Origin of the sequence: Saccharothrix deserti (assembly GCF_009769385.1) — a bacterium.
Taxonomy (GTDB): domain Bacteria; phylum Actinomycetota; class Actinomycetes; order Mycobacteriales; family Pseudonocardiaceae; genus Actinosynnema; species Actinosynnema deserti.
This window is the reverse complement of the sequence record NZ_VKAB01000022.1, coordinates 56205-171547: the sequence shown is the minus strand read 5'-3', so window position 1 is coordinate 171547 and position 115343 is coordinate 56205. Positions and strand designations below refer to the sequence as shown.

At 70.4% G+C, this 115343-nt stretch carries 74 protein-coding genes and 3 pseudogenes (2 of these 77 cut by a window edge); 50 read left to right on the top strand and 27 right to left on the bottom strand.

All coding sequences use genetic code 11. The features are described from left to right. The 11 genes in view from FM051_RS31265 to FM051_RS31215 are tightly spaced (at most 47 nt apart) and all read left to right on the top strand, a layout consistent with a single transcriptional unit that may run on beyond the window. A protein-coding gene (locus FM051_RS31265; RefSeq protein ID WP_158849651.1) for a sugar ABC transporter ATP-binding protein crosses the window boundary here: on the top strand, nucleotides 1-1412 show its 3' portion. The gene continues 196 nt to the left of window position 1, outside the view; only the last 1412 of its 1608 coding nucleotides appear in the window; its start codon lies off the left edge, out of view; it ends in the stop codon at nucleotides 1410-1412. Nucleotides 1413-1417: 5 nt separating this feature from the next. Then, nucleotides 1418-2416: an ABC transporter permease gene (locus FM051_RS31260; protein WP_158849715.1), complete on the top strand. Its 999-nt coding sequence runs from the start codon at nucleotides 1418-1420 to the stop codon at nucleotides 2414-2416. Beyond that, a complete protein-coding gene (locus FM051_RS31255) occupies nucleotides 2413-3402 on the top strand; it encodes an ABC transporter permease (protein ID WP_158849649.1) in 990 nt (329 codons plus the stop codon). Before FM051_RS31260 ends, FM051_RS31255 begins: the two co-directional genes overlap by 4 nt. A gap of 29 nt (nucleotides 3403-3431) precedes the next feature. Beyond that, complete coding sequence (locus FM051_RS31250) at nucleotides 3432-4625, top strand: substrate-binding domain-containing protein (RefSeq protein WP_158849647.1); 1194 nt, start codon at nucleotides 3432-3434, stop codon at nucleotides 4623-4625. A gap of 47 nt (nucleotides 4626-4672) precedes the next feature. After that, nucleotides 4673-5818 carry an inositol-3-phosphate synthase gene (locus FM051_RS31245; protein ID WP_158849645.1) on the top strand — a complete coding sequence of 382 codons (1146 nt, stop codon included), beginning with the start codon at nucleotides 4673-4675 and terminating at the stop codon, nucleotides 5816-5818. After that, nucleotides 5815-6594: an SCO3242 family prenyltransferase gene (locus tag FM051_RS31240; RefSeq protein ID WP_158849644.1), complete on the top strand. Its 780-nt coding sequence runs from the start codon at nucleotides 5815-5817 to the stop codon at nucleotides 6592-6594. Before FM051_RS31245 ends, FM051_RS31240 begins: the two co-directional genes overlap by 4 nt. Then, nucleotides 6591-7919 (top strand): EboA domain-containing protein, encoded by a 1329-nt coding sequence (locus FM051_RS31235; protein WP_158849642.1) that lies wholly within the window; start codon nucleotides 6591-6593, stop codon nucleotides 7917-7919. Before FM051_RS31240 ends, FM051_RS31235 begins: the two co-directional genes overlap by 4 nt. Then, on the top strand, nucleotides 7919-8776 hold the full coding sequence (locus FM051_RS31230) for a TatD family hydrolase (protein WP_158849640.1): 858 nt from the start codon (nucleotides 7919-7921) through the stop codon (nucleotides 8774-8776). The genes FM051_RS31235 and FM051_RS31230 overlap by 1 nt, the downstream gene beginning before the upstream one ends. Further along, the gene (gene eboE / locus FM051_RS31225; protein ID WP_158849638.1) at nucleotides 8773-9852 is read left to right on the top strand and encodes a metabolite traffic protein EboE; all 1080 of its coding nucleotides are present in this window, start codon (nucleotides 8773-8775) and stop codon (nucleotides 9850-9852) included. Before FM051_RS31230 ends, eboE begins: the two co-directional genes overlap by 4 nt. Beyond that, nucleotides 9849-11234, top strand: a complete 1386-nt coding sequence (locus FM051_RS31220) for an alkaline phosphatase family protein (protein WP_158849636.1) — start codon at nucleotides 9849-9851, stop codon at nucleotides 11232-11234. Before eboE ends, FM051_RS31220 begins: the two co-directional genes overlap by 4 nt. Before the next feature lie 12 nt (nucleotides 11235-11246). Then, nucleotides 11247-12098: a sugar phosphate isomerase/epimerase family protein gene (locus tag FM051_RS31215; RefSeq protein ID WP_158849634.1), complete on the top strand. Its 852-nt coding sequence runs from the start codon at nucleotides 11247-11249 to the stop codon at nucleotides 12096-12098. Between the two features lie 36 nt (nucleotides 12099-12134). Here the strand turns inward: FM051_RS31215 and FM051_RS31210 are convergent, their stop codons facing one another. Both FM051_RS31210 and FM051_RS31205 read right to left on the bottom strand, forming a co-directional pair. Beyond that, nucleotides 12135-13190, bottom strand: a complete 1056-nt coding sequence (locus FM051_RS31210; protein WP_158849632.1) for a LacI family DNA-binding transcriptional regulator — start codon at nucleotides 13188-13190, stop codon at nucleotides 12135-12137. Nucleotides 13191-13746: 556 nt separating this feature from the next. After that, on the bottom strand, nucleotides 13747-14520 hold the full coding sequence (locus tag FM051_RS31205) for a FadR/GntR family transcriptional regulator (RefSeq protein WP_158849630.1): 774 nt from the start codon (nucleotides 14518-14520) through the stop codon (nucleotides 13747-13749). A gap of 154 nt (nucleotides 14521-14674) precedes the next feature. Here FM051_RS31205 and FM051_RS31200 point away from each other — a divergent pair, with 154 nt between their 5' ends. From FM051_RS31200 to FM051_RS31165, 7 genes are all read left to right on the top strand, one after another. Further along, complete coding sequence (locus FM051_RS31200) at nucleotides 14675-15943, top strand: ABC transporter substrate-binding protein (protein WP_158849628.1); 1269 nt, start codon at nucleotides 14675-14677, stop codon at nucleotides 15941-15943. A gap of 162 nt (nucleotides 15944-16105) precedes the next feature. Then, the gene (locus FM051_RS31195; protein WP_238412777.1) at nucleotides 16106-16378 is read left to right on the top strand and encodes a hypothetical protein; all 273 of its coding nucleotides are present in this window, start codon (nucleotides 16106-16108) and stop codon (nucleotides 16376-16378) included. A 116-nt stretch (nucleotides 16379-16494) separates the two neighbouring features. Beyond that, a complete protein-coding gene (locus FM051_RS31185; RefSeq protein WP_158849626.1) occupies nucleotides 16495-17682 on the top strand; it encodes a mandelate racemase/muconate lactonizing enzyme family protein in 1188 nt (395 codons plus the stop codon). A gap of 384 nt (nucleotides 17683-18066) precedes the next feature. Next, nucleotides 18067-20238, top strand: coding sequence for an RICIN domain-containing protein (locus FM051_RS52155; RefSeq protein ID WP_238412776.1), 2172 nt, complete (start codon nucleotides 18067-18069; stop codon nucleotides 20236-20238). A 204-nt stretch (nucleotides 20239-20442) separates the two neighbouring features. Beyond that, nucleotides 20443-21960, top strand: coding sequence for an arabinofuranosidase catalytic domain-containing protein (locus FM051_RS31175; protein WP_420803638.1), 1518 nt, complete (start codon nucleotides 20443-20445; stop codon nucleotides 21958-21960). Between the two features lie 76 nt (nucleotides 21961-22036). Further along, nucleotides 22037-23161: a ricin-type beta-trefoil lectin domain protein gene (locus FM051_RS31170; RefSeq protein WP_238412775.1), complete on the top strand. Its 1125-nt coding sequence runs from the start codon at nucleotides 22037-22039 to the stop codon at nucleotides 23159-23161. Nucleotides 23162-23382: 221 nt separating this feature from the next. Next, nucleotides 23383-24138 (top strand): GH12 family glycosyl hydrolase domain-containing protein, encoded by a 756-nt coding sequence (locus FM051_RS31165; protein WP_202919106.1) that lies wholly within the window; start codon nucleotides 23383-23385, stop codon nucleotides 24136-24138. A 61-nt stretch (nucleotides 24139-24199) separates the two neighbouring features. On the opposite strand, the gene FM051_RS31160 is transcribed toward FM051_RS31165, so the two are convergent. From FM051_RS31160 to FM051_RS31145, 4 genes are all read right to left on the bottom strand, one after another. Next, nucleotides 24200-25717, bottom strand: coding sequence for a glycoside hydrolase family 43 protein (locus FM051_RS31160; RefSeq protein ID WP_158849620.1), 1518 nt, complete (start codon nucleotides 25715-25717; stop codon nucleotides 24200-24202). A gap of 205 nt (nucleotides 25718-25922) precedes the next feature. Beyond that, the gene (locus FM051_RS31155; protein ID WP_158849618.1) at nucleotides 25923-28031 is read right to left on the bottom strand and encodes a family 43 glycosylhydrolase; all 2109 of its coding nucleotides are present in this window, start codon (nucleotides 28029-28031) and stop codon (nucleotides 25923-25925) included. A gap of 76 nt (nucleotides 28032-28107) precedes the next feature. Continuing rightward, nucleotides 28108-29640 (bottom strand): non-reducing end alpha-L-arabinofuranosidase family hydrolase, encoded by a 1533-nt coding sequence (locus FM051_RS31150; RefSeq protein ID WP_158849616.1) that lies wholly within the window; start codon nucleotides 29638-29640, stop codon nucleotides 28108-28110. Between the two features lie 80 nt (nucleotides 29641-29720). Beyond that, nucleotides 29721-31220, bottom strand: coding sequence for an endo-1,4-beta-xylanase (locus FM051_RS31145; protein ID WP_158849614.1), 1500 nt, complete (start codon nucleotides 31218-31220; stop codon nucleotides 29721-29723). A gap of 519 nt (nucleotides 31221-31739) precedes the next feature. Between FM051_RS31145 and FM051_RS31140 the strand changes: the two genes are divergently transcribed. From FM051_RS31140 to FM051_RS31095, 10 genes are all read left to right on the top strand, one after another. Further along, on the top strand, nucleotides 31740-33386 hold the full coding sequence (locus tag FM051_RS31140; protein WP_158849612.1) for a glycoside hydrolase family 27 protein: 1647 nt from the start codon (nucleotides 31740-31742) through the stop codon (nucleotides 33384-33386). A gap of 138 nt (nucleotides 33387-33524) precedes the next feature. Beyond that, nucleotides 33525-35009 (top strand): glycoside hydrolase family 43 protein, encoded by a 1485-nt coding sequence (locus tag FM051_RS31135; protein WP_338019508.1) that lies wholly within the window; start codon nucleotides 33525-33527, stop codon nucleotides 35007-35009. 44 nt (nucleotides 35010-35053) lie between these two features. Next, nucleotides 35054-36436 (top strand): glycoside hydrolase family 43 protein, encoded by a 1383-nt coding sequence (locus FM051_RS31130; RefSeq protein WP_158849608.1) that lies wholly within the window; start codon nucleotides 35054-35056, stop codon nucleotides 36434-36436. 176 nt (nucleotides 36437-36612) lie between these two features. Then, the gene (locus FM051_RS31125) at nucleotides 36613-38415 is read left to right on the top strand and encodes a glycoside hydrolase family 6 protein (protein WP_158849606.1); all 1803 of its coding nucleotides are present in this window, start codon (nucleotides 36613-36615) and stop codon (nucleotides 38413-38415) included. Nucleotides 38416-38426: 11 nt separating this feature from the next. Beyond that, on the top strand, nucleotides 38427-39767 hold the full coding sequence (locus FM051_RS31120) for a glycoside hydrolase family 6 protein (RefSeq protein WP_158849604.1): 1341 nt from the start codon (nucleotides 38427-38429) through the stop codon (nucleotides 39765-39767). Nucleotides 39768-40192: 425 nt separating this feature from the next. Continuing rightward, nucleotides 40193-41563, top strand: a complete 1371-nt coding sequence (locus FM051_RS31115; protein ID WP_238412773.1) for an ABC transporter substrate-binding protein — start codon at nucleotides 40193-40195, stop codon at nucleotides 41561-41563. Beyond that, nucleotides 41560-43368, top strand: coding sequence for an ABC transporter permease subunit (locus tag FM051_RS31110; protein ID WP_238412772.1), 1809 nt, complete (start codon nucleotides 41560-41562; stop codon nucleotides 43366-43368). Before FM051_RS31115 ends, FM051_RS31110 begins: the two co-directional genes overlap by 4 nt. Beyond that, nucleotides 43368-44375 carry an ABC transporter ATP-binding protein gene (locus FM051_RS31105; protein WP_158849600.1) on the top strand — a complete coding sequence of 336 codons (1008 nt, stop codon included), beginning with the start codon at nucleotides 43368-43370 and terminating at the stop codon, nucleotides 44373-44375. The genes FM051_RS31110 and FM051_RS31105 overlap by 1 nt, the downstream gene beginning before the upstream one ends. Further along, nucleotides 44372-45211, top strand: coding sequence for an ATP-binding cassette domain-containing protein (locus tag FM051_RS31100; RefSeq protein ID WP_158849598.1), 840 nt, complete (start codon nucleotides 44372-44374; stop codon nucleotides 45209-45211). Before FM051_RS31105 ends, FM051_RS31100 begins: the two co-directional genes overlap by 4 nt. A 71-nt stretch (nucleotides 45212-45282) precedes the next feature. After that, nucleotides 45283-46197, top strand: coding sequence for an expansin EXLX1 family cellulose-binding protein (locus tag FM051_RS31095; protein ID WP_202919105.1), 915 nt, complete (start codon nucleotides 45283-45285; stop codon nucleotides 46195-46197). A 293-nt stretch (nucleotides 46198-46490) separates the two neighbouring features. On the opposite strand, the gene FM051_RS31090 is transcribed toward FM051_RS31095, so the two are convergent. Further along, nucleotides 46491-48824, bottom strand: a complete 2334-nt coding sequence (locus FM051_RS31090; RefSeq protein WP_158849594.1) for an ATP-binding protein — start codon at nucleotides 48822-48824, stop codon at nucleotides 46491-46493. Between the two features lie 558 nt (nucleotides 48825-49382). Here FM051_RS31090 and FM051_RS31085 point away from each other — a divergent pair. Both FM051_RS31085 and FM051_RS31080 read left to right on the top strand, forming a co-directional pair. Beyond that, entirely contained in the window at nucleotides 49383-51737 is a 2355-nt protein-coding gene (locus FM051_RS31085; protein ID WP_158849592.1) for an ATP-binding protein, read from the top strand. Between the two features lie 9 nt (nucleotides 51738-51746). Next, nucleotides 51747-53840, top strand: a complete 2094-nt coding sequence (locus FM051_RS31080; RefSeq protein ID WP_158849590.1) for an ATP-binding protein — start codon at nucleotides 51747-51749, stop codon at nucleotides 53838-53840. On the opposite strand, the gene FM051_RS31075 is transcribed toward FM051_RS31080, so the two are convergent. After that, entirely contained in the window at nucleotides 53818-54189 is a 372-nt protein-coding gene (locus tag FM051_RS31075; protein WP_158849588.1) for a hypothetical protein, read from the bottom strand. The two genes, FM051_RS31080 and FM051_RS31075, sit on opposite strands and share 23 nt — an antisense overlap. Nucleotides 54190-54292: 103 nt before the next feature. Between FM051_RS31075 and FM051_RS54070 the strand changes: the two are divergent. Continuing rightward, nucleotides 54293-54496 (top strand): annotated as a pseudogene (locus FM051_RS54070) (IS701 family transposase); the annotation flags it as partial. 359 nt (nucleotides 54497-54855) lie between these two features. Then, nucleotides 54856-57543, top strand: coding sequence for an nSTAND1 domain-containing NTPase (locus tag FM051_RS31065; RefSeq protein WP_158849586.1), 2688 nt, complete (start codon nucleotides 54856-54858; stop codon nucleotides 57541-57543). Between the two features lie 50 nt (nucleotides 57544-57593). Here the strand turns inward: FM051_RS31065 and FM051_RS31060 are convergent, their stop codons facing one another. Next, the gene (locus tag FM051_RS31060; protein ID WP_158849584.1) at nucleotides 57594-60791 is read right to left on the bottom strand and encodes a S8 family peptidase; all 3198 of its coding nucleotides are present in this window, start codon (nucleotides 60789-60791) and stop codon (nucleotides 57594-57596) included. Between the two features lie 403 nt (nucleotides 60792-61194). Here FM051_RS31060 and FM051_RS52150 point away from each other — a divergent pair. Next, nucleotides 61195-61356 (top strand): annotated as a pseudogene (locus FM051_RS52150) (IS110 family transposase); the annotation flags it as partial. Between the two features lie 157 nt (nucleotides 61357-61513). On the opposite strand, the gene FM051_RS31050 reads toward FM051_RS52150, so the two are convergent. Continuing rightward, on the bottom strand, nucleotides 61514-62122 hold the full coding sequence (locus FM051_RS31050) for a VOC family protein (protein ID WP_158849583.1): 609 nt from the start codon (nucleotides 62120-62122) through the stop codon (nucleotides 61514-61516). Between the two features lie 162 nt (nucleotides 62123-62284). On the opposite strand from FM051_RS31050, the gene FM051_RS31045 reads away from it, so the two are divergent. Further along, entirely contained in the window at nucleotides 62285-64162 is a 1878-nt protein-coding gene (locus FM051_RS31045; RefSeq protein ID WP_158849581.1) for a CBM96 family carbohydrate-binding protein, read from the top strand. Between the two features lie 322 nt (nucleotides 64163-64484). Here the strand turns inward: FM051_RS31045 and FM051_RS50800 are convergent, their stop codons facing one another. From FM051_RS50800 to FM051_RS31025, 4 genes are all read right to left on the bottom strand, one after another. Then, nucleotides 64485-66353, bottom strand: a complete 1869-nt coding sequence (locus FM051_RS50800; RefSeq protein WP_202919104.1) for an Ig-like domain-containing protein — start codon at nucleotides 66351-66353, stop codon at nucleotides 64485-64487. 13 nt (nucleotides 66354-66366) lie between these two features. Continuing rightward, nucleotides 66367-70869: an Ig-like domain-containing protein gene (locus FM051_RS31035; RefSeq protein ID WP_158849579.1), complete on the bottom strand. Its 4503-nt coding sequence runs from the start codon at nucleotides 70867-70869 to the stop codon at nucleotides 66367-66369. Between the two features lie 10 nt (nucleotides 70870-70879). Further along, nucleotides 70880-73825, bottom strand: a complete 2946-nt coding sequence (locus tag FM051_RS31030) for a hypothetical protein (RefSeq protein WP_158849577.1) — start codon at nucleotides 73823-73825, stop codon at nucleotides 70880-70882. Nucleotides 73826-73945: 120 nt separating this feature from the next. Next, complete coding sequence (locus FM051_RS31025) at nucleotides 73946-74935, bottom strand: hypothetical protein (protein WP_158849575.1); 990 nt, start codon at nucleotides 74933-74935, stop codon at nucleotides 73946-73948. A 527-nt stretch (nucleotides 74936-75462) separates the two neighbouring features. Between FM051_RS31025 and FM051_RS31020 the strand changes: the two genes are divergently transcribed. Then, a complete protein-coding gene (locus FM051_RS31020; RefSeq protein ID WP_158849573.1) occupies nucleotides 75463-75717 on the top strand; it encodes a hypothetical protein in 255 nt (84 codons plus the stop codon). 88 nt (nucleotides 75718-75805) lie between these two features. On the opposite strand, the gene FM051_RS31015 is transcribed toward FM051_RS31020, so the two are convergent. Next, nucleotides 75806-76756 (bottom strand): phosphotransferase family protein, encoded by a 951-nt coding sequence (locus FM051_RS31015; RefSeq protein ID WP_158849571.1) that lies wholly within the window; start codon nucleotides 76754-76756, stop codon nucleotides 75806-75808. Between the two features lie 459 nt (nucleotides 76757-77215). Here FM051_RS31015 and FM051_RS31010 point away from each other — a divergent pair, with 459 nt between their 5' ends. Then, on the top strand, nucleotides 77216-77680 hold the full coding sequence (locus FM051_RS31010; protein WP_238412771.1) for a PaaI family thioesterase: 465 nt from the start codon (nucleotides 77216-77218) through the stop codon (nucleotides 77678-77680). 59 nt (nucleotides 77681-77739) lie between these two features. On the opposite strand, the pseudogene FM051_RS54065 reads toward FM051_RS31010, so the two are convergent. After that, a pseudogene (locus tag FM051_RS54065) lies at nucleotides 77740-77886 on the bottom strand (DUF5958 family protein); the annotation flags it as partial. A 211-nt stretch (nucleotides 77887-78097) separates the two neighbouring features. Here FM051_RS54065 and FM051_RS31000 point away from each other — a divergent pair. The 10 genes from FM051_RS31000 (at nucleotide 78098) to FM051_RS30950 (ending at nucleotide 92318) form a co-directional block, all read left to right on the top strand. After that, nucleotides 78098-78520, top strand: coding sequence for a cupin domain-containing protein (locus FM051_RS31000; RefSeq protein WP_158849565.1), 423 nt, complete (start codon nucleotides 78098-78100; stop codon nucleotides 78518-78520). Between the two features lie 561 nt (nucleotides 78521-79081). After that, nucleotides 79082-80848, top strand: coding sequence for a PQQ-dependent sugar dehydrogenase (locus FM051_RS30995; RefSeq protein WP_158849563.1), 1767 nt, complete (start codon nucleotides 79082-79084; stop codon nucleotides 80846-80848). Between the two features lie 60 nt (nucleotides 80849-80908). Next, nucleotides 80909-81931 carry an SMP-30/gluconolactonase/LRE family protein gene (locus tag FM051_RS30990; RefSeq protein ID WP_158849561.1) on the top strand — a complete coding sequence of 341 codons (1023 nt, stop codon included), beginning with the start codon at nucleotides 80909-80911 and terminating at the stop codon, nucleotides 81929-81931. Between the two features lie 294 nt (nucleotides 81932-82225). Then, complete coding sequence (locus tag FM051_RS30985) at nucleotides 82226-82636, top strand: RICIN domain-containing protein (RefSeq protein ID WP_202919103.1); 411 nt, start codon at nucleotides 82226-82228, stop codon at nucleotides 82634-82636. A gap of 132 nt (nucleotides 82637-82768) precedes the next feature. Continuing rightward, entirely contained in the window at nucleotides 82769-84247 is a 1479-nt protein-coding gene (locus tag FM051_RS30980; protein WP_158849559.1) for a cellulose binding domain-containing protein, read from the top strand. A gap of 1974 nt (nucleotides 84248-86221) precedes the next feature. Continuing rightward, entirely contained in the window at nucleotides 86222-86308 is an 87-nt protein-coding gene (locus FM051_RS54480) for a hypothetical protein (RefSeq protein WP_476655322.1), read from the top strand. Nucleotides 86309-86623: 315 nt separating this feature from the next. Next, on the top strand, nucleotides 86624-89314 hold the full coding sequence (locus FM051_RS30965; RefSeq protein WP_158849557.1) for a ricin-type beta-trefoil lectin domain protein: 2691 nt from the start codon (nucleotides 86624-86626) through the stop codon (nucleotides 89312-89314). Between the two features lie 145 nt (nucleotides 89315-89459). Continuing rightward, nucleotides 89460-90473 (top strand): AraC family transcriptional regulator, encoded by a 1014-nt coding sequence (locus FM051_RS30960; RefSeq protein ID WP_274383767.1) that lies wholly within the window; start codon nucleotides 89460-89462, stop codon nucleotides 90471-90473. 266 nt (nucleotides 90474-90739) lie between these two features. Next, a complete protein-coding gene (locus FM051_RS30955) occupies nucleotides 90740-90970 on the top strand; it encodes a proprotein convertase P-domain-containing protein (protein WP_158849553.1) in 231 nt (76 codons plus the stop codon). A 193-nt stretch (nucleotides 90971-91163) separates the two neighbouring features. After that, nucleotides 91164-92318 carry an alkaline phosphatase PhoX gene (locus FM051_RS30950; RefSeq protein WP_158849551.1) on the top strand — a complete coding sequence of 385 codons (1155 nt, stop codon included), beginning with the start codon at nucleotides 91164-91166 and terminating at the stop codon, nucleotides 92316-92318. Between the two features lie 79 nt (nucleotides 92319-92397). Here the strand turns inward: FM051_RS30950 and FM051_RS30945 are convergent, their stop codons facing one another. The 5 genes from FM051_RS30945 to FM051_RS30925 form a co-directional block, all read right to left on the bottom strand. Beyond that, on the bottom strand, nucleotides 92398-94914 hold the full coding sequence (locus FM051_RS30945) for a beta-glucosidase (protein WP_158849549.1): 2517 nt from the start codon (nucleotides 94912-94914) through the stop codon (nucleotides 92398-92400). Nucleotides 94915-95041: 127 nt separating this feature from the next. Next, nucleotides 95042-96472 (bottom strand): ABC transporter substrate-binding protein, encoded by a 1431-nt coding sequence (locus FM051_RS30940; protein WP_158849547.1) that lies wholly within the window; start codon nucleotides 96470-96472, stop codon nucleotides 95042-95044. Between the two features lie 213 nt (nucleotides 96473-96685). After that, on the bottom strand, nucleotides 96686-97711 hold the full coding sequence (locus FM051_RS30935) for an ABC transporter ATP-binding protein (protein ID WP_202919102.1): 1026 nt from the start codon (nucleotides 97709-97711) through the stop codon (nucleotides 96686-96688). Between the two features lie 100 nt (nucleotides 97712-97811). Further along, nucleotides 97812-99734 (bottom strand): dipeptide/oligopeptide/nickel ABC transporter permease/ATP-binding protein, encoded by a 1923-nt coding sequence (locus FM051_RS30930; protein WP_158849542.1) that lies wholly within the window; start codon nucleotides 99732-99734, stop codon nucleotides 97812-97814. Beyond that, nucleotides 99731-100672 carry an ABC transporter permease gene (locus tag FM051_RS30925; protein ID WP_158849540.1) on the bottom strand — a complete coding sequence of 314 codons (942 nt, stop codon included), beginning with the start codon at nucleotides 100670-100672 and terminating at the stop codon, nucleotides 99731-99733. The genes FM051_RS30930 and FM051_RS30925 overlap by 4 nt, the downstream gene beginning before the upstream one ends. Before the next feature lie 161 nt (nucleotides 100673-100833). On the opposite strand from FM051_RS30925, the gene FM051_RS30920 reads away from it, so the two are divergent. The 4 genes from FM051_RS30920 to FM051_RS53320 all read left to right on the top strand — a co-directional run bounded on the left by FM051_RS30920 (nucleotide 100834) and on the right by FM051_RS53320 (nucleotide 110626). Continuing rightward, the gene (locus FM051_RS30920; RefSeq protein WP_158849538.1) at nucleotides 100834-101475 is read left to right on the top strand and encodes a TetR/AcrR family transcriptional regulator; all 642 of its coding nucleotides are present in this window, start codon (nucleotides 100834-100836) and stop codon (nucleotides 101473-101475) included. A gap of 569 nt (nucleotides 101476-102044) precedes the next feature. After that, nucleotides 102045-103208 carry a leucine-rich repeat protein gene (locus FM051_RS30915; RefSeq protein ID WP_158849537.1) on the top strand — a complete coding sequence of 388 codons (1164 nt, stop codon included), beginning with the start codon at nucleotides 102045-102047 and terminating at the stop codon, nucleotides 103206-103208. A gap of 537 nt (nucleotides 103209-103745) precedes the next feature. Beyond that, nucleotides 103746-107219 (top strand): ATP-binding protein, encoded by a 3474-nt coding sequence (locus FM051_RS30910; RefSeq protein WP_158849536.1) that lies wholly within the window; start codon nucleotides 103746-103748, stop codon nucleotides 107217-107219. Then, nucleotides 107216-110626, top strand: a complete 3411-nt coding sequence (locus tag FM051_RS53320) for an ATP-binding protein (protein WP_158849535.1) — start codon at nucleotides 107216-107218, stop codon at nucleotides 110624-110626. The genes FM051_RS30910 and FM051_RS53320 overlap by 4 nt, the downstream gene beginning before the upstream one ends. 175 nt (nucleotides 110627-110801) lie before the next feature. On the opposite strand, the gene FM051_RS30900 is transcribed toward FM051_RS53320, so the two are convergent. From FM051_RS30900 to FM051_RS30875, 6 genes are all read right to left on the bottom strand, one after another. Beyond that, nucleotides 110802-110999 (bottom strand): hypothetical protein, encoded by a 198-nt coding sequence (locus FM051_RS30900; protein ID WP_158849534.1) that lies wholly within the window; start codon nucleotides 110997-110999, stop codon nucleotides 110802-110804. A 1-nt stretch (nucleotide 111000) separates the two neighbouring features. Beyond that, on the bottom strand, nucleotides 111001-111576 hold the full coding sequence (locus tag FM051_RS30895) for a helix-turn-helix transcriptional regulator (protein ID WP_202919101.1): 576 nt from the start codon (nucleotides 111574-111576) through the stop codon (nucleotides 111001-111003). Between the two features lie 218 nt (nucleotides 111577-111794). Further along, entirely contained in the window at nucleotides 111795-112862 is a 1068-nt protein-coding gene (locus tag FM051_RS30890; protein ID WP_158849532.1) for an NAD-dependent epimerase/dehydratase family protein, read from the bottom strand. 34 nt (nucleotides 112863-112896) lie between these two features. After that, nucleotides 112897-113853 (bottom strand): zinc ribbon domain-containing protein, encoded by a 957-nt coding sequence (locus tag FM051_RS30885; protein WP_238412770.1) that lies wholly within the window; start codon nucleotides 113851-113853, stop codon nucleotides 112897-112899. After that, on the bottom strand, nucleotides 113846-114391 hold the full coding sequence (locus FM051_RS30880; protein WP_158849531.1) for a phage tail protein: 546 nt from the start codon (nucleotides 114389-114391) through the stop codon (nucleotides 113846-113848). The genes FM051_RS30885 and FM051_RS30880 overlap by 8 nt, the downstream gene beginning before the upstream one ends. Further along, nucleotides 114388-115343, bottom strand: partial view of a putative baseplate assembly protein gene (locus FM051_RS30875; RefSeq protein WP_158849530.1) — the final stretch only. It continues 976 nt past the right edge of the window; 956 of the gene's 1932 nt are visible here — the last part of the coding sequence; its start codon lies beyond the right edge, outside the window; it ends in the stop codon at nucleotides 114388-114390. Before FM051_RS30875 ends, FM051_RS30880 begins: the two co-directional genes overlap by 4 nt.

Below are 115343 nucleotides of genomic sequence, written 5' to 3'. Positions count from 1 at the left end.
TCGAACTGCGGGCGGGCGAGGTGCACGCACTGGTCGGCGAGAACGGCGCCGGCAAGTCGACCCTGCTGAAGGTGCTGGCCGGCGTGCACAGACCGGACTCCGGCCGGATACTGCTGGACGGGAAGGAAGTCTCGTTCGGCACCCCGCGCGACGCGCACGCGGCAGGCATCTCGATCATCCACCAGGAGTTCAACCTCCTCGAACACCGGTCGGTCGCCGAGAACGTGTTCCTGGGGCGTGAACCCGTGCGACGCGGTCAGGTCGACCGCCGGTCGATGGAGGCCGAGACGCGACGGCTGCTGGACTGGCTGGGTGTCGGGACCATCGACCCGGCGACCGCCGTCGCGCGGCTCTCCGTCGCGCAGCGGCAGGTGGTGGAGATCGTCAAGGCGCTGTCCGCCGACGCCGGGGTGCTCGCCATGGACGAGCCCACCGCCGCGTTGGCCGATCACGAGGTCGAGCTGCTGTACGCGCTGGTGGGTCGGCTGCGGGAGCGGGGGATGGCGATCCTCTACGTCTCCCACCGGATGCGCGAGGTGTTCGACCTGAGCCGGCGGATCACGGTGCTGAAGGACGGCGCGTTCGTGGCGACCTCGGCGACCGGCGACATCACCTCCGACCAGCTCGTGCGGCAGATGGTCGGCCGTCCGCTCGAAGCCCTGTACCCGGAGCGCGGCAACGCCGCGGGTGACGTGCGGCTGGCGTTGAGCGCGGCGGGGAACGGCCGAGTGCGGGACCTGACCTTCGAGGTCCGTGCCGGTGAGATCGTCGGCCTGGCCGGGTTGCAGGGTTCCGGGAGATCCGCGACGGCGCGGGCGATCTGGGGTGTGGAGCCGTTCGCCACGGGCTCCGTGGCGGTGGACGGCGTGCCGGTCCGCGTCGACCGGCCACGGACCGCTGTCCGCGCCGGCATCGGCTACGTCACCGAGGATCGCAAGGACGAAGGTCTGGCGCTCCGGCAGTCGGTGAAGGACAACGTCCTGCTCGTGCGGCGGGCGGCGTTACGGGGAGCGGCGGCACGGCGCGCGGCCGACCTCACCGAGCTGCTGGAGTCGGTCACGGTCACCGCACGCGGGCCGCACCAGGAAGTGCGTTACCTGTCGGGCGGCAACCAGCAGAAGGTCGTGCTCGGCAAGTGGCTCGCGGTCGAGCCGCGGGTGTTGATCGTGGACGAGCCGACGCGCGGCATCGACGTGGGCGCGAAGCAGGCCGTCTACCGGCTGCTGCGCGACCTCGCGGGTGGGGGAGTGGCCATCCTGATGATCTCCTCGGAGCTGCCCGAGTTGATCGGCATGAGCGACCGGATCCTCGTGATGCACGAAGGCGCCGTGGCGGGCGAACTGCCCGCCGGCGCCTCGGAGGAAGCCGTGATAAGGCTGGCCACTGGACACGGGATCGGTGACGCCGCGTGAGCGTCGTGCGGGAACGGACCCTGCGGAACGCGAGCGCGACGCGACCGCGGAAGTTCGCGCTCACCCCCACCGTGACCGTGTACGTCGCGTTGGCCGTGCTGCTCGTGGTCGGCAGCGTCCTGGTGGCGCTCGACGGCGGTGTGCTGCTCGACCAGGGCGGCATCCTCAACATCCTCACCCGCAGCACCGTGCTGGGACTTGTCGCGGTCGGGCAGACCATCGTGATCATCACCGGTTCGCTGGACCTGTCCGTGGCCTACCTGGTCGGGCTGAGCTCGCTCGTGGCGGCCGAGACCATGGCGGGCAGCGGGACGATGATCGTGCCGGGGGTGCTGCTGGCGCTGGCGGTCGCGGCGGTGGTCGGCCTGGTCAACGGACTCGTGATCACGGTGTTGAGGGCCAACGCGTTCATCGCCACGCTCGGGGTCGCGTTGGTCTTGCGCGGGTACCTCGAACACAACTACACCGGGCCGGCGGGCAGCGTGCCCCGTTCGTTCCAGCACCTCGGGTACGACCGGATCGGGCCGATCCCGGTGGCGGCGCTGCTGATGCTGCTCATCGCCGCGGGCGCGTGGTGGTACCTGCGGCGGACCCGCGGCGGTTACCACATGTACGCGGTCGGCGGGGACGTCGACGTCGCCCGGCTGTCCGGTGTGCGGACCGGCCGGACGATCGTCACCGCGCACGTGCTGTGCTCGGTCGCGGCGGGACTGGCCGGTGTGTTCCTGGCGGCAAGGCTCGGGTCGGGCGCGCCGTACGTCGGCACCGACGCGGGGTACGACCTGGAGTCCATCGCGGCCGTGGTGCTCGGCGGCGCGGCACTCGCCGGTGGCCGCGGCGGCGTGGTCGGCACGGTCGGTGGCGTGCTGATCCTGGCCACCCTCGACACCGTCTTCGACGACCTCGCGGTCGACCCGTTCTTCAAGGACGTGGTGCGGGGCATCGTGCTCATCGTCGCGGTGGCGCTGTACGCCCGCCGCCAGTTGTCCCGGAGGTCGACGTGACGTGGCGACCCCGCCTGGCCGACGGGACCGCGCCGGTGCTGGTCGTGCTCGTGGTCCTGCTGGTGGCCCTGGCCTTCGCCGGTCCCGCGTACGCCGAGCCGGCCGGGTACCTGGCGCTGCTCAAGCGCGCCGCGCCGTTGATGATCCTGGCGATCGGCCAGTACTTCGTGGTCGTGTCGGGTGGCTACGACCTGTCGGTGGGGTCGCTGGTGACCGCGGAGGTCGTGATCGCCGCACGACTGGTCGACGGGGACGACGCGAACACGTCCTGGGTGATCGCGCTGCTGCTCGGCTTCGGCGTCCTCGTCGGGCTGGTCAACGGCCTGATCACGACGAAGCTGCTGGTGCCGTCGTTCATCGTGACGCTCGGGGTGCTGCTGGTGCTCGACGGCGCGGTGTTCCTGTGGACCGGTGGCGCGCCGCGCGGCGCCCTGTCACCGTCGTTCCGGACGTTCGGCCGGGGCGGGATCGACGTGCCAGTCCTGGGCCAAGTGCCGTGGTCGGTGCTCATCCTGCTGGTGGTGTTGGTCGCCGCGGCGCTGTTCATGCGCGGCGGCACCGGGCGGACGCTGCTCGCGGTGGGCGACAACGACACGGCCGTCCGGCTGGCCGGCGGCCGCGTCGACCGGCTGCGGCTGATCGCGTTCGTGCTCTCGGGACTGCTCGCCGCGCTCGCCGCCATCCTGCTCGCCGGGTTCGCCGGGGTGTCCGCACAGGTCGGCAACGGCTTGGAGTTCCGGGCCATCACCGCGGTCGTGCTCGGCGGTGTCCTGCTCGGGGGTGGTCGCGGCTCGGTGGTCGCCGCCGCAGCGGGAGCACTGTCGTTGGAGGCCCTGTTCTCGCTGTTGAACCTGCTTGGTGTCTCGGGTGCGCTCGAATCCGCCGTGCAGGGCCTGATCATCATCGCGGCGGTCGCCTACGCCGCGCGCGGCACCGGCTTGCGACGAGTGCTTCAGCCTCGCGAACCCGAACCGGTGACCTCTTGAACGCCGCCGAAGAACCAAGGAGCAACACCATGCGCAGGAAGTGGTTCGCAGTCGTCCTCGCGGGCGCCCTGGCGACAGCCGGTTGTTCGAGCGACCTGCCCGCTGCGGGCCCAGGCGCCACGACTACGTCCGACCAGGCGGCGAAGTCCGAGTTCTTCGACCAAGCCGAGTACGAGCGCCAGTTGGAGTTCCGCACCGCGAAGCCGGTCGGGTTCGAGGACGGGGGCGGGGGCGGGGAGCCCAAGCCGTGGGAGCAGATGCTCGACCCGAAGATGGTCGCCACCACCGAGTACGCCAAGCCCGGCGGCAACCACCACCTGTGCTTCTCCAACGCCTCGGTCGACAACCCGTGGCGGCAGGTCGGGTTCAAGACCATGCAGGAGGAGGTGAAGCTGCACCCGGAGATCACCAAGTTCACCGTGCTCGACGCGGAAGCCAAGGACGACAAGCAGATCAGCGACATCCAGTCCTTCGCCACGCAAGGGTGCAGCGCGCTGATCGTGTCGCCGAACACCACCGCCACGCTGACGCCCGCAGTCGAGGCCGCATGCCAGACCGGTGTGCCGGTGATCGTGTTCGACCGCGGGGTCAACTCCACCTGCCCGGTCACCTTCATTCACCCGATCGGCGGGTTCGCGTTCGGCGCGGACGGCGCGGAGTTCCTGAAGGAGAAGGTGAAGGCGGGCGGCAAGGTGCTGGCGTTGCGCATCCTGCCCGGCGTGGACGTGCTGGAGCAGCGGTGGGCCGCGGCGAACGAGATCTTCGCCGGCAGCGGGCTGGACATCGTCGGTGTCGAGTTCACCGACGGCGACGCGGCCAAGACCAAGACCATCGTCAACGACTACATCCAGCGCGAAGGCCGGATCGACGGCGTGTGGATGGACGCCGGCGCGACCTCCGTCGCCGCGGTCGAGGCGTTCCAGGACGCGGGCGTGCCGATCCCGCCGTTCGTCGGCGAGGACCAGCAGGACTTCCTGAGGACGTGGGTCACGGAGAAGATGACGGCGGTCGCGCCCACCTACCCCACCTTCCAATGGCGGACGCCGGTCATCGCCGCGCTCAGGATCCTGGAAGGCAAGCAGGTGCCCGAGGAATGGGTGCTGCCCCAGCCCAAGGTCACCCAGGACGACGTCCAGGACTTCATCAAGCAGGACATGCCACCGCTGCACTACGCCATGTGCGGCTGCGAGTCGATGCCGGGCTACCCCGGTCCCTGGAAGTAGCCGTGGCCGGGCTGACCGCGCGGCACCCCAGATCGGAGGGAGGACGAATGGCGGATGAGTCCACCGGGCTCTGGCTGATCGGCGCACGTGGCTCCGTCGCGACGACCGCCGTGAGCGGGCTGCTGGCCCTGCGCGCGGGCCTGACACCCGCCACCGGATGTGTGACCGAACGACCCGAACTGGCCGGTGTCACGCTGCCCGGGTGGTCGGACCTCGTCGTCGGCGGGCACGACATCGCGCAGGCACCCCTGGAGAAACGGGCCGAGCTGCTGGCCCAGGGCGGTGTGCTGCCGCATCACCTGCTGGAGTGCATCACGCCCGGTCTGCGCGAGGTGGACGGCGAGATCCGGACGGCGAGCTTCGACGGCGCCCAGGCCGACGTCGCCCGGCGCTTGGTCGCCGACATCACCGCGTTCCGCGAACGGCACCGGCTCGCACGCGTCGTCGTGGTCAACGTGTCGTCCACCGAACCGCCCGTGCCGCCGCTGCCCGAGCACGCCGAGCTGGCCGCGTTGGAGCGCGCGTTGGCCGATCCCGACCGGAACGTGCTGCCACCCAGTTCGCTTGCCGCCTACGCGGCGCTCACGGCAGGCTGCCCGTTCGTCGAGTTCACACCCTCGACCGGGATCGCCCTGCCCGCGTTGGACGAACTCGCCCGACGGGAGGGCCTGCCCTACGCCGGGCGGGACGGCAAGACCGGTGAGACCCTGCTGCGCACGGTGCTCGCGCCGATGTTCACCGCACGGGCACTGAGGGTCCGGTCGTGGGCGGGCACCAACCTGCTCGGCGGCGGGGACGGCGCGACGCTGGAGGACCCGGCGCACGCCGACAGCAAGCTGAGGTCCAAGGCGAACGGGCTCGCGGCCCTGCTCGGCAGTGAGGTGACCGCACCCCTGCACATCGACAACGTGCCGGACCTCGGCGAGACGAAGACCGCCTGGGACCACGTGTCGTTCGAGGGGTTCCTCGGTGCGCGGATGAGCCTGCAGTTCACCTGGACCGGCCTGGACTCGGCACTGGCGGCACCGCTGGTGCTCGACCTCACCCGGCTCGTCGCCGCGGCCCACGCGGCGGGGGAGAAGGGCGCGTTGGGAGCGTTGGCGTTCTTCTTCAAGGACCCGCTGGGCAGCGAAGAACACCGCTTCGCCGATCAGACCCGCGAGCTGTACGAGTGGGCGAGAGGACTGGGATGAAGGCGTACCTGGAACTCGTGCGGGCGCCGGCCGCGTTGACGGCGCTCGGCGACACCCTCGTCGGCGCCGGTGCTCCGTTGCGGGGCAGGCGCCTGCTGCTGCCGCTGGCATCAGTGGCGCTGTACTGGGCGGGCATGGCGCTGAACGACTGGGCGGACCGCGACCTGGACGCCGTGGAACGGCCGGAGCGGCCCATCCCGTCCGGGCGGATCAGCCCGAACGCCGCCCTGGCCACCGCCGTCGGCTTGACGGGCGCCGGCATCGGGCTCGCCGCGGCGGCCGGGCGCAACGCGGTGCCGCTCGCCGTGGCGGTGTGGGGCTACGACACGGTGTTGAAGAACACCCCCGCCGGTCCGTTCGCGATGGCCGCGTGCCGGGGGCTCGACGTGCTGCTGGGAGGCCGCGCCCCGCTACCCGCCGCGCTGATGGCCCTGCACACGCTGGGCGTGACGGCGCTGTCGCGCGGCGAGGTGCACGGCACGTCACCTGCCGTCGCCAAGGCCGTTGTCGGCGGGACGGCGATGACCGCCCTGACCGCCTTGATCGCCGGCGGTCGGCCCACTGCCGTCGCGGCGGCCGTGGCCTACGCCGCCTCGGTCGGACGTGCGCAATGGGCCGTGGTGCAGGACCCGTCCGCCGCACGTGTGCGCGCGGCGACCAAGGCGGGCATCCACGGCATGGTGCTGCTGCAATCCGCGCTCGCCCGACACGGTTCGGCGATCGTGCTGCTCCTGCCGCTGGCCCGAGCGCTGAGCCGGAAGGTGAGCCCGACATGACGTTCCACCTCGGGTACGGCACCAACGGATTCGCCAACCACCGCTTGGACGACGCGCTCGCGGTCATCGCCGACCTCGGCTACACGGCGGTCGCGCTCACGCTCGACCACCACCACCTCGACCCGTTCGCCGACGACATCGGCGCGCGGACCGAACGGCTCGCGGCACGTCTGTCGGCGCTGGGACTGCGCGTCGTCGTGGAGACCGGGGCGCGTTACCTGCTCGACCCGCTGCGCAAGCACCACCCGACGCTGGTGAGCGAAGACCAGGAGGTCCGGGTCGACTTCTTGCTGCGCGCCAAGCGGATAGCGGCCGACCTCGGCGCGGAGTGCGTGTCGTTCTGGTCGGGCGTCGGGCCCTCGGACAGCTGGGAGCACCTGAAGTCCGGTGTCGCCGCGGTGTTGACCGGCGGGCCGGCCGTGCCGCTCGCGCTGGAGCCGGAGCCCGGCATGGTGGTGGAGCGACTGGACCAGGCCCTGCGGCTCCGGGAGGAGCTCGGGAATCCCGAACTGCTCGGGATCACCCTGGACGTGGGGCACTGCGTGGCGGTGGAGTGGCAGGACGCGGCGGCGTGCCTCCGCGAGGCGGGCGGGCTGCTGATGAACGTGCAGCTGGACGACATGGTGCCCGGCGTCCACGAACACCTGGAATTCGGAGAAGGGCAGTTGGACCTTCCCGACACCCTCGCGGCACTGACCGACATCGGCTACACCGGTGTCGCGGCCGTGGAGCTTCCCCGACACAGCCACGCCGCACCCCTGGTGGCGAAGCGGGCGTTCGAAGCGCTGCGCACCGCGAGCTGGCTGGCCATGGCCGAACAGGCGCTGCGAGCCGATCCCGCCTCCATCCACACCGTGTTCCCCGCCGTGGGGCGAGCGGTGCGCTTCGGTGTGCGCGAGGCCCGGACGCGGCTGCTCGTCGCGTACGCCGACACCTCCCAGGACGTGGCCGAAGGGCTCGCCGCGCTCTACCGGCACGGCACGTCGGCCGAACGCCTCGGGGTGCTGCGAGGGCTCGCCGAGATCGGCGGTCGAGTGCCGGAGACCGGGGTCGAACTGGTCAAGGACGCCCTGCGCAGCAACGAGACCGGGCTGGTCGCGGCGGCCATGGGCGCCTTCGCCGCGCATCACCTCGACCAGCACGCGTGGCGGCACGGCGTGCTGAAGTGCCTGTTCATGAGCATCCCGTTGACCGTGGTGAGCGACCTCGACCGGCGCACGGACGACGAGTTGCTGCGCATGGTGTCCGCGTTCGCCGACGAACGCCGCGCAGCCGGCCGACGGGTGCCCGCCGACGCCCTCGAACTGCTCGGAAAGGCATCCTGATGCGCATCTTCGACCCGCACATCCACATGACGTCGCGCACCACCGACGACTACGAGGCCATGCACGCGGCCGGGGTGCGAGCGCTGGTGGAACCGGCGTTCTGGCTGGGGCAACCGCGCACGAACGTGGGGTCGTTCCTCGACTACTTCGACGGTCTGGTCGGGTGGGAGCGGTTCCGCGCGGCGCAGTTCGGCATCGCCCACCACTGCGCGATCGCGCTGAACCCCAAGGAGGCCAACGACCCGCGGTGCACCGGTGTGCTGGAACACCTGTCGCACTACCTGGTCAAGGACGGGGTCGTCGCGGTCGGGGAGGTCGGGTACGACTCGATGACGCCGGAGGAGGACGACGCGTTCGCCCGCCAGCTGGAGCTGGCCGCCCGGCACGACCTCCCGGTCCTCGTGCACACCCCGCACCGGGACAAACAGCAGGGCACGCTGCGGACCCTGGACGTGGTGCGCGAGTCGGGCATCCCGCCGGAACGGGTGCTGGTCGACCACCTCAACGAGACGACCGTGCGCGCGGTCGCGGACTCCGGGTGCTGGATGGGGTTCTCCATCTACCCGGACACCAAGATGGACGAGGCGCGGATGGTGGCGCTGCTCGCCGAGTACGGCACGGGACGGGTGCTGGTGAACTCCGCCGCGGACTGGGGTCGTTCGGACCCGCTGAAGACCCGGTCAACCGGTCTCGCGATGCTCGAAGCCGGGTTCGACGAGTCCGAGGTCGACACCGTGTTGTGGAGCAACCCGGTGGAGTTCTACGGCCAGAGCGGACGGCTCCTGCTCGATCCGGTCACCTCGCTCGCGACCGACACCGTCACCGGGAACTCGGTCCTGAGGGGCGAACGCCGGTGATCGCGTACTGCACGAACGTTCACCCGGCCGACGACCTCCCCGGCATCCTCGACCAACTCGACCGCCACGCGGTCGGCGTGCGGTCGCGACTCGGTGTCGACACCCTCCCGCTCGGGCTGTGGCTGCCCGCGTCGGTCGCGCGCGGACTGGCCGAGGACAGGTCCGCGCGGCGCGGGCTGCGGGCCGAACTCGCCGCCCGGGGGCTGACCGTCAGCACGCTCAACGCCTTCCCGTACGGCGACTTCCACGGCGAGGTGGTCAAGCACGCCGTGTACCGGCCGAGCTGGGCCGACCCGCGGCGCCTGGCCTACACCGCCGACTGCGCCACCGTCCTCGCCGACCTCATGCCCGACTCCGCCTCGTACGGCAGCATCTCGACGTTGCCGCTGGCGTGGCGTGAGCCGTGGGGCGACCGCGACGACGCGGTCGCCGAGGCCGCGCTGACCGAACTGACCCGCAGGTTGCGGGACAGTGGCGACCGGCCGATCAGGCTCGCGGTCGAACCCGAACCCGGCTGCGTGCTGGACACCGTCGCGGACGCGGTGGCGTGGCTGGCCGGTCGCGCCGACCCCGAGTACGTCGGGATCTGCCTGGACACGTGTCACCTCGCGGTGTCGTTCGCCGACCCCGTGGCAACGGTCGCGGCGATCCGCGCGGCCGGGCTGTCGATCGTGAAGGTGCAGGCGTCCGCCGCCCTGGAGGTCGCGGAACCCGGCAGTGAGGAAGGCCGGCGCGCCGTCGCCGCCTATGCCGAACCCCGCTACCTGCACCAGGTCCGGGAGAACACGCCGGACGGCGTGCTGGCCGCGGACGACCTGCCGGACGCGTTCGCGACCCTGCCCGCGCGGCACCCGTGGCGGGTGCACTTCCACATGCCGCTGCACGTCCAGCCCGCACCGCTGCGCTCGACCACGGACGTGCTGGTGGCCGCCATGGCCGCGGTGGAGCCCGACACCCACGTCGAGGTGGAGACCTACACGTGGAGCGTGCTCGCGGACGCGGGTGACCTGACCGACGGGATCGCCGCGGAACTGCGATGGGCCCGGGACCACCTCTGGACGGGGGTATCGGCGTGAAACCGCTGGTGGTCGTGGACGTGGTCGGCATGACACCGGCGCTGCTCAAACACATGCCCAACCTCGCGGGCCTGGGCTGGCAGGCCGAGCTGGGCACGGTGCTGCCCGCCGTCACGTGCAGCGCCCAGGCGACCCTGCTCACCGGGCTCACCCCCGCCCGGCACGGCATCGTGGGCAACGGGTGGTACTTCCGCGACCTCGGCGAGATCCACCTGTGGCGCCAGCACAACCGGCTGGTCGGGGGTGAGAAGCTGTGGGAGACCGCGCGGCGCGTCCACCCCGGCTACACGGCCGCGAACGTCTGCTGGTGGTACGCCATGGGCGCGACCACCGACATCACCATCACCCCGAGACCGATCTACCACGCGGACGGCCGCAAGTCGCCCGACTGCTACGTCCGCCCACCCGACCTGCACGACCGGCTCACCGGGGCCCTGGGCGAGTTCCCGCTGTTCCAGTACTGGGGCCCCACCGCCTCCCTGGCCTCCAGCGAGTGGATCGTCGGCGCGGCCCTGAAGGTCCTGGCCGACCACCGACCCGACCTGGTGCTGGTCTACGTGCCGCACCTGGACTACGACCTGCAGCGGTTCGGGCCCTCGTCACCGCAGGCGATCAAAGCCGCGGCCGACGTGGACAAGGCGCTCAAGCCGCTCCTGGACTCCGACGCGACGATCGTCGCGCTGTCGGAGTACGGCATCACCGAAGCGCGCAGGCCGGTCGACGTCAACCGGGCGTTGCGGGCGGCCGGGCTGCTGGAGGTCTACGCGCAGGCCGGCATGGAGTACCTGGACCCGTGGACGTCCTGCGCGTTCGCCGTGGCCGACCACCAGGTCGCGCACGTCTACGTCGCCGATCCCGCGGACCTGGCCAGGACCCGCGCCGTGCTCGACGAACTGCCCGGGGTGGACGTGGTGCACGACCGGGACGCACAGGCGAAGGTGGGGCTCGACCACGAGCGTTCCGGCGAGCTGATCGCGGTCGCCGAGCCGGACGCCTGGTTCACCTACTACTACTGGACCGACGACAGCCGTGCGCCCGACTTCGCCCGCGGCGTGGACATCCACCGCAAACCCGGCTACGACCCCGCCGAACTGTTCTTCGACCCGGCCGACCCGCTGGCCAAGGTCAAGGCGGGGTTGAACCTGGCACGCAAGAAGCTCGGCCTGCGGTATGCGATGAACGTGGTGCCGCTGGACCCGTCGTGCGTGCGCGGCACGCACGGCAGGCTCCCGGACGTGGCCGCCGACGGCCCCGTGCTGCTGTGCTCCGACCCGGCAGCCGTGCCGCGATCGGTCGAGCGCGACGGGCGACTGGCGGCCACCGACGTTCGCGACTTCCTGCTGGCACTCCAAGGGATCAGCGGTCCGCCCGCGCGACAGTGAGGAATCAGGCACATGTGGGACATCGGCGTCAGCACCTGGGTCTGGGCGTCACCGCTCACCGACGACGTGCTGGCGGGGCTCGCGCCGCGCATCCGCGAGTGGGGTTTCGACGTCATCGAGCTGCCGGTGGAGCACCCGGGCGACTGGGATCCGCACCGGGCGGCCGAACTGCTGGCGGCCCTGGACCTGAAGGCCTCGGTGTGCCTCGCCATGGCGCCCGGCCGGAACCTCGTCGAGGCCGACACCGTCGCCGAGACCCAGGACTACCTGCGGCACGTGGTGGACGTCGCGGCGATCGTCGGCAGCGGCGTGACGGCAGGTCCGGCGTACAGCGCGGTGGGCCGCACGTGGCGGATCGGGAACCGATCGGAGGTCTACGCCCAGCTGCGCGAGAACCTCGCCCCGGTGGTCGAGCACGCGGCGTCGAAGGGCGTCCGCATCGCGGTGGAGCCGTTGAACCGCTATGAGACCAGCCTGCTCAACACGGTCGGGCAGGCCCTGGAGGCGCTGGACGGACTGCCCGAGGAGGGGTGCGGCCTGGCGCTGGACACCTACCACATGAACATCGAGGAATCCTCGCCGGTCGCGGCCATCCGGGCCGCGGGCGCACGGATCGCGCACGTCCAGGTGTGCGCCAACGACCGCGGCACGCCGGGTGCCGACCACCAGGACTGGCCCGCGTTGTTACGGGCGCTGGCCGGTGCCGGCTACCGCGGTTCGCTGTGCATCGAGTCGTTCACGCCGGACAACGCCACCATCGCGACGGCCGCTTCGATCTGGCGGCCGTTGGCGAGTTCGCCCGACGCCCTCGCCACCGGGGGGCTGACGTTCCTGCGCGACGCCGTCGCACCGTTCAACGGGTGATCGCGCCTCACCCGATCCGCGTGGCGGGTGCTCGGCTCATCGAGGCGGCGCCACGGAATCCCGGTGGCGGACGGGCATCGGGACGCGGTGGGTGCTGCCCCGGTGCACGCGGTCCAGGTCGGGGTGATCGGCGTCGGCGAAGAGGAGGTCGACGGCCTTCGCACCGAGGTCGTGGTGCGGGAGGGCGACGGTGGTGAGGCCGGGGCGCAGCCAGGAGGCGATGGGGTGGTCGTCGAAGGAGACCACGGAGACGTCGTCGGGCACGGTGAGGCCGGCGTCCTGCAGCGCCTGGTACGCGCCGAGCGCGAGCCGGTCGTCGAGGCAGATCAACGCGCGGGGACGTGCCTTGCCCAACAGGTCCCGGGTCGCCTCGAAGCCGTACTTCGGCAGCCACCAGCGGCACGGGTGTCCGCTCTCCACCTCGACGCCCACTTCACCCAGCTCCTGGCGGATACCGGAGAGCCGGTCGAACGCCGCGGTCCGGCCCGGGGGGACGTCGTCCCCGGACGGGCCGACGCCGATGAGGTGGATGCCCTCCTCGTGGCCGGCGTCGAGGAGCACGCGTGCGGCGGCGCGGCCGGCTTGGACGTCGTCGGGCAGGACGGAGACGAGCGGTGACGGCTCCCGGGGCAGCACGTTGAGCAGCACCGCGGGGCCGGTGGCGAGTTCGGTCGGGATGCTGATCGTCCTGGTGTGCACCGAGGCGAGGATGATGCCGTCGACGTGGTAGTCGTGCATCGTCTCGATCAACGTGCGCTGAAAGCCGGCATCGCCCTCGGTCTCACCGAACAACAGCGTGACGCCGTGCCTGCGGGCCGCGCCCAGCGCACCTTTGATCATGTGGCCCGCGAGCCGTGAACTGGCGACGGAATCGGACACGAAGGCGATCGTCTGCGTCCTCGCCCCGCGTTGCCCCATCGAGACCCGGTTGCGGCGGTATTCCAACTCCGTCGCCGCTTCGCGGACCCGGCGCTGCATCTCCTCGGAGATCCGCAGGTCGCGGCCGCGCCCCGATAAGACCAGGGACACGGTGGTTTGGGAGACGCCGACCACCTTGGCCACATCGGCCAACGTGACCCGTCGTGCGCCCAACGTGGACCTCCCGTTCTCGGAGTCCGGCCGCCGGTGCACGGCGACCGGTGCATGCACAACAAGGGGCGGGGCTGTTCGGAATCGCGAGCCGGCGGCCGGGAGCGCTCCCAGGGCTGGTGAGGCTTCGCGTGACGGCCGTTCGTCGGCCGCCCGTCAGCCGGGGCCGCCGGTTCGGGGCGCGCAGGGTGCGCGGCCGTTCGGCCGTTGTGGCATGAGCTGCTCCACTACGTTGTGGTGCTCGTGGGCCGGAATCCGACGAGCTGGATCTCCTGTCGATGAGTCTGACTCATCGCGCCGTGGTCCTGGCTAACCATGACAGCCTGTGAGCGGCCGTGTCGTCAAGGGAACGAGCATGCCTATTTTCTGGAGCAGCAGCGCTCGCTCGGCCATCCGGTCCATCTCGTCGGGAAGCTACTCGCCAGTTGATCGAGTAAGTACTACTCATCGTTCCCTGTTGGGCGGCGGATCGGTATGCTGGCCGCAACCGTCGGCCGTGCGCATGGCGACGACTCAGCGGAGTGGCTGTGCGAGGGGGGTGATGTCGCCGAGTGGCCGCCTAGCGCTCCAGGCGGCTCGGGTCTCCGTTGTCGGTACGGCGCACCAACCACGCTTCGGTGATGTGGGTGAACATGGCGTCGGCGGCCCCTGCCGGGTCGTGCGCCGCGATCCGCTCGTAGATCCGGCGGTGTCCCTGGTTGGACGCCACGCACAACGCTCGCTCGCTCCTGCCCGTGTAGCGAGCGGTGTTGCTGACCTGGCTCTCCAGGGAGCGCACGACGCCCCGTGCGATGCGGTTGCCCGATGCCTGCATGATCGTGTCGTGGAAGGCGAGGTCCCGCTCGCGGTAGGCGACGGGGTCGTCGACGAGTTGGTCCATCCGGTCCACGAGGGCACGTAGCCGGTCGATCGTGTCCTGGTCGGCCGTGCGGGCGGCGACCTGGGCCATGTCCGATTCGAGGAGCCGCCGGGTGACCACGAGATCGTCGAGCACGGCCAGCGTTTCGTCTTCGGCGATGGTGGCCGCGAGGACGAGTTCGTCCAGCATGTTCCACATCGCGGGCGGGGTTACCATGGTGCCGGCGCCTTGGCGCACCTGGACCAGGCCCTTCTCCTGGAGGATCTTCACCGCTTCGCGGATGACGGTCCGGCTGACCGAGAAGGCCTCGCCGAGTGCGGGCTCGGGCGGCAAGGACGTCCCGGAGGGGTGGACGCCCCGGACGATGCGCCCCACGAGTTCCGCGGTGACCGCTTTGGCCAGGTTGGTCGGTCGACGCGCCCACTCCGGAGGTGCGGGTGCGTCTTCGGCCGGTCGCCGGCCCGCTGCGGTCATCTTTCCTCCGGTTGCGCCATGCGCCCCGGTGCTTTCAGGGCTGCGGCAAGTATACGTAGCACCGTTGACGTCATACGTAATACGAATTAGTTTGTGATCACAATCGCGCCGAGCGCGTAGATCGCCCGGCCGCCGTCTGGGGAAGTGAGCAGCAATGAAGCAGCGCGCACTGTGGTCGGCTGCCTTGGTCCTGGGTCTGGCCCTGGTGTCCGGCTGCGGAAGCGCCACGGCGCCGGGATCCTCCGGCAGCTCGGGCGACAAGCTGGTGGTCTGGGACTGGAAGTCCGGCGATGCGAATGTGGCCGCGTATCTCGACAAGGCGAAGGCCGATTTCGCGAAGAGCCACCCGGACACCGAGGTCGAATTCGTGGCGCAGCCGTTCGACCAGTACTACACGCTGCTCGGGGCGGCGATCCAGTCCGGCAAGGGGCCTGACGTCATGCTCTTCAACGGGGGCGGTCAGCTCCGTGACCGGGTCGACGCGCTGGTGCCGCTGGACTCCTACGTCGCCCAGGACAAGCAGCGGCTGGCCGGCTGGGAGGCGTTCACCCGGGACGGGAAGACCTATGCCTCGCCGGTGACGCTGCAAGGTCACCCGCTCTACTACAACAAGGCGCTGTACGAACAGGCGGGACTGGACCCCGAGGCGCCAGCCAAGACGTGGGACGACTTCGTCGAGAACTGCGGCGCCATCACCGAGAAGACCGGCGCCAAGTGCTTCGGCGTGGGCAACAAGGAAGGCATCGGCATCCAGTTCTTCCTGTCCAGCGTCGGTTCGGCGGTGCTCACGCCGAAGGAGTACGACGACTGGATCGCCGGAAAGCGGAACTGGGCCTCGCCGGACGTGAAGCGGATCTTCGAACTCTGGAAGCAGGTCAACGACGCCGGCCTGAACAACGACGGGGTCAACTCCACCGCGATGTTCAACGACGCGTTCGCGGTCTTCCAGTCGGGCAAGGCCGCGCACGTCATCGGCCTGATGTCCGACATCGGGCACTGGAAGGACTTCGCCGAGTTCCTCGACCCGGGCGACGTCGGCGTCATGGCGGCGCCGGTGGTCAACCCCGCGGCGACGCCGAGCCTGCCGTACGACGGTGGAATCGGCTACGCGGTCGCGAAGTGGACCAAGGACCCGAAGTTGGCCGCGGACCTGGTGCGGTCGTTGACGTCGTCCGAGGCGCTGAAGGCCTTCTACGCGGACGCGGGCGCGATCGCGTCCGACACCACCATCGACGTCTCCGCCGGCGGCCCGGCCGTCACCACGATCACCGCGGGGATCAAGACCGGCAAGCCCGCCCTGCACGTCGCCTTGTCCAGCAAGACGGTCGACCTGATGGGTCGCCTCTCCCAGCAACTGCTCAGCGGCTCGATCACCGCGGACGAGGCCGTGGCGCAGCTGGCCGACTCCGACAAGGCGAGTTGATCCGTGCCGTCCGGAGGTTCCCCGTCCTCGGTCCGCCCGGAAGTGGCCGGGCGGACCGACGGGGAAGTGGTCGCCGGAGCGGCGGGGCGGCGACCGGGCAGGCCGTTCTCGCGGCGAACCCGTCGCGGGTCAAGGGTCGAGCGCCTGGCGCCGTTCGTCCTGGTGGCGCCGGCCGTCCTGTCCCGCACGATCCAGTTCGTCTTCGTGACCACGATGATCGGCATGTTGACGTCGATGTTCGGTCTGCTGTTCGTGATGACCAGCGGCGGTCCGGAGGCGTCCACCTACCTCCCGGAGTACTACATCTGGGTCCAGCAGGGACAGATGAACCAACCCGCGCTCGCCTCCGCGGCGTCGACCGCGCTGTTCCTGATCATGCTCGTGGTGGGGCTGGCCGAGATCGCCGTCCTGCGCCGTGCGGGCAGGGAGGGCTGATGGCCGGTCGCCGGTTGACGAAGTGGGTCGTCGCGGTACCCGTCCTCGTCGTCTACCTGTTCCTGCAGCGCCAGATCGTCGACGGCGTCACCGCGGGGGTCACGAAGGGCTGACAAATGCGCATCACTGGTTACCGGACCCTCACCACCGTCCAGGACTGGGGTCGGCCGGTCGGCGACGCCAACGGCGTCTTCGCCGACGGCCTCGTCCGGGTTCCGATCGTCGTCGTCGAGACCGACGTGGGCATCACCGGCGTCGGACTCGGACCACACGTGGAGATCGACTTGATCTTCGCCGCCTTGGAGGGCGAGGACCCGCGCGGCGTCACGGCCCTCTACGACCGGATGCTGCGCCAGACGTTCAAAGCAGGCCACGCGGGCGCCGTGTTCGGCACCATCGGCGCCCTGGACACCGCGCTGTGGGACATCAAAGCGCAGGCCGCCGGCGAACCGCTGTGGCGACTGCTCGGCGGACGTGCCCGCCGCGTGCCCGCCTACGCCTCCGGTGTGGACATCGGGCTGGGCGACGACGAACTCGTGGCGCTGTACGAGACCTACGCCGACCGCGGACTGCGGGTGGCGAAGATCAAGGGAGGTCTGGACGTCGATCGGGACCGGGACCGCCTCATCCTGGTGCGCGATGTGCTCACCGACGCCGGTCGCGGCACACGGCCGGGTTTGATGCTCGACGTCAACGAGACCTGGACCCGCAAGCAGGCCGTCCGCCACGTCGGCGAACTCGAGCGGACACTCGACCTGACCTGGATCGAGGAGCCCGTCCGGCGGTGGGACGCCGAAGGCCACGCGACCGTCAGCCGCGGAATCCGCGCCTCGGTCGCCACCGGGGAGAACCTCACCGGGCTCGAACAGTTCCGCCCGCTCATCGCGGCCGGAGCGGTCGACGTCGTCCAGACGGCCGCGGTCTGGGGCATCACCCACTTCCTGCGGGTCGCGGCCCTGGCACACGCCCACGACCTGCCCGTCAGCCCCATCGGCAACACGCCGGTCGGGTTGCTGCACGCCGCGACGTCCGTGCCGAACCACCTGGTCAGCGAGCTGCAGGACTTGCAGCCGCCGTCGGGCATCTCGGTCGACCTCCACGTCGAGAACGGGGCGTTCATCCTGGGCGACAGCCCGGGGCTGGGCGTCCGCGTCGACGAAGAGGCGATTGCCGCGTCCCGTCGCCGACTCACCGTCCCGGTGTCCGAAGGTCCCCACGTCCGGCCGGAACGCGCCGGACAGCGCCTGCTGGCGGTGGTGCGGGACACCGTCACTCCCGATCGCCTGGATCCCTTGCCGTCGTGATCGACACGTCGTGACGACCACGTCAAGGTCGCGTGTCCAGGTGCGCCCCATGCGCCGTGGCAGTGGCCAAGTACCCGGCTGAACCGCCTGCGCCACAACGAAGTGCCCATCCGCCACCTCGACCGGCCGCCGCACAACACATTCCAATGCCAGGAGGTCTCCTTGTTCGCGTCCTCGTCCTCTGCGGTGCGAAGGCCGGTGTCGGCCGGCGTTGCCGCTGTGGTGTTGACCGCCGCCGTCGCGGCGGTGGCCCTCGCTCCTCCCGCATCCGCTGCCACCACGACCCTCTACGCGTCGCCTTCCGGCACCGGCACCAGCTGTTCCTCCGCCCAGCCGTGCTCGTTGCCCGCCGCCCAGGCCGCGGTGCGGTCGCAGAACAGCAGCATGTCCGGTGACATCGTCGTGCAGTTGGCCGACGGGGTGTACCGGCTCTCCGAGCCGCTGCGGCTGACCGCGGCGGACTCCGGCAACAACGGTTACCGCGTGCTGTGGCAGGCGGCCCCGTCCGCGCGTCCCGTGATCAGCGGTGCCCGCGCCGTCACCGGCTGGTCGGTGGTCGACGCCGGCAAGAACATCTGGCGGGCCAACGTCCCCACCGGGATCGACTCGCGCCAGCTGTACGTCAACGGTGCGATCGCGACCCGGGCGCGCACGCAGGTGAACCGGGCCGACTTCACCTTCGCCAGCACGGGCATGAGATTTTCCAACGCCGCGCTCAACTACCTGAACAACCTGGGCAACCAGAACCGGGTCGAGGTGGAGAGCGTCAACTCGTTCACCGACCGGTACTCGCCGGTGCAGAGCATCAGCGGGAACTTCCTCACCATGCAGCAGCCCGCGTGGAACAACAACACCTACGGGTACGACACGCTCAGCCAGCCGCACCGGGCGGGCCCCTTCTACCTGGCCAACGCGTACGAGTTCCTGGACGCGCCGGGGGAGTGGTACCTCAACCCGGGGACGGGCGCGTTGTCCTACATCCCGTTGGCCGGGCAGAACATGAGCACCGTCAGCGTGGAGTTGCCGGTGCTGCAGTCGCTGGTGGACGTCGGTGGCACCTATGACGCGCCGGCGCACCACATCTCGTTCAGCGGGATCACGTTCACCGGCACCAGTTGGCTCGGCCCCAGCAGCAACCAGGGGTACGCCGACCAGCAGACCGGCGCCTACATGGCGGGCAACTGGAACTGGCCGGCCGACCGGCTGACCTCGTGCCAGAACGGCTGCACCCAGTTCGAGGCGGCGCGACCGCACTGGAACCAGATGCCCGCCGCCGTGCAGGTCTCCGCCGCCAACAACATCACCTTCAGCGAGTCCCAGTTCGTCAACCTGGGCCAGACGGCCATCGGCATCGGCAACGACGCGAACGCCCACGCCAGTGGTGTCGGCCTCGGCGCCAGCAACATCACGGTCACGCGGTCCGAGATCGCCCGCAGTTCGGCCGGCGGCATCGTGGTCGGTGGCGTGCGCGCCGACGCGCACCACCCGAGCGACCAGCGGATGGTCAACCGGGACATCACCGTCAGCTACAACCGCATCCACGACCTCGGCATCGAGTACCGGGGCAACGTCTCGGTGCTGAACACCTACGTCAGCACCGCCACCGTGTCCCACAACGAGGTCTACAACATGCCGTACTCCGGCATGTCGATCGGGTACGGCTGGGGCGCCAACGACGCCGGCGGCAACAACAACTACGCCAACCGCGGCCTGTACAACTACCAGCCGCGCTACACGACGGCCACCACCGCGTCCAACAACCGGCTCATCAACAACTACATCCACGACGTCATGCAGCAGATGAACGACGGCGGGTGCATCTACACGCTGTCGTGGAACCCGAACGCCTCGATCAGCGGCAACCACTGCCTGCGGACCAACGGCTACTTCGGGGTCTACTTCGACGAGGGCTCGAAGTACTACTCCGTCACGGGCAACGTCTTCTCCAACACCGGCACGTGGGCCACGGCCAACTACTGGGGTGGCGAGAACATGGGCAACTGGACGCTCACCAACAACTGGTCGACCAACAGCAGCACCAACGTGACCAATGGTGATCGTGGCAACGTGGTGTCCGGCAACACGGTCGTCACCAACGGCAACTGGCCGTCCGGCGCGCAGGCCGTGATGGCCAACGCCGGGCCCGGGGGCGGTGGCACCACCGGCCCGCAGAACGCCATGCTCGTGGGAACCCAGTCGGGCCGCTGCGCCGAGGTCGCGAGCGGGAGCGCCAACGGCGCCCAGGCCCGGCTCTGGGACTGCAACGGCGCCACCAACCAGCGGTGGACCTACACCTCCGGCAAGCAGCTGATGGTGAACGGCAACAAGTGCCTGGACGCCAGCGGCGCCGGGACCGCGAACGGCACCGCGGCGATCATCTGGGACTGCCACGGCGGCACGAACCAGCAGTGGAACGTGAACGCCAACGGCACCATCACCGGGGTGCAGTCCGGGCTGTGCCTGGACGCCAGCGGCAACGGGACCGCGAACGGCACCTTGATCCAGCTCTGGTCGTGCCACGGCGGCACGAACCAGCAGTGGAGCACGCGCAACTGAGCCCACCGCGCGGAGGCCGGCCCGCCCGGCCTCCGCGTCGGAACCGTTGCTTTAGCCCTGTTTTAGCACCTACCGTCGTCTTTTGATCGAAACGGTTCGAAACCCTGCACTGCTGATCCGTTCGCCCATTCCGCGTACGCGGCGCGCCCGCGTTCACGACCGTCGCCGCTCTCCCTGCCCTCCCACATCGTCGTAGGAGTAGAAATGCAGCCTTTACCCGTTTCCCCAGCGGGTTCTGTGAAGCGTTGGTGGCGCTCGCCGGCGGCGGTGCGCGCGCGTGTCGTAATGGCACTGGCCCTGTTGCCCACGGCCGTGTTGACGTGGTCCGCACCGGTGACCGCGTCGGCGGCCGGCACGGGGCCGTGTGACATCTACGCTTCGGGTGGTACGCCCTGCGTGGCCGCGCACAGCACGACGCGTGCGCTCTACGGCTCGTACGCCGGTAACCTCTACCAGGTCAGACGTTCGTCGGACAACACGACGCGGGACATCGGTCTGCTGGCCGAGGGCGGTACGGCCAACGCGGCGACCCAGGACTCGTTCTGCGCCGGCACCACCTGTGTCATCACGGTGGTCTACGACCAGTCCGGCCGGGGCAACGACCTGTGGTACCAGGGATCGGCGGTGGTTCCGGGGTCGCCCCAGAGCAGGCCCGCGGTCGCGACCTCCGAGTCGTTGGCGGTCGGCGGCAGCAAGGCCTACTCGCTCTACATCAACCCCGGCAACAGCTACTGGCGGGACGGCCACCTGACGGGCGTGCCGACCGGCGCCGCGCCGGAAGGCATGTACATGGTGACCAGCGGCACGCACGTCAACAGCGGCTGCTGCTTCGACTACGGCAACAGCGAGACGACCCGGAAAGCCGACGCGGCCGGCGCGATGGACGCGATCAACTTCAGCACGCAGTGCTGGTTCGGCGGGTGCTCCGGTACCGGTCCCTGGGTCCAGGCGGATCTCGAATGGGGCCTCTTCCCCGGCGGCAGCCAGTCGTGGAACCCGAACCAGCGCGCCTTCACCAGCAAGTTCGTCACGGCGATGCTGAAGAACAACGGGACCACGCGGTTCGCGCTCAAGGGCAGCGACGCGCAGGTCGGCAACCTGACCACGCTGTGGGACGGCGCGCTGCCCAACGGGTACAGCCCGATGAAGAAGCAGGGCGCCATCATCCTGGGCAGCGGTGGTGACTGCTGCAAGCCCGACGGCGGCGCGAACCTCAGCGCGGGGACCTTCTACGAGGGCGCGATGGTCGCGGGCTACCCGTCCGACGCGACCGAGAACGCGGTGCAGGCCAACATCATCGCGGCCGGGTACACCACCGGTGGCAGCACCACCCCGGGCGGCTCGGTGCGCGCAGTGGGCGCGGGCAAGTGCCTCGATGTGCCGGACGGGACAGCGGGCGCGCAGGCCCGGATCTGGGACTGCCAGGGCGGCGCCAACCAGAAGTGGACCCGCACGGCGTCGGGCCAGTTGGCGGTGTACGAAGGCACCGCCCAGAGGTGCCTGGACGCGTACGGCCAAGGGACGACCGCGGGCACGAGGGTGGTCATCTGGTCGTGCAACGGCCAGGCCAACCAGCGGTGGAACGTCAACTCCAACGGCACGATCACCGGCGCCCAGTCCGGCCTGTGCCTGGACGTGTCCGGAGCGTCCACCGCCAACGGGGCACAGGTGAACCTGTGGACCTGCCACGGCGGCGCCAACCAGCAGTGGGGCCTCAACTGATCCCAGCACGAGCGTTCGTGATCCGACAGCGGTCCGGCACGTCGTGCCGGACCGCAGCTCACCCCTAGGAGTACAAGTGCGACAACGCCTCAGCAGACTCGCCGCCGGTGCCGCGGCACTGGTCACCACGGCACTGGTCACCGCCGCGCTGCTGCCCGCCGGTCCCGCCGCCGCGGAATCCAACGGCGGCGTGCGGGTCATGCCGTTGGGCGACTCCATCACCGAGGGGACGCAGGTGCCCGGTGGTTACCGGATCGGGCTGTGGCAGCGGTTCGGGTCCGGCAACTACCGGGTGGACTTCGTCGGCTCGCAGTTCAACGGACCCGCCTCGCTCGGGGACCACGACCACCAGGGCCACCTGGGTTGGCGCATCGACCAGATCGACGCGAACGTCGCCACCTGGCTCCGGAACACGACCCCGCGCACGGTGCTGCTGCACATCGGCACCAACGACATCCTCCAGAACCGCGATCTCGCCAACGCGCCCGCCCGACTGTCGGCGCTCGTCGATCGCATCACCGCGACGGTGCCGAACGCCGACGTGTTCGTCGCGACGATCACCCCGCTGTCCAACCCCGGGCAGGAGTCCGCCGTCCGGACCTACAACGCCGCGATCCCCGGCATCGTGCAGAGCAAGGTCAACGCGGGCAAGCGCGTGCGCCTGGTGGACATGCACGCCGCGTTGACGACGGCCGACCTGATCGACGGCGTCCACCCCACCGCCACCGGTTACGACAAGATGGCCGCGACCTGGTACAACGCGCTGCGCTCCGTGCCCGGGAGCATCGGTGACCCTGTTGCCGCGCAGGGCAGGCAGGTCGTCGGCGTGCCCTCGGGCCGTTGCCTCGACGTGCCGGGCTCGTCGACCGCCAACGGCACGCAGCTGCAGCTGTGGGACTGCCACGGTCAGCCCAACCAGTCGTGGACGCACAACTCCGGCAGGCAGTTGGTCGTCTACGGCACCAAGTGCCTCGACGCCTACGGCCGGGGCACGACCAACGGCACGCAGGTGGTGATCTGGGACTGCCACGGCGACACCAACCAGCAGTGGAACGTCAACGCCAACGGCACGATCACCAACGTGCAGTCCGGCCTGTGCCTGGACGCGCACAACCTCGGCACCGGCAACGGCACCAAGTTGGTCGTGTGGTCCTGCACCGGACAGCCCAACCAGCAGTGGATCCAGCGCACCCCGGCCTGACCGCGAGACCGGGCAAGCGTCCACCGGGTATTTCGACGGCGATTCGAAGAATCGCGGATCCCGGTGGGCGCTTGCCCGGAGGTATTCGACAGGAATCGACCAAAGGGGTTCGCAATTCGATTCGGAATTCGACTGTCATTCGATATTGACAGTAATGAAAAGCGGTGCGTAGCGTTTCGTTCGCGTTAACCGCCGAATTTCGAAGAGAAAGGTGGACCTTCGTGCTCAAGAGGTTCATGGTAGCCGTGCTGGCCGCCGCCGCACTGGCCCTGCCGACGACCGGCACCGCGCAGGCGGCCGGCAGCTGCGAAGATTTCTACTCGATCACCATGGGCAAGTACTGGGTCAACAACAACGTGTGGGGCCAGGACTCGGGCCAGGGGTGGCAGTGCGTGTGGGACGTGTCGTCCGGCGGCTCGATCTCGTGGGGCACGAGTTGGGACTGGAGCGGCGGGCCGAGTCAGGTGAAGTCCTACGCCAGTTCGGTGCTCGGCTGGCACTGGGGCAACAAGCTGTCGGGCACCGGCCTGCCGGTTCGGTTGTCGGACAACCGGTCGGTGAACACGGGCGCGAGCTACACGGTCCGGCAGAACACGGCGAACGTCATGAACGTCGCCTATGACCTGTGGCTGCACCCGATGTCCAACCCCGGCACCACCAACCCGTCCGACGAGATCATGATCTGGACCTACCGCGCCGGCGGCGCCGGACCGGTCGGCACGCGGCAGGCCACCGTGTCGATCGCCGGCGCCAACTGGGACCTATACCGGGGCAACATCGGCTGGGAGGTCTACTCGTTCGTCCGGACGAGCAACACCGACTCGGCGACGTTCAACCTGCGCGACTTCACGTCGCACCTGGTCAACCGGGGTTGGCTGAGCAACCAGAAGTACCTGACCAGCGTGCAGCACGGCACGGAGGTCTTCAGCGGGAACGGGCAGTTGGACGTGCACTCGTACTACGCCAACGTGGGCTGACCACCCGACGCGGCGCGGCGGTTCCTGTGCCGCCGCGCCGCGGACGGCTCCACCGCGGTCGTCACGCCGGGACGTCGGCGCCCCGCTCCCGGTACTCGAACCAGTCGAAGGACGCGCTGCCCTCGGTGGCGTACATGCCGATCACCCGGCCGGTGAAGCCGACGGCGACCTCGGTGGACAGGTAGCGCCCGTCCAACTCGGCCAGCAGGTCGGCACCGAGGTGGAAGGCGATGGTGTCGGGCCCCGTGGCGGCCGTGCCGAGCGCGATGTCATGCGCACCTGTCGCCGAAGGTGGCAGCAGGTCGTCGGTCCGGGTCGTCACCGCGAGCACGACCGCGCCGGGTGGCACCGCCCGTCGTGCCACGACGTTCCGCAGTGGGCCGATGCGCGCGATGACCTCCACCCGTCCATCGCACACTTCCAGGTCGTAGTGGTGAGCCTCGTCGAGGCGCACGGAGACCCCGGCGCGCGCCCAGCCGGGGTCGAGCCGCACTTCCACGCGGCACTCGGGGTGCTGTTGCCGTCGCCCGACGAAGGTGCACCCGGAGGCGTCCAGCGTCGATCCGGTCGCGTGCAGGGTGAGCCACCCCGGGCGCTCCGCCAGCGACCAGGAGGTGTCCGGCCGGCTGCGCGGCGAGATCCACTCGTGGCCGAGCACCGGCGCGTCGAAGTCGTCACGCGCGGGTGGGGGCTCCCAGGGGTGCCATGCCCGTGGCGCGCGTGCGCGGAGTTCCACGGTGCCGACGCGCGGCCAGCCGTCGACCCACTCGACCGGGACCAGGAACGTCTCCCTGCCCAGGACGTGGAAGCCGGGGGTGAAGCCGCGGGGTCGGGTCGCCAGCAGCACCATCCACCAGTCTCCGTCCGGGGTGGTCACCAGGTCGGCGTGCCCGGTGCTCTGGACGGGGTGGTCGGTGCCGCGGTGGGTCAGGATCGGGTTGACCGGCGAGGGTTCGAACGGGCCGCGTGGCGAGCGGGCCCGTGCCATCGCCACCGTGTGGCCGCGCTCGGTACCGCCCTCGGCGATCATGAGGTACCACCAGTCGCCGATGCGGTACAGGTGCGGGGCCTCCGGCCACTGCAGGCCGGTGCCGGACCAGATCGGCCACGGTCCGTCGAGGACCTTGCCCGCCTCGGGGTCGATGCGAGCCACACCGACCCCCTGGAAGGCGGCCCAGCAGTTGCCCTCGTCGTCCCAGGCGAGGTCGGGGTCGATACCCGGCAGGTCGATCCACACCGGGTCGGACCAGGGGCCTTCCGGCCGCTCGGCGGTGACGATGAAGTTGCCGCCGGTGGAGACGTTCGTGGTGATCAGCCAGAAGCGGCCGTCGTGGTGGCGGATGGTCGGTGCGTAGATGCCCCGTGAGGCGGGTGTGTCCGGTGGCAGCGGCAGTTGCTCCGGCCGGTCCAGGACGTTGCCGATCTGCCGCCAGTGCACCAGGTCGCGGCTGTGGAAGATCGGCACGCCGGGGAAGTACTCGAAGCTGGAGCAGACGAGGTAGTAGTCCTCGCCGACTCGGCACACGCTCGGGTCGGGGTGGAAACCCCCGATGACCGGGTTGTCGTAGAACCGCGGCAAAACCCGCCTCCTGTGAGTGGATCGAAGGGTGAACGGCCGGGACGGGCAGTCGCGGGGGCCCCCAACGCGGGCGGGCGGCCGGGCCGCCCGCCCCCCCCGGGGGGCGTGGGGGGGCCCCCAGGGGTGACCGCCGGGCCCGGGGTGGCGCGCGCCCCCGGGGGGGGGGGCCGCGACTGCCCGCCGTTCGACCCGGTGTTCGTCGGTGTCAGGGTGTGGTGAGGTCGAACTTGCTCACGGTGACGGAGCCGCCCAGGGCCTGGGTGGCGTGGTTGAAGATGCCGAAGCGGTAGCCCATGAAGAACTGCCAGGCGTTGTTGAGCGTGAACGCCGGACCGAGCCCGGTGAAGTTCACCCCGTCGGCGCTGTAGGAGAACCGGGCCTGCCGGTTCGAGCCGGGTTGGATGTCGGCGTTGATCCGCAGCCAGATCCGGCCGCCGCTGATGCCCGCGCTCGCGGCCTCGGTACCGGTGCTCGTGGTGCGCCAACTGCTGTCCATGGCCAGGCCGTTCGTCATCACGACGCGGGTCTGGCCGTTCTCGCGTTTGACGCCGATCCACGCCGACGATTGGCGGAGCATGGCCAGGCCCGACCGGTCACCGTCCCGCATGGTGCTGTAGTCGAGCTCGATCGTGGCGGTGGAGGTGGGGCCTTGGATGCGGTGGGTCAAGGTGTTGCGGGCGGCGTAGAGGTCGTTGGTGACCGTGGCCGTCTGCAACCTCAGCCCGTTGTTCACCGAGTACTTGGAGGTGTCCGGGTCGTGGTTCCACTCCCACTGCGGGCCGAGGGTCGTGCCCGCGAAGGTGTCGGACCCGGTGAGGGGTTTCACCGGCCGGGTCGGCAGCGGCGAGGGGTAGTTCACGCCCCACCTGCCGTTGACGGTCTGCAAGGTCGGCCAGCCGTCGGCGGTCCAGGTGATCGGGGCGAGAGCCGGTACGCGGCCGCCGGGGTAGGCGTCCACGAACGACATGTAGTACCAGGAGCCGTTCGGGGTCTGGACCAGGCCGCCTTGGTGGGGCACGCCGCCGCCGGGGATCGGGCCCGGCAGGTCGAGCAGGACCTGCCGCACGGTGTACGGGCCGAAGGGCCCGTTGTCCGACTTGAGCACGTACTGGCCGTTGGCGGGCCGGGTCAGCCAGATGTAGTAGCTGCCGTTGCGCTTGTAGAAGCGGGCTCCCTCCAGCGTCCCGATGTTCGAGGGCGTCTGGAACACCTGCTGCGCGCGGACCTGGCTGCGCCCGTCGGCGGACAGTTGGGCGACGCTGATGGTGCCGTTGCCGTAGGCGACGTACATGGTGTCGTTGTCGTCGATGAGCATGCCCGCGTCGTAGTAGCAGTTGTCGATCTGGGCGTGCCGGTTCCACGGCCCCTCGACGCCGGTCGCGGTGTAGATGTAGGTGTCGTTGAAGTCGATGCACCCGGCCCAGTAGTAGGTCCGGTTGCTGGCGCGGTACTGCAACGTCGACGCCCAGATGCCGTTGACGTAGGCCCGCTGCCCGTTGGTCAGGTCGTACTTCGTGCCGAAGTCCAGGGACGGCACGGAGTGGCCGGCGAATTCCCAGTTGACCAGGTCGTACGAGCGCAGGATCGGCGCGCCGGGCGAGTAGTGCATGGTCGACGCGGTCATGTAGTACGCGTCACCGACCCGGATGACCTCGACGTCGGCGAAGTCCTGCCACACCACGGGGTTGGTGAACTGACCGCCCGGCTGCTGCGGGGTCGTCGTCGTGGTGGTGGGTCCGCCGCCGTCGACGCGGACGAGTTGCCACTGCTGGTTGGCGCCGCCCCAGTCGCTGTACTGGACGATGTTCGCGCCGTCGTTGGTGGCGGCGTTCTGGACCTCGACGGCCTTGTTGCTGTTGCGGTTGATCAGGCGCACGTGGCCGCCGTCGGAGTCGGCGAGCCGGAACTGCTGGTTGGTGCCGTTGCCGTCGGTCCACTGGACGATGGCGGCGCCGTCGGCGGTGGAGCGGTTGGAGACGTCGAGCACCTTGCCGGAGTGCTTGGACTTGAGCCGGTAGTAGCCGCCGCCGGAGTCCACGAACTGCCACTGCTGGTTGGCTCCGTCACCGCGGGTCCACTGGGTGATGCGGGCGCCGTCGTTCGTGGCGAGGTTGTAGACGTCCAGCGCCTTGCCGCTGTTGCGGTTGACCAACACGTACCACGCGTTCGTGTCGACGGTCGCCGCCGAGCTGGTCGCCGAGCCGAAGACGACCATCACGCCTCCGAGCACGACCGCGGCCATCACCGCGGCCATCCGCGACAACCGGCCACGTCTGCGCGTGAGGTGCCGTGGGAGTTGATCGGGGACAGACATGACAGCTCCTTACCCGCCGCTTCGGGCGGCGTGCGGCCAGGCGCCCCGCACGGGGTGTGCGGGGCGCCTGGGGCGGTCAGCGTCGCAGGGTCAGCAGGCCCGGTCGGTAGGGCAGGAGACCGTAGTCGCCGCCGGAGTTGGGGCTACGTCCTTGGTAGAGCATCTGCAGGTTGCAGGGGTCGATGGTCTTGGTCTGGTCGGGGTTGCTGCGGATGATGTCGCCGTGGCTGATGTCGTTGGTCCAGGTGGCGCCGCTGTTGGCCTTGCCGGCGAAGGGGTTGCTCTCGGTGGCGGCCTGCGGTGTCCACGAACCGTTCAGGCTGCTGGAGGTGAACGAGCGGAAGTAGCGTCCGTTCGCGCCCATCGCCTCGACGATCATGAGGTACTGGTTCTGGCCCTGGACCTTGTAGACCTCGACCGCTTCGAAGAGGTTGGCCTGGGTGTCGCTCATGATCGTCGTGTAGGACGAGCCGAAGCTGCCCGGGAAGTTCCCGATCGGCATGACCTGGCGGTAGATCTTGCCGTTGTCACCGGCGAAGAACAGGTACATGTTCGTGCCGTCGCCGATGAGCGTCTGGTCGATGGGTCCCGTGCCGGAGCCGGTGATGCTGGCCGTGGAGAGCACCTGCTGCGCCGACCACCCGTTCGGGTTGGTGGGGTCGGTCGACGTCCGGTAGCTGAACGCGGTCCCACCCCACTGGTAGGCGAGCACCCAGATGTTCTTCGGGGCGAAGTAGAGCAGCGTGGGCGCGACGGTGCCGATATTCATGGCCTGCTGGGGTGCCGAGGCCATGTCGGACCAGTTGGTGAAGAGCCCGAAGTTCATCGACCCCCAGGACGTTCCCGTGTCGTGGGTCGTGGCGTAGACCAGGTGCTTGCCGTTGTAGGGCACGTAGGTGAAGTCCTTGAGCGAGACCCAGCCCGACCTCGGGTTCGCCAGCACGCCGGTCGACGTCCAGCGGTAGGTCGACGGAAGCGAGCACTGCCCGGGGTTCGTGGTCGTCGTGGTGGTGGGGTTCGTCCCGCCACCGACGCGGACGAGCTGCCACTGCTGGTTGGCGCCGCCCCAGTCGCTGTACTGCACGACGTTGCCGCCGTCGGCGGTGGAGGCGCCCTGGACCTCGACCGCCTTGTTGCTGTTGCGGTTGATCAGGCGCACGTGGCCGCCGTCGGAGTCGGCGAGCCGGAACTGCTGGTTGGTGCCGTTGCCGTCGGCCCACTGGACGATGGCGGCGCCGTCGGCGGTGGAGAAGTTGGAGACGTCGAGCACCTTGCCCGACAGCCGTGACTTCACCCGGTAGTAGCCGCCGCCGGAGTCGACGAACTGCCACTGCTGCTGGTTGCCGTCGTTGCGGGCCCACTGGGTGATCCGCGCGCCGTCGTTCGTGGCGAGGTTGTAGACGTCCAACGCCTTGCCGCTGTTGCGGTTCACCAACACGTACCAGGCGGTCGTGTCGACGGTCGCTGCCGACGCGGGTGCCGCGCCGAGCGCTACCACGAGACCGCCGAGCAGCACCGTGACGACCGCGGCGGCGACACCGGCCAGGCGGCCGCGGTGTCTGCGGACTCGTGGAACTGTGATGGGTGGGTGTTGGCCTGACTTGGCCATGGGTGTGCTCCTCTTCTTTGAGGGGATGGCGAAAGGCGGGGGACTGGTGAGGTCCCCCGCCGTGCGGCGGCGATGCGGGATCAGCCGACGCGGACGAGCTGCCATTGCTGGTTGGCGCCGCCCCAGTCGCTGTACTGGACGACGTTCGCGCCGTCAGCCGTGGAAGAGCCCTGGATTTCGACGGCCTTGTTGCTGTTGCGGTTGATCAGCCCGAAGTAGCCGCCCGACTCGACCGCGCGGAATTGCTGGTTGGTCCCGCTGTGGTCGGTCCACTGCTGGATCGCGGCGCCGTCGGCGGTCGACGAGTTGGGCACGTCGAGGACCTTGCCGGAGTGGCGGGACTTGACGCGGTAGTAGCCGCCGCCGGAGTCCATGAACTGCCACTGTTGGTTGTTGCCGTCGTTGCGGCTCCATTGGGAGATGCGGCCGCCGTCAGTGGTGGACAGGCCGTACACGTCCAGCGCCTTGCCGCTGTTGCGGTTGACCAACACGTACCACGCGTTCGTGTCGATGGGGCCCCCGGGCTGGGGGGAGCCCCCGTTGAGGGCGTTGAGGGTGGCGGTGTAGGCGGGCTTCTTGTTGCCCGAGCCGTCGAACAGCAGCGGGGTGCCGGAGGCGCGCCACGAGTCGGTGTCGCGGATGCCCCACACGGTGATGCCGGTGCAGCGCGCCACCGCGAGGCAGGCCTTGGTCACGCGTTCGTAGTTGGCCGCCTGCGCGGAGCCCGAGCCTTCGATGTCGAGTTCGGTGATCTGCACGTCCACGCCCAGGTTGGCGAAGTTCTGCAGGGTGGTCTGGTAGTTGGACGGCACCGGGGACTGGGGGTTGAAGTGCGACTGGAGGCCGACGCAGTCGATGGGCACGCCGCGCTGCTTGAAGTCCTGGACCAGCCGGTAGACGGCCTGGGTCTTGGCGTGGGTCCAGTCGTCGGTGTTGTAGTCGTTGTAGCAGAGCTTGGCGTTCGGGTCGGCGGCCCGCGCGGCGCGGAACGCGGCCTCGATCCAGTCGTTGCCGGTGCGCTGGAGGTTGGAGTCGCGGCGGGCGCCGGAGCTGCCGTCCTGGAAGGCCTCGTTCACCACGTCCCAGGCGTAGATCTTGCCGGCGTAGTAGGAGGCGACTCTGGTGACGTGGTTCAACATCGCCGACCGCAGGGCGCTGCCGGACATGTTCTGCATCCACTGCGGCTGCTGGGAGTGCCATGCCAACGTGTGGCCGCGGACCCGTTTGCCCTGGGAGCGGGCGAGGTTGACGATGCGGTCGGCGTTGCCGTAGGTGAACTGGTTCTGGTTCGGCTCCGTCGCGTCGATCTTCATCTCGTTCTCGGCGGTGACCATGTCGAACTCGCGCTGGAGGAGTCCGGCGTAGGTCGAGTCGCCGAGCCTGCCCGCGGCTACGGCGGTGCCGAAGTACCGGCCCTTCTCCGCCGCCGCGGCGGCCAACGTCGTGCCCGCCGCTTGGGCGAAGCCGTTGAACGCCATCGTCATCATGGTGGCGACCAGTCCTACGACGAGCAGCAACGCCGTTGTTCTCGGCTGACGCGAGAGCGTCGGCCGAATGACCGCTCGTATCGAATGTTCCATCACATGTCCTTCGGATCGAACAGCAGGGTGTTAGCGCTAACATTCAACCTTGGAAAGCCTCCTCGTGAAGGAAGCGCATTTGGGCGCGGCAATCACGGTCACGCGCGGCGGTCGTGCTCATCTGACTGTGAACGATGGCACACCGTCGGTCAAGACGTAACGCAACTGTTTCGTACTGTTGGGTTCAGCTAAAAATGGGCAGAGGTTCTTTAGCGGTCGACAAGTGCTGTTCGATGCCCTGAACGGAGCAACTTCGCGACTGCTGTTCCTGCGTGCGCGCTGATAAGACCTGATCAAACTCTGCCCGGAAACCTGCTAAAAGTTAGCGCTCACATTTAGCTTTGACCGTGTGCTGGGGCCCATAGTTCTATTGGCCTGACTCAAGGCCGCGCCGTTTCGGGTGTGACCCCCACCCGACGAGCGCCGCCTGCCCCGGTCGCGCACCTGTCCCGACCGCCCCACTCTGCCGACTCCGTGACCGACGCCGAGGGCGTCCCGGTCGAAGTTGAAGGGACGACGATGTCCACTGGAACACGCAGACGACTCCTGCACCTCGCCGTCGCGGCCGTCGCGGCACTGGGCCTGTTCACCGCGGCGCCCACCGCGCCCGCGGCCCAGGCCGCGCCGGGTAGTCCCGCGCTCACCCCGCCGCTGGGCTGGAACAGCTGGAACAGCTTCGGCTGCGGCATCACCGAGGCGCAGGTCCGCCAGGCCACCGACGCGATGGTGAACTCGGGGATGCGCGACACGGGCTACCAGTACGTCGTCGTGGACGACTGCTGGTTCGACCCGCAGCGCGACGCCCAGGGCAACCTGCGCGCCCACCCGACCAAGTTCCCCAGCGGCATGAAGGCGCTCGGCGACTACATCCACGCCCGCGGCCTGAAGTTCGGCATCTACCAGGCGCCCAACGAGAAGACCTGCGCCCAGGGCGTCGGCACCCACCCCGGCTCCACCGGCAGCAAGGGCCACGAGGTCCAGGACGCCCGGTCGTTCGCGTCGTGGGGAGTGGACTACCTCAAGTACGACTGGTGCTCGGGCAGCGGCACCCGCGACGAGCAGGTCGCCCGGTTCACGATCATGCGCGACGCCCTGCGCGCCACCGGCCGCCCGATCGTGTACAGCATCAACTCCAACAGCTTCCACGCGCCCACCGGTGACAAGTACAACTGGGGCGAGATCGCCGACCTGTGGCGAACCACCGAGGACCTGCTGGACATCTGGCAGAACGGCAACACCAACAGCTACCCGATGGGCGTGGGCAACGTCCTGGACATCACCGCCCCGCTCGCCGTCCAGTCCGGACCCGGGCACTGGAACGACCCCGACATGCTCGTCGTCGGCCGCCCCGGGCTGAGCCTGACCGAGTCCCGGGCGCACTTCGCGCTGTGGGCGCTGATGGCCGCGCCGCTGATGGCGGGCAACGACATCCGCACCATGTCCGCCGACGTCAGCGCGATCCTGCGCAACCCGCGACTGCTGGCCGTTAACCAGGACCAGCTCGGCGCGGGTGGCAGGCGGGTGCGCGACGACGGCAACACCGAGGTCTTCGCCAAGCCCCTGTCCGACGGCTCGGTCGCGGTGGGCCTGTTCAACCGGGGCAGCGGTACCGCCACGGTGTCCACCACCGCCGCCCAGATCGGCCTGTCCGGTGGGTCGTTCTCCCTCACCGACCTGTGGACCGGTGGCACGTCCACCACCTCCGGCGCGATCTCGGCGAGCGTGCCCGCGCACGGCGTGGCCGCGTTCCGAGCCTCCGGCGGCAGCCCGATCTCCGCCACCACCTCCCGGCTGCGCGGCGTCGGCTCCAACCGGTGCGTCGACATCGAGAACGCCTCCACCGCAGCCGGTGCGACCGTGCTGCTCCAGGACTGCCACACCGCCGCGGCCCAGCAGTGGACCAGCTGGGCGGGCGGCGAGATCCGGGTGTTCGGCGACAAGTGCCTCGACGCCTACAACCAGGGCACCACCAACGGCACCCGCGTGATCACCTGGTCGTGCAACGGCCAGGACAACCAGAAGTGGACCCTCGGCTCCGACGGGTCCATCCGCAACACCCGTGCCGGCCTGTGCCTTGACGCCGAGCAGGCCGGCACCGCCAACGGGACCCGGCTGATCCTGTGGACCTGCAACGGCCAGAACAACCAGAAGTGGAGCCGTGCCTGACGGTCGCCCTGAGCGGCGCGCTCACCGTCCGGTGCTGCGCACTCCGCAGCACCCGGTCCCGGACTCCGGTCCCCTCGCACGCAAAGCCTCGCGAGGGGACCGGGGGCCGGCCCGCGCCGATCGGCCCGACGTCCACCCGTGATCCCGGGAAGGAGCACCGTGCGCACCTGCCGCGACCCTGTGATCGGTGGATCCCACCCGCACCCGAGCGTGTGCCGAGTCGGTGACGACTACTACCTGGTGTGCTCCAGCTTCGAGTACTTCCCCGGCGTGCCGATCTTCCACAGCCGCGACCTGGTGCACTGGCGGCAGGTCGGCAACGCCCTCGGCCGGCCGGAACAGCTGCGGCTGTCCGTCGACACGCCCGCGTCGCGCGGGATCCACGGGCCCACCATCCGCTACCACCGCGGGCGGTTCAGGGTGATCGCGACGAACATGTCGGCGGGCGGCAACTTCGTCGTGACGGCCGACCGCCCGTGGGGGCGGTGGTCGGACCCGGTGTGGATCGACCTGCCCGGTGTCGCCCCAGACCTGGCGTGGGACGAGAACGGCAACTGCTGGTGCACCACGTCCGATGGACACATGGCGCGCATCCACCCTGACACGGGAACCGTGCTGGAAGGTCCATGGCGGACGTGGCGCGGCAGTGATCGCCAGTACCCGGAAGCGCCCCGCCTGTGCCACGTCGGCGACTGGTGGTACCTGCTGTCCAAGCACGGCCACGCGCTCACGGTCGCCCGCGCGCGCACGCCCCGCGGACCGTTCGAACCCGCGCCGGGCAACCTCGGCGACACCTCACGGCCGATCCGGAGCATCGGCCGCCCGGACCTCGTCACCACACCGGACGGGGCCTGGTGGCTGGTGCGGCCCGGAGCACGCGAACACCCGTCGGGTTTCCACGTGCTCGGCCAGGAAGTGTTCCTGACGCCCGTGCGCTGGGAGAACGAGTGGCCCGTCGTGGACGAGGGGACCGAAAGGCCCACACCGGGGGAGTCGCACCCACCGCTGCCGGCGCGCGACGACTTCGACGAGTTCGTCCTCGCCCCGTCCTGGATCTCCCCGCGTGGTCGCCCGGACGGGTCCTGGTCGTTGACCGAACGTCCCGGCTGGTTGACGCTGCGCGCCACCGGCGACACCCTCGACCGCCCCGGCTGCACGTTCGTCGGGCGCCGACTGGGGCACCTCGACTCACGGGTGTCGGTCCGCATGGACCCCGGCACGGCCCGAGCGGGTCTGAGCATCCGGCGCGACGAGGCGCACCACTACGACTTCGAGGTCGTGCCCGGCCGGGTGGACGTGGTCGCCAGGATCGGGCCGGTGCGCCAGGTCGTGGCCAGCCGCACCACGCGTCCCGGGCCGGTCACGCTCACGGTCGTCACCCGCACCACCGACCTCGTGCCGCCGTCGTTCGTGCGCCCGACCGACGAACCCGCCGGCGTCGAGCCCGCCGGACCCGACACCATCGCGTTCCACGTCGACGGCGATCCGGGCCCGCTGGCCGAACTGGACGGTCGGTACCTGTCGCCCGAGGTCACCGGCGGTGCCGCCGGGCGGGTCGTCGGCATGTACGTCACGCGCGGTGTCGCGGCGTTCGACTGGTTCGACTACCGCGGCCTCGGCTGACTTCTCGTGCCTACCGACTGATGTCCTACCTGGAGGTGCTCTTGATGAAATCCACGTCGTTGTCCGCAGCGGCACCGCGACGAGCCGGTGCTCTGCTCGTCGCCGTCCTGTGCGCCTTGGCGCTCCTCCCCGCGGTGGCCAGGGCCGATAACCCGATCGTGCAGCACATGTACACCGCCGACCCGGCGCCGCTGGTGCACAACGGTCGGGTGTACCTCTACACGGGGCACGACGAGGACGGCTCGACCTGGTTCACGATGAAGGAGTGGCGGGTCTGGTCGTCGGCCGACATGGTCAACTGGACCGACCACGGTTCGCCGATGAGCCTGGCCACGTTCTCCTGGGCGAGCAAGGACGCGTGGGCCGGGCAGGCGATCCACCGCAACGGCAAGTTCTACTGGTACGTGCCCGTGGTCAACCGCGCCACCGGCCGGATGGCCATCGGCGTCGGCGTCGCCGACAGCCCGACCGGCCCGTTCCGCGACGCGATCGGCCGCCCGCTGGTGGAGAACGGCGAGATCGACCCGACCGTCTTCATCGATGACAGCGGCCAAGCGCACCTGTACTGGGGCAACCCGAACCTGTGGCACGTGCGGCTCAACGCAGACATGATCTCGTTCTCGGGCAGCCCCACCCAGATCCCGCTCACCACCGCCGGGTTCGGCGCTCGGACCGGCGACCCGAACCGGCCGACGCTGTACGAGGAAGGGTCGTGGGTCTACAAGCGCAACGGCCTGTACTACAACGTCTTCGCCGCCAAGTGCTGCTCGGAGTTCATCGCCTACTCCACCGCACCCGGTCCCACCGGACCCTGGACCTACCGCGGCACGATCATGCCCACCCAGGGCTCCAGCTTCACCAACCACGCCGGGATCGTCGACTTCAAGGGCAGCTCCTACTTCTTCTACCACAACGGCGCACTGCCCGGCGGAGGCGGTTTCACCCGCTCCGTGGCGGTGGAGAAGTTCACCTACAACGCCGACGGCACGATCCCGACCATCAACATGACCACGTCCGGCGCACCCCGGGCGGACACGCTCAACCCCTATGTGCGCCAGGAGGCGGAGACGATCGCCTGGGGCTCGGGCGTGGAGACCGAACCGTCGGCCGAGGGCGGGATGAACGTCGGCTGGATCGAGAACGGTGACTACATCAAGCTCAAGGGTGTCGCGTTCGGCACGGGCGCGAGGACGTTCAGCGCCCGGGTCGCCTCCGGCGCCGCCGGCGGCACCATCGAGGTCCGGCTGGGCGGCCCCACCGGCACGGTGGTGGGGCGTTGCGGCGTTTCCGGCACCGGCGGCTGGCAGAACTGGACGAGCGTCTCCTGTCCGATCTCCGGCGCGACGGGTACCCAGGACCTCTACCTCCGGTTCAGCGGCGGCAGCGGTTACCTGTTCAACGTGAACTGGTGGCAGTTCGGCGCGTAGCGCACTTCCTGGGGCTTGGCGAAAGGATTTCGCTAAAGTTAGCGCTAACAATTTTAGCATTTCTGAGAATTGACTGCGCTGGTTTGCGTGGTTACATTCGAGTTGCGTCTGGGAGCGCTCCCAGAGATGGCTGTACCCGTATCCACGACACAGCAACGACGCTGCGAGGACCCTGAATGAGTGCAACGAAACTGGCACGCGGCGGCGCCGCTGCCGCCGCCCTGACTCTGTGTTCGGGGCTGCTGGTGCTGGCAAGCACCTCAGCCAGCGCGGCCCCCGGATGTTCGGTCGACTACCGGGTCAACCAGTGGGACACCGGCTTCACGGCCAACGTCACGGTCAAGAACCTCGGCGACGCGATCTCCGGCGGGTGGACCCTGGAGTGGGACTTCCCCGGCAACCAGACGATCACCAACGGCTGGAGCGCGACCTACGCCCAGTCCGGTCAGCACGTGAGCGCGAAGAACCCCGGCTGGGCGGCGGCGCTGCCCACTGGTGCATCCGCGACCTTCGGTTTCAACGCCTCGTACTCGGGCGCGAACGCCATTCCCACGTCGTTCAAGCTCAACGGCACCACGTGCGGCGGTGGTCCGACGACCACGACATCAACTTCGACATCAACTTCGACGTCGACGTCGACTTCCACATCGACCTCAACGACGACCTCCACGACCACGACTACGACGACCACGCCGGGGAACCCTGGTGAGCACGTGGCCAACCCGTACGTGGGCGCCAAGGGCTATCTGAACCCCGACTACGTCGCGAACGTCAACAGCCTGGCCGACGCGACCGGCGGTGCCCTCGGCACCTCCATGCGCAAGGTCGCCCAGAACTCCACCGCCGTGTGGATGGACCGCATCGGCGCCATCACCGCCGGACGGGGGTTGACCGGTCACCTCGACGAGGCGCTGCGGCAGTCTTCCGGCGGCACACCAGTGGTGATCCAGGTCGTCGTCTACGACCTGCCCAACCGCGACTGCGCGGCACTGGCGTCCAACGGCGAGCTGAAGGTCGGCGAGAACGGTCTGGCCCGGTACAAGGCCGAGTACATCGACCCCATCGCCGCGATCCTGGCCGACCCGAAGTACCGCGACCTGCGGATCGTCGGGATCGTCGAGCCCGACTCCCTGCCCAACCTCGTGACGAACCTGAGCAAGCCCAAGTGCGCCGAGGCCAGTTCCAGCGGTGCCTACGTCCAGGGCATCCAGTACGCCCTGAACAAGCTCAGCGCGATCCCGAACGTCTACAACTACGTGGACATCGGGCACTCCGGGTGGTTGGGCTGGGACTCGAACATGGGTCCCTCGGTGCAGTTGATCGCCAACACCATCAAGGGCACCACCAAGGGCGTCAACAGCGTGGACGGGTTCGTGTCGAACATGGCCAACACCTCGCCGACCGACGAGCCCAACCTGCCCGACCCGAACCTGAACGTCGGGAGCCAGCAACTGCGGTCCGCGACCTTCTACCAGTGGAACCCGTACTTCGACGAGGCCGACTTCGGCGCGGAGATGCGTAACCGGTTCATCTCGGCCGGTTTCCCCAGCGGCATCGGCATGTTGATCGACACCTCCCGCAACGGCTGGGGCGGCCCGAACCGGCCCACCGGTGCGAGCGGCTCGACGGTGGACGCGTACGTGAACTCCGGCCGCATCGACCGCAAGCTCCACCGGGGCAACTGGTGCAACCAGAGCGGCTCCGGCATCGGTGAACGGCCCACCGCCGCGCCGCGTGCGGGCTTCGACGCCTACGTGTGGATCAAGCCTCCGGGTGAGTCCGACGGCATCGCGACCAAGACCGACGGCCCGAACGAGGAAGGCAAGCAGCACGACCCGATGTGCGATCCGGCCTTCCGCGGCGACGAGCAGGCCAACGGCCGCAACCTGACCGGTGCCATGCCCGGTGCGCCGCACGCCGGCGTGTGGTTCCCCGCCGGGTTCACCTCGCTGGTCCAGAACGCGTACCCGGCGCTGTGAAAGGACACACGATGACGCGGAGGAAGCAGACCGCGGCCGCGTGCGTCCTGTCGAGCGCGCTCGTGGCTGCGGCCGTGGGCCTGGCGGTGGGCGGCGGCGCGACCGCACAGGCGGCCGAGTCGGTGTTCTACGTCGACCCGGCGAGTTCCAGCGCGAAGTGGGTCGCCGCCAACCCCGGCGACTCACGGACGCCGGTCATCCGTGACCGGATCGCCTCGGTCCCGCAGGCGCGGTGGTACACCACCACCAACACCTCGACGGTGCGCTCGGAGGTCAGTTCTTTCGTCGGAGCGGCGGCTTCGGCCGGGAAGATCCCGATCCTGGTGGTCTACAACATCCCCAACCGGGACTGCGGCGGCGCCAGCGGCGGCGGCGCACCGTCCCACTCGGCCTACCGGGCGTGGGTGGACGAGGTCGCGGCGGGTCTGGCCGGTCGTCCCGCGACGATCGTGCTCGAACCCGATGTGCTGCCGATCATGAGCAACTGCCAGAACGCCGACCAGCAGAGCCAGACCAGGGCGTCCATGTCCTACGCGGGCAAGAAGCTCAAGTCCGGTTCCGCGCAGGCCAAGGTGTACTACGACATCGGCAACTCGGCCTGGCTGAGCCCGTCGGAGGCCGCGAACAGGCTGCGTGCGGCCGACATCTCCAACAGCGCCGACGGCATCTCCTCGAACGTGTCGAACTACCGCAGCACGTCCGACGAGGTGAACTTCGTCAAGAACGTCCTCAACGCCGTCGGCGACAGCAGGCTCAAGGCGGTGGTGGACACCAGCCGCAACGGCAACGGCCCGCAGGGCACCGAGTGGTGCGACCCGCCTGGGCGCGCGATCGGCACGCCCAGCACGACGAACACGGGCGACGCGAGGATCGCGGCCTTCCTGTGGGTCAAGCTGCCGGGTGAGGCGGACGGCTGCATCGCGCCGGCCGGCCAGTTCGTGCCGCAGCGCGCGTACGACCTGGCGATCGCGGCGGGTCCGACATCGACGACGACATCGACGACGACCACCACCACTACCACCACGGGCAACAACCCCGGCGGCGGCTGCACGGTGACTCACCGCGTGGTCAGCCAATGGACGGGCGGGTACACCGGCGAGATCGTGATCACGAACCGGGGACAGTTGATCAACGGCTGGACCCTCACGTTCTCCGCGCCGGGGGTGTCCGTCACGCACGGCTGGAACGGGACGTGGACCGACACGGGTGGCGACGCAGTCCGTGTCGGCAACGCGTCCTGGAACGGAACGCTCGCTACCGGTGGGCAGACGACCATCGGGTACAACGCGAGTTACAACGGAGCAACGCCGCCGTTCTCGTCACCGGCGTTGAACGGCACCCCGTGCTCCTGACACCGTAGCCGGCCTGAAGCGGTTCCCCGTCGCGGCCATCGCCTCCGCCCGACGGGGAACCGCTGTGCTTCCCGGGCTGCTGCACCCGCAGCCCGGGAAGTGCCCGCCGCGAACCAGTACCCGGGCGTCGGGGAAGCACAGACGCTGCCGGGTTTCGTGCCGAAGGTGTAGTGGTCGCCTGAGCCCTGCTGTGCCAGAGATCGGCATACTGTGCCACATCGTGGGACGATGTTGGATGGAAACGATTGTCATGAGCTACGGTCCGGTCGTTCACTTTTCAACGACCTCGGGACAGGCTGATGCACCACCGCACGCCCTTGGCTGCCGCCGGCCTCATGGCGGTCTCCGTTCTCCTCTCTGGGTGTTTCGCGACCGGGGCGACGGGAACCGACGACCCTTCCGGCGGAGGCCGGATCAAGGTGGCGATGATGCTGCCGCCGCGGTCGGGGTTGTCGCCGTTCAGCGACGACGCCTTCAAGCTGTCGCGCTGGTCGACGGCGGAGACGCTGGTGAACCTGGACGAGAAGGGCGACGCGCGGCCCGCGCTGGCCACTCGGTGGAGCCGCACGTCGGACACGACGTGGGAGTTCGTCATCCGGGACGGTGTGACGTTCCACGACGGCAGCGCGCTGACCGCGGCCGTGGCCGCGAACACGCTGACCCGCGCGATGAAGGCCTCGCCCAAGCCGCGCATCCTCGACGGTGTCCAGTTGGAGGTCCGTGCCGAGGCGGGCAAGGTCGTGCTCACCACCGGCGTGCCGGATCCGCTGGTGCCGCAACGACTCTCCTCGCCGCAGCTGTCCGTCCTGGCCGAAAGCGCGTACGCCGGGGACGGCAAGGTCAACCCGGTCGGCGCCGGGAGCGGCCCGTTCAAGCTGGTGAAGGTCGACGGCACGACGAGCGCCACGCTCGACCGCTTCGACGGTTACTGGGGTGAGAAGGCGAAGGCCGCGGGCATCGACGTCTCCTTCGTGCCGGACGGCGCCGCGCGTGCCGCCGGCATCCGCAGCGGCGAGGCCCACATCGCGGAAGCGGTTCCGGTGTCCCAAGCCGCGCTGCTGGACCAGCAGACGATCACCGAGGTGCCGATGCCGCGCACCAACACCCTCTACCTGAACACCAAGTCCGGCCCGTTCATCGATCCCGCCCTGCGTGCTGCGGCCCGTGAGGCGATCGACGCCGAGGCGATCGTCAAGGGCGTCTACGAGGGACGGGCCGACGTGGCGAAGGGCCTGCTGGGGCCTGCGCTGCCGTGGGCGGCCGAGGGTCGCAAAGCCTTGGGCGACCGGACGAAGGCAGCGGATCCGAAGGGCGTGACGATCACCCTCGCGACGTTCACCGACCGCGCCGAACTGCCCGAGGTCGCGTCGGTGTTGCAGCAGCAACTGCAGGACAAGGGGTTCACGGTGAACCAGGTCGTGCGCGAGTACGCGCACATCGAACAGGACATGCTGGCCGGCAAGTTCGACGCGTTCATCCTGTCCAGGGCGACGGTGCTGGACTCCGGCGATCCCGTCGCCTACCTGAGGTCGGACTTCGCCTGCGACGGGTCGTTCAACATCGCGAAGCTGTGCGACCCGGCGGTGGACGCGGCCGTGGTGAAGGCCGTCGGTGTGGAATCCGGTGATCAGCGGCGTGCCGCGATCCTGGAGGCCGAGGCGGCGGTGCTGCGGACCGACGCGGCGATCCCGATGCTGCACGAGCGCGTCATCCAGGGTGACGCGACGTCGGTGGCGGACTCGGCCAAGGACCCGCGTGAGCGGCTCCTGGTCACCGCGACCACCCGGCTGAAGTGAGCGGCGTGTCGGTGCGCGAGCGCGCCGGTGTGCTCCTGGCGCGCGCCGGCGCGCTCGCGCTGATCGTCGCGGTCGTGGGGGTGCTGCCGTGGCTGTCAGGCCGAGATCCGGCGCTGTCCGTGCTGCGCGCCCGTTCCGCCGAACAGGAGCCGACGCCCGAGGCGTTGGAGTCCGTGCGTCGGGAACTGGGGCTGGACGCGAGCCCGGCGGGGCTGCTCGGCGACTGGCTGGGCGGGGTGCTGCGCGGTGACCTCGGGCGGTCCTGGGTCAGCGGCGCCGAAGTGCTGCCCTCGGTGCTGTCCGGTCTGGGTGTCTCGTTGACCCTGATGGGCGCGGCGTTGGTCGTGACCTTGCTGTTGGCGTGCGCGTTGTGTGCGCGGACGGTCGTGCGCGGGGCGCGGGGGACGCTGCGAGGTGGTTCGGGTGGTGGCGGCGGTGCCGCGGCGTTGGCGGCGTTGCCGGAGTTCCTCGTCGCCACGATCTTGTTGATCGTCCTGTCGGTGTGGCTCGGGTGGTTCCCGCCGTACGGCTGGCAGGGACCGCGGCACCTGGTGCTGCCCGCGCTCGCGTTGGGCGTCCCGGCGGGTGGCGTGCTGGGACGATTGGTGGACGACGCGCTGCCTGCCGTGTTCGAGGAGCGGTGGGTCGGGCTGTGGCGGTCCTCGGGGTGCACGGCCGGCGTCATCGCGTCGGCGGCGCTGCGCCGCGTCCTGCCTCTCCTGCTGCCGCAGATCGGTCTCGTGGCTGTCGGCCTGACCGGTGGCGCGGTGGCCGTCGAGACGGTGTTCGCGGTGCCCGGCATCGGCCGTACCGCCCTGAACGCCGCGGAGTCCCAGGACTTGCCGCTGTTGCAGGCTTCGGTGCTCGCGCTGGTGCTCCTGGGTGCGGTCGCGGGATCGCTGGCGGCGGTGGCCCGGCACCGGCTGCTCGGACCCGGGTTGCGTGACGCCGCGCTGTCGCTGCCCGCGCCGGTCGCAGGAGCGACAGGCCCTCTGCGGCAAGCGGTTCCGGTCGTGTGCGCGATCGTCATGGCCGTGGTCGTCGGTTGGGGGCTGCTGCTGGAGCCACTGCGGCTGGATGCGGCCGCCCGGTTCGCGAGCCCGTCGTGGGCGCACCCGCTGGGCACCGACTCGCTCGGCCGGGACGTCCTCGCCAGGGTCGGGCACGGCGCGGCCGCGACGCTCGGTGTGGCGGCGGGCGTGTGCCTGTGCTCCTACGTGATCGCGGTGGTGCTGGGATTCCTGCCGGGTCCGGCGTCGGGCGTGGCGGAGACGGCCAACGCCGTGCCCCCGGTGATCGCGGGCATCCTGGTCGCCGCTGTGCTCGGCCCCGGAGCCGTCGGCGCGTCCATCGCGGTCGCGCTCGTGTCCTGGCCGCCGCTCGCGGCCCACGCGGCGGCGTTGGTCCAGGAAACCCGCGCCGCCGCGCACGTGACGGCGTTGCGCGCCATCGGGTCGCCACCGTCCTGGATCCTGCTGCGCCACGTGCTGCCGGCGGTGGCCGGTCCGGTCGCGCGGCACGCCGTCCTGCGCATGCCCGGCATGGCACTCGCCATGGCGTCCCTGGGCTTTCTCGGGCTCGGTGCGCAGCCACCCGCACCGGAGTGGGGCCTGATGCTGGCCGAGTCGTTGCCCTATGTGGAGCGTGCTCCGCTGGCGGCGCTCACACCGGGGGCCATGCTGCTGGTGCTCGCCGCGCTGGCGGTGTCGTTGTCCACGTTGCGCGGATGGGGCAGGACGAATTCCGGCCTGTTCGGCGTGATTCGGAGTCGCCGGGCGCCGATCACCGAAGGGGTTGGTGCGTGATGAGCACTGAAGCACTCCTGGAAGTTCGCGGCCTGCGGATCACCGCCACCCGGCCGCACGAGGTCGATCTGGTGCGCGACGTGTCCTTCGAGGTCGCGGCAGGCGAGATGCTCGCCGTGGTGGGGGAGTCCGGGGCGGGGAAGTCCATCACCGCGCGAGCCGTGCTCGGGTTGCTGCCCGCCGGGATGCGCGTGTCCGGCAGTGTTCGGTTCGACGGCGAGGAACTGGTCGGCGCCTCGGATGCGGTGTACCGGAAGCTGTGGGGACACCGGATGGCCTTCGTGCCCCAGGACGCGCTGTCCGTGCTCAGTCCCGTGCACACCGTCGGAGACCAACTCGCCCTCGCCGTCCGGTCGGTGCGGGGAGTGGGGCGCAAGGCGGCGCTGGAGCGGGCTGTGGCCGCGCTCGACCGCGTCGGCATCCCGGACGCCGCCCGCCGCGCCCGCGCCTACCCGCACGAGTTCTCCGGTGGCATGCGCCAGCGCGCGGTGATCGCCATGGCGACGGTCAACGACCCGGACCTCGTGGTGGCCGATGAGCCGACCACCGCGCTCGACCCGACTGTCCAGGCTCGGATCCTGGACCTGCTGGACACGCTCCGCGAGCGAGCCGGGATGGCGGTCGTCCTGGTCACGCACGACCTCGCCGTCGCCGCCGTCCACGCCGACCGGGTGCTGGTGATGTACGCGGGCCGGCACGTGGAGTCCGGTCCGGTCCACCGAGTCCTGCGGAACCCACGTGCCCCCTACACCGCAGGCCTGCTCGCGTCGTTGCCTCCGCGGCACGCGGAGAGCAGGTACCTGCCCGCCATGCCCGGAGCGCCCGTGACGACCGGTTCCCCGCCGGCGGGGTGCGCCTTCGCTCTGCGCTGTCCTGCGGCCACGGACCACTGCACGCGGCACGAGCCCGAGCCCGCCGAGTGGCAGGACGGGCACTGGGCGTCCTGCCACCGGCTCGCAGAGCTGCCGCGGCGCACCACGGACCTGTTCGCGGGGAGCACGGCATGACAGCGCCACTGCTCGAAGTTCGGGACCTCGTCGTCCGCTACCCGGCACGTGGGCGCCGGACGCCGCCCGTCCTGGCGGTGGACCGGATCTCCTTCACCGTGGACGCGGGGGAGACGCTCGCCCTGGTCGGCGAGTCCGGATCCGGCAAGTCCAGCACCGCCGCGGCGGTGCTCATGCTGCGCAAGCCCGAAGGCGGCTCCGTCCGTTTCGGAGGTCGTGAGCTGACCACTGTGGAGGAGCCTGGACTACGAACGCTCAGGCGTGGTTTCCAGCCGGTGTTCCAGGACCCGTACGGTGCGCTCAGCCCGCGCACGACGGTGTTCGACGCCGTCGCCGAGCCGCTGCGCGTCCAGGGCCGCTGGGATCCCGCGACCGGTCCCGCGCGGGTGGCCGAGCTGCTCGACCTCGTGCACCTCGACCGGTCCGTCGCCCGGAGGCTGCCGCACGAGCTGTCCGGCGGGCAGTGCCAACGCGTCGGCATCGCCCGGGCGTTGGCGAGCGAGCCGAGGCTGCTGGTGCTCGACGAACCGGTTTCCGCGCTCGACCCGTCGATGCGCGCCGGAGTGGTCAACCTGTTCACCGAGTTGCAGGACGAGCTCGGGCTCGCGCAGCTGTTCATCTGCCACGACCTCACGCTGGTCCGGCACGTCGCACACCGCGTCGCGGTGCTGCACCGCGGCCGCATCGTCGAGTCGGGCCCCGCTCGCCAGGTGTGCGACGCACCCACCCACGACTACACCCGCGAGCTGCTGTCCTCCGTACCCGATCCGGACCGCCTGACCGTGAAGGACGGGCACGGATGGCGGCATGCGTCGTCGCGTTGCGAGCTTGCCTGACGGATCGCCGTTTGGCACTATCACGGCCGCCGTGCTCGGCGCCGGCCTTCGGTTATCGCGTAGGAGGTGTGGTGCCCAGACGGTGGTTGGTGGCCTCGGTGGCGGCGACCCTGTTGTTGGCGACCGCGGCTGTGGTGGGTGTGGTCGTGCAGCGGGATCGGACGGGCGAAGCGGGTGATCCGGTTGCCGCTGCCGGCGTGGACAGTCGGTCCCCGGTCGGTGCGGCCTCGGCCACACCGACCGTGAGCGAGTCGGTGACCGTGTCGCCGAGCGCGGCGATCGGCACGGCCGCCACCGTCCCGTCGACGTCGGTGACCCCGCCGTCGGTGACCTCGACGTCGGTGCCCGCCGCGGTCGCGGGTGACGCGCCGCTGGCCGGGAGGATCAAGCCAGGGGTCACCAACCAAGGGGTGGCGACGTTCTACGACTCCGATGGCGGCGGCGCGTGCCTGTACGACCCCGGCCCCGATCCGTTGACCGCCGCGATGAACTGGGCGGACTACGAGGACGCCAAAGCGTGCGGCGCCTACGTCCTGGTTCGGGCGTCCAACGGCGCGAGCCTGACGGTGCGGATCACCAACCTGTGTCCGCAGCCGTGCCGGGTCGGGCAGTTGGACCTGAGCGCGGAGGCGTTCGCCCGGCTGGCGGCGCCCAACCTGGGAGAGATCCCGATCACGTGGACGCTGGTGAGCCCCGCGGTGTCGAAGGGGATCTCCATCCGCTACAAGACCGGGTCCAGTAGGCACTGGTGCGCAATCCAGGCCATCGACCACCGCAATCCGGTGGCACGACTGGAAGTCCAGGCAGGCGGGCAGTGGAAGCAGCTGCAACGGACCGACTACAACTACTTCCTCTCCGAGAACGGTTCCGGATGCGGCGGGGCCATCGCGGTCACCGACATCTACGGCCAACGCCTGGTCGTGGACCCCTTGCCGATCAAGCCCGACGTCGTCCAGGCCACGAGCCTGCAATTCGCCGCACACTGACCCGGGGTGGGCGGCCGGTCGGTCGGCCGCCCCACCCCGGGTCAGCAGGGGGAGTTGGTCTGTCAATTACGAGACGGCGCGGTTCTATCGGGTTGGGTGACCACCTGGGCACCCGGCGAGGGCGGTGGCCGGCGCCCGGGATGCCCGCGGACCGATCACGTAGAGCGGCAGCGTGTATACGGCCACGTCGGCGGCGTGGAGTACTCAGGGGTCCGCCACGGTGAGCAGCACGAATCCGGTGGTGAACGGGCGGCCGGACCACGCCGTCGGGCAGCGGTGACGAGCGGTCCGCCCTACCCGGACACGTGCTTGGCACGTTGTTCGACGACCCAGGTCGCGATCTGCGCGCGGGAGGTGAACCCGAGTTTGGTGAGGATGTGCTCGGTGTGGGTTTCCGCGGTGCGCACGGAGATGACGAGTCGGGTGGCGACTTTTTTGCTGGTCAGGCCTTCGGCGATCAGTTCGGCGATCTCCCACTCGCGGCGGGTCAGCAGTCGCGGCGCCTGTGTCGGCACGGTCGCCGTCGGCGGGGGGACCTCGCCCAGGGCGAACGCCACGGCCTCGTCCGTGCTCATCACCCGCCCGCGCTCGAACGCCGCCTCGAACCGCTTGCGGCCGAGGCGTTCCCGCGCGACCCGCTCGCAGTCCACGTGGTAGGGGTACTGGTGCTGGTAGGTCTCCAGCGGCCGACCCATGATCTCCCAGAGCCGGTCCGCGATGCCGAGCAGCGTCGCCACCCGCTCGGGAGGCGCGAACGCCGCCTCCGTCCAGGCCAGCGACTCGACCGACCAGCCGAACCCGGTGAGGTCGCGGATGTCCCGGCGCAGCCGGATGCTCTCCCGGTACAGCTCGGCGGACCGGCTGTGGTCGCCCTGTTGCATCGCGAACAGGCCGAGCGCCCAGAGGGCCCAGGACCGGTGGAAGCACTCGCCGGCCGAACCGGTGATCCGCAGCGACTCCTCGTGGTAGGCGTTGGCGCGGTCCGAGTCGCCGAGCAGTCCCGAGGAGATCGCACAGCCCAGCAGCATGTTGAGGCGCATCGGCAGGTCGACCCCCGGCGGCAGCACGGCCAGCCCTCGTTCGATGATCTCGATCGAGCCGGGGAGGTCACCGCTGTACATCACGGCGCACCCGGACACCCAGCAGGCATGGGCGTCGATGGTGGGGTCGTCCAGACCGGCGGCGATGCCCTCGGCCTCCTCCAGACGCCGGAGGCCGCCCTCGATGTCCCCGGCGCCCAGCGCCAGCGCACCGTCGGTGAGCAGGGCCCTGGCGCGGACGGCGGTCGGCGGGCTCGGCTGGTCGAGCGCGCGTGACAGCCACAACCTGCCCTCCTTGGTCCAGCCGCGGCCCCACCAGTAGAAGTGGAACAGTGCCGCCAGCATTCGCATCGCGGGTTCGACCTCGCCGGGCTCGCCCAGGCAGTAGGCCATGGCCGCTTGGATGTTCGAGTGCTCCCGGTCCAGCCGGCCGAACCACTCGACCTGTTTGGGGCTGACCCAGTCCGCCTGGGCCCGTTCCACCAGCTCCAGGTACCAGTCGCGGTGCCGGCGGCGCAGGTCGGCGTGCTCACCGGTCCGCTCCAACTGCTCCACGCCGAACTCGCGGATGGTCTCCAGCACCCGGTACCGCACGACGTCGCCGTGCTGTTCCCTGACCAGGATCGACTTGTCCATCAGGGACGCCACCAGATCCACCACGTCACCGACATCCAGCACGTCACCCGCGCAGACCTCTTCCGCGGCGTCCAGTTCGAACGCGCCCGCGAACACCGACAGGCGCGCCCACAGCAACTGCTCCCCGGGGGAGCACAGGCCGTGGCTCCACTCGATGCACGCCCGCAACGTCTGCTGCCGCGCGGGCACGTGCCGCAGCCGGGTGGTCAGCAGGTGCGGCTGATCGGCCAGCCTGGCGAGGATGTCCTTCTCCGACAGCGCGCGCAGGCGTGCCGCGGCCAGTTCGATCGCCAGTGGGAGGCCGTCGAGGCGCTGGCAGATCTCCACGATCGCCGCGCCGTTGTGCTCGCCGACGGTGAAACCGGGCCGGGTCGACGCCGCCCGTTCCACGAACAGGGCCACCGCCTCGGAGCGGATCAGGTCCTGGTCGGCGAGCGGCAGGTCGGGGTCGGGCAGCGTCAGCGGCGGCACCGGCAGGACGGCCTCGCCCTGGATGCCCAGCCACTCCCGGCTGGTCGCCAGGATCCGCAGTTCCCGACAGCGCTGCAACAACTTGGCGGCCAGCTCGGCGACCGCGTCGACCAGGTGCTCCGAGTTGTCCAGGACCAGCAGCAACCGGCGCGAAGCCAAGTACTCGATCATCAGCTCGACCGTCGTGCGGTCCGCGTTCTCCCGCAGGCCCACGGCCACCGCGACCGAGTTCGGCACCAGTTCGGGATCGCGCAGCTGGTCCAGCTCGACCACCACCACGCCGTCCGGGAACGCCCTGCGCACCGCGTTGGTCACTTCCAGGGCGAGACGTGTCTTGCCCACCCCACCGGGCCCGGTGAGGGTCACCAGGCGGGATGACGACAGCAGGCGCCTGACCTCGTCCACCTCGCGCCGACGGCCGACGAAGCTGCTCAGCTCCAGCGGAAGGCTCGACGTCCTCTGCCGAACGACGGAGCTCATACCACCGAACGGTAGTGCGACGCGCTCGGCAGCGCAGGGTGTGCTCACAACGGTTCGGCCACTGCCGGCACAGGAGCGGCGCCGACTTGCGAGACGTCAGGGTTCCGTCTCTTCGGGTGTTCCGGCGGCCTGCGAACGGTCGGCGTGCCGGGCGGTCGGGGAGAGGGTCCAGAGGCACCCGGCCAGGGCGATGGCGGACGGGGCGTGCGGTGGCGAAGGCGGCGGAGAAGAACGCGGGCGTGTTGGACGTGACGCCCAACGCCAACACAACCGTGCCGATGATCAGGCCCGGGGGAGCGGTCCACACCGCCGCGGTCGCCAGGCCGAGCGCCGGCGTCAACCGCACCTCGTCCGCGGCTGCTTCCAGGCTCGCCACGTCCGCTACGCGATCATGCAGGAACCGAATAGTTCCGGCTCGATATGAGTGGGGTGCTTTGGTCGCCGCTGGAAGTTTCCCTTCGTGTGTCGGCGCTGCAGCGGTTAACGTGGTGGCAGTGCCCGGGTTCGGTTGGGCGCTGAAGATCGAGCAGCAGCCGTGGGTTGCGGTGTGAAGGTGTCATGTCACTCACCGCTCCGGGCAGGGTCGGGAATCTGCCCCTGGAGCTGACCAGTTTTGTCGGCCGTCGGCGCGAGGTGGCCGAGGCCAAGCGGGTGCTGTCGGCCTCCCGCCTGGTGACGTTGACGGGGGTCGGGGGTGTCGGCAAGTCCCGGCTCGCGCTGCGGGTGGCCACGCAGGTGCAGCGGGCGTTCGACGATGGGGAGTGGCTGGTCGAGCTGGGCGAGCTGCAGGATCCGGAGCTGGTGGCGCACACCGTGGCCGACACCCTGGGGCTGCGGGAGCAGCCCACGCTGGGGCCGGGTGAGCAGCCGGGGCTCCCGCCGGTCGCGAGGCTGACGGAGTACCTCGCTGACCGGCAGGTGCTGCTGGTGCTGGACAACTGCGGACACGTGGTGGACGCGGTCGCGAAGCTGGTCGATGCGCTGCTGCGGTCCTGTCCGGGGTTGCGGGTGCTGGCCACCAGTCGGGAGCGGCTGGGTATCGGTGGGGAGGTCGCGCTGCCGGTGCCGCCGCTGTCGGTGCCGCCGCTGTCGGTGCCGGACCCACGACAGCCACACAGCTTGCCGGGACTGTCCCGGTTCGAGGCGGTGACCCTGTTCACGGAGCGGGCCGTGGCGGTGGTGCCCGGGTTCTGCCTCACGACCGACAACGATGTCGCGGTCGCGGAGATCTGTCGCCGGTTGGAAGGGCTGCCGCTGGCGATCGAGCTGGCCGCGGCGCGGTTGCCGGTGCTGTCGCCGGGGGAGATCCTGCACCGCCTGTCCGACCGGTTCCGGCTCTTGGAGACTCGTCTGCGCAGCACGCAGCCCCGCCATCGGACCCTGCGGGCCTGCATCGAGTGGAGCTACGAGCTGTGCACGCGTGCGGAACAGCGGCTGTGGGCTCGGCTGACGGTGTTCGTCGGTAGCTTCGAGCTGGCGGCGGCCGAGGGCATCTGCGCCGGGGACGGCCTGGCGTCGGAGGACGTACCCGAGCTGGTGATCTCCCTGGTGGACAAGTCGATCCTGATCTTCGAGGACGACGGCACCCTCGTGCGTTACCGACTGCTGGACACCATCCGCGAATACGGTCAGGACAAGCTGCGGGAATCCGGCCAGGACACCGAACCACGCCGGCGGCACCGGGACTGGTACGCCGAGCTCGTGGCGCGCGCGGACGCCGAGTGGATCAGTCCCCGGCAGGTGGACTGGTTCGCCCGCCTGGAGCGGGAGTACCCGAACATCCGGGCCGCGCTGGAGTTCTGCCTCACCGAACCCGGCCAGGCCGGGGCCGGGCTGCGGATGGCCACATCGTTGTACCTGTACTGGTTCGGCCGGGGGCTGCTCAGCGAGGGCCGGTACTGGCTCGGCCGTGCCCTGGCCCAGCAGCCGCGGCCCAGCGCGGACCGGGGCCGGGCTCTTTACGCCGACAGCATGCTGGCCGGGCACCAGAGCGACATCGCTGCCACATCGGCCCTGGTGGCCGAGGGACAGCAGGTCGCCGAGCAGTTGGGTGATGCCTCGACGCGCGTGCTGTTCACGCTCGCCTCCGGGTACCTGGCGACATACCGGGGCGACCTCCACCACGCGGTCGCGCTGCTGGACGCCGCCCTGGACACCTACCGTGCCGAGGGCGACATCCCCCGGCTGCTCGAAACCCTCCTCGCGCTCGCGCTGGCCAGCGAAGGGCTCGGGGACCCCACCCGGGCGTTGGCCTGCCACGAAGAGGCACTGGCGATCACCGAGCCCCGCGGCGAGGTCTGGTACCGGTCGATCTCGCTGTGGGTCCTCGGGCTGGCGCTGTGGCAGCAGGGCCACCCACGGCAGGCGGTCGGGTTGGTGCGGGAGAGCCTGCGCTTGAAACTCCCGCTCAATGACCTGCTCGGCTTCGCCTGGTGTCTGGAGGCCCTGGCCTGGATCGCGGCCGGCGAGCCGGATCGACGGCGCGCCGCCACGCTCCTCGGTGCCGTGCGGGAGTGCTGGCAGGCCATCGGCGCGTCCCCGGCGAAGTCCCCCCACCTGCGCGGCTATCACGATGAGTGCGAGCAGCGGACTCGTCGTGCGCTGGGCGAGCGGGCGTTCCAGGCCGCTTTCCAGCGCGGCGTGGACCTGGGCTTGGCAGACGCGATCGGGTACGCCCTGAACGAGAAGCCTCAGCCGGCGCGGTCACCCGTCGGCACCACGACGACTCTCACCCGACGCGAGCAACAGGTTGCCGACCTGGTCGCCGAGGGCCTCACCAACAAGGGGATCGCCGCCCGGCTGGTGATCTCCCAGCGCACCGCCGAGAGCCACGTCAAGAACATCATGACCAAACTCGGCTTCACCAAACGCACCCAACTGGCCACCTGGGTCGCCGGACAACGAGAAAACTAGAGAGCGGTGATGGCGAGCACCGGATCGGGCCGGGTGGCAGGCAACCTGCCGCCCGACGTGACGAGTTTCGTGGGTCGGCGGCAGGTAATAGCCGAGGTGAAACGCGTGCTGTCCGCGGCCCGGTTGGTGACCTTGACCGGGGTCGGTGGGGTGGGGAAGTCCAGGCTGGCCGTGCAGGTGGGGCGCGCGGTCCGTCGGGCGTTTCCCGACGGGGTGTGGCTGGTGGAGTTGGCCACGCTCGGCGATCCGGCGCTGGTGGAGCAGGCTGTCGCCGCCGCGCTGGGTTTGCGCGATCACTCGCGGCGGGATCCGGCGACCGTGCTGGCCGAGTTCCTGGAGGACAAGCGCCTGCTGCTCATTTTGGACAACTGTGAGCATGTGCTGGACGGTTGTGGCCGGTTGGTGGTTCGGTTGCTGACCGCTGTGCCGCGGTTGTCCGTGCTGGCCACCAGCAGGGAACCGCTCGGTGTCTCCGGTGAACATCGCTGGCCCGTCCCACCGCTGTCCCTGCCGCCCACCGAGTCCGGTGCGCGGGTGACGGCGTACTCCCGCGACGCGCTGGCGTTGTTCGTGGACCGGGCGGCCGCGGCTGCTCCGGGGTTCGCCCTGACCAGGGACAATGAGCCGGTGGTGACGCGGTTGTGCCGGCGGCTGGACGGGTTGCCGTTGGCGATCGAACTGGCCGCGGTCCGGATGCCGATGTTGTCGGTGGAGCAGATGCTGGTCCGGCTGGAGGACCGGTTCGCGCTGTTGACGGGCGGGAGCCCCACGGCCCTGCCGCGCCATCAGACCCTGCGGGCGACGGTCGAGTGGAGTTTCGAGCTGTGCTCGGAGGCGGAACGACTGCTCTGGGCCAGGTGTTCGGTGTTCGCCGGGGATTTCGACCTGGACGCGGCCGCACACGTGTGCGCCGGTCCGGGGCTGGCGCACCACGAGGTTCTCGGTGCGGTGGCCGGGCTGATCGACAAATCGGTTCTGGTCCGGGAGGAGTGCGGTACCGGGGTGCGGTACCAGCTCCTGGAGACCATTCGCCAGTACGGGCAGGAGCGGCTGGCCGAGGCCGGTGACACGGCTGGGCTGCGCCGCCGGCACCGCGACTACTACCTGCACCTGGCCGAGCAGGCCGACGCGGACTCGGGAGGCCCGCGCCAGCCCGAGTGGGCCGAGCGGTTGCGAGTCGAGCGGGTCAACCTCTTCGAGGCGCTGGACTACTGCCTGACGGTTCCCGGCCGGCAGCGGGAGGGCCTGCGGCTGGGCACGGCCCTGTGGTTCTACTGGATCGCCTGCGGGTTCGTCCGTGACGGCCGGTACTGGCTCGACCGGGCGCTGCAAGCCGACCAGGCACCCAGCCGGGACCGCGCGCGGGGACTGTGGATCAACGGATGGATCGCCTGCTTGCAGGGCGATTACCAGGCCGGCCTGGCTCTGGTGGAAGAAAGCCGGGACCTCGCCCAGGAGCTGGGCGAGGATACCGAGCTGGCCTATGCGACCCAGTACCTCGGCTGGGTGCGACTGGCGTCCGGCGACCCGCCGCAGGCGATTCCACTCCTTGATCACGTCCTGGCTCGCCACCGGGCATCGCCCCGGTGGACCGCGCCCGCGTTGATCATTTTTCCGATTCAGATACTTGTCGCCGGCACGGCCGGTGACACCGACCACGCCATGGACCTGCTCGACGAGTGCCGGAACATCTGCGCGGCGCTGGGAGAACGCTGGGCCTTGTCCTGGGCGTTGATCACTGCCGGCATCACGTGGTTGACAGCGGGAAACCCCCGGCAAGCGACGGCTCACCTGTGTGAGTGCCTCCGCGTCAAGCGTGACGTGACCGACCAGCTGGGCTACCCGTTCGGTGTGGATCTCTTGTCGTGGGCCGCTGCCGCGGAGGGCGACTGGGCTCGGGCGGCCGTGCTGCAGGGGGCGGCGGACAAGATGTGGGAGCCGATCGGCCGACCGCTGTTCGGCTTCGGCGCCTTGGTCGACCAGGGGCGGGAATGGCGGACACGGACTCGCGAAGCCCTCGGTGAACGCGCCTACCACGACGCCCTCCAACAAGGCGTACGGATGACCCAAGAAGAGGCCGTCACCTACGCACTGGGCGAATAGTCTTCCGCTCGTTCGCGACGTCTTCCCAGACCTCGTCGCCGAGCTGACTGCCCTCCTGGAGCAGGAAGGAGAACGCGAGCTGGCCATCAGCGCGCGGGATCTTCGTCTGGTTGGCGGGTGCGGCTGCGGCGATGACTTTTGCCAGAGCATCCGGACGGCAGATCATCCGCAGGGGCAGCCGTATGGCGCGGGCCATCGGCGCGTGCCTCTCTTGCCCTCGAAAGGCATGCTGATCCTGGACGTCGTGGACGGCCGGATCATGTACGTAGAAATACTCGATCGGCCACCCATGCACCGTCAGAGCGCGAAGCCGTGACTTTCGCTCGGGCGGGAACGCCGAGTGCGACACTCGGACTCGCCAACTCGGGCGCGGTCCGACTGGTGGGGCCTGGTTCGGAAACGGGTACGGCCACCGTTGATCATCGTGACTCGTGTGGAGTGGCGATGAGACAGTGGCCGCGGGTCACAGCGTAGATCCCGCTCGTTGGCGGGAGGCGTTCGAGGTGGCCGTGGGCCGTGTCGCGGGACGGTTCGCCCGGGTGGAACCACGGCACCGGGCAGGGTGGTCGGTGCTGGGTCTGCTGTCGGACCTGCCGCGCAAGAACTGCTGGACGATCGCGGAGCGGGCCGGGGAAGCGAATCCGCACGGTCTCCAGCTCGGAACGGTCAGGACTTGCTCGACAGGCGGACGGCGATCGGATCTCGAGCACGTCGGCGAAACTGCGCAGGTCACGGCTGGCGCGTTCGGTGATCCGCTCCAGTCGACGCCGAAACGTCTTGCGCGCCAACACTTTCGAATCGCGGTCTGTCACGACCACCATCTGCTCGGCGTCGGCCAGGTCGATCCGACGATCGCGTTGCCGACCGGCACCAGTGCCCGCAGGCGGGTCAGTCGGGTGCGGCACGTGGCTGTCCGGCGGCGGTGACAGCCACGTGCCGCACCCGTCTGGTCCGTCCGGCGGCCGTCGTCCCGTGATCCTCGCCGGGAGAATCGAGGTGTCGAAGGGAGAGCAGGGTGCCGCGTCTGGAACGTCCGCTGGTCGAGGAGGACACACCGGTGCTGAAGTTCGCAGGCGACCTGCGGAGGCTGCGGCGCGTCGCCGGGCTGCCGTCCTACCGCGAACTCGGCCGCCTGGCGAACTACTCGCCCGCCGCGCTGTCCGAGGCGGTGGCGGGGCGCAGGCTGCCCAGCCTGGCGGTGACCAAGGCGTTCGTCCGCGCCTGCGGGGGAGACGTCGAGCAGTGGACCGCCCGCTGGCGGGAGCTGGCCGCCCAGGGGCCGGACCACGGCGACGCCCCCTACGTGGGGCTGGCCGCCTACCAGGTCACCGACGCAGACCGGTTCTTCGGCCGCGAGGCCGAGGTGGGCAGACTGCTCGCGCTGGTGCGCGAACGGCCCTTCGTCGGGGTGTTCGGCGCGTCCGGTGCGGGCAAGTCCTCCCTGCTGCGCGCGGGCCTGGCCGCCCAGTGGGGCGAGCACGTGGTCATCACGCCCGGCCCGGACCCGATCACCGAGCTGGCGGCGGCACTGGCCGACCACCGGTCCGCGGTCGACGTCCGCGCCGAACTCGCCGCCGATCCCGAGCACCTGCGCGTGCTGCTGCGCCAGGCCGCCGACGACCTGCTGCTCGTGGTCGACCAGTTCGAGGAGGTCTTCACCCTCTGCCAGGAGGCCGACCGCCGGTGGCTGGTGCGGGCGCTCACCCACGCCGCCGGGGCCGCCCGTGTCGTCATCGGCGTGCGCGCCGACTTCTACGGCCACTGCGCCCGCCACCCAGAGCTGCTCGACGCGCTGCACCGCTCGCAGTCGCTCGTCGGGCCGATGAGCGCCGAGCAGCTTCGCCGCGCGGTCATCGAACCCGCCGCCCGCCGGGGAGCCTCGCTGGAGAACGCGCTGGTGGCGCGTCTGATCGCGGATGTCGCCGCCCAGCAGGGCGCGCTGCCGCTGGCCTCGCACGTGCTGGTCGAGACGTGGCGGCGGCGCCGTGGCGCGGTGCTCACGCTGGCGGGCTACGAGGACGCGGGCGGCGTCGAACACGCCCTGGCCCGCACCGCCGAACAGGTCTACGACGCGCTCCCCGAGCAGGAGAAGCAGGCGGCGCGGCAGGTGTTCCAGCGCCTGGTCACCCCCGGCGACGGCACCGAGGACACCCGCCGCCGCGTCGCCCGCGCCGAACTCGACGCGGGCGACGCGGTCCTCGACCGGCTCGCGGCGGCCAGGCTGGTCACCCTCGACCGCGACACCGTCGAACTGACCCACGAGGCGCTGCTGCACGCGTGGCCGAGGCTCGTGGACTGGCTCGCCGAGGACCGCGACTCGCTGCGCGCCCACCGCAGGCTCACCAGCGCCGCCGAAGCCTGGCGCACCCACGACCGAGACCCCGACGCCCTCTACCGCGGCGTCCACCTCGATCAGGCACGACGCCTGGCGCCCCGCCTCAACGGGGCCGAACGCGAGTTCGTCGACGCGGGCCTGGCCGCCGAACGCGACCGGGAGGCGCTGCGCAGGCGGGGTGTGCGCAGGCTGCGGCGACTCGTCGCCTGCCTCGCCGCGCTCGTCCTGCTGCTCGCCGCCACCGCCGTCTACGCGGTCACCACCCAGCGTGCCGCCACCCGCGAGCGCAACCAGGCGCTGTCGCTGCGCGCCGCCGACACCGCCCTGGGCCTGCTGGCCCGCCCGCGCGACGCGGCGGCGCTCGCCTTGGCCGCCTACCGCGTCGCCCCCACCACCCAGGCCCGCGACGCGCTCCTGCTCGCCCGCGCGGCGGGCACCGTCACCACCCTGGGCGAGGGCTACGCACGCGTGCCCGGCAGCGTTGCCGTGACCCACGAGGTCGGCCCCGAACCCGGGTCCTCGGGGATCACCTACCGCCTCTGGGTCGGCCCGGAACGCCGGAAGGCCGGGGGGATGACACTGCCGCGCGACGGCTTCCTGAACCTGCTCAGCGCCGACGAGCGCACCGCGCTCGCGGTGGTCCGCCCCGACGAGTTCCAGCTCTGGGACCTGAGCGACCCCGACGCCCCGCGCCGGACCGCCACCCTGACCGGCTGGCCGTTCCCCCAGGGCATCGACGCGGCGGGCACCCTCATGGCGGCCGTCGAGGACGGTGGCGCGGTCCACTGGCGCCCCGGCGACACCACCCGCACCCGCCTGCCCGTCGACGGCGTCGAGAGCGTCATGCCGTTGGACGACGGCACCGGCGTGGTCCTGGCGCGCCGTGACGGCGACCGCCGCCACGTGGAGGTGTGGTCCCTGGACGGACGGGTCACCCCGGTGCTCAGCCGCTCCGCCCGGCTGGGGCTGGTGACCGGTCCGGGAGGCCTGCTCGCCGTTTCCGACCTCGACGGCGCGCACCTCACCGTGCTCGACGGGGCCGGGACGCTGCTGGAGGCGGACGCGGTCCCGGAGCAGGCCTTGGTCGAGTTCTCCCGCGATGGCGAGGCCGTCATGGCGGTGCACCGCGACTCGGTGTGGCTGTGGGACCTGAGCGGCCGGGAACCGTTGTCCCTGCGTGCGCCGGGAGTGGAGTTCAGCTCGGCGCGGTACGAGCAAGGCGAACTGCTGATGGTGGAGACGCGCGGCGGGTTGTGGCGGCTCGTGGTGGACGTCGACCACGTGATCCGCGACGTGTGCGCCGACCTGGTCGACGTCGACTGGGCGGCGCACTTCCCCGGTGTGGCGGAACGGCCGCTGTGCCCGTGACGGCGCCGGGCGGGAGGGCGGACACCCGCCCGGCGCCTTTCGGTGGACCGTCAGCCGAGCCGGTAGGCCCGGATCACGGTCTGGCTCAACTCGCCGCCCCGGCCGTCGGTGGCGTGCACGCGCAGGGAGACGAACGTCCCCGGCCCGGCCCGGTTGCCCACCAGCGCCGTGCGGCCCAGCACCGGGAGGTCCGCCCAGTTCGCCCCGTCGTCGTAGGACACCTGCACGCTGAAGTGGCGCAGCGGCGGGTTGTCCACACCGCGCTGCTGGTCCACGACCAGCGGCACGGTCAGCGGGCGGTACGCGGGCGCGCTGCCCGTGGGGTCGAGCGCGGGGGCGAACCGCACCACCGACATCGGCAGCCGCCGCTCACGGGTGGTCGTGTCCGAGCGGAACGTCCAGTCCACCGCGATGCGCGTGCTGAAGTCCGAGACCTCCTGCGCGCGCGTCACCTCGGTCTGCGCCCGGAACACCGCGGGCCCCGGCGGCACCGCGAACACGCCGTGCCCGGCGTTGTCGTTCTCGCTCACCAGTTTCCCGTTGCGGTACAGCGCGGTCCGCGTGGACATGGTCCTGGAGTAGCCCTCGTTGCCCTCCCGGTCGCCGAACAGCGTCAGCGACAGCGACACCTCGTTCCCGGTGCGCGTCAGGTTCGGGTAGTCGCCGGAGTACATCATCGGACCGATGACGGGTGCGCCGAACGACCGGTCATAGGTCAGGCCCGCGCCGTACCGCTCCTCGTTCCCGCTCATCAGATTCCCTTCGTCGAAGAACAGCGTCCGCCAGCCGGTGTCCGGTGTCGTGTACCTCGTCGAGGTGGGCGTGGAGGCCACGTCGGTGGAGAAGGTCGGACCGAACGCCCCGGACGGCGCGACCACGTAGCCCGCCAGATCCCGGAACCCGCCCAGGTTCTTCAGGGTGATCGTGGTGCGCACCTTCGCCAGGTCCGACTCGCGCGGCCGGCGCACGAACCCGTCGGGCACCCGGCCCTGCGCTGCCCACCCCAGCCAGTAGGAGGCCGACGGGCTCGCGGACTGCGCGGACACGAACACGTCCAGCTGACCGGCGGGCAGCGACGGCCCCGCGTGGCCTATCCGCGTCCCTGCCTTGAAACCGCCGGGGTGGTGCACGCCCACGCTCACGGTGTCCTCGCCGAGCGTGCGCTCGGCCACCAGGCTGTGCGCGCCGGGCACCGCCGCCGGGTCGGGCGCGACGACCTCCAGCGGTCCCGCCGAGCGGGCGTCGAGGACCACCCGCGTCGCCCCCGCCACCCGCAGGTCCGGCCGGATGACGATGGTGTTCGGGCCCTCTTCCGGCCCCAGCAGCGACTGCACCAGGTAGTCGCCCTTGGGCAGCCGCGCGGTGCCGTCCCGTACGTAGGTGTGCACGCCGGTGGCCACGTTCACCAGGAGCGTGAGCCTCCTGCCCTCGGGCGCGCCGGGGTAGTCGAAGGTGATCGGGTAGCTCTCCACCTCCCGGTTCAGCCCGACCGGCGTGCGCAGCACCTCCGAGCCGTCCGCGGTCGCCACCACCGACCCCGAGTACGTGCCGTCCACGGACCCCTGCCGCGAATCACCCGTCACGGCGACCTCGGCGGTGCCGCCCGCCGGGACGGTGACCCGCGCCGGGGACACCGAGAACACCGGGTGCTCCGCGCCGTCCGGTCCGCGCGCCTGCACCGCCAGGTCCAGCGTGATCGGCTGCGCGCCGTCGTTGCGGTAGACCAGGGGTTTCGTGACGGGTGCGTCGTCGTCGTGCGGCCACTCGTGCCTGCCGAGGACGACCGACGTCGGCTCGCTGGTGATCGTCGTGGCCAACGCCGCGGCGATGTCCAGGCGGCCCGAGCCCTGCTCGTAGACGCTCAGCGCCGGGTTCGGCTTGGCCGAGGCGGTCAGTGCGGCCTTGAGCCGTGCGCCGTTCCAGTCGGGGTGCCGCTGCGCCAGCAGCGCCGCCGCGCCCGCGACGTGCGGCGAGGCCATCGACGTGCCCGACAGGGCCATGTGCTTCTCGCCGACCGGCGTGCCGAGGAACCCGCCGGTGCTCGCCTTGGCCGCGACGATGTCCACGCCCGGCGCGGTGATGTCCGGCTTGACCGCGCTGTCGGCCACCCTCGGGCCCCGGCTGGAGAAGTCCGCCAGCGAGTCGTCCCGCTCCACCGCGCCGACGGTCAGCGCGGAGTCGGCGGTGCCGGGGGAGAGCACGGTGCCCGCCTGGTCCCCGGAGTTGCCCGCCGAGACGACGAACAGCGTGCCGTGGCTCGCCGACAGGGCGTCCACGGCCGCCTCCACCGGGTCGACGTCGTCACTGGGGACCAAGCCCAGGCTGATGTTCACCACGTCCGCGCCCTGCTCCGCGGCCCAGCGCATCCCCTCGATGATCGCCGACTCCGGGCAGAAGCCCCTGCTGTCGCACACCTTCGCGTCGAGCAGCCGCCCGTCCGGCGCGACTCCCCGGTAGGGCGCGCGGTGGCCCGCGATCGTGGCCGCGACGTGCGTGCCGTGGCCGTAGTGGTCGATCCCGTCCTGCTCGTGGGTGAAGTCGCGCCCGGCGACCTCCCGCCCGACCAGGTCGGGGTGGTCGCCCTCCACGCCCGTGTCGACCACCGCGACGGTCACGCCCGCGCCGGTCAGTCCCGCCGCCCACGCCACCGGCGCCCCGACCTGCGCGGTGCTGCGGTCCAGCAGCGGGCGGGCCATCCCGTCCAGCCACACCTTGCCGGCGTCCTCGGGTAACTCCTGCCACCCGGTCGCCTTCGGCACCTCGGCGGCCACCACGTCCACGGCGGGCAGCGCGTCGGCCACCCGCGCGCCCGACGGCGGGCGGCCACCGGAAACGATCACCGGCACGGTGTCGCGCCGCGCGTCGTCGTACCCGGCCTCGACCAGCCCGGTGACGTCGAACAGCCGCCGGTCCACCCGACCCTCGGCCAGCGCCCGCGCCACGTCGGTGGGGACGACGCGCAGGCGGCCCGCGTGCCGGGTGACCTGGAACGAGACGTCCTGCCGGTGCGTGCCGGGGGTGACCGAGACGAGCCGGTCGCCGTCGAGGACGACCCGGTCGCCGGTGACGAGCGTGACGGTCTTCCGGTCGCTCGGCGACGCCTTGCCCTGCGCGCTGCCGGACGCGGTCCTGTCCGGCGCGGCTGGTGCTGTTCTATCCGGTGCTGTCCTGTCCGGTGCGGCGTGGGCGGGCGCCGCCGCTCCCGCCAGTACGGCGGCCAGCGCCAGCGCCACTGCTCTTCGCGCCACGGGACCTCCCTGTTCGTGGGGAGCCCGTACCGCGGACGGTGAACGTGGTACGGGCTCCGGTATCGATCCCGAGTCAAGCGGCGAAGCGCGTGTTCAGGTTCGTTCCCCGCAGGCTGAACAACGTGTTGTGAACACCGCCCCGGCGAGAACCCGTCGCAACACGGCAATCCGCGTGGTGCTGCGTGTGGGGGAGCGCGGTTGGCGTCGTGGCGGTTCCCGGTCGTCCCAGCAGAAACGGCACCCACAGCGCCGGGTGTGGAAACCGGAGGCGATCCGATCGAGGTTCGCCGACTCGCTTCCGCGGGTGACCAAGCACGAGACCCGACGGGGTTGACCCGCACAAGCCGGCCACACGGCGGCGGCGCTGGACTCCGGCACCCACAGCACGTTGGACACCGTTCGTGTGGACGCCACGCTGGTCGACTACCGGCGGCTGCCGGCCTGGGCGCGGCGGTTCGGCGAGCGCCGCTGGGCGGTGGAGAACGCCCGCGGTCTGGGCCGGCACCTGGCGCAATGGCTGGTCGCGCGAGGCGAGGCCGTGGTGGACGTCCCGCCGACGGCCACCGCGCGGGTGCGGGAGCTGTCGCGTGGCGGGCGTCGCAAGAACGACGTCCTGGACGCCGCGGCCGGCCCCGGAGGGCCGGTGCCGCCCCGCGCTGCGTGCACGGCCTGGCAGCCGTTCGGCCGGAACGGCGCCTCCCCCGTGTGCGAGGTGGCGCGGCTCAGGGGACGTCCGCGAGGAACACCACCCCGCCCGGCGTGCGCACCGGTTCACGCAGGCCGCGCACGCGCGGGCACCATGACGCGGCCTCGTCGGCGTGCTCGAACGACGCCGCGCCGGTGCCGAGGCCGGATCGCCGGTAGAAGGCGCGTGCCGCCTCGGGATCGGGCCCGCGGTGGACGGGGACCGCGGGCGCGCCGTCGAGGTCGTCCGGGTGCTCCCAGCCCGCGAACCCGCCCGGTTCCCACAGCGACACGACCGCGCCCACCGGATCGACCAGGGTCGCCACCCGCCCCTGCTCGGGCACGTCGAACGGCTCGACGAGCACCCGCGCCCCGGCGGCCACCGCGGCAGCCGTACGCGACTGGGCGTCGTCTACCGCCAGGTACAGCGCCACGTGGTCGGGCAGCCCGGCCGGGTAGACGGGCGCGGACAGGTCGCTGAGGCCGCCGATGCGGAACCCGCGGTGTTCGAGCACGTGCGCGGACCGCAGTCCGCCGGGGTCCGCGGCGCGCCACCCGAAGGCGGCGGTCAGCGTCCCGGCGGTGGCGGCGACGTCGCGCGCCTTGAGGTCGAACCAGCAGAAGCCGTCGGGTGAGGAGGAGTGCACGCGCCCCTTTTGCCACGGCCGGAGGGGCAGGCGCAACCGGTTTTGGCGGGCCGGTCCAGGTCCGTCGGATCGGCGAAATGCCCTGGCCGGAGCGGCGGCATGCGCGAAGATGTCCTGCGGTCGGCCCGAGTGGGTCCGGCCGCACCATGACAAGGGGGGACCATGTCGAAACGAAGATCCCTGCTCGCGCTCTGCGGGGCTGTCGCCGTCGCGCTCACCGCGCTGCCGGGGACCGCGACCGCCGCACCGCACTTCAGCCAGCTCAGCCCAGTGCTGGCCTCCCACACGGATTCGGCCGCACCGCACACCGCGTTCGCCTGGGCCGGCCAGGACGCGCCGCTGGGCGCGTCGAAGCCGGACGGCCGGCTGCACGTGTCGCGCGTCTACCTGACGTTCGACGTCGCCGCGTTCGCGGGCACGCGGGTCGGCGCCGCGACCCTGCACCTGGAGGAGAGCGCGGTGGCCGACTGCGCCAAGCGCGCGATCGAGGTGTGGGAGACGAAGACCGCCACCGCGGACCCGACGTGGGCGAACGCGCCGGAGCGCAAGCGGTGGGTGGACGACTTCACCAGCACCGGCCTCTGCGTCGGCTACCCCTCGTTCGACGTGGCGACGGTCGTGCGCGACGCGGTGAGCCGGGGCAAGTCCAGGGTCACGCTGGAGGTCAAGGTTCCCCAGCAGTTCGAGCGTGACGTGACCTACGGCCGCACGCTCGACGGGTACTACCGGGCGGCGCTGACCGTGCAGCACAACCGGGCTCCGTCCATCGTGGACCAGCACCGCTACAACGGTGGCCTGGCGTGCGCCACCACCGCCCCGTACCCGAGGCTGAACCAGCACTTCGTCGCGCTCGAAGCCCTGCCCGCCGACGCCGACCCAGGTGACCAGCAGGGTTCCGGGGTCACCGTCGACTTCGCGCTGTGGCCGCAGGACGACCCGGCGGCGCGGACCGAGCAGCGCGTGCAGTACGCCGAGACCACCAGGGTGGCGCGGTCGCAGTTCCCGGCGGCCCTGTTCACCGACGGGCGCGCCTACTCGTGGCAGGCCCGGGTCACGGACGGCGTGGACACCTCGGCGTGGTCCGAGCCGTGCCACTTCACCGCCGACGCCGCCAACCCGCCCGCGCCCGCGGTGACCTCCGCCAACTACCCGCTCGACGAGTCCGGGTGGGCCCCGGTGGGAGAGCCGGGCGTGTTCACGTTCGACGGCGGGGGCAACCCGGACGTCGCCGGCTTCGAGTGGACCTGGGGCGAGTTCTCGGTGCCCGGCTGCACGTACGGCGAGCTGAACAGGCTGATCTGCTCCGACCGGTTCGCCGGCGAGAACACCGTCCGGGCCGACCGGCCCGGCGGCACGGCCACCGTGAACCTCACCCCGCGCGGCTCGGGACCGGTCAGGCTGAGGGTGCGGACCATCGACGCCGCGGGCCGCAGCTCGGAGCCGGTCTCCTTCTGGATCTACGTGCCCAGCAGCTACCCCGAGGTGTCCGTCGTCGGCGGGCCGCCCCGGTTCAACCACGACGTGACGCTGAAGTTCACGCCGCACGCGGACGTCGCCGACCGCACGGTCGACTTCACCTACCAGGTCGACCAGCAGGAGCAGCGCGTCGTCCAGGCCGGCCCGGACGGCACGGCGACCGTCACGTTCCGCGCCGACCGGGAGAACGGCCACCGGGTGACCGTGCGCAGCCGCAGCGACAACGGCTGGACGTCGGACGAGGCGTCCTGGTCGCTGAACTTCCCGCCGTGGCCGGGCGTCACCTCGGAGGTCTACCCCTCCGACGGCCACCCGCACGGTGGGGTGGGCGTGCCGGGCACGTTCACCTTCACGCCACCGCCCACCTGGTCGGAAGTCGCCGCGTACCGGTACTCCTTCGACTGGTTCGAGCCGCACACCGAGGTCGCCGCCGGTCCCGACGGCACCGCGACGATCACCTGGGCGCCGCCGGCTCCCGGCTGGTACAGCCTGAGCGTCTACGCGGTCCGGCCCGACGGGAGCGTCAACACCTACGACGCCACATACTCCTTCGGCGTCGCCTGATCCCGCCGAGCTCCCTCCCCGTCCCGCGACGGGGAGGGACGGCCACCAGCCCGTCGTTGGCGTTGTGTCTTCTGGTGGTGTTGTAGAAGTCCGCGATCCTGTGGGGTGCCAGAACTCCGCGCTGGGCAGTTGAGCTGCGGTGATCGTGCACTGCGGATCACGGGAGCATGATCGTGCGGTGTGGCGTTGCGACTGCTGTATTGACAACTACCGCTTTGCACCGCCGCTTGTGTGAGCACACCGAAGTGCCGTCGGCCATCAGCGCCGGCGTGGGCAGCTTGGCCCAGTTCAGCCCGTTGGGCTGTGCTGGGCCGGGGATCGGCTACCCGGCCTGGTCCACCCGGTGGCGCAGTGCAGCCGAGCTGGATTGGAAGTGCGGGTCCCCCGGGTAATCGATGACGATCTCATGATCGCCCGCCCGGAGAGCCGAGGTGTGCAAGGTCGCCCGACCGTGCTGGTCGAGCGCGGCGCTGCCCAGGACGGTGACTCCCTCCCGGAACGTCAGGTTCCCTTCCGGAGTGCCTTGCCCGGGCGGGACGGGGCGCACCGATGCCCTGAGCGTCACCTCCTCCCCGACCTTGGAAGGATTCGGCGAAGAAGTCATCTTGACCACGTAGGAGCCGGCGGCGGCGGGATCAAAGCTGATGGTTCCGTCCCGCTCGAGGTTGAAGACGGTGGTGAAGACCCCGTTGGCAGTCCGGGGCAGGTAACCCTTCGCGGGAAGCAACACCGCGGAAAGCTCGCGGGAAGTCTGTGCCGCCAAGCCGAGGTTGAAGATACCCACTAGATCGCTGTCTGCATGAGCGCCGTCAATCACGAGCGGATACCCGCGCAGCACCAGGGTGTCCGTCCCCCTGCCGGCCAGGAACCCGTTGCATGAGTCAGGAAAGTCGATGCTCCCGTCGGTCTTCACGTCATAGCGCATGTCCGCGTCGATGCCCATCCGGAAGCCGTAGCCGCCGGGGGAGGTCGCCAGCTCGCTGGGCAGGACTTGCAGTCGGTGGGTCGTGGAGCGTGACAGGAACAGCAGGGTGCTCTCTCCTTGGGGTGTGCTGAACCACAGTCCGAGTGCGGTCAGGTCGTGTGACAGCCTCGTGCCGTCGATGATGATCTGCTGCCCGGTCAGTCGGAGGGTGTTGCCCTGGGTGGTGGCGAAACCGGAGAACTCGTCCGCGAGGGTCACTCGTCCGTCTCGGGTGACGTCGAATCGTAGGTCGGCGGTCACGCCCGGGCCGGGCTGGAACCCGTATCCGACCGTTCCGGCGGCGATCGGGCCGGTGGGCAGGACTTGTAGTCGGTGGGTCGTGGAGCGTGACAGGAACAGCAGGGTGCTCTCTCCTTGGGGTGTGCTGAACCACATCTCGTTCGCGGTCAGGTCGTGTGAGAGCGCCGTGCCGTCGATTTCGATCTCGTGCCCGCGCAGCCTCAGCGTGGTTCCGTCAACGGTGGCAAAATCGGACAACGGCGGATCAAGGATCACCTGCCCGTCCCGGGTGACCTCATACCGCAGATCGGCGACGACGTGATGCCCCGGATGAAACCCGTAGCCGACACCCGGTAGGACCCTGAGCGCGTGGCTCGTCAGGCGTGAGAAGCTCGGCAGGATTGCCTCCCCCCGGGGCCCGTAGAACGACATTCCGCTCATGGTCAGGTCATGGGACAGCTTCTGGCCATCGACAACGATCGGATGGCCCCTGATCGTCAACGTGTGGCCGCTCGCGGTGGCAAAGCCGGAAAACTCCTCCGCGAGCCGCACCGAGCCGTCGCGGGCCAGGCCGAAGCTGAGCTGTCCCAACCCGCCGTCCAGCCCGTAATGCGCGCACGGCAGCAGGAAAAGGTCGTGGCGCCGGGAGGAGGGTAGGCCCGCGTTGGTGAGATGTAGGCGAAGGCCGTGGGCCAGCTCGGTGCCGTCCAGTTCCACCGGCAGTCCGCGCACGCTCAGGCGTCGCTCGCCCCGCCCGCGGACGAAGCCGTCGAAGGCTGTGTCGAAGTCGATGGTGCCGTCGTCTTTGACCTCGAACTCGAAATCCGCCAAGGCCCCGCTGCTCAGCTGCAGGTGGTACCCGGCCCGCGCAGGCAGCGACACCGTGGGCGGAGGCGATGTCGAACCGTCGATCAACCCGGTGGCAGCCTCCGGGACCGCGACCAGGGGGGAGGTCAGCTGCGAGGTGACGATCTGGATGTCGGGCATCGGCTCCTCCTGGTCAGAAGGGGGTCTTGCCGTGGATCTCCAGGCGGGGCGTGATGTCGATCCTGGTTGCGGCGCGCTCGACAACGTGGGCGACGGCGCCGCGGCTGGGGCCGAAGGAGGCATCCCCGCTGTAGGAACAGGTGAGGCGATGAGAGCCGACCGGAAGGTCCGCCACGTTCAGCACCGCCACGCCACCGGCCAGCGACACCCGTCCCAGCTGTCGGCTGCCAGCGGTGAAGGTCACCTGGCCCGTCGGTGTCGCGGCGCCGGCACCGCTGACCGTCGCGGTGATCGCCACCGCCTGGCCGAAGTCCGACGGGTTCGGCGACGAGACGAGCGTGGTGTGCGAGTCCGGTTTGGCCGCGCCGAGCGCTGCCAGTTCCAGGACGTCGGCGTAGAGCAGCGGAGCAGGTTGGTTCGAATCGTCGGCCGGCAGCGTGTCGAACTCTTCGACCACGACGCGGAAGTCGGCGATGGCCCGGTCCAGGGGAAGGACGACCTCGCCGCGCCACAGCACGGTGGCCGGCTGCGTCGGGGTGGCCGGGTCGGGTTCGACGACCACATCCGCGGCCCGCACCCACGCCAGGTCCCCTTCCAGCCCGGGCTCGCGTTCTTGGACGGACACCTCGATCCGGCTGGGGCCTTCGCTCTGGAAGGTCCGTCCGTAGCTTGCGCCAGAGACCACCACCCGAAGCCGCGCCGGACGGTAGGGGTCGTAGGTCACCAGCACCGACCGGTTCGCGTGGAGCTGGACGACGTCGGCGAGCACCACCCGGGAGAGTTTGACGTCCCGCAGCTTCTCCGGCTGGTCCGGGTCGAACTCGACGACCGAGTGCGGCTGGTAGCGAGCGAGGGCCAGACGGATGAAGGGCTCGAACGCGCCGCTTGAGGTTTGTATGTCGCAATACCACAGCGCCCGCTCGGCGTCGAAGGCGACGTCGTACCCGAACACGTTCACGCGGTTGTCGTGCGTGGGCTCCAGCTCCTCCAGGGTCAGCCCGAAAAGACCCGGGCCGAAGTCCCGCTTCCCCTGCGAGAAGTGCGAAAGCGAACTGGTAGCCGCAGGGGGGCGGAGGACGTCGGATCCCATCCGCGTGACGTAGCGGGCCAGCTGCCCTTGCGGCTCACTCACCCCACGGGAGACGACCACGCCGAGCTGCTCGCCCTCACCCGAGGAGAACCACGGCCCCTCCAGGTAGACCCGAAGCCAGCCCCCACGGCGGCGGCTGGCCAGAAGGTTCGTGCTGGTCTGGCGGTGCCACTCGAAGGCGGGCACCACGTACAGCACCCGAGGCGCGGCCGGGCGGGCCGAGCTGGGGACGTGGACGACGACTTCGTCGCTGTCCCGGCTCACCGGCGGCAGGAACTCGACGCGCACGCTCTGCCCATCGCCGATGCGGCTACCGGCGGAGCGGGCGATCGTGCCGCTGCGGTAGTCCACTTCATAATCGCCGGCGCCGTCCTCAACGCGGGTGAACGTCGTGGCGCCGTCGGTGCTCCGCGCTGTCTCCGAGTGCGGGGCGATGCCCTCTGCGTTCAAGATTTCAGGCCTGGTCCCGCCGAGTTCGACGTGAACCTGGCGCAGGAAGTACTCAGAGAAGCGGCTCGCCGCCACGGCGCGGTAACGCGCCACGCGGTGCCTGGTGTCCCCGAACTCGTGCCGGGGATGGTGCTGACCGTCCATCCGGACCGTGCCCGTGCCGGGGTCGTAGTCGGCGACGGGGCGATCAGCGAACAGGAGCAGGTTCGATCCCCTGCGGTGGTGCAGGCGCAGCTCGGCGGCGGCATCCTCGGCCGGGCGGGGCGGCTCCGGCCCGACGCCCGGTACTTCGTTCCAGCGGCCCACCAGATCAACCTTGCCCGTACTCGAGGGGTGCACTCGGATGGTGCCCGTGAGGCGGGCGCTGGTCGCCCCGAAGTCACGCTGTGCGACCAGCTCGTCGATGATCGGTCGGCCCAGCGGCTGTTGCACCGCGTGCACGAGCACCAATGTGCGGGCGGGCGTGAGGGCCCAGTGCCCTCCTTCCAGGGCACGCTGGGTCAGGAGGACGACATCTTCGCTCAACAACGCCAGGTCCAACGGCCTTTCGAGGCGGACGGACTGAGCGTCGACGAGTTTGCGGATCCAGTCCCAGACGCCGAGAAGCTCAAGATCGGTCCGGTGGCAGTAGCAGCTGAGCGCGACCTGTGCCACCTCGCCCTTGGGCATCGCGACGGTGAGGACGCGCTGCTGCGCGTCCCAGGCCGGAGGCCCTGTCCCTTCCCGCAGCACCAGGCGGAACGGTTGCATGGCCGGCCAGTCCGAGGCGGGCCCGAAGTCGATCTGGGTGACCGAGGTGGGCTCGAAGCCGAGTCGGGTGATCAATCCGGAAAGGTCGGGCTGGACATCCGCCTGTCGGTAGGTGAGCCGGCCTGCGACGTCGGGTGTCCCGATCGTTCCTCTCGGTGCGCCGGGCAGATCGCGTAGGGCCGCCCCTCGCGCCAGCACGTCCGGCAGGTACGCCACCACCATCTGCTCGTCGGGCATGATGGGCACGTCGCCGTCCTGGTTGAGCTGGGCGGCGTCGCGCGCTTGGATCATCCGGTACGTCGCCGCATCGCCCTTCACCCGCCCGGTGGGGTCGTCGAACGCCCCGTGGGCCTCGGCCAGCGCCGGGGTGGTCCGAGGCGGGGCGATGTGGCGCTCGGCCGCATCGGTGCTGGGGACGTCGTCGTGATCCTCGCCCACGTTGACACTGCGGATGACGATACGGTCGAGCGACTCGCCGGGGTCCGTCTCGCCGGACAGGCCCTGGCGCAGCACGACGATGGGTGAGGGCACCGCCTCGTAGCGCAAGTACACACGCCCCGGCGCCGTGGCGGGCAGGGCTGGGAGGTCGCCGGCCTCGGCCAGGGAACGGCTGTTGCCGGCCAGGTCGACCACGCGGGCCCGCAGCCGGTAGCCCACCCCGTACCGCAGCCTGGGCAGGGAGCCGACAGCCGCCGCGAATGTGGTCTGCAGCCCCAGCGAGGTGACCGCGGCGTTGTCCGGCCGCTCCGGCGCCGCGGCGGGGTCGCTGTCGGCGGAGATGGCTTTGCCGGGCCGTGGGGCCACCAGGCTCCACCCGGTCCAGCGCAGCAGGGACTCGTGCAGGTACAGCTCGGGCGCGGCAGGTGGTTGGCCTGGCTGGGCGGGCACTCCCGCCGCTGCGAGCTGCACGAACCCCTCGTCCTCGAGCCGGCGTTCCAGGCCGGTGTGCTCGAAGCGGTAGGTGCCGATTCGTCGGCACAGCGTGTGCCAGGCCTGCGAGCGCGAGTCCCAGATGTCGATCCGATAGCCGCGTACGAGCTGCTCGGCGTCGAAGACGACGTTCTCCGGGGTGGGCCCCTCCAGCACCTTGTTGTGGGCGCTCATCCGGGCCAGGTGGTCGGTGAGCGCACCGGCCCGGGCGTCACGGACCAGCGAGAGCCCGGCAGTGTGCAAGGCGGGCAGGGCCGCCGTGCGCGGGCGGTCGGCGGCGTCGCGCGAGGAGATCGCCTCCAGGTTCAACGCCAGGTTCACGAGCTTGTGGACTGTGCCGTCGACGTCGACGTCGACCAGGTCGAAGGACTCCTCGCCCAGGACGAGGAGTCCTTGTTGGATGCCCGGACGGGAGGGGACGGCGGCGAAGGTGCTCCCGTCCCAGATCGCCTTGGTGGCCGGGCAGATGTCGGGGGTGGGGCTGGCGGGATCGACGGGTGTCCAGCGGGGTCGCACCCGCAGCTCGCGGGGTGCGGTGGCGGGGAGGGTGGCGGGGATCTCGAGGTCGAAGACCAGTCCCAGCCGGCGCAGCAGCACGGGGTAGTCGCTCAGGCATGCCAGGGCCTGGTGGAAGTCCAGCAGCCGGGCAAGCTCCTCGGGCGTTTGCGGCAGCGGGGCGTTGGGCCGGGCCGGGCGGTCGTAGAAACGCCGGAAGGCCGCGACGTTCTCGGCTGCCGATTCAACGGACAGGGCCGGTGCTGCGGCCGGCCCGGATGGCGGGGGCGGAGGTGTCGGGGGTGCAGGTGGAGGTGTCGGGGGCGGGCGTTCGGGCAGGAAGCCCAGAGCGGCCAGCGTGAAGCGCAGGCCGCCCACCGGATCTGTCTCTTCGATCGCGGGCAGCCCGAGCGGCGATTGGAAGGCGACGCCGGCGTAGAGCTCTTGGATCCGATCCCGCAGCCGCCGGACCGGGTAGGAGATCAGCTGATGCCCGGAATAGTCGGTGAACACGTGGGAGCGCACCGCGGTCTGATCGGTGAAGAGGGCATCCCACAGCGCGGGCTCGAGCGTGTTGCGGGGCCGCAGCCGGTCGGCCACGATCACGCCGTCGAGTTCCACGGCGAAGCTGGTCGCGGCCATCGTGGACGTCCAGTGGCGCAGATCGGGAAACTGGCTCAGAACACCGTCGGCCCCGTCGGCGGTGGTCAACCGGGGGGAGACCAGCACCGACAGGCGAAGACGCCGGTCGGCGCCGGCGACGCCGTTGGGCAGTGCGGTCCACATCAGCCGCTCGGGCATGGTTCACCTCTCATGCGAAGGCGTCGGCGTAGGCTGCCCAGTCCGCTTCACTCACGACGTCGCCGAAGGTGGGATCGCCCTGCCCCTTGGCGAAGCTCCGCCGCACGGTCAGCTCCACCGACTCGCTGAAAAGGGTCAGATCGATCTTGATGACGAGGGTCGCCACGCCCTCGATCCGCTGCTCCGGCTGGTCCTCGTAGGTGAGGGTCATGGACAACTCGATCGACACGCTGACCAGGCCCAGGACCTCGACCTCGCCGTTGAGCCGCAGATACCCCGACAGCCTGGTCATGGCCTTGACCGGGACGGCCGCGGCGTCGAGCACCTCGTAGCGGAAGTAGACGCCCGCCATGATCGAGACGCCGCCGCTGGCCACCCCGAAGTTCATCGCCACGGCCGCTCCGAACTCCAGGGCGGCCTCGATCATCTCGATGCCGTCCAGCCCCAGTGCCATGACGAAGAAGCCGCCCCCGCCCAGGCCCTGGACGGTGAGCAGGAACTCGTCGTGGCGCTCGGCGAAGTTGAAACGCAGACTGGCCTTGCCGTCGGTGAAGGGCAGGTTCAAGCTGGCGCCCAGCTTCACGTTCTGCAGCGCGAACACCCCGACCGCCACGGGCGGAAGGGCCAGCGAGTACCCGACCTTCACCCCCGAGGGACTCACGTCGAAGACCGGTCCCTTGCTGAAGCCGCCGGCGGGGATGAAGCGGCGCAGGGAGTTGAGGAAGGACAGCGGCGGCTGGAAAACCACGCCCTCGGGCGCCAGTTCCGCGCTGACGTCGGGCTTGCCGCCGTTTTCCGACCGGAAGGTCAGGGTGTTGAAGTGGACCTCGAGCACGCCCAGGAAGGCGAAGGTGAAATTTTTCAATGTCGTCGTGACCGACGAGCGGGTCGGGCTGTCGTCCAGCGGCCGTTCCATCCGGGCGTGCAGCGCGAAGGAGATGCCCGGAGGGCGCGCCTTCAGGGGCCCTACGCTGTCCTTTACCTTGGGTTCCCAGTCCAGCGTGGCGACCACCGCCGTGGGCATCGTGCGGCTGACCATCTGCGGGAACTGCGACCGCGCCGAGACGAAGTCCGAGGCCTCGGACACCAGGTCTTTCAAGGAGACGGCGCCCAACAACTTGGCGCCGTCGGCGAAGAAGTCCTCGGGTGTGAACTTCCCCGCGGCGAGCTGGTCAAGTGTGCCGCCCAGCGGGCCCAAGCTCCGGGACAGGGCCCGCACGGCCATGTTCGGCTTGGCCAACGCACCACCCCGCTCGGCGGGCAGGTCCACCTTGAGCGCGTTGCCCACCGCGGCGGTGACCTCGGCGAACAGCTGCGCGGGGTTGCCGGCGACATCGATTCCGGCGTTCAGGAACGCCTTGGACAGGGCGATCTCCACCGGCTTGGCGCTGCCGACGAGCTGCTCGACCGCCGGGAGGCGGACTTCTGCCGCGCTGAGGGAGGGCAGGAACGGCAGTTGGCCGTCGAGGACCGGCGCGCCGCCGGCGATGTGCACGTCGAAGGCGAGCGCCTCGGTGATCAGGGTGGTCTCCCCGGGTGCGGCCGGGTCGGCCGGTGGAGCGAAGGTCACGCGGGCGCCTCCGACCGGGATGCGCCGCCGCGGGCCCGATGGGCCGTCGGCGGCCTCTCGGTAGGCGTTCCTGATAGCGGTCAGGAAGGATTCACGCACCCCCGGATCGGGCTCGGTGAGCAGGTTGCGGCGCACGAAGATCAAGGCGGCGTGGAAGTCGGTGTTTTCCCCGGTCAGGTCTGTGCCGACCAGGTGGAACGGGACCGGCCCGGATGACGGAGGGTCCTTCATGACCCAGAACGCCCCCGGACCCCCGATACCGGGGATCTCCCCCAGCGCGGCAGGCGTGGACAGGGTCATGATGCCCAGACTCCGCGCGAAGGGCATCTCCCGTCCCTGGTGGGCGAACCCCGCAGCCGTGTAGGTCTTCACCGGCTCACGCACCACGACGAAATGGCGCTTGCGGAGCACGGCAGCCACTCTTGGGGGCGTTGTGGTGCTTGTCTCGATCACGCGTTCGGTGATCTCGATGTGGGCAGCGCGGTGGCCGAACGGGAACAAGAAGCCCTCATGAGCAGTCCGCACGAAGTGATCCCGGCCCTGGGTGGCCACGTGGTGCCACTGGCTCAGGGTGAAGGGGTTGGGCGGGTCCCACTCGCCCCGTGCCCGGAGCCAGCCCCCGCGGGAGGAGAGCATCAGCCGGTCGATCTCGAGGGGCTCGGGCCGGTAGGCACCGCGGTCCGTGCGGAGCGTGAAATCGGCCGACAGGTGGACGATGGCGTTGCGATCCTCAGGCTGTGGCGACGTGGTGGAGATGCCGGGTGGAGGGCCGCCCGGGTCGGGGGAGAACACCGCCCGCACATAGCGGCCCTCGGCCTGGTGTTCGTCGACGACGCCAGTGCCATCCGCCCTCACGCCCAGGCGGGTGTGCCACAGCTCGGTGCGCCCCTGGCGGGTGACCGGCTCGATCGAGTGCGCCCAGCCCCCGCCCGGATGCGGCGAGAGGATCAGTCGGTAGGGAAGCTCAAGGGCGGTCTCGGTCGGCTGTGGGGCCTGCAGGGGCGGCGCCTGGACGGGGTCGTCGAAGACGGTGCCCCGGGGTGGCCGGGCGACCGGCACCAGGTTGGAGTCCAGGGACGCCCAGTCGAGCAGGGCCTGCAGCGTGAACGGGATCCGCTCGACGCCCGGACGCAGCCGGAAGCCCAGGCGGCTGGGACCGGCGACGCGCCCGGGTAGGGGAACGTCGAAGGACCCAGCCGCCGGGAGCACGGTCTCGGCGACGTGCTGGGGCGGGAAATGCACGACGATGAACGCGTCCTGCCCGGCCTGCTCACGCATCAGCTGTCCCGCGAACGGCCCGTCGTGCATCAGGATCAGGTTGGCGAACTCGAACCGGAGGGCCAGAAGATCCAGGTGCCGCAAGACGTTTCTGGAGAAGGACGACATGTGCCTCAGCTCCGCTCCCGGGTGCTCGCCAGTGAGTGCGCAGACCTGAACGTCTCGAATCGTGAGACTCAGGCGGAAGATCGAGTTGTGCAGCGGTGCGGTCAGCGCGGAACATCCGCTCTAGGTGGCGATATCCACCTGCAGCGCTTCCTGCACGTTGTGAATCGGCATGGCAAGGCCGTGGCTGCCGAGGCCGGGGCCGAGATCCTCAATCGGGATCGCAAATAGAAGACCGATGACCCGGTTGCCGGCGTTCAGCACCACCGATCCCGAGTCGCCCCTTCCGGCGAACACGGTCACGAAGGGAACGGCACCGCTGATCTCAAACTGGTCAATGACTGGCGCAAACAACGACGAGATCGCCCTCACCACGAAACCATGCGTCAACAGCGTCCGCATGCCGCGCTTCTTCACGACCTCCCCCAGGGCAGGTACCTGCGTCGACACGCCCTGCACCGGCCCGACATCTTCGATGGTCATCTGAGCGCTGCGGGACCCGTTCAGACCGATGACCGCGCAATCGAGAAACAAAGGGTTGACTTCACTCCGCAAAGCGCGGACGTTCCCGACTACCGAAGCGGACGGTAGCCCCTGCCCTGGCTGATGAACATTTACGCCGGAAAGCTTCACCACATGGGCGCATGTGAGCAGCTGTGGCTCACCGCCATTCCCGCGACTCCGGACGATCGCTCCCAGTGTGCCCGGCGGGGGAGCGAAGATGCCATCGCTGATGGTGTGCTCCCTGGAAATCTGAATGCCGCCGCGCAAGGGATTGTACGGTTTCTCGTCGTCAATTAACATGGGCCGAGCCTCGACCACGTCCGTGACGTAGCCGCCGAACTCGGCCGGAACGAACTCGGCTGCCGCAACCTCGGCTGCCGACTTTTTCCTCTGAACGTAAACGAACAGGGCCAGCTGACCGGTGAATTGCCCACCAGTCTGCTTCAGTCCAACTCCGGTCGTATATGGGGCGGCAGCTCCCGCATTCAACTGATCGCGCAACGCGACCGAGGCCTCAATGGCATCCTGTGGAACGGCAATCGGTCGATCTGGTAACATTTCGATGCCTCCTGTTCGTTCGGTCGGCGGGTTCGGATTGCGCGACCCCACTCGTAAAGAACGTCGACTGGTAGCGCATCGTGGTGCTGGACTACGGCGGGTGAGCGGTTGGCGTATCAAGCTGCGAACCGTCTGATGACCAAGCCCGTGCTCGAGGGTGCGCGCTTCACATCCGCCGTCATTAAGGTGTCAACAACGCAGTGCCATGGACCGACAGCGCCCTGAGCTGGGTCTATCGGCTCGCGAGCACCGCTCGCTGGATCCATTCCATGCCACGCAGATCTACTATGGAGCGAGGAAGGGTCGGTCGAGGTACATCGTCACCCGAAACCACCCATCCGGATGAAGACCGGGAGGCGACCGGCGAGCTTGCCGGGACCGGGACTCGTCAGTGCCGCACGCACTACAAGGACAAACGGGGTATCTACCATCACGCAGGTCCCGAAGCTGAGTCCCGCCAACAGGTTAGCTGGGCACAAACCCACTCGAACGGTTCCGGTCGATGGACAGCACCGTGATCGCAGTGCGCCACGGCAAAGCCTCGACGCCCGTCGCCGGCACCGGAGGGCAGAGTTGTCATGGATAAGGACGAACTCCTGTTCCTCTCCTGGTTGACGAGCGTCAATACGGCGCTGGGCCGCTACATCGCTCGGCTCATGGACGAAGCGACCGGGCACGACACCACCACCTGCTCGACGTCGCCGGCCGAGATCGAGAGCGAACCAACCGGCTCGACCGCGTTGTCCAGGAACACCGACTCGACAGGCTCCGGGCGGACGAACACCGCCTTGGCCGGCTGGACCGGATCGGATCGGATCGGATCGGATCGGTGAGGCTCTCGCGCTCCTCCCGGGTCGTGGTGGTGTCCCTGGTCTGGTCCAACGCGCCCGCGACCAGCTCCATGCGAGGCGCCGCCGCGCTTCAGAGGTCTGGGTTCGCCGTGAACAGTGTCTCCACCACGTCCTCGCGTTCCAGCGTGGCGGCGCACCAGGCGAAGTGGCCGTCCGCGCCGTCCGCGCCGAAGGCGTTGGCCGTCGCGATCGCGTAGGCCGCTCGGTAGAGCAGCATGCGGGCGGGGGAATGGCCGTGCCGTCCGGCCAGCACAACCGTCAGCGCGTCGTCGGAGGCTCGGGCGCCGGGGCCGTACATGTCGAAGACGCCGGTGGCGACCGACGCTTCGAAGGCGTGGTCGCCCGCCGTGGTGAGGAAGCTCCAGTCGATCAGGGCGGTCACCTGGAACGCGTCGTCCACCAGGACGTTCGCCGGGATGATGTCCCCGTGCACGAGCCGGTCGGGCCCCGGTGGCACACACTCCAGCAGACGCTCCACCCGCTCCAGTTTGCGGTCGAAGTCCGTGATCCGGGCGCGCAGCACCTCGGCGTGGGCGGCGGCCCGCCGCCGGACCAGCGCCGCCAAGGCCTGTGTCCAGTGCTCGTGCCCCGACCACAACGGTGTGGTCTCGTCCAGCACGGTCAGTGCCCGCGCCGCAGGACCGGCCTCCGTCCTGGCCAGTCCCGTCACGGCCGTCAGCGCAGCCTCGTGCGCCAGCGCCCGGGGAATCCGCTCCCGCTGCATGAGCGTCAGCAGCGACGTGCCGGGGAGTCGGCGCTCAAGCGTCACCGCGTGCCCGTCCGCCTCCCTGACGTCGAGGATGACAGGCGTCGCGTACGGCAGGTCCTGGGCAGCCAACTCCTTCTGGAACTCTTGGGTCAGCAGCAGATCGTCGCGCCTGCGCTGGAACCACACCTTCTCCACCAACCCCTCGCCGACGTCGTAGACGACGCCCTCCATGCCGCGTCCCAGTTGGGTGGCGGTGGGGTGGCCCTGGGCTCGGAAGTAGTCAACCCAGTGATCGTCCGGGGTCGTCGTCATCGAGTTCCTGCCCTTTCCAACGGATCCTTCGGGACCGGCACGACCGTGCACTCGATATTGAGCAGTATCAGCCGGTCTCGCTCCAGCCAGGACTCGTAGTCGACCAGGTCGCCGGTGGTGGCGGTCCACCAGGGCCCGATGTGGATGCGTTGTCCCTTGCAGGAGGGGAACCCGCGCGCCGGCCGGCACGACTCGAACGGCACCGACCACGCCTCGGTCAGCGGCAGGCGCTGCCGGCCGTCGTCGTTGACGTAGCAGACCTCGAACTGCTCGGCGAGCGCGGGCGGGGCACCACGATGAACTCACCTCAACAACGCAAATCCGGTTGGACGAACAAGCAGTCCAAGCCGCCGCATCCGCCAAACTCCCCGTTATCCGCACCTGAATCCAGGAACGTACGACTCCTTGCTCCCGCGACCGCGCGGAAGATCACTCCTTGCTCCGCCTACTGTGGACATCGTGACCAGCATCCAGGAGCGTCTGTACCCCACTCTGCCGTGCTTCGGCTGCGGCCACGCCAACCCCAAAGGGCTGCGACTGCGCAGTTACCCCGCGGGCGACGGGCTGGTGACCGCGGCGTTCACGCCGTGGCCGGAGCACGACAACGGACTCGGCTTCCTCAACGGGGGCATCATCTGCACCGTCCTGGACTGCCACAGCGCCGCAGCCGTGATGCTGGAAGCCGAGGGGCAGGGGTGGGGGCCACTCGGGGACGCCGCGTTGTCCTACGTGACCGCCGGTCTGGACGTGCGCTACCTGCGACCGTCGCCGCTGACCGACCCGGTGGAGTTGCGGGCCGCAGTGCGGGAAGCGTCTGAAGCGCAGATGACCGTGGACGTATCACTCGTGTGGGACGGCAAGACGCGTGCCGAGGCCACGGCGCTGTGGAAGCGATGGCGCCCCCGAGTCGCCGCCGGTGGCTGAGGGGTGTGAGTCGGTCGGATGCCTGAATGTCGGACGCTCTCGGCCCCGTCCTCAATGGTGGCGCGCGCCTGAATGCAGTACCCGGCGACATCGCGCAGGGCGGCGGACTGTTCGTCAGCAGCAAGGCCCTCGAACCACTCGACGGCCTCCGATATGGGACGCAGGCCCTGCGCGATCTCGTTCAGGATGATCCCGGGTTCGTACATCTCGACCCCATCCCATGACCAACCCGAAGCAGCCGGCCCGCCAGGGCCGTCGAAGCAGATCACGAAGTGCCCACTGCAGGTTGGTTGGCTCACCCAGTCCTCGGTGGCTGGTTCACCGGGGCCGCGTCGTGGTGGCTCGTTGCCACGGCGGCCCGTGGTCCGTCCGGGTGGTATTCGGTGAGGTCCCGGCGGCGGAGAGGATTCTGGGGGCATGCGCAACGTGGTGCGGATCTGCTTGGCGGTGGTGTTGGGCTTCGGTTTGGCGCCAGTGGCTTGGGCTACGCCGGGGACCGGGGTCAGCGGGGTCACGCTGTTCCAGCGCGTCGTCGGTGACACGGAGTACGTCGTCCGGGAGGTCACCATCGCGCCTGGCGGTGCGACGGGGTGGCACTACCACCCCGGCTCGGTGTTCGGGCTCGTCAAGGAGGGGACGTTGACCCACCACCGCGCCGACTGCTCGGTGGACGGGGTGTACCGCGAGGGTCAGTCGATCTCCGAGGAGAGCGGGCCGGGGTATGTGCACATCGGCCGGAACCTGCGGTCGGAGCCGCTGGTCCTGGAGGTGCTGTACGTGAATCCGGTGGGCAGTGCGCTGGCGGTGGACGCGCCGAATCCCGGGTGCCCGTTCGAGTAACTCGCGCCTACTTCCGCACCGGGGTCGTTCCACCCGGACGCGCACACGCCATCGTGGTGGGTGTTGGCGGACGCGGAGGACAACGAAGTACGCATGGCGAGACCGTTGAGACGCGGCTGGGACCGCCGCCCGGGAGCACGCCACCACGGGTGCACGCAGCGATGACTTTTCGAGCGGCACAGGCGGTGTGGACGCGGTTTTCGTTGGCGCGCGGTGAACGGCGGTGATCCTCATGCCGCCGCGCGGCTGTCTTCTGGAAACCCAGACCAGTACATGTTGTTAGCGTTAACGGGAGTTGGATACCCGCTCAGTGGTCTTGTCGGCGGCAAACGGCTTGCGCTACGGTGCCATGGGAGCGCTCCCAGTCGTGCCTGTCCGGCACCTGGAGACGACCAGTACGCATCCTGCTCGCAAGGAGGCGAAGCATGGCTCTACGTGCGCAAAAGACATCCGGGTCGTCATCGTTCCGCGCCAGACCCGGCTCGGCCCCCTCTGTGGCCGCCGACCGGCGCGTCTAGGAACGCCTTCACTTTGGTGCACGTCGACCGCCATCGACGGGGCATGGTGCAGAGCACCGACGCCAACCGCGCCGGCCAGCAGTTCCGGTTGGCCGACTCCGCCGGCGGCTACGTGCGCCTGCTCAACCGGGCCAGTGGCAAGGCCGTGGACGTGTTGGACTCCTCCACCGCCGACGGCGCGCAGGTCGTCCAGTTGCCCGACGTCGGCGGCGCCAACCAGCAGTGGCAGTTGGTCAGGCTCGGCGCCGACACCGCGCCACCGACCGCGCCGGCCAACCCCCGCACCTCGAACCTGACGTGCACCGGGGTGACGTTCTCGTGGTCGGCGTCGACCGATGACGTCGCAGTGGCGTTCTACGACGTCTACCACGACGGACAGCTCATGACCTCGGTGCCGGGCACGGCGCTGTCGGCCGACCTGACCGTCGTGCCGGGGGCCACCTGGGGCCTGTACGTCAACGCCCGCGACGCCGCGGGCAACGTCTCCCAGGCCAGCTCCACGGTCACCGTCACCGTGCCGCAGTGCCAGGCCGACACCGAGCCGCCCACCACCCCCACCGGCGTGACGGCGACCGCGTCGGGCACCACGGTCACGGTGCGCTGGACGTCGGCCACCGACAACGTCGGCGTCGCGGGCTACGAGGTACTCCGCGACGGCACCCAGGTCGGCTCGCCCAGCGGCGCGGCCACGACCTCGTTCACCGACAGCGGCCTGGCCGCGAACACCCGCTACCAGTACCAGGTGCGGGCACGCGACGCACAGGCCAACCGCTCGACCCTGAGCGCGCCGGTCACGGTCACCACGGGCACCTCCTGCGCCACGGCGCTGTGCTCGGTCACCAGGGTCACCACCGAAACCGACCTGCCCTGGGGCCTGACCACCCTGCCCGACGGGCAGGTGCTCTACGGCCGCCGCGACACCTTCGAGATCGTCCGCCTGGACCCCGCCACCGGCACGAAGACCAGCCTCGGGCGCGTACAGGGCGCGGCGGGGACCGACGGTGAGGGCGGGGTCCTGGGCATCGCCGTGGCCGCCGACTTCACGGCCGACCCGTGGCTGTACGTCATGCACACCAGCACGACCGACAACCGGGTGGTGCGCATCCGCTACACCGGCGGCGCGCTCACGGGCACCCCGCAGGTGCTGCTCACCGGGATCCCGCGCAACAAGTACCACAACGGCGGCCGACTGCGCTTCGGGCCCGACGGCAAGCTCTACATCGCGACCGGCGACGGCCAGAACGGCGACTGGGCCCAGGATCGCACCAACCTCGCCGGGAAGGTGCTGCGCATCAACCGCGACGGCACCGTCCCCTCGGACAACCCCTTCGGCACGCCGGTGTGGAGCTACGGCCACCGCAACCCACAGGGCCTGGCCTTCGACTCCCAGGGCCGGCTGTGGGAGCAGGAGTTCGGCAACTCCGTCATGGACGAGACCAACCTGATCGTCCGCGGCGGCAACTACGGCTGGCCCAGCTGCGAGGGCACCACCGGCAGCTGCGACGAACCCGGCTTCGTCGCGCCCAAGCGCACCTACCCCGTCGCGGAGGGTTCGTGCAGCGGCATCGCCGTGGTCCGCGACGCCCTCTACATCGCCTGCCTGCGCGGAGCGCGGCTGTACCGGGCCGAGATCTCCGGTGACGGCCTGACCAACGTCGAGCAGTACCTCAACGGCACCTACGGGCGGCTGCGCACCGTGGAACCGTCCGCCGACGGCGGCCTGTGGCTGACCACCAGCAACCGCGGCGACAAGGACAGCATCGCGAACAACAGCAACGAAAGCATCCTCAAGGTCGAGCTCGGACGGTGAACCGGCCGCGGGGCGGGGCAACCGTCCCGCGGCCTTCCCGATCACGAAAGGGGAGTCGCCATGACTCACCACAGGAAACCGCGTCACCGTCGCACGTGGACGCTGACGGCGGTGGCGATCGTCATCGCGGGCGCTGTGGCGCCCGCGGCGTCCGGCGCGTTCGCCGACGCCGCAACGGCCTCACCGTGCACACCGGGAGCGACCTACGGCCCGCCGTTACCGACGCAGGCGGTGGCGTCCCAGCTCGTCCGGGGAGGGTTCAACTTCCTCGAAGGCACCACCTGGGACCCGCGAACGGGCACCCTGCTGCTGTCGCACATGCAGAACCCCACAGGCCCACAGGGCGTGCAACCGTCGGCAGTGCTCCGGTACACGCCACCGGCCACCTTCGAGACGTTCATCGCCGACTCCGGCAGCAACGGCCTGGCGATCACCCCCGACGGCGCGCGGCTGCTCGCCGCTACCCACGACAACCGCACCGTCTCCTCCTACAGCCTGACCGACCGCAGCCGGACGACCGTCGCGGCCAACTACCTCGGCCGCGCGTTCAACTCCCCGAACGACCTGACCATCGGCCAGGACGGCACCACCTACTTCACCGACCCCAACTTCCAGCGCGGCAACCGCGCTGACGAGCAAGGCGGTCGAACCGGGGTGTTCCGCGTCCGCGACGGCGTGGTCGGCCTCGTCGACAACACGCTGCCGCAGCCCAACGGCATCGTCCTGTCGCCCGACGGCAGGACGCTCTACGTGGGGGCCACCGGCGCCAACGCGATCGTGAAGTACACCGTCTTCCCCGACGGCACCACAGGCAACCGCACGACGTTCGCGAGCATCCGGACGCCCGACGGCGCGACCGTCGACTGCGCGGGCAACGTGTACTGGGCCTCCTACGAGGAGGGGCTCGTCCACGTCTTCTCCCCGTCAGGTGCACGGCTCGGCACCATCTCCGCCGGTCGCAACACCACCAACGCGGCGTTCGGCGGACCGGACGGGCGGACCCTGTACATCACCTCCGGTGTTTCCGGTGGCGGGTTCGGCCTCTACCAGACGCGCCTCAACGTGCCCGGCAACCCCTACTGAACGAACCGGCGAGATTCCCGGTACCCCGTGATGTGCCCTGCGTTCGGTGGAGTCGGGTTACTGGACTGCCATGCTGATGCCCCCAAAGAGAGATCGGCATGCGCAGAGGTTATCCGCCGGATCTCCGTCGTAAGTGCCTTTTTCCGAGCAGTCGACGTGGAAGAAGTCGCAGGCCGACATGCTCGCGGCCTGAGCACGGAGAAACCGGCGCCAGGAGGTGGCGCTGCCGCGCCTGGGCACCGGTGGTGTCCGTAGGCGCTTGAGCACGCGGCGGACGGTCGAGGCGGCTACCCGGTGGCCGAGCTTGAGCAGCTCGTCCTGGATCCTGCGATGACCCCGGTGCTGTTCTCCCTGGCCGTCCGCTCGATCAACGCCACGATGGCGTCGTCGACCGAAGGACGCCCTGTTCGATCTGCTCGCGTCGTGGGGAGTGGACTACGGGCGGACGTGGTCCAGTGGGGCGCGAACGGTCAGGCCAACCGGCGTTGGCGGTTCCGCGACGCGGGCAACGGCCACCACCAGATCGTCAACGTCGGCAGCGGCAAGTGCCTCGACGTGCTCAACGCCGCGACCGCGGACGGCGCAGCTCGTGCAGTGGACCTGTACCGGTGGCACCAACCAGCAGTGGCAACGCAAGAACGTGTAGTTCGGTCGGGTATTCGACAGTTGTTCGACGCTTTGGCGGTTGCCGAACGCTCGAATTGATACGGCGGCCCAAGCGGGTCTTCACCTGGTGCAACCTTTTCGTTAAAGTCGTCCGGGAGCGGTCCGAGACTCGCGGCCTTTCGGTATCCGGTAAAGGTTCTGTCGTCAATCAACACAGATGCGGCGGTATTCATGCTCTCCATCGGCAAAGTCCGGCCTGCGGTCGTCGTCGCGGTCACCGCGCTGGTGACGGCCGCGGCCATCACGACCACGGTCCCCGCCCAGGCGGCTGCCGGGTGTCGGGTCACGTACAAGGTGACCAATCAGTGGTGGGGCGGGTTCGGCGCGGACGTGAGCGTCACCAACCTCGGCGACCCGATCACGAGCTGGCGGTTGACCTGGTCGTTCGCCGCGGGCCAGACGATCGGTCAGCACTGGAACGCCAAGGCGACCCAGTCCGGCGCGCAGGTCACGGCCGACAACGTGAGCTGGAACGGCGCCCTGGGCACCGGCGCGAGCGCCGGGTTCGGCTTCAACAGCACGTGGAACAACGCGTCGAACCCCGTGCCGACCACCTTCGCGGTCAACGGCACGGTGTGCACCGGTTCGGTCGGCCCCACGACCACCACGACGACCACTTCCACACCGCCGCCGGACGTGCTCGCCCGAGCGCACACGGCGGGCCGGGTCAAGGCCACCGCGAACGCCGCGCAGTACACCTGGCCCGGCGTCTACTTCGAAGGGCGTTTCCGCGGCACCGGGGTCGGGGTCGTGCTCAACGACGCCAACAACGACTACGACATCCAGGTCGACGGAACGACCGTCGCCAGCCTGGTGACCCCGGGCCAGACCACCCACTGGGTCAACAACCTGACCAACGCCGAGCACAGCGTCCGGCTGGTCAAGCGCACCGAAAGCACGTGGGGCGCGGGCGAGTTCGGTGGGTTCGTCGCCGCGACGGGCGGCGAGATCCTCGCCAAGCCCACCGCGCGCACCCGGCAGATCGAGTTCATCGGCGACTCCAACACCGTCGGCTACGGCAACATGTCGACCACGCAAGACTGTTCGAGCAACGGCGGGGTCGCCCGGAACACCAACGCCAACCTGAACTTCGGCGCCCTCACCGCGCGTTCGCTCAACGCCGACTACCAGATCAACGGCCAGTCCGGGCTCGGCATGGTCCGCAACTACAACGGTGGCAGCCCGGAGCTCGACTACCGCACGTTCTACGACCGGGGCTTGCAGCACATCGCCGGCGACGTGTGGCAGAACCCCGGCACGTGGCGACCGCAGCTGGTCGTGGTCGCCTTGGGCACCAACGACTTCTCGACCGCCATCAACGCGGGGGAGCGGTGGACCCCGGAGAGCCTGCTCGCCGCTTACAAGACCGCGTACCAGGGCTTCCTCGACAAGCTCCGCACCCGTTACGGCTCCAACACGGTCATCGTGGTCGGCGCCCTCAACTGGTCCAGCACCCCGGCGTTCGCGCAGGCCGCCGAACAGGTCGTCAAGGACCGCAACAGCCAGGGCGACAGCCGGGTCCGCTACTGGTACTACGAAGACCCGAGCTTCGACCGGCTCGGCTGCGACTGGCACTTCTCCCTCCGCGACCACCGGAACCTCCCCGGAGCGCCAAACACCCACCCCCCCGCGGGGCCGCTTGCCTGGTGATCAGGGGTGGTGTGGTCGGAACCGGGCCAGTTCGGTCCGGTTCCGACCACACCGAGTTTCGGGAACGCCCGGTAGAGGTGGTGGCTCACGGTTTTGGGGCTGAGGAACAGTTGGGCGGCGATCTCCTTTTCGTCGTGCCGGTGGTGGCCAGCCGCACGATCTGCGACTCCTGCGGGGTGAGGGTGGCGAACGGGTCGTCGTCGGTGGGTGCGATGGACTCACCGGCGGCACGGAGTTCGGCTCGCGCGTGGCCGGTCCACGCCATGCCGGCCTGTTCGAACGCCTCCAGGGCGGCGCGCAACTGGGTGCGGGCGTCGGTTCTGCGGCGGGAGCGGCGCAGCCACTCCCCGTACAGCAGGCGGCTCCTGGCGGCCGGACCTGGTCGAATGTGTGCATTGTGGACGGACTGGGCATGTGACAGTCGGCCAAAGGGAATCGGACCACGACCGAGTTCCGTCCGCGTTCCGAGCATTCCGACCCAGAACGTGCTCCGCACCCCTTGCGGGCAGGTGACCTGGCGCCGGTCCCGGTCGATGCTGAACGCGGCGCGACCGTAGCCTTCGCCGATCCAGGTCTGTGCGGAGTTGTCGACGCGCAACGGCCCGTGCAAGGCGATTCCGTGCTCACGTCGTGCGCCGACCATCAGGCCGGCGGAGGTGTAACCCGCGTCAACGATGACCAGCGCCAACTGCCTCGGCGAGATCCCGGGCCTGCCCCGCACGCCGAACGCCGCCGCGAACCGCCCGTCGGCGAACAAGTCCGGTAACTCGTCCCGGACCCACATCGCCAACGTCCCTTTCGGGAACGCCGCCCTGGCCACCACCGCGGTCCGCTCGAGCACCTCCGACCACCCACGCGGCTGGACCGACATCACCTGATCCCTCCCGCGACCAGGGCGGACGCCAGCCGGAGTGGATCACCAGTCATCCGATGATCACGACGCGAAACCACCCGTGACCAGCGCATCCTCAATTGGGCAACAAAGTCATGTGGGCAACGAAACACTTTCGGCCCAATAGGAGGTCGCTGTCGATCATGAGAATAAGCCTGCTTATCCTTGACGCCGAGTGACCCTGCTGCTCTCATAGACTACCGGGGTCGGTCGTCCACATCCCGTCTGTACCAAGGCAAACAGCGATGCCCGCACGTCACGTCGCTCGACATGCGTACGGGTCGACCAGGTCGAGATAGGTAGTACACATCCTTCAGAGGTTCGCCTGCCCGGCTCGACTGGCAGGTGCCACGCAGGTGCCACAGCGAAGTGGAGTGCTCATGAGGGGCTGGATCCACGTGATCGGCAGGAGGGCGCTGCGCCGGGATCGCGAAGTGCGCGTGGCGCCTGTCGCCGGTGCGTTCGCTCTGGCGAGCGTCACGGATGGTGGCGGTGCCGCGAACCCCCAGAACGGTGTCACCCCGGCGCTGCGGACCGGCGGCACGCCGGCGGTGTGGGTGGATTCGACTCGCGTGGCAGCCGCTCCGCTGGACCAGGGGCAGCACCCTGACGTGCCAGTTCGACCGTGACCCGAGGCTGGGCGAGGAGATGCGGCCCGGGATGCGGTGCCCAGCCGCCACCACTGGCGACGACTCCCGCCTCGACCCGGTGCAGCCCACTCTGGACGGGATCATCGCCCAGGGGCGGGGTCGCGGCCTTCACCGACGCGGACTCCGACCGACCACGGCGAGGTCCACGACTACGAACGCGGTGGCCCACCAGCATCCGGACCCCGTACTGGCGGACCGACGACAGCGTGTCCGCCACCATCTGGTTCCGCACCGTCGGTCTCGGCTGCTGCTCGACGAAGTCGCCGCCGCACTCTCCGGTCGACCGGGTCTGCAAAGGCCGCAACCCCCAGCTGAACAGCGGCCCGAAGGAAGGCGCCAGCGTCGCGGCACCGGCACCGGCACCGGCACCGGCACCGGCACCGGCACCGGCACCGGTCTGGACAGCGCCGGCGACCGAACAGTCGGCGCGACATCGACGCCACTGGCAAAGCGCCTTGCGTGATAGCGCACAGCACTACTCGCGCGCTGTACGCGTCCTGTAGCGACCAGACCCGATAACCACAACGAGCTGCCGGTGACAGTGGGCGGCCACCAGGCGTATACGTGTGCGGCCCGCGTGACCAGTTTGCCCGCCGCCGTTTTAGCACCCCGGAAACCACAGGCGGCAGCTTGCGCCCGGGGCAGCACCAGCGACGAAGGTGAGGAATGCATCAAACTACTGACACGACGCCCGCCTGGCGCTCCTCGGGTGGGTGACACCAGTCAACGCCAACCCCCTGTTCCGTCCCGGCCTGCCCCGTCGACGCACAAAGCACGCCACAACAGCGTGCGCGGCCAACATGCCTGTCCGGAACCAAGTGAAAGGAAAAGAAGGTGAAATCAGCCATTACCGCCGCAAGATCGTTAGTGGCCCTTGCGGTGTTCGTGTCCACTGCGCTGCTGCCGGCCGTCGCAGACCCCGTCCAGGCCTCGGCCGCCACCCAGGCAACGTACTACGTGGCTCCCGACGGCAACGACGCCAATGCCGGGACGATTACGGCTCCGTTCAAGACCCTGCAGCGCGCGCGGGACGTGGTTCGCACGACGAACGCAAACATGTCCGGCGACATCTACGTATACCTTCGCGGAGGGAACTATCCGGTAAGCAACACCATAGAATTCACGCCGAGCGACTCGGGCACGAACGGTCACCGGGTCGTATACGCCGCATACCAGAACGAGAAACCGGTGTTGGACGGTGGTGTCCAGGTAACCGGCTGGACGCAGCACAGCGGCAACATCTGGAAGGCCCCGCTCAATCGCGACAACAAGCTGCGGGCGCTCTACGTCAATGACAAGCGGGCGTTCATGGCATCCAAGACGATAAACTCGCAAGGGTGCTACGGCACGTACAACATCAACGCGGGGCAGGCCCCGTGGGCGTGGGAATCGGGCTCGCAGTGTGACGGGGCCAAGTACAACACGGCCGATCTGCCCGCGATCGCCCGCAATCAAGACGACATTGAAATCGAGACGGGGACGACCTGGACCACAGCCATCGTGGGAGTCCGTCAGGTCACCACGAGTTCTGACGGCGCGGGCCGTGTAGCGCTGTTCCAGCAGCCAGGCGCGGCCATCGCCCAAGGTGCGTACAACGGCAACGCCCAAGTCGGCGGCAGCCACAAGGTCATGAACGCCTACGAGTTCCTGGACGCGCCGGGCGAGTTCTACTTCGACAAGACCAGCCGGACCTTGTACTACTACAAGGCCAACTCGGAAAACATGACGACCGCCACGGTTTTCGCGCCGAACAACGTGTCGACCCTGCTGCGGGTCGCCGGCACGTCCACGAGCAGCCACGTGCGGAACATTACGTTCTCCGGGCTCACGGCCCAACACTCCGACTGGAACCTGTTCAACGTGGCCGGCTCCGCGCTCAAGCAGGCGCAGCAGGGCAACCTCGGCAACACCGTGTACGTGAAGGGTAATTTCCACGTCTACTACTATCGCAATGTCGACGTTACGCCCGGCATCATTCACATCCAGAACGCCGACGGGATAATCCTGCAGCGCAATCGAGTCCAGCACACCGGTGCCGACGGGATCAACATGGTCAACGACGTGCAGAACACGCAGTTGACCGGAAACTACACCAACGACATCGCCGGCTCCGCTGTCACCGTGGGTCATCCCCAGCACGTCTACATCGGAGACCACACGGCGACCAATAACGAGAAGTATTCCGCCCAGGTCGAGGGGCTGCCCAAGAATATCGAGATCAAGAACAACTACATCTACGACAGCGCCGTGTTGTTCAACGGGCACAGCCCCGTCTCGGCATACTTCGCCGACGCCCTCACGGTGCAGCGCAACCGGATCGAGAAGAGTCCGTGGTCGGGCATCACGCTCGGCTGGGGGTGGTGGAACTTCGACGGATCGTCAGGCTCGATCGCTCCCAACCGGCCGACCACCACGGCGAAGAACAACAACATCAGCTACAACCACATCATCGACACGGTGCAGCGCCTCAGCGATACGGCCCCCATCTACACGCTGGGCAGCCAGCCGGGAACCACAATCCACAACAACTACCTGCAAGGCGTCCCCGCCGGCCACAAGTACGGGCTTCACCCGGACGAAGGTTCCGCGTACATCAGCTTCCGCGACAACATCCTGAGCGTGGACCCGAACATCACGTGGCTCATCAACTCCGACGACTTCGGGCGCAAGCATGACCTGAGCATCACGCAAACATACGGACCGGTCAACAAGGTCTCCCAGAAGAATTTGCCGAACAGCACCATCCAGGATATTCTCACCTATCCCGATTATGTTTGGCCGGCGGCGGCCTATGGCACCGCCGTGAGTTCCGGACTGGAGGATTCATACCGGGACATCATCCCGCAGAGTAATCTTTCCATGCCGGATTACGTCCTGCCGGCCAGTACGTTCGTCGGTACCGGGACTTCGTCAATTCCTGTCCGAAGCACCGGCGATGCGACCAAGGCGGTCTGGTTGGCTCCCCCGGGTACGACCAACTTCGCCGTCGGCCCGACGATGACCAGGGCAAGCGGCACCGCGGCGACCATCGACGTGCCGACCTCATCCGGTGACTACCGGCTCTACGTCGTGGACGCACAGGGGAACCGGTCGCCCGAGTCGAAATCGATCGCTCGGCGGCAGGGCGGCGGTCAGCAGGGCGCCACGATCGTCGGAGGTCAGTCCGGCCGGTGCGTCGACATCCCCGGCGCGACCGCGACCAACGGCACCCAGGCCCAACTGTGGGACTGCCACGGCGGCACCAACCAGCGCTTCACCTACACCTCGGGCAAGCAGCTGCAGGTGTCCGGGACCAAGTGCCTGGACGCCAACAACCAGGGCACCAGCAACGGCACCACAGTGGTGATCTGGGACTGCAACGGGCAGACCAACCAGCAGTGGAACGTCAACGCCAACGGCACCATCACAGGGGTGCAGTCCGGGCTGTGCCTGGACGCCTACGGCGCGGGCACCACGAACGGAACCAAGATCATCCTCTGGTCCTGCAGCGGCGGCGCCAACCAGCAATGGAGCCTGCGCAACTGAACCGGCCCAAGGCGCTGTGCCACCGCTGCCCGGCCCCTGACAAACCCGCGATGGGCGGGCTGGGCATTCATCGGAAACCAGCCCACTGAGCTTGTCTTCATGTCCCGGTCGGCGATGGGTACCCGGTTGATCACGGCAGCAGCCCTTGGTTGATCATCCCTCTTGCGGCGGAAGGATGTTCGACCAAGGGCTGCGTGATCCAACATCCGGGGGTAAGGCCCGCGCGCCGCTGACCCTGTGCACCGTCCTCACCGGGGCGGGCTGGATCGTGCCGGAACACCATCCGCCCGAGCCGCTTCGCGCCCGCGAGACGATCGTCGTGCGCGGCCCTGCGACGTTCACCTTCGTCGACGAGGTCGACACCCGGGCCGAACCGATCGCGTGCGGCGAGCACTGCGCGACGCCCGAGCAGGGCGGGACACGGCACCGGCGCGGCTGGAACGACCGCGGCGGGGGCGGCCGCGGTGCGACGACCCTGATCGTCGGTGCCTATCCGGTGCGCGGCGAGATCAGCCGCCGACTGCTGGACGCGCTGCCCGTCGTGCTGCGCGTGGACGCCGGGGGCACGGCTGACGCCGTGCTGGACCACCTCGCCGCCGAGGTCGCCGTCGACACGCCGGGTCAGCAGGTAGTACTCGACCGGCTGCTGGACTGGATGCTGGTCTGCACGCTGCGCGAGTGGTTCGACCGACCCGGCGGCGAGCCCCCGGCCTGGTGGGCCGCCCAGCGGGACCCGGTGGTCGGCGACGCGCTGCGCCTGCTGCACGCCGAACCGGCGGCACCATGGACGGTCGCGGTGCTGGCGGACCGCACCGGGGTGTCGCGTTCGACGCTGGCCAAGCGGTTCGCCGACCTGGTCGGCGAACCACCGCTGACCTACCTCACCCGCTGGCGGATGACGCTCGCGGCAGACCTGCTGGTCGAGCAGGAGGCCGCAACCATCGCGGACATTGCCCGCACCGTGGGGTACTCCAACCCGTTCGGGTTCAGCGCAGCGTTCAAACGGGTCCGAGGCGTCAACCCAAGCGAGTTCCGGCGCATCGCGACCACTGCCTCCCTGGCGGCCGAGCGAACTGTCCAGCCCGCACCTGTGCCGCTCGAAAAGTCATCGCCGCTGGCAGAGCAGCGGGGTCACCGGCTTGAGAGCATGCTCGGGTGATCGTGTCCCTGTTGTACAAGGTGACCCGGAAGTTGCTGTCCTTCGCCGGCAGCCGGCATGCCTGGTCCGTTACGAGCCCGCAGACCGGTTCTGGTTCGCCGCTCTGTCCAGGCTGGTACATCCTGAGTCCGAGGAGTTGCGGGAGCTGCGGCCGGAAACGTTGCGCCCCAACAGCTCCTGGTGGGCTAGCCGATCATCCGGGTCGAGGCCGACAGCTACGACGGGCCGCTGTCAGGACTCCGCTGCCGCATCAAGGCCGCCACCCGATGGCCGCGAGCCGGGTGGCAGCGGCCCGCCGGGGGACCGACGCGGCCACCGCGACAAGCCCGATCTCCATCGCCGACTGCGCGAGCACGTCCAGCTTCACCGCCACGGTCGAGGTGCACATCAAGCACACTTACCGCGGTGACCTGGTGATCGATCTGCTCGCGCCCGACGGCACCTGGAAGGTCCAGGTGAGGGCCGCTCGCAGTTTCACGCCCGGCCGGCCCGAGTAGTGCCCGCGAATTCGTCGCCGCTGCGATCAACCTGTTCGTTCCTCGTTTTCGGGCACTGCGCTGTACCCGGCCGTTGCGGCTCGGTTCACATCCCGGTGTACGCCACGTTCACCTTGGCTGTCTTGACTCGACCCGTAGATCGGCACGGGGCGCAGTCCAAGGGCGGAATCCGTTGCACTGGAAGGAGAGCAGCGTGGATCGTCGTACATTCCTCCGCACGGCAGTCGTAGGCACGGGTACCTCGGTGGCCTTCGGGTTCACCCTTTGGCCGGAGGCGATGGGGTACCCGGCACAGACCGGACCGAGCCCGTACGGATCGCTCCAAGCGGCCGACGCCAACGGCATCATGCTGCCGCAGGGCTTCACCAGCCGGGTGATCGCGCGCTCCACCCAGACCGTGCCCGGCACGAACCACGTCTGGCACAGCGCACCGGACGGCGGTGCGTGCCTCGCCGACGGCACGGGGTGGATCTACGTGTCCAACGCCGAGATGGGCCTCGGCGCGGGCGGCGTCAGCGCCCTGCGCTTCGACAGCAACGCCAACGTCGTCGGCGCCTACACCATCCTCTCCGGAACCACCCGCAACTGCGCGGGCGGCGCCACCCCGTGGAACACCTGGCTGTCGTGCGAGGAGACCGACCGCGGCTACGTCTTCGAGACCGACCCGTTCGGCGTGAAGTCCGCCGTGCGCCGGGACGCGATGGGACGGTTCAAGCACGAGGCCGCGGCCGCCGACCCGGACCGCAAGGTGATCTACCTGACAGAGGACGAGAGCGACGGCGGCTTCTACCGGTTCGTCCCCACCACCTGGGGCGACCTCTCCTCGGGCACCCTGCAGGTGCTCAAGGAGGTCAACGGTGTGCTGTCCTGGGCGAACGTGCCGGACCCGGACGGCGGCCCCACCCGGACTCGCAAGCAGGTGTCGGGCATGAAGGTGTTCAACGGCGGCGAGGGCTGCTACTACCGCAACGGCACCTGCTTCTTCACCACCAAGGGCGACAACAAGGTGTGGGCCTACGACGCGGTCGACAACACCATCGCCGTCGCCTACGACGACAACCTGACCACCAACCCGCCGCTGACCGGCGTGGACAACATCACCGGTGCCACCGTGGGCGACCTGTACGTCGCCGAGGACGGCGGCAACATGGAGATCTGCGTCATCACCCCCGACGACGTCGTCGCCCCGTTCGTCCGCGTGACGAACCAGAGCTCGTCGGAGCTCTGCGGCGTCGCCTTCAACCCCGCGGGCAACCGCCTGTACTTCTCGTCCCAGCGCGGCACCACCGGCAGCAGCGGCGGCGGCATCACCTACGAGATCACGGGTCCCTTCCGCACCTCCCTGTGAACTGACACGACCTCTCCGCCGGTGCCCCGCGGTCGGGGCGCCGGCGGACACCACCGGTCGCCGATCCGCAGCAACGGATTCACGTTGGCTCGGTTGGTGTGTGGACGGCGAGATCGGCGGTGAGGCGTACGGCGCCGGCGGAGGAGCCGACGTCGAGGTGGAAGGTGCCCGGCTCGAGGCTCCAACGGCGGTCTGTGGTGTCCCAGTGTTGGAAGGCCCGCGCGGTCAGCAGTACCGTCGCGGTGACCTCTTCCCCCGGTCCGGCGGTGACGGCGGTGAACCCCGCCAGCCACCGGGCTGGGCGTTCGATGGCGCTGCCTGGCCGGCGCAGGTAGACCTGCACGACCTCCCGGCCGGGGCGCTGGCCGCTGTTGCGCATGCGGACGGCGATGTTCACGTCCCCGTCCACCTCCTCGGTGGGCGGTGCGTCGATCGACAGGTAGTCCCACGTCGTGTAGCCGAGTCCGTGCCCGAAGGGATACCGGGGTGCCGGGACGCCGCTCCGGTGCCGGCGGTATCCGACGTGCAGTCCCTCGTCGTAGTGCAGCGCACCGTCGGTGGGCTGTGTGGCCGGTAGAGCCTGTTCGGTGTCGGGCCAGGTGGTGGGCAGCCGGCCGCCCGGCTCGACGAGGCCCAGCAGGACGTCGGCGAGCGCGTTGCCGAACTCCTGGCCGGGAAACCAGGCGAGCAGGATCGCGGCGACGTGGTCGGCCCAGGGGAGCAGTACCGGGGCGCCGGAGTTGACCACCACTACGGTCTTCGAGTTCACCGCCGCTACGCGCCGTACCAGTTCGTCCTGTTGTCCGGGCAGCGCCAGGCTGGTCCGGTCGAAGCCTTCGCTCTCCACCTCCTCGTTCGTGCCCACGACCACGACCGCGACGTCGGCGTCACGGGCCAGCGCCACGGCCCGTTCGAGGTCGGCCTCGTCAGTCGCGCGTGGCGGTTGCAGGTTGAGCTGGAAGCTGGTGAAGACGCCGGGCGGAGCGGATTCGCTCGCGGCCTCGACGTGATGGGTCAGGATGACTTCGACATCCTCGTCCGCGTCGAGGTGGACGGTGTGCGTCCGCTGCGGCGGGGCCACCATGGCGGCCATCATGTCGGCTTCGGGTGGCAGTTGGAGTGTGGCGTCGAAGGCCGGCGAGCCGTCGACGGCCAAGTCGAAGCGGCCTATGCCGGAACAGCCGACTTCGTAGGCGCCCGGCTCGGTGGCCCGTACCCGGGTGTGTACCCGGATCCGGGCCACCCGGTGGGTCGGTACGTCGGGGCCGAAGGAACCGAGCCAGGTGTACGAGCCGCTCCTGCGTGTTTCGCCTGCGAGTACCGTTCCGTCGGCGGCGAGGAAGCTCACCCGTACTCCGTCGCCGGTGCCGTCGGGAAGTCGCAGCCAGGGCGCGCGGGCGATCGGGGTACGGGTGTGGGGTTGCGCGCCGACCGCGTGGGTGACCTCCGCGGTGCCCCGCAGAGCGGTGCGGAGGCCCTCCAGCGGAGAGACTGTGTACGGCGGGCAGACGGTCGCGCTGCCACCACCAAGCGTGCGGGCGTGTTCGGCGTTGGGGCCGAGAACGGCCACGCGCCGGAGCCCTGTGCGTGCCAGCGGCAGCGCGCCATCGCGGTTGCCGGCCAGCACGAACCCGGCTGCGGCGGCGTGGCGCAGCTGCGCGGCGATGGCGGCATCGTCGTACGTGGCTGGTTGTGGGGCCGGAGGCAGGCCGTCGAGGGCGCCGACCCTGGCGGCCAGGCGCAGCAGGCGCAGCACCTTCTCGTCGACGGTCGCCTCGGCTATCAGGCCATTGTGGACGGCGGCGACCAGGGCCTCGCCCCAAGGCCCTTGCGGGCCGGGCATCACCAGGTCGAGGCCGGCGTTCGCCGCCGCCACGGTGGATCGGGTGGCGAACCAGTCGGACATCGTCACGCCGTCGAAGCCCCACTCGGCCTGCAGGACCTGGTGCAGCAACGGACTCTCGGTCATCGTGAACCCGTTGACCGCGTTGTACGCGGCCATCACCGCCCATGCGCCGGCGTCGCGGACGATCGCTTCGAATGGCGCGAGGTACACCTCGCGCAGAGTCCGCTCGTCGACGCGGGCGTCGAGTGTCATCCGCTCGGTCTCGGAGTCGTTGGCCACGAAGTGCTTCACGGTGGCCGCGACACCGCCGTCCTGCAGCCCGCGAACGTACGCCACCCCGATCCGCGCGGTCAGCAGCGGATCCTCGCTGAAGCACTCGAAGTGCCGCCCCGCATACGGCGAACGGTGCAGGTTCACGGTCGGTGCCAGCAGCACGTCCACGCCCTTGCGCCGGGCCTCGAACGCGAGCAGCCCACCCAGCCGACGTACCAGGGCCTCGTCCCAGGTGGCCGCCAAGGCCGTGGGTGCGGGGACGTTGGCCGACGGCTGCCGCTCGTCCCAGGTCTCTCCCCGCACACCGGCGGGCCCGTCCGACATCACCAGCCGGCGCAGCCCCACTGACGGCTCCGGGGACAGCGCCCAGGCGTCGGCCCCGGTCACCAGCCGGACCTTCTGCTCCAGGCTCAATGCGGCGAGCCGACGAGCCAGTTCGCCCTCGCCAACGGTGGTCCGTACCTGTTGCTGGGTCACAGTGGTTCTCCTCCTGGAGATCGATGCATGCGACGGATCCCGGCGAGGAGCGGGCAAGCGGCACGCGGAGGGGGCCCGGGACGAGAAACGTCCCGGGCCCGTTTTACCGGGTCACAGTCTCTGGTGGTCAGGCGGAGGGGCGGAGTGACAGCACGTCGGGCAGGTTCCCGCCGCCCGGCTGGTCGATGTTGGCGAGGCGCTTGCCGACGACGAGGATGCCGGCGACCCGAGCCACGGGGGCGAACCAGGCCACTTCCGACAGGCGCGTGGTGGCCTGCTGGTACGCGGCGGCCTGCTTGGCGGGATCCGGCTCCGCCGCGGCCTGGGCGAGCAGTTGGTTCAGCTGGTCGTCACCGGTGCCGAACGGGTTGAAGGGGTTGGCCGTCGGCAGCATGAAGTTCTGCGACGACAGGTATGTGGGCAGGGCGCCGTAGCCGAACCCGGTGACGGGGAACTTGCGCGCCATCACGTTGGCGATCCACTGCGGCGGCTGGGCGTCGGTGGTCAGCTCGACGTTGACGCCGATCTTCTTCCACTGGGCGATGACGGCCTGGGTGACGATGTTGATGCCGAAGAAGCCCTGCGTCTCGACGATGAGCGTGAACCCGTTGGGGTATCCCGCGGCGGACAGCAGGCTCTTCGCCTGGTCGGGGTCGTAGGGGTAACGGCCGTCCAGCGCCTCGCTGTACCCGTCGTAGCCGGGGATCGACGTCTGGCTGGTCGGTTCGGCGAAGTCGCCGAAGATCGCTTTGGTCACCGCCGCCCGGTCGATGGCGTAGTTGAGGGCCTGGCGCACCCGCGCGTCTTTCAAGGGGGCGGCGACGGCACCGTCGCGGTCGGCGAGCACCATGCCCATCAGCGCTGTGCCGGCCTTGACGTGCTGCAGGCCTGCGGCGGTGAGTGCCGGTCCGGCGTCGGGCCCGACAGCGGCGGCGTCGACCTGGTTGGCCTGGATCGCCTGCACCGTGGCGTTGGCGTCGGGGATGATCCGGACCACGACCCTCTTCCAGCGCTGCTGCGCCTTGTTCCAGTAGTTGGGGTTCGCGGTGTAGGTGTAGTGGTCGTTCGGCACGGTGTTGGCCGGGTCCAACGTGTACGGACCGGCTCCGAACGTCTGCTGGGCCAGCTTGCCGGGGTCGGCCAGTCCCGCCGGGGAGATGATCGAGCCGGACAGCAGTGCCTGACTCATCAGCATCGGCATCACCGGGTTGGACGTGCTGTTGGTGATCACGACGGTCGAGGAGTCCGGCGCTGTGATGCTGGAGATCGAGCCGCCCCAACTGGCGGCGTTGACCCCGACCTTGCGGAAGTACTCCAGTGAGGCGACCACGGCAGCGGCGTCCACCGGCGTACCGTCGGCGAACTTGACGTCAGCGCGCAGCTTCAGCTGGAAGACCTTGTTCTGCTTGTCGGTGTAACCGAACGACTCGGCCAGGTCGCCGGTGAAGGTCCGGTCGGGGTTCATCCGGATCAGTGCGGCGTAGCCCAGGTTGATGTTCGCCGCGCTGTTGGGGTCGAGGTTGGCCTTGTACGGGTCGAGCGTCGGTGGTCCGGACACCGCGTAAGTGAGGGTGTCCCCGACCGAGGTGCCGCTGCCACCGCTGCTGGGGGAACCAGTCGAACAGGCGGTCAGAACCAGGACGGCGGCAAGCGGGAGAGCGGCCCAACGGGCAGTTCTGCCCAGTCGTGCGCCGATGAAGCGGATCGACATGAGATTCCTTCGAGGTCCAACGTGGAGGGTGAGGGGGATGCTGTGCCGCCAAGCGGCTGGTCAGGGGGTGGCGTTGGCGTGATCGGGTCGCGGGGGCGCCGCGTGGTCGGTAGCGGCGGGGGCGCCGATCTCCTCGTGGCGCAGGCAGGCGACCAGCCCGCCGTGCCGGGTGGGCACCAGCGGCGGGCGCTGTCGGGTGCACGCGTCGACCACGTATCGGCAGCGCGACGCGAATCGACAGCTCTCCGAGGGGAGGTTCCGCTCGGCCTGCTCGCGCGGTGCGGCCGCCGCCGGCCGGGCCCTCGCCGCCTTCGGGTCGGGGATCGGCGCCGCGGCGATCAACGCCTGGGTGTACGGGTGCGCGGGGCGGGAGTACACGCCGGCGGCCGGTCCTGACTCCATGACCTGCCCGCGGTACAGGACCACGACGCGCTGCGACAGGTACCGGACCACGCCGAGGTCGTGGGCGATGAACAGGTAGCTGAGCCCGAGCTCGGCCTGCAGGTCCGCGAGCAGGTTCATGACCTGTGCCTGGATCGACAGGTCGAGTGCGCTGACCGGCTCGTCGCAGACGACGAGCCGCGGCGAGACCACCAACGTCCGGGCGATCGCGATGCGCTGCCGCTGTCCGCCGGAGAACTGGGCCGGGTAGCGCCGCGCCGCCTCGGGCGGAAGCCCTACCCGCTCCAGGGCCCGCTGCACCAGCGCCAGACGTTCTCGCGGGCTGATCTCCCGGCGGGCCAGCAGCGGCTCCGCCAGCGTGGCGCCCACCGTCCTGGCGGGGTTGAGTGAGCTGTACGGGTCCTGGAAGACCATCTGCAGGCTGGCGCTGAGTTCCCGACGCCGGCCGCGACGCGCGTGGGTGATGTCCTCGCCGGCAAAGGTGATCGCCCCGCCGGCCACCGGCGTGAGCCCGACGATCGCCCGTCCGATCGTGGACTTGCCCGACCCGGACTCACCCACCAGGCCAACCGTCTCGCCGGGCGCCACGGACAGACTCACGTCGTCGACGGCTCGCACGGCACCGCGCCCGCGGCCGTAGTCGACGCGCAAACCGCGCACGTTCAGCAGGTCCTCGCCGCTCATGCCCGTCCTCTCTTCGCTGCGGGCGCGCATGAGGCTCCAAGCGCACTGTGCCTGATGCTCCATCCGATGGCGGGCTCGCCCGCGTGCTCGCTCCGCCCGCTCATGTCGGCACCGTCTGGAGGAGAAGGTCGTCGCTGCGCAGGCAGCGAGCCACGTGCGCGGGACCGGAGTCGCTCAGCTGGACCGGTGCCCGGCGGCAGTCGGTGATGGCGAGGTCGCACCGATCGGCGAATCGGCAGCCGGTCGGCCACTCGGTGGGGGCGGGTACGGTACCCGCGATCGTGGGCAGCCGCTCCCCGTCGACCACCCGGTGGGGATCGGAGCGCAGCAAACCGGCCGTGTACGGGTGGCGGGGCTGCGCGAAGATGCTGTCCACCGTGCAGGCCTCGACGATCTGGCCGGCGTACATCACGATGGCGCGGTCGCACAGTTCGGCGACGACGCCCCAGTCGTGCGTCACCATGAGCACGGCCATGCCGCGTTCGCGGCTCAGCGTCCGCAACAGCGCCAGGATCTCCGCTTGGACGGTGACGTCCAGAGCGGTGGTCGGCTCGTCGGCGATCAGGAGGCTCGGGCTTCCGGCCAAGGCGAAGGCGATTGCCACCCGCTGGGCCATGCCCCCGGACATCTGGTGCGGGTAGCGGCGGGCCACGTCGGCCGGGTCCGGTAGGCGAACGCTGCGCAGCAGGTCGACGGCGCGTTGACGTGCCTCGCGGCGGCTCACCTTCGTGTGCCGGCGTACCGCCTCGGCCAGCTGTGCCCCTGCCCGGACGGTGGGGTCGAGGCTCACCATGGGCTCCTGTGCGACGAACCCGATGCCCCGGCCGCGCACCTCGCCCCACTGCCGTGCCGACGCGCGAACGAGATCCGTTCCGGCGAAGAGGCAGGATCCGCCGGTTATCGAGCCGCCGCCCGGGGTCAGGCCCAGGACGCTCAGCGCGGTCACGCTCTTGCCGCAGCCCGACTCGCCTACCAGACCGACGACCTCACCGGGACTGATGTCGAAGGAGACGTCGTCCACCACCGTCGTCAGCGCGCGGTCACCGGTTGCCGAACGCAGCGGGATGGCTATCGAGAGGTGGCGCACTGAGAGCAGGGTCTTCTCCGGTGCCGGGCTCTCATCGGTGTCGCCGGGTGATGATGCCCTGGGCCTCGCCGTGCGCCGTACCAGTTTGGTCGAAGACCACGACTGAGTTGCCGCGTCCCGTACGGCGTCACCCAGCAAGCTGAATGCCAGGACGGTCAACGCGATCGCCGCTCCCGGAGGGACCAGCGCCCACGGGGCCTGCACCACGACGCCGCGCGCCTCTTCGACCAGACCACCCCAGCTCGGTTGGGGCGGCGGCGGCCCGAAGCCGAGGAACGCCAGGCCGGCCTGGGTGACCAGCGCGAAAGCGGCGATCAACGCAGCCTGGACGATGACCAGGCTGGTCAGGCGCGGCAGGACGTGCCGGTACAGAATCCGCGCGTCGGACAGGCCGGACACCCTGGCGGCGGCGACGAACAACTCCTGCCGCACGGACATCGTCGCGGAACGCACGACGCGGATCAGACCGGAGGCGAGCAGGACCCCGAAGGTGACCATCGCGGCGGTGACGTTGTTCGGGAACACGGCGAAGACGACGAGCAGGATGATGACGCCCGGGATGGCGAACAGCAGTTCGGCGATGCGCACGGTGATCGCGTCGACGAAGCCACCGAGGTAGCCGGCGACCAGGCCGAGGGCGACGCCGATGACGACGCTGACCACTGTGGCGACGAGAACGCCCCACAGGGTGCTCGCCCCACCGTGCACGAGCCGGCTGAGCAGGTCCTGACCTAGGCGGTCGGTACCGAGCGGGTGCGCCGCGGACGGACCCTGCAACGAGGCGAGCAGATCCTGCTCCAGCGGGTCGCGGCTGGTCACCACGGCCGGGAACAGGGCGCAGAACACGACCGCGAGCAGCCACAGCAGCGAAACCAGCGCCAGTGGGCGCCGCAACAGGCCACCGAGGAAGCGCCCGAGGCCGACGGCCCCGCTCACGTCGTACGCACCTTGGGGTCGAGCCCGGCGTGACACACGTCGACGACCAAGCCGACGACGATGACGATGAGCGTGAAGTAGATGACCGTCCCCTGGAGCAGCGGGATGTCGTGCTGCACGGCGGCCTGCGCCGCGCCCGAACCGAGCCCGGGAAGACCGAAGATGTTCTCGACCAGCACAGCCGCGCCGAGCAGGCTCGCGCAAATGACCCCGAGGACGGATACGACGGGGATCGCGGCGTTGCGCAGCGCGTGCCGGTAGACGATCGACCGGCGAGACAGACCGTTGGCCTGCATCACCCGCACGAAGTCGCGGTTGAGCGCGTCGAGCATCGAGTCCCGCGTCTGCTTGGCCACCGCGGTCACCGCGCCGAGAGAGGCCGCCGCGACCGGCAGGACCAGCGAGCGCAGCCACTCGACCGGGGAGTCCGCGAAAGCGGTGTAGCCGGTGGCGGGGAACAACTGCCACCGCACCGCGAACCAGGAGACGAGCACCAGCGCCAGCCAGAACCCGGGAACGGCCAGCCCGAGCATCGACAGCACATCGACCAGCCGCCCCAGCACGCCACCGCGTACCGCGCTGGCCACTCCCAGCGCGATCCCCAACAGCGCCGCCGTCAGCGTCGCCGGGATGATCAGCGACAGCGTGGCGGGCAACCGCGGCGTGAGCAGCTGCCCCACGCCGGTCCCGGTGACCAGCGACGTCCCCAGGTCCCCGCGCGCCGCATCGCCCAACCAGCCCAGGTACTGCTCCAGCAGCGGACGGTCCAGGCCCATCTGCTGGTGCAACTTGTCGACCTGCTCCTGCGGTGCCAGCGGTCCCAGCACCGACCGGGCTGGGTCACCGGGAACGAGCGACACCAGCAGGAAGGAGAAGAACGAGACGACCAACAGCATGGGTACGCCCCACAGCAGCCGCCGGGCGACTAGCCTCCCCATAGTCACCACCCCACCCGTGACCAGGGGTTTCTCGCGTCGATGCGACCCATTGACGACTCCACTTCGCGGGCGTTACGGCGGGATTTCGAGGTTGTGAGCGGGGACCGTAGCCCGAAAACAGGGGATGTACAAGGTTTTCGTTTGCCGGTAGGTTTCCGGACGTGGCCAGCTCAAGACCCGCGGCTCGAGGGCCGTACGCAAAGACCGCCCAACGCCGCCGCGAGATCCTGCAGACCGCCATCGAGGTCTTCGCCGAGTACGGCTACCACGGCTCGTCGCTGCGCGAGATCGCCGCCCGCGTCGGACTCAGCGAGACCGGGCTGACCCATCACTTCGGCGGCAAGCGGGCGCTGCTGTCCGCGGTGATCGAGGAACGCGACAACGAGGACAATGCCGCATTCACCGACGCACACCTCGCCAACCTCCACGAGCTGGTGCGGCAGAACGCGCAGCGACCGGGAATCGTGCAACTGTTCGCGATGCTGTCGGCAGAGGCCATCGTCGAGACACACCCGGCCCACGAGTTCTTCACCGAGCGCTACGAACGGCTGCGCAAGCAGGTCGGCGAATACCTGAGTGGAGCCCAGCGGGAGGGCCGCATCCGCGCAGACCGGGATCCCGGCCAAGCGGCCGCCGTCCTTCTCGCGCTGCTGGACGGCCTGCAGGTCCAATGGCTCTACAACCGCGACGTGGACATGGTCGCCGCCTTCGACGCCTTCTACGAAACCTGGCTGACCCCGCCCTCGGGTGTGGCAGACGAGCCCGGCGACACGCAACCGCAAGGTGCGGAAAAGCTCGAGTAGGGGCGAAGTCAAGCGTCATGCGCCAGATGTCCCGACGGCGTTAACCTGAGATCTTTTCGGAATCCGTCATGGATCGGTTGGGGCCGAAAGACTTGCTGAAGCGACCTTGTTGACGGCAACGCCTCGATGTTAGCGTTCACATCGCTCAACGTGATCAGGATCGCCCCCTACTGGGTCACCCGCAGTCGGCACCCCGTCCGTTCGGCGGCGTGCGGCAGACCCGTCCACCTCGACTCCGAAGCAGCGACACAGACACCGATATGAAGCGAAAAGCCATCCTTGCCGTCGTCGGAATCGTCCTCGCCGTCTCGGGCGCCGGAGCGGTCGTCCTCATTTCGGGCGGGAACTCCTCCGAGCCGCCTGGCGCCGTCGGCGTCGTCGACGACCTCGCCACCCCTGACTCCGATGTCGCTGCCTCGAGCGCACCGACCACGACGAGCACGTCGGTGCAGATCTCCGCTACATCCACCACTTCAGCTGCGGGGCGGGGATCCGTTCGAGCCGGAGGCCTGCCGTACTCGGAAGGGGCGCTGCCCGAGGATCCGACCGCCGATCCCGGAGCGGATCCGGTGTTCGCCAACGACCCCGATCTGCGCCGCAACGACGGCTACAGCTATCGGACCAGCAAACCCGGCGACCACCAACTGGCCGAGGGGACCCTCGCGTTCCAGTACGACGTCACCGCCAACGCCCTCAAGGCCCGCCTGGCCGAACGCAAACCGGAACTCGCCAAGGCGACCGGGATCGCGCTGTACCTCACCGGCGGCACGGCGCTCTCCGACGGCGACCTCGCCGCACTGCAGGGCGTGCACCGCGACCTCGGCCTGGGCAACCTCAGCCGGCTCTACGTCTACAACCTGCGCAGCATCCAGGGTGGACGGGAGTGCACCCCCGCGTCCGGGCTGCCGTGCGCGGGCCAGCAGGCCCGGGGCGGTAAATTCCCCTACCTCTGGCACAACGGCTGGTGGGACACGTGGGTCAAGCAGCTCGTCCTCGACGACCTGGACGCAGTGCCCGACGGCGCGTTCAGCAACCACAACTTCAGCGAGGTGAGCCTGCGCGGCGCCCGGTCGATCGGCGTCATGGCCTTCGGCCACGCCCCGTACGCCAAGCTCAGCGTCCTGTACCTGCCCAGCGTCGGCACCATCGCCCACGACGCCTTCCGCCGCAACCAGTACCTGGTCAAGGTGAACTTGCCGAACGCGACCGAAGTCGACGACTTCGCGTTCGACGACGCCTCCCGTCTCCAGTACTTCACCGCGCCTCAGCTGCGACGGCTCGGTCGCAACGCGTTGAACGACAGCCACGAGCTGGTATCGGTCAACCTGCCCGAGCTGGAGTACCTGGGCATCAACTGCTTCGACCTGAACCACAAGCTCATCGGGTTGCGCCTGCCCGCCCTCACCGAGATGGACAAGAACGCGGTCACCAACTTCTCGAACCTGCGATGGGTCCACGCCCCTCGCCTGACCACGGTCTGGCACAACGCCATCACCAACAACGCGAAGCTGACCACAGTGGTCATACCGGGCGTCACCCGGCTCGGACCGGGCGCGGTCCGGGGCAATCCGGCACTGACCGCGGTCTACCTGGGCTCGACACCGCCGAGGCAGGAGGCCGACGTCTTCACCGGAAGCCCGATGGCGACGGTCTACCACGCCGGCGATCCTGCGGCGTGGGCGATCTTCAAGCCGTCCGGCAACCCCGGGCTCGCGGTCCGTCCCAAGCCCTGATCGCGCACCCTGATCCGGTGTTGAGGTCCAGCACCGCGGCGGGGCGGTGGTGGTCGATGTCGTAGGCCTTGTCCGCGTGGAGCTTCGTCGGCCCGTGGAACGCACGATTTCCGGCCGACCGGCTACCGACGCCTGACCATCCGCTACTACAATAACGCCGTGCCGACAACTACTGCGCCTTCCTCACCCTCACCGCAGCGCTGACCTGCTTCAAACGACTCGCCAAGACCTCCACTTGAGACACGGTCTTAGAAGACGATTGCGCTGGAATGGCACCTCAGGTTATTCGTGGCGATGTGGAATCCACCTGGTCCCGCCGGTTGCGGTAATAGCGCATTCACGAATGCGATGCGCCGCACGACGGCGCCGGCGGTCCGCTATCCCGTGATAACCTGACCCGGTCGAGGGTGACGGCGTAAAAGCTGCGTGAATCCGGATTTCCGGATGAGCGCATTGTTTGTGCGCCTACACCACCGACGAGATGCGGGCAATAGCCCAATCGGACTCGCATTCCCGGCGCATTGGACGGAAATGGTGATGAGCGCCACTGTTCCCGTCACCGTCGAACTGCTAGGCCCGGCACGGGCGTGGCGGGGTGGCGCGGAGGTGGACCTCGGCACGGCTCGCCGCCGTGCGGTGTTCGCGCTGCTGGCCCTGCGCGCCAACCAGGTCGTCTCCAAGGACGAGCTCGTCGACGGCGTCTGGGGCGACGCGCCACCGTCCACGGCCGAGGCGAGCCTCTACACGTACGTGTCCGGGTTGCGGCGCGCGCTGGAGCCCACGCGGTCGAAGCGGTCGGCGGCCGTGGTGCTGGTGTCGGCGGGCTCGGGGTACTCGTTGCGGTTGCCCGCCGACGGGCTCGACGTGCACCGGTTCGAGCGGCACCGCTCCTTGGCCGCGACGCTGGCCGAGGTCGACCCCGAGGGCGCGATGGCCGAGTTGGACCGGGCGCGGGCGTTGTGGCGGGGCGAGCCCTTGTTCGGGGTGCCGGGCCCGTTCGCCGAGGCGCAGCGCGCCCGCCTGCGCGAGCTGTGGCTCGCGGTCGCGGAGCGGCGGGCCGAGCTGGCGATCGCCCTGGGTCGGCACGCCGACGTGGTCGCGGACCTCTCGGCCCTGGCCGGTGCGCACCCGTTGCGCGAGGACCTGCGCGCGTTGCTGATCACGGCCCTGCACCGCAGCGGCAGGCAGGCCGAGGCGCTGGAGGTCTTCGAGGACGCGCGGCGTGTGCTTGTGGAGCGGTTGGGCATCGAACCGGGCGCGGCGCTCCTGGAAGCCCACCGGCGGGTGCTCGCACACGACCGCGGACCCGACCGCGCGCGTGAACCCGTGCCGACGAGCCGACCGGACCAGGGCCGGCCGCCGGTGACGCGAGTGCCGTCGCCGACGTCGCGCGGTGCGGTGCGGGCGCCGGACGGGACGGTGGTCGGGCGGGAACGGGAGCTGGACGTGCTGCGCCGCGCGGTGGCCGACGTGGCGGCCGGGCGCGGGCGGTGCGTGTGGGTGGAGGGCGAGCCGGGCATCGGCAAGTCGGCGTTGCTGGCGGCCGGCTTGGCCGGCGCGGCGGACGCCGGGTGCCGGGTGGCGTGGACGGCGGCCGACGAGTGGGGGCCGCGGACGCCGTTGCGCGTGATGCTCGACTGCCTGGAGGTGACCGAGCAGTCCGGTGACCCGCGGCGGGCCGGGTTGGCGCGGGCGTTGCGGGAACCGGCGTCGGGCGACCCGGTGCCGGTGGTCGTCGACCGGCTTGCCGCGCTGGTGACCGAGTTGTGCGCGGAAGCGCCGCTGGTGCTCGTCGTGGACGACCTCCAGTGGGCGGACGAGGCCAGTGTGCTGATGTGGCACCGGTTGCTGCGCCTGGTGCCGCGCCTGCCGCTGCTGCTGGTGGCGGCCATGCGGTCGGTGCCGCGCCGGACGGACGTGGACCAGGTGCGGCGCGCGGTGCTCGGCGCGGGAGGTGACGTGGTCGGGCTGCGGAGGTTGTCGGAGGACGCCGTGACGGCGCTGCTGGCCGGGATGGTCGGCGCCATGCCGGGGCGCAGCGTGGTCCGCGTGGTCGAGTGCGCGGCCGGAAATCCCTTGTACATCAAGGACATGGTGGATGCGCTGCTGCGCGACGACGCGATCGAGGTGCGGGCGGGCGTCGCCGAGAGCCGGCTGAGCGAGGACGAGGGACCGTCGCCCTCGCTGGTGGCCGCGGTCGCGAGGCGGTTGGGCTTCCTGTCGCCGGAGACCGCGGACGTGCTGCGGGCGGCGTCCTTGCTGGGCGCGGAGTTCGCCCTGGGCGACTTGGCGACGGCGCTCGCGCGGCCGTCGTCGGAACTGATCACCGCCGTGGAGGAGGCGACGTCCGCCGGCGTGCTGGACGATTCGGGGCCGAAGCTCGCGTTCCGGCACGTCCTGGTCCGCAAGGCGCTCTACCTGGGCACGCCGGCCGCGGTCCGGACCGCGTTGCACCGCCGGGCCGCGGAGGCGCTCGCGGTGGCGGGCGCGTCGGTGGAACTGGTCGTGGAGCAGTTGGTGGCGTCGTCCGGCGTGGTGGACCCGTGGGCGGTGGACTGGCTGGTCGCCCGCGGCACCGCGCTGGGGAAGCGCGCGCCCGACACGGCGATCCGGCTGCTGCGGGCCGTGGTCGACGGCACGGCGCTGGACGCGGAGCACCGGGAACGGCTCGCCGCGCTGTTGGCGCGGCTCATGTACTGGCTGGGCCGGCAGCCCGAGGCGGAGGCCCGGTACGTGCTGGCCCGTACCAGGGACCACGAACGGGCCGCCGAGATGCGCTGGATCCTCGCGCACGCCGCCTTCCGGGACGGTCGGGCGGACGAGGCGGTGGTCGCGTTGCGCGCGGCCGTCGACGACGCCGACACCCCGCCGGTGTGGCGGGCCCGGCTGGAGTCGTTGCTGGCGGTGGTCCAGCGGGACGGGCTCAACGACGTGGCGGCGGCCGAGGAGACGGCGCTCAGCGCGTTGCGCCGCAGCGAGGCCGTGGGCGACGACCTCGCCATCGCGCACGCCTTGCAGGGCTTGTGGCAGGTCAGTTCCGTGCGCCGGGACCACGCCGAGGCGTTGGCACGGGTCGACCGCGCGTTGGCCGTCACCGGAGGCCGGTCGGACTTCGTCGAGCTGCGGCTGGGGCTGCTCGAGAACAAGGTGTTCACGCTCCAGAACCTGAATCGGCTCACCGAGGCGGACGACGTGCTGCACGCGGCGCGTGAGCTGGCCCGCGGCGTCACGGCGCCCGGCGTGCGCGTCGTGGCAGCCGTGCAGGACTACTGGCGCGGCCGGTGGGACCAGGCGCTGGCCGAGGGCGACGACGTGCCCGCGTCCGGCCCGAGCACGTCCTACGGGTTGCGTGAGCGCGGCGTCGCGTTGCTGGTGCACGGGGTCGCCGCGCTGGTCGCGGCGCGGCGCGACCAGCCCGACGTGGCCGAGGCGCACCTCGCCGCCGCGGCCGGGCACCCGCTGACGACCCGCGCCGACCACGAGCACGGCGACTTCCTGCTCGTCGCCAGGGCGGTCGTCGCGGAGCGGGCCGGCCGGGTGGACGAGGCGTTCGCCCTGCTGGAGCCGCTGTTGCGGGCCCAACGCGGCCACATGGTGCTGCGCCACCAGTGGTTGCCCCACGTGGCCCGGCTCGCGGTCGGGCACGGGCGGCGTGACGTGGCGCTGCGGGCGTTGGAGGGCTGTGCGGACGAGGCCGCGCGGGAACGGACGCCCGCACGGGCGCACGTCGCCGCGGCGTGGTGCCGCGGGTTGGTCGCGGGCGATCCGGCCCCGGTGCTGGAAGTGGTGGAACACCACCGCGCGGCCGGTCGGCCGGTCGAGTCGGCCGAGGCGTTGGAGGACGCGGCCGTGCTGCTGGCCGGCCGCGGTGAGCGGGAAGCGGCGGACGCGGCGTTGCGCGAGGCGCTGGCGGGTTATGACGGGTTGGGGGCGGCGCACGACGTACGCCGTGCCGAGGAGCGCGTGCGTCGGGTTCGGCGGGAGGCGTCGGGGGAGTGGTCAACGGCATGACGGGCGTGGTTCGGGTCGAGCTGCTGGGAACGGTGCGCGCCTGGGCGGGCGAACGGGAGATCGCCCTGGGGGCACCCCGGCCTCGCGCGGTGTTCGCCATGCTCGCGCTGCGGACGGGTGGCGTCGGTCGGGACGAGCTGGTCGCGGGCGTGTGGGGTGTCGACGCGCCCGCGACGGCAGAGGGCAGCATCCACACGTACGTGTCGACGTTGCGGAAGGCATTGGAGCCGGACCGGCCGCGCGGCACGCCGTCCCGCCTGCTGGTGTCCGTGGGGTCGGGGTACCGACTCGTGCTGGACGCCGAGGGCTCGGACGTCGAGCGGTTCGACGGGTTGCGCGACCGGGCCCGGCGTCAACTGGCCGGCGGTGACCCGGAGGGCGCGCGGGCGTCGTTGGACACCGCCCTCGGCCTGTGGCGGGGCGACCCGCTGTCCGGGTTGACCGGGCCGTTCGCCGAGGCCGAGCGGCGCAGGCTGGCCGAGGCCCGCACGGCCGCGCGGGAACTGCGGGCCGAGGTGGCGCTGGCCGTGGGCGCGCACACCGACGTGGTCGCGGAGCTGGCCGCGCTCGTCGCCGAGGAGCCGTTGCGGGAACGTGCCCGTGAGCTGTTGATGCTCGCCCTGCACCGGTCCGGGCGCAACGCGGAGGCCTTGGAGGTGTTCCGCGACGGCCGGCGCGTCCTGGTGTCGGAGCTGCACGTCGAACCGGGGCAACGCCTGCGTGCCGTGCACGAACAGATCCTGCGCAACGAGCAGGCCCCGGCCGCGCGACCGGTGGCACCCGCGCCCCGCGGCCCGGAGGAACCCGACCCCGGTGCCGAGCTGGTCGGGCGGACCGCCGAGCTGACGGCGGTGCGGCGGCTGGTGGACGACGTCACCGCCGGGCACGGCCGGCTGCTGTGGCTGGAAGGCGAGATGGGCATCGGGAAGTCCGCGATGCTCGCCGCCGTGCTGGCCCGCGCGCGGCGGCACGGGCACGAGATCGCCCACGCCGTCGCCGACGAACTCGGCACGCGGTTCCCGCTGCGCCTGGCGCTGGACGCCTTCGCCGTGGAGTCGCACTCACCCGACCCGCGCCGCGCCGCGACTGCCCAGGCGCTCGGGCAGGAACGGCCCGCCGGGTCGATCTTCGCCGACTCCGACCCGGTGTTCGGCGCGGTCGACCGGCTGGTGGCCCTGGTCGAGCAGCTGTGCGCGGACGGGCCGGTGGTCGTCGCGCTGGACGACCTCCAGTGGGCGGACGAGACCAGCGCGCACCTCTGGCACCGGTTGACCGCCGTGACGCGGCGGACCCGGCTCCTGCTGGTCGGCGCGACGCGCCCGGTGCCGTACCGGGCCGAGATCGCCCGCCTGCGCCGTGACGTCGAGTCGGGCGGCGGCACGGTTCTCGACCTCACGCCGCTCGCCGACGGCGAGGTCGCCGGGCTCGTCGGCCGGCTCGTCGGCGCGACGCCGGGCCCTGGCCTGCGCACCATCGCGGCCCGTGCGGGCGGCAACCCGCTGTACGTGCGGGAGGTCGCGGACGCGTTGGTGCGCGAACAGGTGGTCGAGGTCGACACCGGCGTGGCGGACGTGTCGGCGCACGCGTTCGACCGGGCGCCGATGTCGCTGGTGTCCGCCGTGACGGGCCGGCTGGACTTCCTCACCGACCCGACGCGCGAGGTGCTGCGGTGGTCGGCGCTGCTCGGCGGCGAGTTCGTGGTGAGCGACCTGTCGGTGGTGCTCGGCACACCGGTGTTCGACCTGGCCGCGCGGCTGGAGGAGGCCCTCGCGGCGGGCGTGCTGCGTGACGCCGGGGCGCGCATGGCGTTCCGGCACCCACTGATCCGGCAGGCGCTGTACGAGGGCACGCCGGCCGCGCTGCGCACCGCGTTGCACCAGCAGGCGGCGCGGGCGCTGGCGGCGTCCGGCGCGCCCGTCGACCACGTGGCCGAGCAGTTGCTGGCCGCGTCCGGTGACGTCGGGTCGTGGGTGCTGGACTGGCTGGTCGAGGAGGCGCCCGCGCTGGTCTACCGCGCCCCGCTGGTGGCGGTCGACCTGCTCCAGCGGTGCCTGTCGTCGTCGGTGGCGCGGGACGAGCGGGACGCGACGCTCGCCGCGCACCTCAGCAGCGCGTTGTTCCGGATCAACCGGGACGCCGAGGCCGAGGAGCACGCCCGCCGCGCGTTGCCGCGCCTGCGGGAGCCCGACCGGATCGCCGAGGTGCGGTGGACGCTCGCGTACATGCCGTACCGGGGGGCGCGGGCCGAGGAAGCCGTGCTGGCCTCACGGGAGGCGTTGGCGGACCCGGTGCTGTCGGACCGGTGGCGGGCCCGCCTGCTGTCGCTGCTGGCCCTCGTGCAGCGGGCCGGCATCGGCGAGCTGGACGGCGCCGAGGCCAGCGCGCGGGAGGCGATCGGGGTGGGGGAGCGGGCGGCGGACCCGTTCGCGATCGCCCAGGCGCTGGAGGTGCTGTGGCAGGTCGAGGCCGTGCGCCGGGACTACCCGCGTGCCGTGGCGTACCTCGACCAGGCGCTCGACGTGGTCGGCACCGACGTGAGCCTGACCGACCTGAGGTTGTTGTTGCTGGACAACCGGATCTTCACCCTGCAGTGCCTCGACCGGCTGGACGAGGCGAGCCGCAGCCTGGACACGGCGTTCGACGTCGCCGGGCGCGGCACGCCGGTGGCGGGGCTGCACCTGGCGGCGGCCGTGCACCAGTTCTGGCTCGGTGGGTGGGACGACGCCGCGGCCCGGCTGGGCGCGGTGCTCGACGACCCGGAGTTCACCGGGTACGGGCTGCGGGAAGGCGGTCCCGTGCTGCTGCACGGCGTCGTCGCGCTGATCGCCGCCCACCGCGACGACGGCCCCCGGCTCGACGCGCACCTGTCCCGAGGCCTGAACCTGCCGCTGGTGACCGAGGCGTACCGGGAGAACTGCGACTTCCTGATCGCGGCGCAGGCCATGGCGGCGGCGCGGGAGGGCGATCACGCGCGGGCGGTGTCCGTTCTGGGCGCGATCCTCGACACCCGGTACGCGGACATGATGCTGCGGCACCAGTGGTTGCCCGAGCTGGTCCGCCTGTCGTTGGCGGCGGGTGACCGCGCCACGGCACGGGCGGCGGTCGAGGCGTGCGAGGCGGAGGCGTCGCGCGAGACCAAGGCGGCGCGGGCGGCGGCGGCCGCGCGACGGTGCCGGGCCGTGCTGGCGGAGGAACCGGACGCCCTGGTGGCGGTCGCCGACCACTACCGCGCGGTCGGCCGGACGTTCGAGCTGGCGCAGACGCTCGACGACCGGGCCACGTTGTTGGCGGGGTGCGGGCGTCGCGCCGAAGCCGACGCCGTGCTGGCCGAGGCGGTCGCGCTGTACCGGGGCATCGGCGCGGAGTGGGACATCCGCCGTGCCACGGAGTCCGTCCACGCCCGCTGATCGGGTCCGGACGTCGCGGGCGGGTGTGCCGATGACCGCCGGGGCGGGTGTGGGTGTCGCGGGCGGGCTCGCGGTGTCGGGTGGTGCGGTGGTGGTCGCCGGGTGGGTGTGCTGGGTGTCGCAGGCGGGGCGCCTGGTCGGGTTCGGTGTCCGGCGCCCCGGCGTGCCCGTGCGGTCAGCGTTCGGGGGCGGTGTCCGGGTGGTCCGGGTCGTGGGCACCGTCGATCACGCCGTCGGACGACATGACCCAGCGGGTGTCGGTGGCGGGGCGGGCCGGGTGCGGGGTGCGGGCCTTCGCGCGGATGCCCCGCAGCGCCAGGTCCACCACGCGGCGCAGGGCCGCGCCGTCCCTCTTGGTGATCGGCTGGTCCACGTCAGATCATCCCCTTCCTCAGGGCGTAGGCGACCGCGTGCGGCCGGTTGCGCAGGTTGAGCCTGGTGGTGATGCCGTAGAACACGTTCTTGATCGTGCGTTCGGAGTAGGAGAGCCTGCCCGCGATCTCCGCGGTGTCGAGGCCGTCGGCCATGAGCCGCAGCACGTCGGCCTCCCGCGCGGTCAGCCGGTTGGGGCCGCCCTCCGAGGCCACGACCTGCCGTTGCAGCCGCTCGACGTGCCGCAGCAGCTCGGCGACCATGGTCGGCGGCATCACGCCACCGCCCGACGCCGCCGACAGCACGCTGCGCAGCACCAACTCGTCGGTCACCGTGGCGCGGGGCAGCACGGCCACCACCCGGCACTCCACGGCGGTGAGGACGTCGGACTCCCGCGGCTCGTCGACGACCAGCACCACCGGTGCGCCGACCTGCGCCGCCGCCCGGCGCAGACGGGCCGCCACCTCCTCGCCCAGCCTCGGCACCGCGACCAGTGCCACGTCGGCCTGGGCGTGCTGCGCGCTGCCGAGCACCTGCACCTCCGGCCGCGTGCCGAGGTAGGCGATGAGGCCCGTCATGCTGAGGTGATCCGCCGCTTGGACTGCTACCCGAACTCGCTCCACCGCTGCCTCCCACAGTCTTGCGTTGCGGGTTCGAGTCTGCGGTGCGCGGCTTCACGGGGTCTCAACGCCGTCTACAAGGATTCTTCACGTCCGACGGCGGTTCTTCAGACGGCGGTTCTTCAGACCGTTGAGAACAGTGGCGCACCGCACTCAACACGGTTCCAAGCACCGGGTCAAGGGGACACCACGGCTGCCGCGCTCCAGTGCTCGTGCAGGCCCAGCAGCAGGGCCACGAGGTCCTCGGTCGGTTGCCAGACCGGGTAGTCGCGCCGGAACTTGCGGGTGTCGGTGATCCAGCACCGCACGTCGGCGAACCGGTGCTCCGGCCGGTACTCGAACCGCACCGGCCGTCCGATCAGGTACTCGTACTGGGCGATCAGCTCCAGCACCGACGCGCTGCGCTCGCGCCCGCCGCCCGCGTGGTAGACCTCGCCGGGGCGCGGCGCCAGGTAGAACTGCCAGAACATCTCCACCAGGTCCCGCACGCCCAGCACGTCCCGCACCTGCTTGCCGCCGTGCCCGATGACCGGGAACGCCGCACCGCGCACCGCGCTGCGCACCAGGTGCGACAGGAAGCCGTGCAGCTCGACGCCCGCGTGCCGGAAGCCCGCCACCGCGCCGCAGCGGAACACGCCGACGTTCATCCCGAGCCGCCTGCCGTACTCCTGCGCGGCCAGGTCGGCGGCCAGCTTCGACACGCCGAAGAACGTCCGGTCGGCGTGGTCCAGCCGCAGCGACTCGTCGAAACCGTGCTCGTGGAACGGGTGCGCCGGGTCGATCTCCCACCGCGTCGCGGTCTCGACCAGCGGCAACGCGTCCGGCACGGCGCCGTAGACCTTGGTGGTGGACACCACCGCGACCACCGCGTCCGGGCAGTGGCGCCGGACCGCCTCCAGCACGGTGACGGTGCCGAGGGCGTTGACCCCGAAGTCCACCAGCGGCGACCCGGTGGCCCACTCGGCGCTGGGCTGACCGGCCGCGTGCACGACCAGCCGCACGTCGGAGCCGTACTCGCGCAGCACGTCACCGATCGCCGCCTCGTCCCGCACGTCCACCGCGTGGTGCCGGTGGTTCGGCAGGCGGGACAGCTCCGCGAGCTCCCCGGCGACCGCGCCGTGGCCGAAGAAGTCCCGCCGCATCAGGTTGTCCACCCCGACGACCAGGTCGAACCTCGGGGCGAAGGCCCGCACGGCCGCGCCACCCACCAACCCGGCCGAGCCGGTGACCACGACGACATCCACGTGCTGCTCCTCTTCGTAGGTCTACAAAGGACGGTCAAGGGCGGCGGAAGAACTCCACCTCGCCCAAAGCCACGTGCCGGCCCGGTTCCAACCCCGCCGCACCGCGGACGACCAGCCGGACGCGCACGACGTCGCTCACGCCCGTGTCCGTGCGCTGCGGCCCGCTCCGGTCCCCGAGGACGACCGGGATCGTGCGGTGCGTGCCGTCGGACGCGGTGACCACGACGTCCAGCGCCGTCGCCCTGGCCTGCCCGGTGAACACCGCCGGCTCCACACCGGCCCCCGTGTGCACGACGAACGACAGCAGGCGGAACGGCGTGGTGAAGGTGAACTCCACCGCGTCGCCCACGGCCGGTGCGCCCCAGTACCGGTTCGACAGTCCGTCGACGGCGGCGGACGCCGGGCGCCCGGCCACCTCGGCGGTGGCGGTGGCGACGTTCGGCGCGACCGGGGCGGGCGTGGCCAGCCGGTCGCGCAGGTCATCGAGCAGTCGCATCGCGGTCGGCTGGAACAGCACCACCGCGAGGGCCAACGCGGCCACGGCGAGCAGCGCCACGAGCCGGCGCAGCCACCGGGACCGGTCGCCGTGCCACCCCCAGCGCCGCCCCGACCGGCTGCCGTGCTTGCGCACGCCGGCGTGCAGCGGGGCGGCACACCGGCGGCAGAACCGGCGTCCGGGCGGGTTGGGGGTGCCGCAGGACGGGCACGGCGGCCCGTTCACGGTGTCCGCGACCACCGCCGTCCGCAGCGGTCGCCGTGGCACGGGACGTGCCGGCGGCACCGGTCCGGGTTGATCGGAGATCACCGCTGCCGGAGTCGGGAGCGTCGGCACCACCGAATCGGGCATCACCGAGTCGAGCGTCACCTCGGGCAGCACGGGTTCCGTCGGCAGCCGGTCGGCCCAGCCGAGGTAGGTGCCGCAGTTGCCGCAGAAGTCGTCCCCGTCCGGCACGGGCGCGCCGCACTGGGAGCATTGGCGCACGTCAGCCACCGTCCACCACCTCCACCACGCACGTCACGTGCACCGGCCGCACCGACTCCACCAGCGCCTCCACCCGTTCCCGGTCGACCACCCCGGACCGGCCCGGCCACACCCGCACCACGACGGCGTCCACCTCCCTGGCCGGCAGGTCGGTGTCCGGCCGGCTGGACCACGTCACGCCGGGTCCGTCCACCACCTCCGCCCGCACGTCCAGGCACAGCTCCAACCGGGCCACCAGGCCCCGCGCGGTGCCGCGCAGCCGGTGCAGCTCCACCGCCCGGCCCACGACCTCCCGGCGCAGTGGCTCCGGCCACGTCGGGTCGAGGTCGGCGGCGAGCCAGGACGCCAGCCACGGCACGAAGTCCGTCGGCGTGAGCTCGGCGTCGAAGTACGACGGCAGGTTGTCCAACGTGGACAAGATGGCCGACAGCACGGCGTCCAGGCCCGACGTGAACCGCTGGGCGAAGTCGTCCGCCGCGTACAGGGCGGGCAGCATCGCGCCCAACGGGTACCGGCTGAGCAGCTCGGGGAGCGCGGCACGGCTCACGGCCCCGTCACCACGATCTGGTGCTGGTAGGAGAACACCAGCGCGTTCGACGCCACCTCGACGCGGTCCACGGGCGCACCACGCGCGCCCGTGACGGGGTTGGCGGGGAACAACAGCACCTCTTCCACCAACCGCACACCCGGCACGTTCTGCAGCACGGCGAACACCTCGCCGAACTGCACCGGCCGGCCGAACTCCCACCCGGTGCCGTCCACACCGCCGCGCAACGGGTTCAGGTAGCGGTAGAGCGCGTCGGCCGCCACCTCCCGCACACCGAGCCCGTCGGACGACGCCACCAGCCGGGCCACCACCGTGACGCCCTGGTAGCGCGGGGGCTCGACGACCAACCGGGTGCCGAGCAGCCGCCGTTCGTCGAGCCGACGTGCCACCGCGCGCAACACGTCCTCGGACGGCACCAACTGCTCGAACCGCAGCCGGTCGCCCTCGTCGGCCACCGCGTCCGGCACCACCAGCACCCGGGCGCCACCGCCCTCGACCGGCAGGCACCGCACCCGCGCCAACGACGGTGCGGCCAACCGGGCGATGTGCTCGTGGTCCTCCGCCGTGACGGCCCGTTCCTGCACCCGCAGCTGGTGGGGCGCGCGCAACTTCGCCTCGTCCACCGTCTCGCCGTCCACGCCGCCGCTCGCGGCCTCGCGGTTCTCCACCGCCGCCACGTACGGCACGGAGCTGCGCAGCACCGAGATCGAGCCGCGCGCCACGTTGCCCGCCCGGCCGCCGCCGGTCCGGTAACGCGGCACGTGCACCACCGCGCCCTTGGCCGGCACCGCGCCGTACCGGCGCAGCGCCCCGTCCGCCTCGCGCACCGCCGGCGGGAACAGGACCTCGCCGCGCGTCGCGTCCAGCACCACGTGCCGGTCGTCCGGCCCGGACGCGCCGAAGTGGTCCACGACGGTCCAGTCCTGCCACCCGTCCTCCGTCGACACCCGCA

Excerpts from the sequence above, each read along its gene's own strand:
- FM051_RS31250 (WP_158849647.1), top strand. The coding sequence starts at position 3,432 with ATGCGCAGGAAGTGGTTCGCAGTCGTCCTCGCGGGCGCCCTGGCGACA.
- FM051_RS31245 (WP_158849645.1), top strand. The coding sequence starts at position 4,673 with ATGGCGGATGAGTCCACCGGGCTCTGGCTGATCGGCGCACGTGGCTCC.
- FM051_RS31240 (WP_158849644.1), top strand. The coding sequence starts at position 5,815 with ATGAAGGCGTACCTGGAACTCGTGCGGGCGCCGGCCGCGTTGACGGCG.
- FM051_RS31235 (WP_158849642.1), top strand. The coding sequence starts at position 6,591 with ATGACGTTCCACCTCGGGTACGGCACCAACGGATTCGCCAACCACCGC.
- FM051_RS31230 (WP_158849640.1), top strand. The coding sequence starts at position 7,919 with ATGCGCATCTTCGACCCGCACATCCACATGACGTCGCGCACCACCGAC.
- FM051_RS31215 (WP_158849634.1), top strand. The coding sequence starts at position 11,247 with ATGTGGGACATCGGCGTCAGCACCTGGGTCTGGGCGTCACCGCTCACC.
- FM051_RS31205 (WP_158849630.1), bottom strand. The coding sequence starts at position 14,520 with ATGACCGCAGCGGGCCGGCGACCGGCCGAAGACGCACCCGCACCTCCG.
- FM051_RS31200 (WP_158849628.1), top strand. The coding sequence starts at position 14,675 with ATGAAGCAGCGCGCACTGTGGTCGGCTGCCTTGGTCCTGGGTCTGGCC.
- FM051_RS31185 (WP_158849626.1), top strand. The coding sequence starts at position 16,495 with ATGCGCATCACTGGTTACCGGACCCTCACCACCGTCCAGGACTGGGGT.
- FM051_RS52155 (WP_238412776.1), top strand. The coding sequence starts at position 18,067 with ATGTCCGGTGACATCGTCGTGCAGTTGGCCGACGGGGTGTACCGGCTC.
- FM051_RS31175 (WP_420803638.1), top strand. The coding sequence starts at position 20,443 with ATGCAGCCTTTACCCGTTTCCCCAGCGGGTTCTGTGAAGCGTTGGTGG.
- FM051_RS31155 (WP_158849618.1), bottom strand. The coding sequence starts at position 28,031 with ATGTCTGTCCCCGATCAACTCCCACGGCACCTCACGCGCAGACGTGGC.
- FM051_RS31150 (WP_158849616.1), bottom strand. The coding sequence starts at position 29,640 with ATGGCCAAGTCAGGCCAACACCCACCCATCACAGTTCCACGAGTCCGC.
- FM051_RS31145 (WP_158849614.1), bottom strand. The coding sequence starts at position 31,220 with ATGGAACATTCGATACGAGCGGTCATTCGGCCGACGCTCTCGCGTCAG.
- FM051_RS31140 (WP_158849612.1), top strand. The coding sequence starts at position 31,740 with ATGTCCACTGGAACACGCAGACGACTCCTGCACCTCGCCGTCGCGGCC.
- FM051_RS31130 (WP_158849608.1), top strand. The coding sequence starts at position 35,054 with ATGAAATCCACGTCGTTGTCCGCAGCGGCACCGCGACGAGCCGGTGCT.
- FM051_RS31125 (WP_158849606.1), top strand. The coding sequence starts at position 36,613 with ATGAGTGCAACGAAACTGGCACGCGGCGGCGCCGCTGCCGCCGCCCTG.
- FM051_RS31120 (WP_158849604.1), top strand. The coding sequence starts at position 38,427 with ATGACGCGGAGGAAGCAGACCGCGGCCGCGTGCGTCCTGTCGAGCGCG.
- FM051_RS31115 (WP_238412773.1), top strand. The coding sequence starts at position 40,193 with ATGATGCTGCCGCCGCGGTCGGGGTTGTCGCCGTTCAGCGACGACGCC.
- FM051_RS31105 (WP_158849600.1), top strand. The coding sequence starts at position 43,368 with ATGAGCACTGAAGCACTCCTGGAAGTTCGCGGCCTGCGGATCACCGCC.
- FM051_RS31100 (WP_158849598.1), top strand. The coding sequence starts at position 44,372 with ATGACAGCGCCACTGCTCGAAGTTCGGGACCTCGTCGTCCGCTACCCG.
- FM051_RS31090 (WP_158849594.1), bottom strand. The coding sequence starts at position 48,824 with ATGAGCTCCGTCGTTCGGCAGAGGACGTCGAGCCTTCCGCTGGAGCTG.
- FM051_RS31085 (WP_158849592.1), top strand. The coding sequence starts at position 49,383 with ATGTCACTCACCGCTCCGGGCAGGGTCGGGAATCTGCCCCTGGAGCTG.
- FM051_RS31080 (WP_158849590.1), top strand. The coding sequence starts at position 51,747 with ATGGCGAGCACCGGATCGGGCCGGGTGGCAGGCAACCTGCCGCCCGAC.
- FM051_RS31045 (WP_158849581.1), top strand. The coding sequence starts at position 62,285 with ATGTCGAAACGAAGATCCCTGCTCGCGCTCTGCGGGGCTGTCGCCGTC.
- FM051_RS50800 (WP_202919104.1), bottom strand. The coding sequence starts at position 66,353 with ATGCCCGACATCCAGATCGTCACCTCGCAGCTGACCTCCCCCCTGGTC.
- FM051_RS31035 (WP_158849579.1), bottom strand. The coding sequence starts at position 70,869 with ATGCCCGAGCGGCTGATGTGGACCGCACTGCCCAACGGCGTCGCCGGC.
- FM051_RS31030 (WP_158849577.1), bottom strand. The coding sequence starts at position 73,825 with ATGTCGTCCTTCTCCAGAAACGTCTTGCGGCACCTGGATCTTCTGGCC.
- FM051_RS31020 (WP_158849573.1), top strand. The coding sequence starts at position 75,463 with ATGGATAAGGACGAACTCCTGTTCCTCTCCTGGTTGACGAGCGTCAAT.
- FM051_RS31015 (WP_158849571.1), bottom strand. The coding sequence starts at position 76,756 with ATGACGACGACCCCGGACGATCACTGGGTTGACTACTTCCGAGCCCAG.
- FM051_RS31000 (WP_158849565.1), top strand. The coding sequence starts at position 78,098 with ATGCGCAACGTGGTGCGGATCTGCTTGGCGGTGGTGTTGGGCTTCGGT.
- FM051_RS30995 (WP_158849563.1), top strand. The coding sequence starts at position 79,082 with ATGGTGCAGAGCACCGACGCCAACCGCGCCGGCCAGCAGTTCCGGTTG.
- FM051_RS30990 (WP_158849561.1), top strand. The coding sequence starts at position 80,909 with ATGACTCACCACAGGAAACCGCGTCACCGTCGCACGTGGACGCTGACG.
- FM051_RS30980 (WP_158849559.1), top strand. The coding sequence starts at position 82,769 with ATGCTCTCCATCGGCAAAGTCCGGCCTGCGGTCGTCGTCGCGGTCACC.
- FM051_RS30955 (WP_158849553.1), top strand. The coding sequence starts at position 90,740 with ATGGCCGCGAGCCGGGTGGCAGCGGCCCGCCGGGGGACCGACGCGGCC.
- FM051_RS30935 (WP_202919102.1), bottom strand. The coding sequence starts at position 97,711 with ATGAGCGGCGAGGACCTGCTGAACGTGCGCGGTTTGCGCGTCGACTAC.
- FM051_RS30925 (WP_158849540.1), bottom strand. The coding sequence starts at position 100,672 with ATGGGGAGGCTAGTCGCCCGGCGGCTGCTGTGGGGCGTACCCATGCTG.
- FM051_RS30910 (WP_158849536.1), top strand. The coding sequence starts at position 103,746 with ATGAGCGCCACTGTTCCCGTCACCGTCGAACTGCTAGGCCCGGCACGG.
- FM051_RS53320 (WP_158849535.1), top strand. The coding sequence starts at position 107,216 with ATGACGGGCGTGGTTCGGGTCGAGCTGCTGGGAACGGTGCGCGCCTGG.
- FM051_RS30895 (WP_202919101.1), bottom strand. The coding sequence starts at position 111,576 with ATGACGGGCCTCATCGCCTACCTCGGCACGCGGCCGGAGGTGCAGGTG.